Raw genomic sequence first — 99,935 nt, 5'->3', positions numbered from 1 at the left:
GACCGATGGCGGAGGGCGAACCCGACGCAGTGAGTGGAGTGGGTCGCGAGGGACGAGCGGGCCGCGTAGCGAATGAGGAGTGGTGAGCGACCGATGGCGGAGGGCGAACCCGACGCAGTGAGTGGAGTGGGTCGCGAGGGACGAGCGGGCCGCGTAGCGAATGAGGAGTGGTGAGCGACCGATGACACTGCTTTACACCGAAGTCGAAGAGGAGCTGCGCGCCTCCGTGCGGGACCTTCTCGCGGACCGCTGCGGGGCCGACGCCGTGTTGAGGCGTGCCGAGTCCGAGGCGCCGTACGACATGGACCTGTGGAAGACGCTGTCGCGGGACATCGGGGTGGCGGGCCTGCTGGTGCCGGAGGAGTACGGCGGGGCGGGGGCGTCGGCGCGGGAGGTCGCGGTGGTGCTGGAGGAGCTGGGGCGGGCGGTGGCGCCGCTGCCGTTCCTCACCAGCTCGGTACTCGCCACGAAGGCCCTGCTGCAGGTCGGCGAGAAGGACCTGATCCAGCGACTCGCCTCTGGGGAGACCACGGCGGCGCTCGCGGTGTCGCTGGCCGCCTCGCCGTACCGTCCGCTGCCGGAGACCGTCACCGTCACCGACGGTGGGGTGCTGAACGGGGAGATCACGGCGGTGGCCGGCGCGGACGTGGCGGACGTGCTGCTGGTGCCCGTCGGGACGGCGCTCTACCAGGTCCGGGCCGCGGATGTCCGGATCGACGTGGTGCCGTCGCTCGACCTGACGCGGCCGATCGCCACCGTCACGTTCTCCGGCACCCCCGCCGGTGAGGCGATCGGCGGGCTCGACGTGCGGAGGGTGCTGAGCTTCGGCGCGGGCCTGCTCGCCTCCGAGCAGCTCGGGGTCGCCGAGTGGTGTCTGGGCACGACGCTCTCCTACATCAAGGAGCGCCACCAGTTCGCCCGGCCGGTCGGCTCCTTCCAGGCGATCAAGCACCGGATGGCCGACCTCTGGCTGGACGTGGTGCGGGCCCGTGCCGCCGCGAGGAACGCGGCCGACCTGCTGGCCACGGCCCCGGGCGCGCCCGATGAGGGGGAGGCGGCCCGCGACCGAGAGCTGGCGGCGGCGGTGGCCGCGTCGTGGTGCTCGGAGGTGGCGGTGCGCGTCGCCGAGGAGAGCGTCCAGCTCCACGGAGGGATCGGGATGACCTGGGAGCACCCGGTGCACCTCTATCTCAAGCGCGCGAAGTCCGCCGAGATAGCCTTCGGCACCCCCGGCGCCCACCGGGAGGCCGTGGCGGCCCTCGCGGACCTGCCCGCTCCCGCCTGACCGCGTGCCGGCGCGAGGCCCCCCGGCTCCGTGCCGGGGGGCGTCGCGGAGTTCGTCGCCCTGTTCGGGCGGAGGGTCACGCGGGGGGTGCCGGCGGATCCGGTCGCAGCGAGGTGAGGAGCAGGTCGGCGAAGTGCGCCCCCAGCTCGGGGCCGGACAGCGCGCCCTCCGCGCTGTACCAGGTGCCCAGATGGTGGACGGAGCCGAAGAAGAAGTCGACGACGATGTCCGCGGGGACGTCGCTCCTGAAGGTGCCCTCGCGCTGCCCCTCGGTGACCAGGTCGCGGAAGCGCTCGTGGTAGTTGCGCCGCTCGGCGCGGACGACCTTGCGGGTGTCGGGCGCGAGCAGGTGCATCGAGCGGAAGAAGATCTTGGAGTCGTCCAGGTTCTCCACCGTGGTGGTCACGACGTCCGCGGCGGCGGAGTGCAGGCGGGTGGCCACCGGTCCCGGGCCGTCGGCGAAGTGGGTCAGCCGCTCCATCTGCAGGCGCAGCACGCGCCCGTAGATCTCGTGGAGCAGGTCGTCCTTGGAGTCGAAGTAGTGGTACATGGCGCCCTTGGTGACGCCTGCCGCCGAGACGACCTCCTGAACTGACGTACTCTCGAAGCCTCGCTCGGCGAACAGACGTGTGGCCTCGCTGAGCAGGCGTTGCCGTACCGGCTCCTGGTCCTGAGTCATGCGTCCCCCATGGTGTGGTGAGGGAAAGCATACCGACTGGTCGGTTACGCCGCTGGTGGCTGGCGAATGTGTGTTACTTGCGTCACCATCGCGATCCAGGGATAGCTGGAGCCCCCGATTGGGTATTTCATGGTCTGAGGATCTTCAGCGTGGCAGGTCCCCCCTCCCGTCCTTCCCGACCGTTCTAGCCATGGGGGTTCGCTATGCCGGGCGGATCTATCTACGTGACGCCAGTCGACCAGGTCCACGGCCTGTCGCCGCAGGTCATGTACGAGCAGTTCTGGATCAAGGAAGTCGCCCAGCGCAGGAAGATGCGCGCGATCAAGGCGGTGGCCGGCCTGGCGGTGGGCGTCGCGCTCGCCTACCGGTTCAATCTGTCGCCGCCGATCCTCGGACTGCTGGGCGCCCTGCTCGTCGCCGCCGGGGACACGTTCCTGACCTGGCGGGAGTACGACGCCACCGCCGTCTGGCGCGGCAGGCGCCGGGGCGAGGCCATCACCGGCAAGCTGCTCCGCCGCAAGCTCCGCAGGGACGGCTACCACATCCTCGAAGGCCGGGCCGTCCCGGGCAAGGCGTCGGTCGACCACCTCGTCATCGGCCCCGGTGGCGTCTGGGTGGTGGACAACGAGGCGTGGGGCCCCGACACCGAGATCGCCCGGTACGGCGACCGGTTGTTCCTGGGCGAGAAGTACGGCACGAAGGTGGCCAAGGCGCTCGTCGAGGTCTCCGAGTCGCTGGCCGAGATCCTCTCCCGGGAGTCGGGCATCCCCGTCACCATCGAGCCCCTGATCGCCGTGCACGGCGGGGAGATCAGGCGGTCGGTCACCGCGGAGGGGCTCACCCTTCTCAAGCCCCGCCTGGTGGCGCGCTGGATCCAGAAGGGGCCACGGGCCGACTTCGACGACGCCCAGGTGGAGGTCCTCGCCAGGACCGCCGCCCGGGTGCTGCGCCGCATGAGCTGACCGCGCCCGCCGCGTTTCCTCAGACGAGTCCCTCGATGAAGGCAGCCAGCTGCGCGGCGTTCCGGCACTCGTACATCGGCACGATCCCGCCGTACGCCGTCGCGAGCGAGTCGCCGCTGTCCCACTGGGCGGCCGGCTCCGGGTTGAGCCAGTAGGCGTGCCGGGCGCCGGCGGCCAGGCGCCTCAGCGTCTCCAGCGCGGGCGACTGGTAGTTGGACCGGGCGTCGCCCAGGATCAGCAGGGACGTCTTCGGCCCGATGGCGTCGCCGTACCGTTCGGCGAACCGCTCCAGCGCGTGGCCGTAGTCGGTCCGGCCGAACCGCACCATGTCGGCCTCCCTCGTCAGCCGGGTCATCGCCTCCACCACGTCGGCGCCCGGTACGAAGAACCGGGTGATCTCGTCCACGGTGTCCACGAACCCGAACGCGCGGACCTTGGTGAACTGCTCGCGCAGCGCGTACGTCAGCAGCAGGGTGAAGTGCGCGAAGGAGGCGACCGAGTCGCTGGTGTCGCACAGGACGACCAGTTCGGGCTTGTGCGGGCGGCGAGGCCTGTTGAAGGTGGTCAGCGGCACCCCGCCGCTGGACAGCGAGGCCCGTACGGTCCTGCGGAAGTCGAGGCGGCCACGGTGGCCGAGCCGGCGCTTGACGGTCAGCCGGGCGGCGAGGCGGCGGGCGAGCGGGTGGACCTCCCTGCGGAGCCTGGCCAGGTCGGCCTTGGTGATCCGCAGGAAGTCGAGCTGTTCGAGCGGCGGGCGTACCGCGGAGCGGGCGATCCGCTCGATCCCGGAGTCCTCGGCGATCCGGCGGCGCACGTCGGTGGAGACGGCGTCCTCGAAGCGCCTGGTGTTCTCGCCGATCCGCTGCCGGGCGACCCTCTCCGCCAGCCCGCCGCGCTCCCGGCCCGCGAGGACCTCGGCGAGCAGCCGCGCCATGAGCGTCTCGGGGGAGAGCGTCCGCATCACCGGGTAGGAGAACCAGTTCTGCCTGCCGGGGCCCGCGGGCTGGCGGCCGAAGCGCTCCACCATCGCCCGCGCGAACTCGTTCATCCCCTCGGCGCCCAGCAGCAGCCCGGCCAGCCGGTCGCGCAGCTCGGAGACCTCGGCGGTCTCCAGGTCCGGCGAGCCCGGCAGGCCCGGCCGGTCCGGCTCGGCCGCGCGCGGCGCCCGCAGGCCGGTCGTCGAGGCGGGGAACCACAGGTCGAACAGCGTGTCGAAGCCCGGCCGGTGCGAGGGCCGCTTGACCAGCGTCGCGGCGTACGCGGCCCGCAGCGACTCCCGCTCGGCCAGGTCGATCATCACCAGCGCCCTGGCCGCGTCCAGGCCCTCGGCCGGCGACACCGGCAGCCCGGCCTCGCGCAGCGCGTGCACGAACCCCACGTGCCGGTCGAGCAGGCTCACCTCCTGCCTCCCGCCCCGCGACCCGGGCCCGTCACAGGGCCAGTTCCTTGCGCGCCCGGGTCTGGTCGGAGGCGTGCTTGAGGACGACGCCGAGAGTCGCCCCGATCGCCGCCTCGTCGAGCTCGGTCCTGCCCAGCGCGAGCAGGGTGTTGGCCCAGTCGATCGTCTCGGCGATCGAGGGCGACTTCTTCAGCTCCAGGCCGCGCAGGGTGGCGACCGTGCGGGCGAGCTGCTCGGCCAGGCCCGCCTCGATCGCGGGCACCTGGGCCAGCACGATGTCGCGCTCGCGCTCCGGCGTCGGGTACTCCAGGTGCAGGTAGAGGCAGCGCCGCTTCAGCGCCTCGGAGAGCTCGCGGGTCGCGTTGGAGGTCAGCACCACGTACGGCTTCCGCACGGCGGCGATCGTGCCGAGCTCGGGGATCGTGACCTGGTAGTCGGACAGGATCTCCAGCAGCAGCCCCTCCACCTCGACGTCGGCCTTGTCGATCTCGTCGATCAGCAGGACCACCGGCGTCTCCGACCGGATCGCCGCGAGCAGCGGCCGCTCCAGCAGGAACTCCTCGGTGAAGATGTCGTCATGCGTGGCGTCCCAATCCTCGCCCTGCCCGGCCTGGATGCGCAGCAGCTGCTTCTTGTAGTTCCACTCGTACAGCGCCCTGGCCTCGTCCAGCCCCTCGTAGCACTGCAACCTGACCAGCCGGGCCCCGGTCGTCGCCGCCACGGCCTTGGCGAGCTGGGTCTTGCCCACCCCCGCGGGCCCCTCGGCGAGCAGTGGTTTGCCGAGCGCTCCCGCCAGGAAGACCGACGTCGATATGGAGTCGTCGGGGAGGTAGCCGACGGCGTCGAGCCGCTCGCCGGCGTCGCTCGGTGAGGCGAACCACATGTGTGCTCCCAGTACAGGACCGAATGTTGTTCTAGCTTAACCGGTGATCGTCTCTGCCTCGCGATCGCCACCGGCCGTGATCGTCTCCGCTCCGCGATCGCCGCCGGCCGGGGCCGTCGCCGATTTCGAAGCGCCGCCCGATGTGCGCTATTCTTCAAGGGCTTCAAGCGCCGCTAGCTCAGTTGGTTAGAGCAGCTGACTCTTAATCAGCGGGTCCGGGGTTCGAGTCCCTGGCGGCGCACCATATCTGACAGCGCATCAGCGATTCTCGCGGGTGCGCTGTCAGCGTTTCCGGCGTCCTGTCGCGTGCGGGTTCGTCCTCCGTTTCCGCTCGTGTCGGCTCGTTCCGGCTTCAACGTCACCACACCGGCAAGGACGATCGCCGGCACCCCTGATCGTTTCCGGCCGGCCGCTCCGTCCCGGCCGCCACCGGCTGTCTCGGCTCCGAGGTCGGGCCGAAGCGCGCCGGGTCCTGCGGGGCGGGGACAGGCCGCGATCACGGAGGGCCCGGCCGTGCCGGGGGCGGGGCTAGGGTGCGGTGTCATGGATGTCGCCGATCTCGACTACCGGGTCCGGACGCTCTCCGGTTGCATTCCCCCGGACGTGGTCTCCCGGCTGATCGAACTCGGTCACGTGGCGGAGGTCGAGTTCCAGGCCGGGCGCGGGGAGTGGTTCTGCGCACGGGAGTGGGCTCGGCTGCTCGCGGAGCGAGGCCGGCGCGCGGAGGCGTTGGAGGTCTTCGCCCCGTACCTCGCCACGGGCTGGTGGAGGGCGTTCGAAACCGTGGCCGGGCTGCTGGAGGAGTGGGGGAGAGCGCAGGAGGCGATCGCGCTCGCCCGTCCGGCGGCGGAGGCCGGAGACAGGGTGGCGCTGAGGTTCTACGCGCGGCTGCTCGCCCGGCACGGTCGAGGCGACGAGGCGTTCGTCATGCTCCGCCCGTACGTGGAGGACTTCTTCCTCGCCGCCGCCCTGGTCGACGTCGCCGGGATCACGGGCCGGGACGAGGAGGCCGCCGCGCTGCTGGCCGCCCGCATCGAGGCGGGGCGAGGCGACGACCCGTCGTGCCCTCGCCGCGTCGAACCCTTCAACGCCGTCGGGTTGCTCGCCGAGATCCGCGAGCGCCAGGGGCGGGTCGACGAGGCGGTCGCGCTGCTCCGTACCCGGGAGGAGACCTCGGTCGACAACCGTGACCAGCTGGCCGATCTGCTGGCCAGGCACGATCGGATCGCGGAGCTGCGGGCGTACGCGGTGGCCGACCCCCACTGGCACGCCGCGCAGCGTCTCGCGGAACTCCTGGAGGAGCGCGGTGACGTGGAGGGCGCGATCGCCGTGTACCGGCGGCCGGGGGGACCGGAGTTCTGCCGGTGCCACGGGACGGTCCTTCTCGCGGAACTCCTGGCGAGGAACGGCCGGGCCGAGGAGGCGACGGAGGCGATGCGGGCGCTCGCGGACTCGCCGGGCGGAGCCGAGGACTGGATCGTCCACACGCTGTGCGCCCTTTACGCCGACCAGGGCCGTCCCGAGGACGGCCTGGCCTATCTCGACACCCTCAAGGCACGCTCTGGCGGGGAAGGGTGGGAGTTCTTCGGGATGCGGCTCTCCCTGATGGCCGCGTGTGGCCTGAGCGAGGAGGCCGTCGAGCAGGCGTGTGCCCACCCCGAGAGCGACGCCTGGTGGGCGGTCCGCTCCGTCGCCGGGCTGCTGGCCGGCGCCGGACGCATCGAGGAGGCGGTCGCCCTCCTCGAACGGCACCCGGAGGCCGACAGCGGCCTCCTGGCCCGTCACCTCATAGAGCTCGGACGCGTCAAGGACGCCGTGGCGGTCCTCCAGCGCAGGCCCGAGCCCTCGGAGGACGAGACCTTCTGGGCCGGTACGGCCGACACGGCCGCTACGGCCGGCACGCTCGTCGACGAACCCCCGTTCTGAGGACACGGGGACGTCCGGCGGGAACGCTCGCAGTCGTTTCCGGGTTCGGGTGCGCTCGTACGCGACCGCCCGGCCGTCGTCCGTGCACGGATGGCCGGACGGTTCCACGGCCGCCGACACCCCCGCGTGCCGCCGAGGCGGTGCGGGGGCGAGCGGGGCGGTCACCCGTTACTTGCACAGGGCGGTGTCGAGGGCCTTCTCCACGTTCTTGGCGCCCTCCAGGGTGACGGGCGGTGGTGCTCGGTGAACGCGGGCATGGGAGGGCTCCTGGGGAGAGGGGTTCGGGCGGCAGGAGAGGCCGGGGAAAGGCTGGAGAAGCGCTACTCGGTGCCGCAGAGGGCGTCGTCGACGACCTTGATGACCTTCAGGACCCCTGCCTCGCTGGTGGGAAGGGCGGTCACCGCGACCGCGGTCGCCCGGCCGTCGGTGGTGGCGGCGTTGCGGGTCTCGTAGCCGTCGATGTCGCCGCCGTGGCCCCACGCGGTGTCGCCGCAGTCCAGCTTCATCTTGACCACGCCGAGCCCGTACCGCCATCCCTCGGGGAACCCGGGGGCCTTGACCGTCTTCTTCATCTCCGCCAGCTGCGCGGGCCTGAGCAGCTTGCCGTCCAGGAGGGCGAGGAAGAAGGTGTTGAGGTCGTTCGGGGTGCCGATGAGCTGGCCGGCCGCGCCGCCCCAGGACGGGTCCATCGTGGTGATGTCGACGAACTCGCCCTTGGGCTTCCTGACCGTGTAACCGCGGGGGTGCGGGCCCTTGACGGTCTGGTCGCCGACGCCCGGCCAGTAGGTGTCGCGCAGCCCGGCGCGGTCGATGACCCGCCTGGTGACCTCTTCGGCGATCGGCCGGCCGGTGACCTTCTGCACGACCAGGCCGAGCAGCAGGTAGCCGGTGTTGCTGTACTCCCAGCCCTTGCCCGGCCCGAACGACGCCTTGTGCCGCAGCGCCACGTCGATCATGTCCCTGGGCTCGACGTAGCGGTGCTGGATCTTGAAGAAGTCCTGGTGCATGTAGCGGGTGTAGTTGGGCAGGCCGCTGGTGTGCTGGAGGAGCTGGCGAACCGTGATCCTACGGCCGTCGCCGGCCTTGCCGCGGACCAGGCCGGGCAGATACCTCTCGACCGGCCCGTCCAGCTCGATCTTTCCCTCGCCGACGAGCTGCAGCACGACGGTGGCGACGAACGTCTTGGTGTTGCTGCCGATGCGCACCCGGCCGTCGGCCGGCACCTCCTCCCGCGTCTCCAGGTTGCCGACGCCCGCCGTGTAGCCGGTGACGCGCCCGCCGGTGTCGCGCACCGAGGCCAGCGCGCCGGGGAACTCCTTGCCGATCAGCCCGTCGAGTGACTTCTGCACGCCGTCGTCGAAACCGGCGGCCGCGGACGCCGAGGTCGGGGCCGAGGCCGACGCCGCGACCGGCGCGGCGACGGTGCCGACGGCGATCGTCGCGGCGAGCCCGCAGGCGAGGAGGCGTGAGCGGGGGGAGGAGGGCTTGTACACCGGGACTCCTTGTTCGAGGGTCACTTGCCGACCCCTGAAGCATGTCGCGGGGGAGATCGTCACTTCGATCCCGCGAGCTGGAGCCTCTTGGTACAGCTGGTACTACCTCGATCAGGTGCGCCGGTCGGCCCGCGGGCGGCGCGGGACGGTGCCGAGACGACCCGTCCCGAGGTGCTCGCCCGGTCCCGGGCGCCGCTCGACGGGACGTCAGCGGCGCGGGAGGGCCTCGATGGTCTCCATGTGGATCTCGCCCCACTCGCCGAGCGGGATGAGCGCGGTGTTGAGCGAGTGGCCGAACTCGGTCAGCGAGTACTCCACCTTCGGCGGAACCTGGTGATAGACCTCGCGGTGCACCAGGCCGTACGACTCCATCTCCCGGAGCTGCTGGATCAGCATCTTCTCGCTGATTCCCGACACCCTCCGGCTCAGCTCGCCGAACCGGAGGGCCCCGAAGTGGAGGGCCCACAGGATCAGTGCCTTCCACTTGCCGCCGACGACGTCGACGGCGGCGTCGAGCCCGCACGAGTAGGTCTGTTTCTTCATCCCGATCTCCACACTTACAAAAAGGTTAGTACCTGACAAAATAGTAGGTACTTGATGAAATTTCAGCGGCGCGCCAGCATCGAAACGTCCCGGCCGGGGTCCGAAGGGATCCGGGACTGGGACCTTCTTATGCCGACATCGCGTGAAATAGGGGGAAAAATGAATATCGACGATCGGACGCCGGTGACAGTCATCGGCCTGGGGGCGATGGGCAGGGCACTGGCCGGGGCCTTCCTGGACAAGGGTCATCCCACGACCGTGTGGAACCGTACCGCCGGGAAGGGCGGAGAGCTCACCGAGCGGGGCGCGACCGAGGCGGCCACCGCCGCCGAGGCGGTCGCCGCGAGCCCGGTCGTCGTGGTCTGCGTGCTGGACTACCACGCGGTCCGCGAGGTCCTCGGCGCCCCCGCCCTCAACGTCCCCGAGGGTTCCGGCGACCCCGGCACCGTGACCGGCCTCCTGGCGGGCCGGACCCTGGTGAACCTCACCAACGGCACGCCCCGCCAGGCGCGCGAGCTGGCCCGCTGGGCCTTTGAACAGGGAGCGGACTACCTGGACGGCGGCATCATGGCGGTGCCCCCGATGATCGGGAGCCCCGGATCTCTCATCCTCTGCAGCGGATCGCCGGAGACGTTCACCGCTCACGAGCGGACCCTGTCGGCGCTGGGCACCGTCTCCCACCTGGGCGAGGACGCGGGCCGGGCGGCCCTGTACGACATCGCGCTGCTCAGCGCGATGTACGGGATGTTCGGCGGCTTCTTCCAGGCCGTCGCCATGGTCGGTTCCGAGAAGGTCCCGGCGACGGAGTTCACGCCGCTGGTGGTCTCGTGGCTCGACGCCATGCTCACGAGCCTGCCCGAGATGGCGAAGGCGTACGACGCGAACGACCACTCCGCCACCGCCTCGAACCTGGGGATGCAGGCGGAGGCCTTCGTCAACCTGCTGGACGCCGGCCGGGACCAGGGCGTCAGCACCGAACTGCTGGAGCCCATGGGGGCGCTGCTCCACCGGGGGGTCGCCGCGAACCGGGGCGGCGGCGACCTCTCCGCCCTGATCGACCTGCTTCGCACGGACCCCGCGCGGAGCGCGAACGCCCGATCGAACGACGCCGGATCGGAGTAGGACATGAACCACGACCACAACCACGACCACCCCGCCCCGGTGACGGTCCTCGGCCTGGGGCCGATGGGCCGGGCGCTGGCCGGATCGTTCCTCGCGAACGGCCATCCCACGACCGTGTGGAACCGGACGGCCGCCAGGGCCGAGGATCTCGTCGCCCGCGGAGCGATCCGCGCGGACACGGCCGCCGACGCGGTCGCGGCGAGCCCGCTGACGATCGTCTGCGTGATCGACTACGACGTCGCGCAGGCGATCGTCGGCCCGGCCGCCGGCGCGCTGAAGGGGCGCACCCTGGTCAACCTCACCGCCGACACGCCGGAACGCGCCCGCCTGATGGCCGCGTGGGCGGCCGAGCGCGACATCGATTATCTCGACGGGGCCATCATGACCCCGACGCCGACCATCGGGGGACCGGCGGCCGTCGTCCTGTACAGCGGGCCGGAAGAGGTCCACCGGACCCATCGGCGGGCGCTGGCGAGCCTGGGCGGCACCTCCGCCTACCTGGGCGCGGACCCCGGGAGGGCGGCGGCGCACGACGTGGCCCTGCTCGACCTCTTCTGGACGTCCATGAGCGGTCTCGTCCACGCCTTCGCCCTGGCCGCCGCCGAGAACATCGCGGCCAGGGACCTCGCCCCGCTCGCCAAGGGGATCGGCGCCCTCCTCCCCGACCTCATCGACAAGTTCGCGGAGAACCTCGACGGCGGCGACCACCCGGGCGACGAGTCCACCATCCTGTCGGCCGCCGCCGGCATGGAGCACATCATCCACGCGGCCCAGACCCGGGGCATCGACACCGGCGTGCTGAGCGCCGCCCGGGCCGTCGCCCGGCGGGCCGTCGACGCCGGTCAGGGCGGCGACAGCTTCTCACGCCTGGCGGAGGTGCTCGGAAGGCCCGTACCGCACCCCGTCGTCAGGTAAATATATTGCGAAACATACTCGGACTCTTACAAAATCATGTCTTGAAGATCCCTTGATCTATAGGGAACACGACTGATCGTGCTGGAGAGCCCGAGGTGTCCATGGCAGAAGACGGCAGTGCGGCACCGCTGATCCAGGCGGAGGGGCTTCAGAAGACGTACCCGCCCAGAGACAGGCGGGGCACCGGGTTCCAGGCCGTGGCCGGGATCGACTTCCACGTCGACCGGGGGGAGGCCTTCGGGTTCCTCGGCCCGAACGGGGCGGGCAAGTCCTCGACGATGCGCATGCTCGGCTGCGTCTCCCCGGCCACCGCCGGAACCCTGCGGATCCTCGGCATGGACCCCGCGCGCGACGGCCGCAGGATCCGGGCGCGCCTGGGCGTGGTCCCGCAGGACGACGTGCTGGACCCCGACCTCACCGTGCGCGAGAACCTGACGATGTACGGCCTCTACTTCGGGCTGTCCCGCCGCGTGATCAGGGAGCGCGCGGAGCGCCTGCTGGAGTTCGCGCAGCTGGAGGAGAAGGCGGGCGAGAGCCTGGGGGCGCTGTCCGGCGGCATGCGGCGGCGGCTGACGATCGCCCGCTCCCTGATCAACGAGCCGGACATCCTCCTGCTCGACGAGCCGACCACCGGGCTCGACCCGCAGGCGCGGCACGTGCTGTGGGACCGGCTGTTCAGGCTGAAGCAGCAGGGGGTGACGCTGCTGCTCACCACCCACTACATGGACGAGGCCGAGCAGCTGTGCGACCGCCTGGTGGTGATGGACAAGGGGCTCGTCGCGGACGAGGGGTCACCCCAGGAGCTCATCCGCCGGCACTCGACGCGCGAGGTCCTGGAGCTGAGGTTCCGGATCGACGAGCACGAGCAGGCCGCGGAGAAGCTCTGCGACCTGGTCGGTCCCGGCGAGGGGGAGCGGGTGGAGGTCCTGCCCGACCGGGTGCTGGTCTACACGCACGACGGCGAGGCGACGCTGGCCGCGGTCACCGCCGCGCGGATGACCCCGATCACCGCCCTCGTCCGGAGATCGACGCTGGAGGACGTGTTCCTGCGCCTGTCCGGCCGGACCCTGACGGACTGAGGCGGACGACATGTCCATCATGCCGATGTTCCCGACCCCGACGGACCGAGGCGGACGACGCATGCCCATGCTCCTGCGCGAGTTCTCCTCGTGGATGCTCCGCTACCGCCGCTCCTGGAGGAGCACCATCGTCATCAGCGTGGCGAACCCGCTGCTCTTCCTGGTGGCCATCGGCGCCGGGCTCGGACAGCTGGTCGACCCCGCGTCGCTGGGCGGCCTGACCTACCTGGAGTTCTTCGCCCCCGGGATGCTCGCCGCCGCGGCGATGCAGAACGCCTACGTCGAGGCGGCGTTCGTGGTCCACAGCTCCCTGCGGCAGGGCAAGGGCTACCTGGTGGCCGCCGCGACCCCGCTGGAACCCCGCGACATCATGGCCGGGCACCTGTTGTTCATGGCGTTCAGGATCGGCACGAGCGCGCTGGCGTTCGCCGTGGTGATGGCGGCCTTCGGCGCCACCCGCTCCCCGTGGGCCGTGCTCACCGTGCCCGCCGCACTGCTGACCGGCATGGCCTTCGCGGCCCCGCTGGCGGCGTGGACGGTGACCGTCGACAGGTTCAACACCCTCAACACGGTGTTCCGGTTCGTGCTGATGCCGATGTACCTGTTCTCCGGGACCTTCTTCGCCATCGAGACGCTCCCCGACTGGCTGCGCCCGCTGGCGTACGTCACACCGCTGTGGCACGGCGTCGACCTGTGCCGAACCCTGAGCCTGGGCACCGCCACCCCGCTCACCTCCGCGATCCACGTCGGCTACCTGGCCGCGCTCACCGCCGGGGGCGTCGCGGTGGCCCTGACCACGTACCGGCGACACATCCACGTCTGAGGGGTCGACATGCCACAGAACCTGGAGACCAGGGTGCCGGACCCGGAGAGCAGGGTGCCGCCCGCCGTGCCCCGCTGGGGTGGCGCGCACTTCCTGGTGTTCCGCAACCTCCGGGTGCACACCGGAGGCAACCCGTGGACCATGGCGATGTACTCGATCTTCGAGCCCATCCTGTACCTGCTCGCCATCGGCGTCGGCATCGGGCGGCTCGTCGGGGACGTCGACGGGGTGAACGTCACCTACGCCGCGTTCGTCGCGCCCGGCCTGCTCGCCACGGCGGTGATGAACAGCGCCCTGTACGAGACGATGGAGGGCGCCTTCGTCAAGTTCACCCACGAGCGCCACTACCGGGCGATCCTGTCCACCCCCTTGTCCCTCACCGGGATCGTCGCCGGCGAGGTGGCGTGGGCGGTGCTGCGCGGCTTCGTCACCGCGATCGGGTTCCTCCTCGTGATCACCGTGTTCGGGCTGGTCTCCTGGCCGGACGCCCTGGTCGCGGCGGCCGGTACGCTGCTCGTCGCCTTCGCCTTCGGGAGCGCGGGCCTGGCCGTGACGACGCGCATCCGGTCCTGGTCCGACTTCCAGTACGTGCAGCTGGTGCTGCTGCCGATGTTCCTCTTCGCGACGACGTTCTACCCGGTCACCGTCTACCCCCGGGTGATACAGGTCATCGTGGAGCTGTTGCCCCTCTACCACGCCATCCAGCTGCTGCGCGGGTGCGCCCTCGGCCGGATCGACTCCGGCATGATCGTGAGCGTGCTCTACCTCCTCGTCATGGGGGCGCTGGGTCTCGTGGTGGCCAGAAGGCAATGGGCGCGCGTCATGCTCCACTGAACCGCGCCGAACCTGTCATCCGATCCCGGTTCCGGGACGGGAACCAAGGTAGAATAGGGGTACCAAGGACATTTCGTGCGTTGGCATTCGGGTCGGCGTCGCCCAAGGCGATAGGCAACCCCGGTCCCCAGGGACCGAGACAGGCCAGACGATCATGACGTCCGAGCTTCTCTCCCACAGCGCACCCCCCACCTCCGGCGCCGTCACCGCGAACGACCCTTCCACCTCCGGCGCCGTCACCACGACCGCTCCCTCCGAGGTACGCCTCAGCCTGGATCCCGTCCTCGGCCGCAGGGGCGCCGTGGACGGGGCCTGGTGGCCGTACTCGCCGGACGCCACCGTGGAGCTGCCCGGGCTCATCGCCGCCGTCGACGAGCTTCTCGGCCGGCACGTCCTGCGGGTGGGCCTGCCGCTGAAGGCGTGGGACGACATCCCGCACCGCGTCGCGGCCCCCGGCCGCCAGGTGAAGGTCGGCTGGTTCCGCCACATGGACCCGCACGTGGTCACCCTGATCCCCGTGAACATGGAGCCGGTCAACCTGCTGGTGATCCCGCCGGGCACCGAGAGCGGCACCGCCGCGAACGCGCTCAGGCTGGCCGTCACGCCTGAGGCCGCCACCGGCCCGGCCGGCATCCTCGCCGCCGCCTCGGACGCCGCCCCGGCCGTCCCGGTCACTCCGGCCGTCCCGGACGCCAGGAACAACGGGGACGACGGGGACGACGGCCAGGCGTCCTGGGAGGGCGAGGGCGGTCACAGGTGACCGGAGACGAGCGCCGCCGCCTCCTCACCAGAGGGTGAGGGAGCGGCTCAGGATCCCGGCCGCGTCGTCCTCGCCCACCGGGCGCGGGGCGGTGGCGAGCAGCCTTTGCTGCTTCATCGCCCCCTCCGCGAGCGCGGGGACGTCCGCCTCGGTGTACCCGACGCCGCCGATGCCGTTCGGCATCCCGACGTCGCGCATCAGCCTCGCCAGCACGCCGGGCAGGAACTCCGCGAGGTCGCCGGGCCTTTCGGCGGACGGGTCGAGCAGCTCGGCCGCCCGCAGGTGCCGTTCCGGCCGCGCCTCGAAGGTGAACCGGAACGCCTCGGGGGCGGTCAGCGCGACGGCCATCCCGTGCGGCACCATCGGCTCGTCCCCCGGGTAGCCCTCGGGGCGGAAGTCCCGCACGCGCCCGGCGATCGGGTAGGCGTTGGCGTGCGGGATGTGCACGCCCGCGTTGCCGAACCCCAGCCCGGCGAACGTCGCCGCCAGCGCCATCCGCGCCCTCGCCTCCCTGTCGTCCCCGTCGCGCACGGCGGCGCGGAAGGACCCCGCGAGCAGCTGCAGCGCCCGCTCGGACCACATGTCGGCCACCGGGTTCGACCCGCAGTACGGGACGCGCTCCTCGGGGCGCTTGCGCTCGTAGGAGGTGTACGGGCGGGCGGTGTAGCTCTCCAGGGCGTGGCAGAGGATGTCCATCCCGGAGGCGGCGGTGACCTCCGGGGGCTGGGACAGCGTCAGGTCCGGGTCGACGACCGCCAGGACCGGGCGGAGCCGGGCGTGGCTGATCCCCGTCTTGACCTTCAGGTCGAGCACGTCGAGCACGCAGATCGTGGTGCTCTCCGACCCGGTACCCGTCGTCGTGGGCACCGCGACCAGCGGCTTGAGCGGCCGTGACGGCGCCAGGCCACCCCCCACGGGCGCGTTGACGTAGTCCATCAGCTCGCCCGGGTTGGTGGTGAGCAGGTTGACCGCCTTGGCGGTGTCGATGCTCGACCCGCCCCCGACGGCGACGAAGGCGTCCCACGGGCCGGAGGCGCGGGCGTGGTCGACGGCCGCGAGCAGGCTCTCGTCCGTCGGCTCAATGCGCACGCCGTCGTACACGCGCGCCTCCATGCCGAAGCCCGCCAGCTGGTCGGCGATCCGCCGCGGCGCGCCGGTCGCGGCCACCCCAGGGTCGGTGACGACGAGGACGCGGCGCGCGCCGTACTGCCCGAGATCGAAGCCGATCTCGGCGGAGGCGCCCGGCCCGAACTTCAGTGCGGGGGCGCCGTAGGTGAAGACGGACTCGGGGTCGCTCGGAGCGGTGAACACGTCCCGTTCCCCTCTCTCGCTGGTCGTACCGACGGGGCAGGAGCCATCTGCGTCAGCGAGCATACCCAGCGGTATGTCGTTGCCGTCCACCCGCCCGCCGATCGCGGGCCCGGGGCCTCTCGCGGACACGAGATCCGGGGCTTTCGCGGGCAAGAAGCCTGCAAGCCAACGACAAGCCGGACTCCCTATCGTCGCCGCCATGACGAAGCGAACGATCACGCTGGCCGCCGTCGCCGGAGCCGCCGTGCTGGCGGCCCAGTTCCCCGCGTCCGCGAGTTCCTCCACCGCGCTGCTCCGGCTGCGCGCCGGTCTGACCCTGGAGATCCCGAACTCCTGGCGGGTGTACAGGACCGCGGACCGGGTCCAGGTGGTGACGGGTGCCTGCGCGCGGCCCGGCCGCGGCTACTTCCAGCCCAAATGTGACAGCTTCTGGGTCATGGGGCCGAAGACACTCAAGATCGGCGCCGAGGGGTTCGGGCCCTACGACCCCACGCAGGGCCCGTACTACCCGGCCTCCGACGTGCAGCGCTGCCCGACCGACCCCGAGTACGGCCAGGTCCTCGGCAAGGCGATCGTGGTCGGCTACCGGAATGTCGGGGTGGCGCACAAGGCGCACTACCGGGTCTGGCCCGGCCGGTGCGTGTCGTACAGCAACGGTGGGCAGAAGTCGACGTTCAACCAGCGCGAGTGGTACCTGCCGCAGTCGAAGCTTCTCGTCGTCGATCAGTGGGCCACCCCGGGCCTGGCCGGAATCCTGAAGAACGCCACCTGGGCCGGCTGATTCCGCCGGACGGTGGATTACCCGGCCACCTGGAACCAGACCGAACCACCCGCGCCGTCGCGATGCGACCCCCATCCGGCCGCGACCATCTCCACCAGCCACAGCCCCCGCCCGCCGTCGTCGTCGGTCTCCGGTACGCGCACGGCGGGCGCGCCGGCGTCGGACCCGTCGTCGGCGACCTCCACGTGGACCGTCGCGCTGGTACGCACCACGTAGACGGTCACCCGTCCGTCCGCCGTACGCCCGGAGTCGGAGTGGGCCACGGCGTTCGTGGCCAGCTCGCTCAGAAGGAGCAGGACGTCGTCGAGCACCGGGCCTCCGACCTGCTCGGCCAGCAGGTCACGCGCCCAGGCCCGAGCCTCCGGAACGGATTCCACCCGCCCGGGAAACACCCTCCGCCACGCGCCGTACGGCCCACCCGCCCACGGCGTTGTCGAAGTTCCGTCACCGTGATGTCCAGGACAGCTGTCCTCTTTCCCCGTGGTCTCCTCTCCGGATCTCACGCGGTCACCGCCGACACGATCATGTCGGCCGCGTTGTCGGCCTCCGCCCAGACCCATTCCCCGCGCTGCCACAGCCGCGCCCACCAGGGCCGCCAGACGAACGCCCACCCGCAGAAGCGCCGGACGACCGTGATCCTGACCAGCGCCGCGCCCGTCGCCGTACGGATCTCCAGAATCGGCTGCCCCGCCACCGGGAGGACCAGCGAGGTACACACACCGAGGCGATGCAGATCCCAGCCGAGCCGGGTCAGATGGACGAATCGTTCATGCCGCTCGACCGCCGTCGCGCTCCTGTCCGCCGAGTGCCCCTGGCGAGCGTGATCGAGGCGTGAAAGGTCGCCGTTCTGATCATTCGTCACTTGTCTCGTCTCCGGTTCAAATGCAATGGGACGCTTTCTTTTTCGTCCTGTCGAACCGAGAGGACGTGTGCTTAGATTGCCCTCATGAGAGGTGAGGACATAACCGGATCGGTAATCCGAGAGATAGCTGAAAATGCCGACGGTCGGCCTGTCGATACCAAGAGCTGACATCGCCAATTAACCCAAAATGCCGTTTTTCTCTATTTCAGGAGGAATGCGATGAGCGTCGAGACCTCCCCGGAGCCCGGATCCCCGCACGCGCGTTTCGGGGCTGAGATGCGCCGGTTGCGCGAGGCCGCGCAGTTGTCCCAGAGCGCAGTGGCCTCACGCCTGGGATGCACGCAGACGCAGGTGAGCCGCCTGGAGTCCGCCACCCGCACGCCGTCGAGATCCGACGCCGAGCGGCTCGACCTGCCCTTCGGCTCAGGCGGCAGCACGCACTTCACGGACCTGCGCCGACACATCGTCGCCCGCCCCAGCGGCCCGGCCTGGTTCATCGGCTGGGCCGAGGAAATAGAACCCGCCGCCCTCGTCCTCCGCTCCTGGGACCCTCTCCTCGTCCCCGGCCCTCCTCCAGACCGAGTCCTACGCCAGGCACCTCTTCACCCACGGTCCCCGGGCCACCCCCGACGAGGTGGAGGAGCGTGTCCAGGCCCGCATGCGCCGCCAGCGAATCCTCGACAAGGAGAACCCTCCGATGCTTCTCGTCCTCATGGACGAGGGCGTCCTTCGCCGTCGCGTCGACGGCCCCGAGGTGATGCGGGAACAACTCGGCCACCTGCTGGAGACCGCCCAGCGGCCTACGGTCGCCGTTCAAGTCGTCGATGCGGATTGCACCGCGGGTATGTTGGGCGCTTTTATGATCGCCGAACTTCCGAACGGTCAACCGGACACCATCCATGTCGATTCATCGATCGAAGGACACGTCACGACCGACCAGGATTCCGTGACCTCGATATGGAACAGATATGAATCCATACGCCGATGGGCTTATCCTGATCGCATGTCCCTCAAAATGATCGAGGAAGCGAGGCAGGAATGGACCTGAGTGCCGCAGTATGGCGGAAGTCGTCGCGCTCCGGAGACAACGGCGGCCAGTGTGTCGAGGTAGCCGCCAACCTGCCGGGTGTGGTCGCGGTCCGCGACAGCAAGGACCCTCGTGGTCCCAAGCTCCTCTTCACCCCCGCCGGGTGGCGAACCTTCGTCGATGGCGTCAAGATCGGTGAGTTCGACCGGCTGACCTGACGGGAAACACGACACGCGGCGTCGTCAAGCACCGGTCCGGCTTTTACGAGACAGACGCGGTGACCGGCGAGAGGAAACAGAGCTCCTTGGCGAAACTGCTCGATGACGAGGCGTTGGAGCGCTCGTCGGTGGTGGCGAACCGGGTGATGAACCGGGAGCGGGGACTGACCGGTTCCAACGGGTACGGCCGGGAGCTGGGCATCGACGTGCTGGAGGTCCTGCGCGAGCGGGTGCGGGCCGGGCGGCGGGTGCGCTGGCTCGACCTGTGCTGCGGTTCGGCCCGTGCCCTCTTCGAGGCATCCCGCCACCTGGGGGACGAGGCGGAGATCGTCGGTGTCGACCTGGTCGACTTCTTCGCCGGGCCGTCACGCCCGCCGAGGCTGCGGCTGGTCACCGCCTCGATCACCGGCTGGGAGCCCGAGGAGCCGTTCGACCTGATCACCTGCGTCCACGGCCTGCACTACGTGGGGGACAAGCTCGGTGTCCTGTCCCGGGCCGCCGGCTGGCTGGCCGAGGACGGCCTGCTCGTCGGCAACCTCGACACCCGGAGTGTCCTCGTGGAGGACGGCGTGCCGGCGGGACGCCGGTTGGCCTCGGCGCTGCGGGACGCCGGGCTGGACTACGACCCCCGGCGTCGCCGGATCACCTGCCGGGGCCGGCGGGTCGTCGAGCTGCCCTACCGCTATCTCGGCTCCGACGACCGTGCCGGGCCCAACTACACCGGCCAGCCCGCGGTCGACTCCTACTACACCTACGAGTCATGAAACCGGGCACCATGGCCCGAAGGGGTAGCGTCTGATCTTCAGGCGGGCGCCGGCCTGCGGATGGGACTCACCGTGAAGAAGCTGATCGTCCGGCTCTGGAGGCTGACCAGTGGCTCGCTCCAGTGGCGCGTCAACTGGCTTCGTCACGCCACGTTCATGGTCGGGGTGACCGGCATAGTGCGCGACCAGGACGGCAACGTCCTCCTGCTGAAGCACCGCTTCTGGCCGGAGGGCAGGCAGTGGGGCCTCCCGACCGGCTACGCGAACAGATCGGAGACCTTCGAGGACACGGTCCGCCGCGAGGTGCGGGAGGAGACCGGGCTGAAGGTCCACGTCGGAGAGCTGGTCCGGCTGAAGAGCGGCTACCGGCTGCGCCTGGAGGTGGCCTACGAAGCCGAGTTCGCCGGCGGCACGCTCAAGCTCGACGATTTCGAGATCCTGGAGGCGGGGTGGTTCGCTCCGGACGACCTGCCGGCAGAGCTGCAGGAGTCACACCGCCTTCTCATCCGACGTAAGCATCTCTAGAGTCCTGTGCCGAAAACCTGGCGCGCGACTCCCGGAAGTCCCCCGGAAGTTCTTGTGAGGCGCCGACGCGGCCGCTCCTGATGGCGTCCGCGTCAGAGCCCGAGTTCGTCCAGTTCCTTCCGCAGCGCGGTTCTCGGATCCTGGGGTGAGGGGGCCGGGACCGGTCGGGTGCGGTCACGTTCGCGGAACAGCCAGCCACCCAGCAGGCCGGCGAGGAAGCCGAACAGGTGGGCCTGCCAGCCGATGCCCTCCTTGGGCAGCAGGCCGGTGAACTGGTAGGAGAAGCAGAGGGCGATGACCAGGCCCACCACGATGTCGATCAGATGCCGGTCGAAGGCGCCCCGCACCAGGACGTAGCCGAAGTAGCCGAAGACGACGCCGCTCGCGCCCGCGCCCACGCTCTGCGGGTTGGAGGTGAACCAGGCCCCAAGGCCGCTGACAAGGATGATCAGCCCCGTCACGCCGAGGAACTTGACGACGCCCCGGTAGGCCGACAGGAAGCCGAAGACGAACAGCGGTCCCGAATTGGCCTGGATGTGTTCCCAGCTCCAGTGCAGGAACGGCGCCGACGCGATGTCGGGCAGGCTCGCGGGATCCCACGGCCGCACGCCGTGCTCCTGGCCCAACGCGTAGCCCGACGTCCAGTTGGCGATCTGCATCACCCAGATGAAGGCCAGGAACCCGACCATCACCCAGAACGCCTTGCGAGCCTCGGCGATCATGATCTCGGCCGTACCGCCCTTGGCGCCCACCGGTTCCTCCCCAGCTCTCCGGATCTCGTCCGCAGTTCAGTATCGGGATGAAAGATCACAGATGCGACAGCGGTACGTGGCCGCCTTCGGCCTTCCCGCTCCGGCGTTCTCCGGACGTTGACCCATTCAGTTCCGGCCGGGGGCCGGGCACATCGCAGGTACCGGGCGAGCGTGTCCCAGGATGAGCGTCCCGAGTTCCCGGTTGACAGCTTCGAATGACGGGCCACCGCGGCCAATTCATATAGATATATGCAGGCAAGTCCACCTTGTTGGGATATTGCTAACTCTGGTCCCGATAATCGGGTTCACATTGCCGTGTCGCCTTCCTGGGCGACCGTGTGCCATTTACATTCGAACGTGACGCACCGAATAGCCGACATGAATAGCCGTTAAAAGATGCCATTCGCTGGCAAATCGGGCGCGGCGCGGAAATGTGAACGCGCGGCGCGCTGTAGCGGATGAGCGGAGAGTCCACGTTGAGGTGGGCGGCGGCGCGAACCGGCATGCGGGAAGTGCGGAAAGCGTGCGGCGGGGAGCGGGCGTACGGGATCTCTCGGGCGCCGGAAAATCCTGCCCATGATTCCGGCAAGCGTGACATGGATCAGAGATGACGAGCAACAAGGAGATGGAAATGCGCCAGGAAATCGGAACGGAATCGCATCAGGGAGTCAAGCGTGACGCCGTACGGCGGTTGCGCCTCCTCTCGGCCGGGCTCGGTGCGGCCCTGCCCTTGATCGTCTCCGTCCCGGCACCGGCCGGGGCCGTCGCGACACCCGGGGAACCCGCCCCCACTCCCGCCAACAACTGCGTCGTCGACGTGACCGGAGGACTGAACAAGCCGGGAACGGAGCACTGCTTCCCCACGTTCACCGAGGCGATCCGGTTCGCCACCGACGGCGCCGTCACCGACGCCCCGCCCTCCGCCGTCGAGGGTGTGGACGACCCCGTCCTCGACGCGCTACTCGGTAGCAGCGAGAAGTCGGCCGGCGCCGAAGCGACCCCCGCGGCCGCCGGGGCCCTGATGATAATCGGGATCGAATATGAGCACATAAACTACCGGGGTGCCTCGTACACCTTCCGAGGCTCCCGGAGCTGCACCGGTCCGACCACCAATATCGACTACTCGGTCAATCTTCCGCGGCACTGGTGGGACCGCATCTCCTCTTTCAAGAACTACTCCAACTGCTTCACCAACCACTATGCGTATACGAACTTCCTCCCCCCGGCGACCGGTTACCTGAATGACCGGGCGGTCATGCCGATCATCGACGGCCGCAACTTCAACGACGACGCGCGATCGATCAGGTGGAGCTGACCGGCAGCGCCCTACCGGCCCGGGCGGCGGTCCGCACAGGCCGCCGCTCGGCCCGGCCGTGTTCCCGGAAAGGCCCTCGCACAGGGGCGCCGGGACATCGAGGACACCGGGACACGGAAAGCACAGGGAAAGCGCCTCGAGTTCGGGCGGGTGGCTACTCGACGACGATGGAGTCGACCCGGTCGGGATAGAAGGCGACGTGGTCCTTGATCTCGGCGACGGCCGGGTGCGGCGACTCGTAGAACCACACCGCGTCCACCGCCTGCTTCCCGTCCACCGTGACGGTGTAGTAGCTCGCGTCGCCCTTGAACGGGCAGTAGGTGGCGGTGTCGGTCCGCTCCAGCAGCGAGCGGTCGACGTCGGCGATCGGGACGTACTGCACCGGTGGGTACGCCGCCTCCCGCAGCGTCAGCGCCCGCCGCGAGTCGGCGACCACCTGGCCCCCCACCGACACGACGACCCGGGCCGGGTTCGCCGTGATCGTGATCGGATGACTGGGGCTGGGCTCCAGGATGGGCTTGTCGGTCATGGCGGGACCCCTTTCTGTCATGTCCAGTCTGCCGGACCGGTGCGCCCCCGGGCCGCCGCGCCCCCGAGTCCCGGGGCGAATGGCAGGATCTCGCCGGACTCGACGAGGCCGGTCGCCGGTCGCCTACCCGACCTGGATCCAGAAGTGGTCCGCCCAGGGACGGATCCCGGCCGGAAACCTGGCCTGACACGGCGCCTCGGGTGAGAGGGCGCGGGCAACGGCCCGGCCTGACGCCCGGAGCCCGCTCTCGTGTCGCCCGGCGATCGGGAGAGTGGTCAGACCGGTCGCGCCGGTACGGACCCGCGGGGTGTTCGCATCAGATGGACGGCGAGGAGGCTGACCCAGGAGAAGCCGGCCGTGATCGAGATCCGCTGGAACAGGCCGCCGAGCTCGACGAATCCCTCGGTCTGGGAGAACCCCAGGCCGGCGACCACGAACGCGCCGATGAACACCAGGCCGCTGATCCCCGAGTAGACCGCCCAGCCGGGCTCGCCCCAGCCGGCGAAGCGCCGGGCGAACACGAAGCACGCGGCGGTCAGCGCGGCGAAGACGAGCAACGAGAACGGGAAGTCGTGAAGCCGGCCCTGCCAGGTGTGCTCGCCCAGCGCGGGCGAGCCGGGTGGGTAACCGCTGACCGGGTCGGTCGGGAAGACGCCGGCGCCGATCAGCCCGATCGCGTACAGCCCGATCAGCAACGGTCCCCAGGTCGAGTGCCGTCCCGAGGCGGAAAGGTCCTGGCGCAGGCCGACGGCGAAGACGAGCATCAGCAGGCCGGTGACGACGAAGTTGGCGACCTGCGCCCATCCGGACGGGCCGAGGGCCAGCGAGCTGACCGGATGACGCATCGGGTCGTAGTCGGGGCGGACAAACCCCTGGATCAGGAAGGCGCTGACGAACAGCGGTCCGCCCACCGCCCCGCACAGGTAGGGAAGACTGACTCGCGGCGCCTTCGGGGTGTTCTTCGCCGGGGTACGCATCACACCTTTTTAGCAGTGGATATCCCGGCTGTCCGGATAAAGACGCCGACGTCCGTACGGGGAGGAGATCCATGGAGACGCCGGGCGTCCTACAGGAAATCCGTACAGGAAAGGAGCCCCACCGGCCCGTCGGATCAGGCGGGGCCGACACCGGAGATCTGGTAGCGCGCCACCTCGGCGTCGCGGATCACCGCCTCCTGGTCGTCGCCCGGCCCGGAACCCCGGAAGGCGTCGAGGGTCTCCGCCGACTCCCAGCGCTCGTAGACGTTGATCCGGCCGGCGTCGACGAGATCGGCGCCGAGCGTGAAGTCGAGGCAGCCGGACGAGGCGCGCGCCTGCTCGACCACGCTCACGCACCCCCGGAGGTAGCCGTCACGGGCATCGGGGTCCACCCGGATCCAGCCTGAGACAATGATCATGACGTCAGGGTACGGTCCGCCACCGACAGAACCGCCGCCACGCGCGACCGGGCGGCCGGCAGGCGTCGATCTTTCCGTACCGTCCGCGCATATCAGGCGTCCGCCGGGCACGTAGGATTCGACGGCCGGGCGGACGAGGCGAGAACGAGGACGTGGTGTGAGCTTTGATCTCGGAGTCTGGTTCGGGACCGAACCGATCACCGCGCGGGAGGCCCTTCTCCGGTATCTCGCCTGGGACGAGAGCGGAGCCGCCCCCGGCGAGCCGCGCCCGGAGGTGGCGGCCTTCTACGAGGAGCTGACGGCGCTCTTCCCGGACCTGACCGCCGAGAACTACGGCACCTCGCCGTGGTCCGAGCCGCTGACCGTGGGTGAGGACTTCGTGCTGATGAACGCCGTCTTCCCCCGGGCCGGAGAGGTGTGCCGCGTGGTGCTGGAAATGGCGGCACGGCATCGGCTCGTGCTCTTCGAGCTCTAGCGGGCCGTGGCAGACCGTGGGGAGCGGGTGACGGCGACGTCTTTCTTCGCCGGATTCAACAGTTTCGCCGCCGAGTCCGTCTGAGTTGTGACGGAATCGGAAAGCTGTGACGGACTCGTAAGGGCGAAGGCAATTGGACGACGAATCCCGTTTCACGGACTTCGTCGCTGAGCGGGCGGATGCGCTGCTGCGTTACGGCTACGTGCTCAGCGGTGACCCTCACGACGCGGCCGATCTCACCCAGGAGGCGCTGATCCGGCTGCATCGGGCGTGGTCCCGGGTGCGCCGCAAGCGCGATCCGGAGAGCTACACCAGGATGATCATGGCTCGGCTGCACATCGGCACCTGGCGGCTGCGCCGTCGCGAGCGGCTCACCTGGGACCTTCCGGAACGGGCTCATCTGGACGTGCTGCCCTCCGACGTGGAGCAGGGGCTGTGGCGGGCGCTCGAAGGTCTGCCCCGCAAGCAGCGGGCCGTACTCGTCCTGCGGTACTACGAGCAGCTGACCGACGTGGAGATCGCCGATGTTCTCGGCATCTCCCGGGGGACCGTCCGCAGTCACGCGTCGCTCGGCCTGAACAGGCTTCGTTCCGCCGTACCCCATCCCGCAGCGGCCAACGGGAGCACCCGATGAACGACGACCTGGAAGCCAACCTCCGCAGTGCCCTCGGCCACGCCTCCGAGCGCGCGCCGCACGCGCCGAGCAGCCTGTCCGCGCGCATCGTGACCCGCTCCCGGCGTCGCGGGGCGCGCGCGCGGGCCCTGGCCGCGGCCGTCGCCGTGGCGGTGGTGGCGGGCGGGCTCGCGGTGGTGGTACGCGGCGCCGCGAACGGCCCGGACCCGACGGCGGCGGACCCGACGGCCGTGTCGAGCGCCGGGACCGCGGAGCCGCGCCTCCCGGGCGAGGCGTTCGAGATTCCGGACCCTGTCGAGAAGGTCTGGCCGCAGGCGGTCAGGAAGATCCCGGCCCTGCTGCCCGACGGGCGCGAACTCCGGCCGCACGCCTTCATCGACGACCACACGCTGCTCACCGGGACCTGGTCGAGTCTGGAGAAGTCCGACGCCCTCTACGCCTACGACATGGACAGCGCGAAAATCCGCAAGATCACCGACATTCCCACGCCGAAGGGGACGGTGACGTTCGCCTTCGACTTCACCATCGGCGCCGGACAGGTGGTCTGGTGGACGACCCGCGATATCGGTGACGAGAAGCTCGCCGATCTGTGGGCGGCCCCGCTCGCCGGCGGCGAGGCCCGGCTCGTGGCCTCGCACCGGAACAGCGAGGAGGGCGCGGACGAGGCTCTCGACCCGCCGGCCGTGACCGGCGACGGCAGGATCGCCTTCTCCTTCAGGGAGAGCGACGGCGTCTTCACCGTCCCCCTCGGGGGCGGGGCGGTGAAGCCCGTCGCGGGCGCGGAGAGACATCACGTCATGCGCTGGCCGTGGGTCGGTACGGCCGGGATGTTCGACTTCCACGAAGAGACGACCTCCGCCGAATTGACGGCCCTGGCCGAACTGCTCAACGTGGAGACCGGGGAGAAACGCACGGCAGTGGTCAACCCCGGTGAGCTCGGCGTGCAATGCGGGCTGACCGCGTGCATCGGCAGGAAGGCCGACCACAGGTTCTTCCACCGGCTGCGCGACGGTTCCCAGGAGAAGGCGTTGCCGTTCGTCCCGGCCCACGCGCCCGGCGATTTCGTGGGCCGCTTCCAGAGTTCGGCCTACCGCAAGGAGAGAAACTCGGAGGGTGCCTTCCTGCACGATCTGGTCACCGGCAGATCCGGCGATTTCGGGGTCCGTCCCGACAAGAACGGCCTGCAGATGCCGGGTCCGGGGGCCGGGATGAGCGGTGAACGGCTGATCAGCTACCGGCTCGGGGACCAGCGCGTGGTCATCGACCTCAGCAAGATCGACTAAGGCGCCGTCGCCACGGGCCCGGCGTCTCGCCCCGCACCGCGGGCCGCCGCTCCCGGGAAGGGCGCGGGTCAGCGGCTGACGGCGTCCACCGTGCCGACCGCGTCGGCCGGGCGCAACAGGTCCAGGTCGGAGCGGCGGGGGAGGCTCTCCCAGTCGCCGTCGGCGGTGACGGCGAAGGCCCCCGCGGCACAGGCCGTGGCCAGCCGCCGCTCGGGGGTCGCCCCGGCGAGGGTCTCGGCGATCCAGCCCGCGGCGAAGGCGTCCCCGGCGCCCACCGGGTCGAGCTCGACGACCCGGTAGGGCTCCGCGTGCCGTACGGCGCCGTCGGAGAGCTCGATCGCGCCGAGGGCGCCGCGCTTGATGAGGACGTGGCGCGGGCCGAGGGCCGACAGGGCTCCGGCCAGGGTGAGCGGGTCGTCCCCCTCGACGACCAGCCGGGCCTCGGCCTCGGTCGCGAACAGGACGTCCACGGAGGCGACGGTCTCGCGCAGCGCGGCGGACGCCTCGGCGGGCGTCCACAGGGCACGGCGGTAGTTGACGTCCATCGACACGATCGCGCCCGCGTCGCGAGCCTCGGCGATCGCGGCCCGCACCGCCTCGGCGGCGGACGCCGACAGCGCGAGCGTGATGCCCGTGACGTGCAGCACGCGTGCCGAGCGGATCAGCGAGACGTCCAGGTCGGAGGGGCACAACCGGGATCCGGCGCTCGCCGAGCGGTAGTAGCGCACGTCGACCATCTCGGCCGTGCGCCTGCTTTTGATCATCAGGCCGGTGGGCGCCCCGGGGTCGACCCGCATCCCCCGCACGTCGACGCCCTCGCCGGCCAGTGTCGAGCGCAGCAGCTCGCCGAACTCGTCGGCGCCCACCCTGCCGATCCAGGCCGTGCGCCCGCCGAGGCGGGCGACGCCGATGGCCACGTTCGACTCCGCGCCGCCCACGCCGAGCCCGAAGTCGCGGGCGTGCCTGAGCGGGCCGGTGCGCCGCGCGGTGAACAGCGCCATGCTCTCACCGAGCGTTACCAGATCAGTCATGGAAAGCGGGTCCTTAAGGAGTCGGCGGGCGGGCTTCGTCGGTCAACGGGTCGACCCGGGCTTTCCGGAGTCGGTCAACGGGTCGACCCGGGCTTTCCGGAGTCGGTCAACGGGTCGACCCGAGCTTTCTGGAGATGCGCAGGGCCGTCTCGGCCACCAGGGGACCTAGGTCCCGCACCCGCGCGGCGGTGATCCGGGAGGTGAGACCCGAGATGGAGATCGCCGAGGTGGCGACGTCGTTGTGGTTGAAGATCGGTGCCGCGACGCAGCGCACCTCGGGCTCGTTCTCGCGGTCGTCGACCGAGTAGCCCCGCTGCCGGATCCGGCCCAGCTCGGCGCGCAGGCGCGCGGCGTCGGTGATGGTGTACCGGGTGACGTGCGGCATCCCGGCGGCCACGATCTCCTCGACGGCCTCCTCCGGCTGCCAGGCGAGGATCGCCTTGCCCACGGCGGTGCGGTAGACGGGATTGCGGCTGCCGATGCGCGAGGCCATGCGCACGTTGGTCTCGTTCTCGACCTTGTCGATGTAGACCACGTCGGGCGGGTCGTAGACCACGAGGTGGACGGTCTCCCCGGCCTCCGCCATCAGGCGGTGCGACTCCTCGGCGGCCACCGTCCGCAGGTCGAGGGTGGCCAGGTAGGCCTGCCCGAGGTGCAGGGCGCCGCTGCCCAGCCGGTAGGCGCCGCTCCTGCGGTCACGCTCCAGGAGCCTGGCCTCGATGAGCGGGGCGGCCAGCCGGAGCACCGTGCTCTTGGACATGTCGAGCGCCTCGGCGAGCCGGGTGAGCGACAGGCCGTGGCCCGCGCCCGCGTGGTCGCGTACGTGCCCGAGGACGGCGAGGGCACGTCGGAGCGAGGCCGACTGGTTGCGTTCCGGGGCGGGCTCACTCATCGCGGCTTCCCATTGTGATCCGGCAATCGAATACCTGGTCAAGGTAGGCGAGTACACCGTCCTGCGGCCACTTTGCAGCACAACGTTCTGCACTGCACAACAAACCGTGGCCGACCTGCCGGGCGGGACGGCGGAGGACGGGCACCCGCCCGGTTCCGTTTCTCCCCACTACCGATAATTTTTGCCTGGACCAGGGCAGAACTGTCCCTCGGGATGGTTGACAGGCCAAAATTGGTCCGTGGTCAGGATCGGATCGGTAGAGATGAGCGATTGCGAGAGCGAGCGACTTCCGCCAGTTCTGGGCCAGCTGTTCGCCGATGGAGCCGACGGGAGCGAGGACGGCGACGGGCTCGGCGGGGGCGGCGGCCGGAGGCTCTCGGTGGAGCTGCCGCCGGGGGACGTGGTGTGGCCCGACCCCGGTTACGCCCAGCTCGCCGTCCGTCGCCGTCCGGCGTTCTGGCTCAGCGAGGTGGCGGTCTCCGGCGAGTACTGGGCGCGGTTGAGGGCCCAGCACGAGCGGTCGGGCCTGTGGCCGGTGCTGCTGGAGGACTCAGTCCAGCCCTGGTCGGCCGGCCAGATCGCCCCGGACACGGCCGGTCAGATCGACAACTACCACGCCGCCGCGTTCATGGCCGAGGTCTGGTCCGACTGGATCGCCAAGGCCAACCTCGACCAGCTGGAACTGCTCGACCCTTTCGGCCCCGAGTGTCCCGGCCCGGCCCCCTCGGGAAGGCTCGCCGCCGACCCCGGCGTGGTCGCCGACTGGTACGCCGGGCTGGTGGCCGAGCGCAGGACCCCTCTCGGGCTCGTCGCGGTCGAGCGCGGGGCCGACGCCCTCGCCGTCATGGGCTGGCAGGGCGCCCTGAACCACAACGAGTGGATGGTCCCGCTCGCGGCCGTCGTGCGGAGCTGGGAGGACAGGTTCGGGGTGCGGGTGGTCGGCATGGGTTTCAACACCCTCGACCTCAGCGTCGCCGCGCCCCCGACCACCTCCGAGCACGCCCTGCACGTCGCCGCGGAGCACTGGACGTTCTGCCCCGACAGCATCATCCAGGGGGCGGGGAACCTCATCGACTACGCCGAGCAGATCAAGGGCAGGAACGCCTGGTCGTTCTGGTGGGACTGAGCGGGACCGGGCGGGACCGGTTGGAACCTGGCGGAACCGGCCGGCCGGGGACGGTCCGCGGGACGGGCTCTCCTTGAACGGACCTTTGCGGGGCGGGACCTTGGGTGAACCTTCACGGGACGGGACGGGACGGGACGGGACCGGCCGGGGACGGGCCCGCGGGGCGGATGTTCCCCGTGTGGATCTCCGGGGGCGGGGCCCTGGAATGGGCTCCGGGACGGGGTTCCGGGGGTGGATCCCGAGATGGGGGAGACATCCGTGCTGGTAGGGCGGGTGTTGGCCTGGCGGGGCGATCGATGAGGCTTCCTTGAAGCTTGTAGGTAGATCTTCTGGGGTTTTCATGGTGTTTGCTTTGCTTTGTCCGGTTTGGGTGGGTAGTGTCCACAGTTATCGGTTGGCGACCTGCCCTTCACAAGAGGGAGCGGCCGGCCGACGTCGAATCCCGAGGGTCCCTCAGGGGCCCCGGAGCCGGGGAACCACGTTTCCGGGGTGAATCCGCCGCGACCACGCGGCGGTAGGGCAACTCCACCGCCCGAACCCGTCAGCTAACCCGGTAGACGAGATGGAGAGGAGATCCCCTCATGGATCACCGCGTTACCACGTCGGTGCAGCCCTTGTCCGTGCCGGCCACCTGAACTTTTCCCCCTTCCCCCCGTACCTTCTCGCCGCGCCCGATCGCGGCACCTTCCAGATCGTGCTCCGCGTAGCGATTGCCTGAGATTCCGGCTACGCCCCCTTTTCCGACGAGCGCGTCCCCGCCACCGCACCACTCCGGTGTGTCGCACGTGGCTGCCCCGTTCCCTCGCGAAAGAGCCTTTTCTCCATGCGTCCCATCTTTGGTTTGCACAAGAACGGCCTGAGCAAGTTCACCTGGCAGAAGAACAAGTCCCGCGGAAACCGCCTCGCCGCCGCCGCCCTGGTCGGCGCGAGCGTCCTCGCCGCCACCGGTGTCGCGGTGGCGCTGCCCACCTCCACCTGTTTCGCCGCCACCGCCGACCCCGAGGTCGGGGTGGCGAAGGCCAGCGCCGAGTCCGTCCTCCTCCAGGGCGCGACCACGGCCTCCTACTTCTGGGACGACTCCTCCGGCCGGGCCGGTGACACCGGGCTGCCCGCCAGCGGCCGGCCGATGCAGAAGGGCATGATCGCCAGCCCGAGCTGGCCCCTGCTCACCGAGGGTTACCTCATCTACAAGGGCAAGAAGGCCAAGTTCTTCGTCGGCGACCGCGGCCCCGGTTCCCCCTCGAACCAGGGCATCATGATCGACATCGACGCCAAGACCTTCGCCGACCTGACCGGTGGAACGTTCAACGCCAGCACGCTCGGCGTGGACGGCAACGGCGGGATGGGCCACATCGACATCCAGTACGTGGTCACCAAGTGGGGTGACGGTACGGGGATAAAGAACCACCCCGTCGCGTTCTCCACCGGTGCCTGGAGCCGCAGGGACACCAGCCCGGCCAAGCCTCCGACGGTCGTCTTCGCCAAGGCCCAGCAACTGGGGATAGGCGTGCAGACCCAGCCGGTGAGCGCGGCGGTGCGGCCGTGGGCCGGCAAGCCCAAGGTCATGGTCGAGCCCGCCTCCTGGCACGCCCCGGCCGGCGTGGCCGTCGCCGGTGCCCGCGCCGCCGAGATCGGCGCCGGGAAGAGCTGAGCCGGCGCCCTCCGGAGTCCTCCGCCGGAGTCCTCCGGGAACGCTCAGAAAAGACGCGGAAAGGACTCCGGTGCGGTCCGTGCCTCCCGGGGCGCGGACCGCACCGGAGGATCAGACTTCGAGCTTCTCCTCGATGCCGCGCAGGGTGTGCCGCGCGAGCGCGAGGTTGGCCCGGTTCCGGTCGAGAGCCAGGTAGAGGAACAGCCCTTTGCCGCTCCGGCCCGCGATCGGGCGGATCACGTGGTACTGCGTGCCGAGCGTGATGAGGATGTCCTCGATGCCGTCCTTGAGGCCGAGCGACTCCATGGTCCGCATCTTGGCCTTGACGACCTCGGTGTTACCCGCGGCCGCGATCTGGAGGTCGAGGTCCTTGGACCCGCCGAGCGCGCCCAGCGCCATCCCGCTGTTGTAGTCGACGACGACCGCGCCGACGGCACCGTCGATCGTCATCATCTCCTTGAGCGAGATGTCCATGTTGCCCATTGCTGTCTCCGATCACTGGGGTATCGATGTGCGCGAGCTGGCGGCGGCCAGCCTGGCCGCCGTCTTGCGGCCCTCCAGCCGGAGCAGCCCGAGGTTGGTCCCCGGGCGCGCCAGGACTGTGAGGACGATCTTGGGTCCGGCGGCGTAGAACGCCGCGTAGCCGTTGGTGCCGGAGATCAACGTCTCCTCGAAGGTGCCCTTGCCGGCCATGCTCGTCATCCGGCGGCTGAGGGCCAGCACCGCGGAGGAGAGCGCCCCGGTCTGCTCGGTGTCCCTTTCCAGGTCGCTCGCTATCGTCAGACCGTCGACGCTGCACGCGATGCTTCCGTTCACGTCGGGTATGCGTTCTCGCAGCGCCGCCATCTCGCGCCGTATCTCCTCACGCAGTTCCACCGGCATCCTCCTTCCGATCAGCTTCAGCGTCCGCAGCCTTATCGGCATGTGACCGGGCTCAAGTCGCTCAAGTCGCTCAAGTCATGGCCTCCAATGCGTTCCTGAGCCGGATGAGCAGGTTGACGTCGGCCGGGTCCCCGTTCGCCCTGGGGAGCCACTCCGAGGTCTCAGGAGAACCCGCGGCGGCCGCGGGGATCTCCGTGGCACCCCTCGTCCGCCTGGGCAGCGGGTCCGGCGCCCCGGGAGTCCCGGCGGTCCCGGGAGTCCCGGCAGTCCCGGGAGTCTCCGCCGGAGCGGGCTCCGGGAGGCGGAGCAGCCCGGACGAGGCGAGCTGCCGTACGGCGAGCAGTACCGAGTACGCGGGACGGCCCAGCTTGCGCGCCAGGTCGGCCGGGGTCGCCGTGCAGTCGGCTCCGACGAGCACCTCCCACTGGAGCGAGCTCAGCACCACCCGCTGGGCGCTGATGCGCCCCAGCGGGACGACCGGGAGCGTGTCCAGCTCCGCGGACGGCCAGGTCTGTTCCAACTGTGCCTTCCTTCGCTCGCACTCCCGGAGCAGGCCGGTCGCGTCGAAGTACCACTGCGGTCCGAGCCAGTGCAGCTCTCCCCGCCGGAACCTGGGCCGGTGCCCGGTGGCCTGCAGCAGGAAGTACGCGGCGTCGAGCACCGCGCTCAGCACGCAGAACTCCAGTTCCCCGCGGGTGAGCAGGCCCTGCGCGACCAGCTGCTCGCCCCCCGACGGCTGGGGGGTCCGCGCGTCCGGCGGCCGGCGTCCGGCGGCCTGCCTGACCTGACGTACGGCGTGGGCGGATATCCCGCGGCAGGCGCCCAGCAGGTCCTCCAGCCGGGGGGCCGCCGCGCTCTCGGCGTAGGTCACGCGACCGTCGGTGAGGTAGATGACCCCCGCCTTGCCGAGCCGCAGGGAACCGGTGGCGTGGTCGCCGGCGAGCCCGCTGAGGATGTTCTCGACGTTCGGCATGATTTCACGTCGATATCAGACGGCCGGAAAGGGCCTGGAGACGGTGGCGGGCCAGGGCCAGGTTCGAGCGTTCGAGATCGAGCCTGACATAAATGACCAGAGGGCCGTCGAAAAGCGTTTCCATCGGCCGCAGCAAATGGTGGCCGCCGTCCGTGGTGATGATCATGTCGCTGATCCGGACCGTACCGCCGGGTGAGGCGAAGGCGAGCCCGTCGAGGGTCGCGCGCAGGGTCTCGCTCAACCCCGCGGCCGATCTCTCCACGTCGGCGTGGCGGCTCGCACCGCCGGTGGCCACCGCGGTCCCGCTGGTCTGATCGATGAGGATCGCGTCCAGGGCGCCGGGGATGGCCATTACCTCAGTGAGGCAGTCTTCGATTCCGAGCACGTGCTCTCCCTCGCCAGCGACTTCAAGCGTCGCCCGGTCAGCGTAGGGAAATCCCTCGGTGACCGGCCTTCCTGGCTAGGGCTTTGATAGGAGAAGGCGTACGATTCTCCAACTGAGTAGGAAGTTATACACCCTGGATGGAAATCAACCCGTTGGCTCGTCGGTGATGAATGCCTTTTCGTCCGGCTTGAAAACAAGAATGTTCTTCACATAGGAATTCACCGCGGCGGGCAGGCCGACGTCGTTCCCGGCCTCCTCCGACATGTACCAGCGGTGGTCGAGCACCTCGTGGAAGAACTGGGCGGGCTCCAGCTTGCCCCGCATCTCCTGGGGCACGGCCAGCACCGTCGGCTGGAACACCTCGGCCAGCCAGCGGTGGGCCACGATCGCCTCGTCCTCGTGGCGGAGGCCGTGCGACACGCGGAAGGAGTCGAGGTCGTTGAGGAGGCGTCTGGCCTGGTTCTCCTCCACGTCCAGGCCGGTCAGCCGCAACAGCCTGCGCTGGTGGTGCCCGGCGTCCACGACCTTGGGCCGGACGATCAGCCGGCCGGTGCCCGCCTTGCGGCGGACCATCATCTCCGCGACGTCGAACCCCAGGGAGTTCAGCCGGCGGATCCGCTGGTCGATCATGTGCCAGTCGACCTCGTCGATGATGTCGTCGGAGGTGAGCTCGCTCCAGAGGCGGTGGTAGCGGCGGACGACCGAGTCGGCGACCTGCTCGGGGTCGATGGAGGGGTGCAGCAGCTCGCCCGCCTCCAGGTCGAGCATCTCGCCGAAGATGTTGGTGTGCGCGACGTCGATGTCGTACAGCCGCTGGCCCTCGCTGATCATGGGGTGCAGCTCGCCGGTCTCGGCGTCGACCAGGTAGGCGGCGAAGGAGCCCGCGTCCCGGCGGAACAGGACGTTCGACAGCGAGCAGTCGCCCCAGTAGAAGCCGCTGAGGTGCAACCGCACGAACAGTACGGCCAGGGCGTCGAGCAGCCGGTTGAGCGTCTCCGGCCGGACCGTACCCGACATGACCGCGCGGTAGGGCAGGGAGAACTGCAGGTGCTGGGTGATGAGCGCCGAGTCGAGCGGCTCGCCGTTCGCGTCGGTCCGCCCGGTGACCACGGCCACCGGCTCGACGGACGGGGTGTCCATCCGGCTCAGATCCCACAGCAGGCGGTATTCGCGCTTGGCGTAGTACTCGCTGATCTCCTTGATCGCGTACACCTTGCCCGACAGGCGGGCGAAGCGCACCACGTGCCGGGAGATGCCGCGGGGCAGGGAGACCAGCCGGTGCTCGGGCCACTGCTCCAGCGGGACGTCCCAGGGCAGGCGGATGAGGTCCGGATCGCTCGGGGCGCCGGTGAGCTGAAGGGGCATGCGGTCAGTCCTCGCGACGGGAAGTCCGGCGGTGTGCCGGTCGGACAGGTGGTCGTGCCGTGGTCAGTCCTCGCGGCGGGGGAAGGTGGGCGGGTCGAAGGCGCGCCGGACCACCGCGGCGAGTTGCTCCTCGGTGAGCACGCGGGGCTCGCCGACGCTCCTGGCCCGTACGTAGACCTCGCAGAGCCACTCCAGCAGCCGGGTCGCCTCGAAGGCCCCGTCCAGGTCGTCGCCGATCGTGACCCCGCCGTGGTTGGCCAGCAGCGCGGCACGCCTGTCCTTGAGGGCCGCCCTGACGGAGGCGGCGAGCTCGGGGGTGCCGTAGGTGGCGTACTCGGCGACCCTGACGGCCCCGCCGAGCAGCAGGACGTTGTAGTGGATCGGCGGCAGCTCGCTCATGGTCGTGGCGACCACGGTGCCGAACACGGAGTGGGTGTGCACGACGGCGCCCGCGCCCGTGGCCGCGTAGACCGCCAGGTGCATGGGGGTCTCCGAGGACGGCCGCAGGTCGCCCTCGACGAGGTGGCCCTCGATGTCGACGACCGGGCAGGCCTCGGGCTCCAGCCGGTCGAGGGAGACGCCGCTGGGCGTCACGGCGACCAGATCGCCCGCGCGCACGCTGAGATTTCCCGCGGTCCCGACGACCAGTCCGGTCGTGGCGGCCCGGTGGCCGTACTCACACAGCAGTCGGCGCTGCTCGGCCAGCAACATGTTCCCAAAAGTAGGGGGTTGCGGTATCAGGCGGCAAACCCCCATTATCTGGTCTAGACCGGTTGTTGCTCCTCGATGACCGGGGGGCATGGTTCCTTTACCTTCCCATCGGCCGCGCGTCAACGGTTTGCCGGGAAATATCGGCTACTGTGTGCCGTTCTGTCATTGGATTGCACTTCCTTGGCGTCTGGTTTCTACCGGATAGGCCGCGAGGACATCACGGCTCGGTCTAGACCGGATACGAGCTCTTGACGGTGGACTCCGGGGGTACGTACCTTCGGGCAAACGTTTAGGAAACTTTCCTAATTGATCCCCCGTTCAGGAGGGTTACATGTCCAACTCGGCCGGTACGCCCGGAGATATCACCCGGCGGCAGATGCTCCGCCGGATCGGCATGAGCGCTCTGATCGCCGGCCCCGGCGCCGGACTGCTCACCGCCTGCGCCACCGGCGGCGGCGCGGCCCCCGCGGCCCCGGCCTCCGCCGCCCCCTCCGCGGGCGGCGCGGTCTCCGCGAAGAACCCGTTCGGCGTCGCGGCGGACGCGCCGCTCGAGGTCGTCATCTTCAAGGGCGGCCTGGGTGACAGCTACGCGACCGAGGTCCACGAGCCGCTGTACAAGAAGGCGTTCCCGCAGGCCCAGATCAAGCACGTCGCCACCCAGCAGATCGCGCAGACCCTGCAGCCGCGGTTCGCCGGCGGCGACGTCCCCGACATGATCGCCAACTCCGGCACCGACCTGATGGACAGCGGAGCCCTGCAGCAGGAGGGCCAGCTCCTGGAGCTCACCGAGCTGTGGGACGCCCCCTCGATCGACGACCCGAGCAAGAAGGTGCGCGACATGGTCGCGCCGGGCACCGTCGAGTCGGGCCTCATCGACGGCAAGCCCTACCTGATGAACTACGTCTTCTCCGCGTACGGCCTCTGGTACGACTCCGCGCTGTTCGAGAAGAACGGCTGGACCCCGCCGAAGACCTTCGAGGAGTTCAAGACCTTCGCCGAGAAGGCCAAGGCCGCCGGGATCACCCCCTTCGCGTACGCGGGCAAGAACGCCGCTTACTACGCGTACTGGATGATCCTCATCTCCGCCGCGAAGATCGAGGGCAACCAGATCCTGGTCGACGTCGACAACCTCGTCGACGGTGTCTGGCAGCGCGACGCCATGAAGCAGTCCGCCGCCGCCTGGGCCGAGATCGCCAAGTACATGGACAAGTCCTTCGAGGGCCTGATCCACACCGAGGTGCAGCTCCGCCAGAACCAGGGCAAGGTCGCGCTGTACCCGTCGGGCTCCTGGCTGGAGAACGAGCAGAAGGCCCAGACCCCGGAGACCTTCAAGTACGCGCTGACGCCCACGCCCAGCGTCACCGCCGCCGACAAGATGCCGTTCGAGGCCATCCGCGCCGCCGCCGGCGAGGCCTACATCGTCCCCGCCAAGGCCAAGAACCCCAAGGGCGGCCTGGAGTACCTGCGCATCATGCTCTCCAAGGAGGGCGCGAAGGGCTTCACCGAGAAGTCGGGCAACATCACCGTCGTGACCGGTGCCGCCGACGGCCTGGAGCTGTCGCCCGGCAACGCGAGCCTCAGCGCCGCGCAGACCGCCGCCGGCCAGAACATCGTCACCTTCAGCAGCTTCGAGAACTGGTACAAGGAGTTCGAGACCGAGCTGCGCAAGCAGACCAACGCGCTCATGTTCGGCCGCATCTCCGCCGACGAGTTCTGCGAGAAGATGCAGAAGGCCGCCGACAAGACCAAGGCCGACTCGTCCATCACCAAGCAGAACCGGACGGTGTAGCTCCCGATGCGGCAGGGCAAGTATCCGTTCATCGTCGGCTTTCTGGCCGCGCCGGTCCTTCTCTACGTGGTCTTCGTGATCAGCCCGTACATACAGGCTTTCTACATCTCGATGACCAACTGGAAGGGCATCTCGGCGAATCCCCAGTTCATCGGTCTGGAGAACTTCACCAGGCTCTTTGACGACGAGGTCTTCTGGGCCGCGGTGCGCCACCACGGTGTTCTGCTGCTTGTCATGCCGCTGGTCACGATCGTGATCGCCCTGTTCTTCTCCTTCCTGCTCAACCTGAGCGGCGGGCAGCGGGGCGGCCGGATGACCGGGATCTGGGGCTCGAAGGTCTATCGTGTGATCTTCTTCCTGCCCCAGGTCCTGGCCGTGGCCATCGTCGGGGTGCTCTTCCAGGCGATCTACCGCCCGGACGGCACCGGCGTGATCAACGGCCTGCTCGGCAAGGTCGGCGTCGACCCGGTCGGCTGGCTCATCGACCCGGACATCGCGCTGTTGTCGATCATCGCGGTGATGGTCTGGCAGGCCGTCGGCTTCTACGTGGTCCTGTTCTCGGCCGGCATGTCCTCCATCCCCAAGGACGTGTTCGAGGCCGCCGCGCTGGACGGCGCGGGCCGGTTCACCCTGTTCTTCAGGATCACGATCCCGCTGCTGTGGGACACCATGCAGGTCGCCTGGGTCTATCTCGGCATCGCCGCGTTCGACGCCTTCGCCCTGGTCCAGGTCCTCTCGGTCGACCGGGGCGGGCCCGACAACTCCACGACGGTGCTGCCGATGGAGATCTGGCGCACGGCGTTCAGCTTCTCCAAGTTCGGCTACGCGTCGGCGATGGGCGTGGCGCTGTTCTTCATGACCATCACGTTCGCCGCCCTCACCCTGCGCGTGACCCGGCGCGAGAGGATCGAGTTCTGATGGCCACGGACCCGGCGCGCAAGCCCGCCTCCCGCCCCGGACGCCGCGTGAAGAACCCGCTCGGGATCTTCGGCGCGCTGTCCCACGTCGCGCTGCTGGTCTGGGCGATCCTGATCGTCGGCCCGATCGTCTGGACGTTCCTGTCCTCCTTCAAGACCAACACCGAGATCTTCGGGGACGCCATCACCCTGCCGGCCACCTTCGGCTGGGACGCCTGGGGCCGGGCCTGGGAGAAGGCCCACGTCGGCCAGTACATGCTGAACACCGTCTTCGTGGTGGCGTGCAGCACGGCGGGCACCATGCTCCTGGGCTCGATGGCCGCGTACGTGCTGGCGCGCTACACCTTCCCCGGCAACAGGCTCATCTACTTCCTGTTCGTGTCGGGCATGACGTTCCCGGTCTTCCTCGCGCTGGTCCCGCTGTTCTTCGTGGTGAAGAACCTCGGCCTGATCGACACCCACCTCGGCCTGATCCTGGTCTACATCGCCTACTCGCTGCCGTTCACCGTCTTCTTCCTGTCGGCGTTCTTCAAGACGCTGCCCACCTCGGTGGCCGAGGCGGCGATGATGGACGGCTGCTCGCACACGCGGACGTTCTTCCAGGTCATGATGCCGATGGCGAAGCCGGGCCTGATCAGCATCACGATCTTCAACATCCTGGGCCAGTGGAACCAGTATCTCCTGCCGATCGTGCTGCTCACCGGCAACGTCGAGGGCAAGTGGGTGATCACCCAGGGCGTTGCCAACATCTCCACCAGCGCCGGGTACGAGGCCGACTGGCCGGGCCTGTTCGCCGCGCTGAGCATGGCCATCATCCCCGTCATGATCATTTACATCATCTTCCAGCGCCAGATCCAGTCGGGCCTCACCTCCGGCGCCGTCAAATGACCGGATCCGGTCAAAATACGAGCTCCGGCGAGTAATCCCAGGAGTGTCGTCGGGAGTCGTTCATATTCGGAACGACTCCTGTCCCCTCCCCACGGAGAACCCGACACATGGCCCTCCTCGACCAGGACTTCCCCTTCCCCTTCTTCGGCGCGGGGGAGGCGAGCTACTACATGTGGGCCGAGGTGCACGTACGCTTCGCCCGGCAGCCGAGCACCTCCCAGCGCGCGGTCATCGTCGACACCGTCCCGGCGCCCCTGCGCGGGGCGCTCGACTGGTGCGAGGGCCGCCAGCTGATGGTGGCCAGCGGCCTGTTCCTGCACGGCACGGTGGTCCGCTCCTACCCGGCCGCCCCCGGCGAGTCCGACCGCATCGGCGACGACGGCTGGCTGTACGCCGCCCCCTCCCGGATCGCCGCGCTCAACGCCGACATCGAGAGATGGCTGCTGCGCATCCACCGGGAGTGCCCGATCCTGGCGGCCTACCGCGCGGAAGACCCCGACAGCGGCGGCACCCGCCTGTCGGACTGGCACGGATGGAGCCTCGCCCGGCTGCCCGGCCTGCTGCCCGAGCTGGAGCCCCTCCTCGACCGGGCCAGCCGCGCCACCTCCATGGCCCAGGGCATCATGGCCATGGCCCGCCGCGCCGGAAGCCTGCCCAGGCTTGGCGTCTTCGCCGGAGACATGATCTCCTGGGAGGATGAACCTGCTTGACGACTCCGCGGTGGACGAGCGGCTGACCGGCCTGCCCGAGTGGCGGCGCGAGGGCGACGAGATCCGCCGCACGATCACCGCCGCCGACTTCCCCGCCGCGATCCGCATCGTGGACGAGATCGCGGTCGAGGCCGAGAAGCTCGACCACCACCCCGACATCGACATCCGCTGGCGCACCCTCCACCTGGCGCTCAGCACGCACAGCGCGGGCGGCCTGACGGAGCTCGACTTCGCCCTGGCCGCCCGCATCGACGAGATAGCCTCGGCAGGCGCCTGAACCGCTCCTCGGCCGATCATGACCGATCCGGGCCACGGGCCGCGGGAGCTCGACCGGACGCCGTCCCCGCCCCTCGAGGAGCTCGACGACCCCCGGCTCGCCCGCGCGGGCGTACGCGTGATCCTGAAGCGCGACGACCTGATCCACCCCCTCCTGCCGGGCAACAAGTGGCGCAAGCTCAAGTACAACCTCGCGCGGGCCGCCGAGCTGGGCCACGAGACCCTGCTCACCTTCGGCGGCGCCTACTCCAACCACGTACGGGCCGTCGCCGCGTCCGGAGCCCGCTTCGGATTCCGGAGCGTCGGCGTCATTCGGGGCGAGGAGCACCTGCCGCTCAACGACGTGCTGGCCTTCGCCGCGCGCTCGGGAATGCGGCTGGTCTACATGGACCGCACCACCTACCGCGCGAAGGGCACCGCGCCCGTGGTCGAGGAACTCCGCCGGAGGTTCGGCCGGTTCTACCTGCTGCCCGAGGGCGGCAGCAACGAGGAGGCCGTCCGCGGCTGCGCCGAACTCCCCGGGGAGATCGACATGCCGTTCGACGTCGTGTGCTGCCCCGTCGGCACCGGGGGCACGCTCGCGGGCATCGCCGCCGGGCTGGCCGCCGGGCGGCGGGCCCTGGGCTTCTCCGTCCTGCGGGGAGCGCGGTTCCTGGCCGACGACGTCGCCAGGCTCCAGGCGGCCACCTACGGCGAGGTGTCGGCCAACTGGACGATCGACCACGACTTCCACGCCGGGGGCTACGCCAGGCGCGCCCCCGAGCTGGACGCGTTCGCCGACGACTTCGCCCACCGGCACGGGATGTCGCTCGACCGCATCTACGTGGCGAAGATGATGTGGGGCGTCTTCACCCTCGCGGAACGCGGGACCTTTCCCAGGAACACCACGGTCGTCGCCGTGGTGACGGGTCCGATGGAGGCGGCTCCGTCCTCCCGCCCCGCGCGGGCCGGCGACGACAAGGCGGGGGCGCTGCCGCCGGCTGCATCCCTCCCGCCCCGCGCGGGCCGACGACGGGCGTCTCCGGCCCCCGCCGTGATCTCCGCCTTCCCGTGCGGCGCGGACACCGTCCGGCCCCCGCCGTAGATCTCCGGGGCGGCGTGGCCGGGAGCGGTCAATACCGAGCGTGGTCGTATGATCACTCGATATGGTGGGCGCTGCTCTTCTCCGGCCCGGTCAAGGAGATCGTGGATGCGCATTCTGGGAGTTCTCGCCGCCGTCGCCCTGCTCTGCACGGGCTGCGGCGAGCAGGTCGCCGCGCCCCATCCGGCCGGGCACAGCCCCAGCGCGGGTCCGAGCGCCGAGGGGATCCGGCTCGCCGGGGGCGGCACGTTCACCAGACCCGCGCCGCGCGCCTCCGCCATCGTCTACGACACCGCGCTGGTACCCCCCGGAGCCTCGGCGCGGGTCACCGTGGAGTCGGGAGCGGTGCTCGCCACCGCCAGGGTCACCGTCAAGGACATGCTCCACAGCCGCACCTACGGGGCGCACCTGCACGTCAACGCGTGCGGTTTCAAACCGGAGGACGCCGGGCCGCACTATCGGCACTCCCATGCCCAGGCGAGCCCCGAGAACGAGGTCTGGCTCGACTTCACCACCGACGTCCGGGGCGACGCCATCGCCACCACCACCCAGGACTGGGCACTCGTCCCGGGCCGGCTGCCCAGGTCGCTCGTGATCCACGCCAAGCCCACCCGCACCACCGGCGCCGATGTCGGTGATGCCGGTCCCCGCGTCGCCTGCGTCACCCTCACCGAACGCTAGGCCCGGCATGGGCCCGTCGGCGGGCCCCGAGGCCCGGGGCCGTGGCGTCTCCGGCCGCGATGTTCCGATCCGCGCCGTAGGCCGGGCCCGCATCGGATCCCGATGCCGGGCCCCGCGCCGGATCCCGACGCCGGGCCGCGCATCGGACCCCGAGGGTCGGCCGTGCGCCGGACGCCGGGCCGCGCATCGGACCCCGAGGGTCGGCCGTGCGCCGGATCCCGGACGCCGGGCCTCGTGTTCCGCGATCAGGCGTGGCCGGCGGGGATGGTGCCGAGACGACCGGCCTGGTAGTCCTCGAACGCCTTCGCCAGCTCCGCCTGGGTGTTCATCACGAACGGCCCGTAGTGCGCGACCGGCTCGCCGATCGGGCGGCCGCCGAGCACGATGACCTCCAGGTTGGGGCTGCGGCTCTCCTGGGTGCCGGCCGCCGAGAGCGTGATGGTCTCGCCGTCGGTGCCCAGGCCGGGAAGGTTGCCGAAGCCGTCGAAGACGGCCAGCTGGCCCGACTCGATCGGCTGCCGGTCGCCACCGACGGTGCCGCGTCCCGACAGGACGTACGCGAGCGCGTTGAAATCCTTGCGCCAGGGGAGCGTCAGCCGGGAACCGGGACTGAGGGAGGCGTGCAGCAGGGTGATCGGCGTCCGGGTGGAGCCGGGGCCGGTGAACTCATCGACCTCGCCCGCGATGAGGCGGACCAGCGCTCCGCCGTCGTGGCTGCTGAGCAGGACGACGTTGGTCCTGCCGATGTCCTGGTACTTCGGCGCGACCATCTTCTGGCTGCCCGGCAGGTTGACCCAGAGCTGGATCCCGTGGAAGAGGCCGCCCTTCTGGACCAGCCACTCCGGGGGAGCCTCCTTGTGCAGGATGCCGCCGCCGGCCGTCATCCACTGGGTGTCGCCGTCGGAGATCGTGCCGCCGCCGCCGTGCGAGTCGGCGTGGTCCATCACGCCGTCGATCATGTAGGTGACGGTCTCGAAACCCCGGTGCGGGTGCCAGGGAGTGCCCTTGGGCTCGCCCGGCGCGTAGTCGACCTCACCCATCTGGTCCATCATGATGAACGGGTCGAGATACTGGGACTTGATCGTCGCGAGTGCCTTGCGGACCGGGAAGCCCTCTCCCTCGAATCCGCTCGGTGCGGTGGTGACGGCCAGCACCTGGCGCTCGCGGGTCGCGTTCAGCGGCTGCGGCAGGCGGGGCAGGGTCAGCGGGTTCTCTACGGTCACGGCCGGCATTGCGGATTCCTTTCGGCGATGTTCGCCGGTGATAACTCAGTTGATGTTTCAACTATTCCATGACGGACGAGGCCGTGGCAACGAAGTGCCACGGCCTCGACGGCGAAGCCCGCCGGTTCACCCGGCCGCCCGTCCGGCGGCCGTCTCCCGCCGTCCCCCGGCAGCCGTTCACGGCCGCCCGGGAGACGGGACTACTTTCCGGTGGCCAGCGCGAAGCCGCCCCGGCTCAGCGAGATCAGCTCGGGGGCCGTGACCCGCTCGTCCAGCGCGGCGGCGGGGTCACTGGTCAGCACGGTCACGACGTAGGTCCTCCCCCCGGCCGAGCGGGCCAGGTACGACAGGTCGAGGACTCCCATCTCGGAACCGCCCTTGGCCCAGACCAGCGGCCACTTCTTCCTGTCGAGCTTGAGGCCGACGTCGTTGGCCGACATCACCGCGCTCACCCGCTTGTCGCCCAGCTCGAGAAGGCCGGCGTAGGCGCGGCAGACGTCGCGGGGCGAGCCGAACCACTCCACCGTGTCGATCTCGCGGGGCTTCTGCCAGAGCACGATGTCCGACAGCGACTGCTTGGCGACCGTGTCCTTCAGGTAGGCGCGCCTGCCGGCGGTGTCGAGCGCCAGGTAGGCGCGGGCCTGCGCGGGGTGGTTCACGCCCTTGAGCAGGAAGAGCTCGCGCGTGGTGAGGAAGGGGACGTTCCGCTCGGGATGGCTCGACCACCGCCGTACCTTGGCCTCCACGGCCTTGCGGCCGACCGTGTGGATCAGGATGTCGGTGGCGGTGTTGTCGCTGATCGAGATCATCAGCTTGGCGGCCTCCGCGACCGTGGTGGTGCTGCCGTCGGGGCGGCCCGTCAGCCCGTCCTCGCCCAGGCTCTTCCACTCGGGCTTGATCGTGAGCTTGGTGTTCCAGCTCAGCCCGCCGTCGCGGATCTTCTCGGCCACGGCGCCGAGCACGTACAGCTTGAAGATCGAGCCCAGCGGGCGGGCCGTGTCCGGCGCCACGGCGTGCGCGACGTCGCACCTGCCCCGCCTGTCGATCTCGGCGGCCAGGAAGCCCACCCGCGGCGCGACCTCGCGGAGCCGGGCGTCGAGCTTCTTCCAGCTCTTGGGGGCGGCGGGCACGGAGGGCTCGGGGGGCGTCAGCCCGAGCAGGTTGATCTTCCCGTCGCCGTCCACGCCGAGCTGCAGGGTGAACGCCTGCTCGCCTATCGTCCCGGTCCCGGCCAGCGAGGACGGCGTCTCCTTGGTCAGCTTCTCCAGGCGGAACCCCTTCGACGCCTTGAGGAAGGCGTTGACGCCGTTGACCGTGAGCGACGCGAGGTAGCCGGAGTTGAGATGCTCCTTGAGCTCGCTCTCCGCCAGCGGCGCCCGGTCCGGCGCGCCGAGGAACCAGCGCAGCTGCCGGCCGGCGGGGCTGTCCGGGATCTCCGGCTCGGCGAGAGGTCTCCCCGCCGTGGCCGCCTCGGCCGTGACCGCTCTGGCCGTCCCCGCCCCGGCCGTGACCGCCGACGCGGGGACGGCCAGAGGCAGGGTCATCACCGGAACGGCCGTGACGGCGACGGCGACGGCGAGCAGGCGCTTCGATCGGAACGGCAACCGCATGAGATGCTCCTCGGGATTTTCTCCGGCGTTGCGGCCATCTCCCCGATGGCCCTCATCCGAAACTAGAAAGCGTTCCCGGCTCGCGACACCCGGCGGTCCTCCGTCCCGCCGGTGCGGCGAACCGCACCGGCTGTGCGGACAACCCCCTGGACGGCGGAGCCCGCGGCAGGTCACCCTACGTCCCATGACGTCCACGGCCCCTCGAACCGTTCCGGCATCCGCGTCACCGCCGGGCCCGTCGGCGTCCGCCCCGGTCCGCGTCCTCGCCGCGTCCATGGCCGCGGTGTCGGTGGCCGGGATGGTCGTGGGCGGCGTGCTGGAGGCCGGTGTGCCCGTGCCGCTCAGCCAGTGGCTGTTCATCGTGGCCTGCGTGATCCTGCCCTCGGTCGGCCTGCTCATCGCGGTCAGGCGCCCCGACAACCCCTACGGCTGGCTGCTGCTGGTCACCGCCTGCTGCCTCGGTCTCGGCGGCCTCGGCGTGGGCGTCCTGGTGGCGTACGACGACGTCCACGGCCCCTTCGCCGTGGCCGGCGCGCTGCTGGCCTCGTTGTTCTCCGGCTTCTACGGCCTGAGCTGGGTGTTCATCCCGCTGATCTTCCCTGACGGCAGGCTGCCCTCGCCGCGCTGGCGCCCGGTCGCCTGGATCGCGGGGGTGGCGATCCTCCTGCACTGGCTGGGCGTCCTGCTGAGCCCCGACGAGATCTACGCCCTGACCTTTCCGCACGGCAACCCGGTGGGGCTCGAAGGCACGGCCGGGCTGCTCGCCGCCTCGGTGGGCGGGCTCGGGCAGGTGGTGGTCTTCCTCGTGGCGCTGTCGGTGCTGGCCTCCCTCGTGCTGCGCCTGCGGCGCGGCACCCTCGTCGAGCGGCGCCGCCTGCGCTGGATGATCCTCGGGGCGGTGGCCGCCCTGAGCGGCTCCGTGACGACAGCGATCTTCGGGCAGAGCGGCCAGGCGGTGAGCTGGGTCGGCGTCATGACGGCGGTGACCGCGCTGCCCGCGGTGATCGCCACAGTGGTGTTCCGCCACAACCTGCTCGACATCCGGGTGGCGGTCAGGGGATCCAGGCTCCTCCTGGTCTTCGACCTCAGGCCGACGGTGGACGAGCTCCTGACAGAGCTCGGGCCGGGCCTGGACGAGGCGGACCCCGTGGAACAGCTGGGAAGGCTGGCGGAGGCCGTACGGGCGGGCCTGGAGACGCGGTGGGCCGCCGTGACGCTCGCGGACGGCACGCGGGTGGTGGCGGGCGGGGAGGACGGAGAGGCGGTGCTCACCGTCCCGGCGGGGCTGGGGCACATCACCTGCGGCCCCAAGGCCGCGGGACGTTTCAACGCCGAGGACCGCAGGCTGCTCGGCTCGCTCGCGGTGCCGATCGGGCTGGCGATCCAGAGCGCGAGGCTGGCGGCACGCCTGGTCAACGCCCAGGAGGCCGAGCGGCGGCGGATCGAGCGCAACATCCACGACGGGGCGCAGCAGCAGCTCGTCGCGCTGATCGCGGGACTGGAACTGGCCCGCGCCACCGGCGGTGGCGCGGGCAGCCTGGCGCTCCTGCGTGAGCAGGCCCGCCAGACCCTCGCCGACCTGCGGGAACTGGCGGCGGGCATCCACCCGTCCGTGCTCAGCCAGGGCGGCCTGGCGGAGGCGGTCGAGGAACGTTGCTCGCGACTGCCGGTGACCACGACCGTGACGGCCGATCCGGCGCTCCGCTCGCGGCGCTTCCCCGACGAGATCGAGGGAGCCCTGTACTTCACGGTCAGCGAGGCCGTCGCCAACGCGCTCAAGCACGCCGAGGCCTCCAGGATCGAGGTGCGGCTGGCCTGGTCGGGCGGGCGCCTGCGGGCCACGGTCTCCGACGACGGCAGGGGTTTCGAGCGGGGCGGGCCCGGCCGCGGGGGGCTGAGCGCGCTGGCCGACCGGATGGCCGCGCTCGGTGGCGGCCTCGACGTCTCCTCGACGCCCGGCGAGGGCACCCTGGTCGGCGCCTGGGTTCCCGTGCCGGGATCCCGGGCTCCCGTGCCGGGCTGAGGCGTCCTACCGGCATGCCGGACCGGCCCTGCCGGGCTGAGGGGGCGGGAGGGGACGGGCCGGGTGGACGGCGAGCGGGTCAGCCGAAGACGGCGGGAGGGGGAACGGGGACGACCACGGCGTCGCCGTCGTTCAGCGGGCGGGCTCCGGCGATGAAATTGACGATGTCCTCGCCGTGCACGCAGCGGGCCTGCGTGAGCCCGCCCGCGGCCCTGCGGGTCAGGTCGGAGACGGGCAGGGGGACGCGGGAAGCGGCGACGATGAGGTTGCCGAAGCGGCGTCCCCGCATGACGCCGGGCTCGGCGAGCAGCACCACCTGGGGGAAGGTGCCGCGGACGGTGGCGAGCACCCGGCGGGTGAAGGCCAGGCCCTTGCCGTCGGCGACGTTGATCAGCAGGGTGCCGCCCGTGCGCAGGACGCGGGCGACGTCCCCCATGTACTCGGAGGTGGCCAGGTCGATCGGCATCGTGGCACCGCTGAAGGCGTCCAGCACGAGCAGGTCCGCCGAGGCGTCGCCGAGCCCGGCGGTGGCGGTGCGGCCGTCGAGGATCCTGACCTTGAGCCGGGGCACCGACTTCAGCCGGAGCTGGTCCCTGACGAGCTGGACGAGCCCCTCGTCCGGCTCGGCGACGACCTGCCGGGACCCGGGACGGGTCGCCGCCACGTAACGGGGCAGGGTGCAGGCGCAGCCGCCCACGTGAACGGCGTCCAGCGGACCCTCGTCGAGGAGGTCGATGACGTCGGCCATCAGCCGGACGTACTCGAAGTCGAGGTAGGTGGCGTCGTCCAGGTCGACGTACGACTGCGGCACGCCGTCCTTGGAGACGACCCAGCCGGAGGGCCGGTCGAGGTCCTGCAGGAGATCGACCTCGCCGAAGGTCACCGGGTACCGTCCCGGCATCGGCTCCCGCGCTTCCCGCCTGCCCATCGGTCCGGTCCTCTTCTCCCTGGTGTGAACCCGAAGGGGAAACCATATGCGCAGCCGCGACCGGTTGACGCCCATGTCGGACAGATCACAACCTACGGCCGCGTAACTTACGCTACCGTAGGTTCATGGCTCCGATCCTTGCCGAAACGCTCGCAGAGTCCGTCAAGCCCCGCCTCCGTGGCTGGTTGCACGCCGGGGCGCTGCCCGTGGCGCTCGTCGCGGGATTCGTCCTCGTCGCGCTGGGGCCCACCCTGGAGGCGAGGCTCGCCGCCGCGATCTACGCGATCACCTCCGGCCTGCTCTTCGGCATCTCGGCCACCTACCACCGCGGGACGCTCTCCCCGCGCTCGGAGGAGGTGCTCCGGCGCCTCGACCACGCCAACATCTACCTGATCATCGCGGGCACCTACACGCCGTTCGCGCTGCTCGCCCTGGACGGGGCGGCCAGTGCGGTGGTGCTCGGCGTGATCTGGACCGGCGCGATCGTCGGGGTCCTCTTCCGGGTGCTGTGGACCGCCGCTCCCCGATGGCTCTCGACCGCGCTCTACATCGCCCTGGGCTGGACGGCCGTCTTCGTGCTGCCCCAGCTCGTGGAGGGCGCGGGGGTGGCCGCGGTGGCCCTGCTCTTCCTCGGCGGGGTGCTCTACACGGCGGGCGGGATCGTGTACGGCGCGCGCCGGCCCGATCCCTCTCCCCGCTGGTTCGGCTTCCACGAGGTCTTCCACGCCTTCACCGTCGCGGCCTACCTGGCGCAGTACGTCGCGGTCTCGCTGGTGGTCTACGCGGCGGCGTGACGCGCCGACGGGCCCCGTCCAGCCCGTCCAGCCCGGCCCGCGTCATCCCGCGCACGGCCCGCCGGACCCGCGCACGGCCCGCCCCGCGCCCGGTTCGCACCCGGTCCGTCCGGTCGGCCCAGCTCACGCTCGTCCCGCCCCCGGCCCGTCCGGTTCGCTCAGCTCGCGGCGAGGGCGAGGCGGCGGGTCGCGAGCTCGGCGTAGAGCGCGGCCCCGTCGGGCAGTACGGCGTCGTCGAACCTGGCCTCGGGGGCGTGGTTGTAGGCGGCCCTGCCCGGATCGACGTCCGCCGGGCAGGCGCCGAGTGCCACGAAGGCCGACGGCACCTGGTCGCAGACGAACGAGAAGTCCTCGGAGCCGGTGAACGGCTGGGGAGCCTCGACGAAGCGCCGCTCGCCGTAGACCTCGCGGATGGCCTCCCCCGCGAAGCGGGCCTCGGCGCCGTCGTTGACCGTGACCGGGTAGCTCACCTCGTAGTCGGCGTCCACCTCCAGCCCGTGTGCCGCCGCGATGCCCTTCACCAGGGCCACCGCCCGTTCCTGGACGCGCGCGTGCGCGGCGGCGGAGAACGACCGGACCGTGGCCTCGAAGCGGGCCTCCTCGGGGATCACGTTGTCTGCGCTGCCCGCGTGGAAGCTGCCGACGGTGACGACCACGGGGTCGAACACGTCGAACCCGCGCGTCACCATGGTCTGCAGTGCGGTGACCATCTCGCACGCCGCGGGGATGGGGTCCTTGGCGCGGTGCGGGGAGGCGCCGTGGCCCCCCGCGCCGCGCACGGTCACCGTGAACCTGTCCACGGCGGCCATGATCGGGCCACTCCGGGTCACGAAGACGCCCTGGGGAAGTATCGAGCTGATCACGTGCAGGGCGTAGGCCGCGACCGGGCGCTCGCCCGTCACGTCCAGCACGCCCTCTTCGATCATGATCTTCGCCCCGCCGGGACCCTCCTCGCCGGGCTGGAACATGAAGACCACGTTCCCCGCGAGCCGGTCGCGCCCGGCGGCCAGCAGGTGCGCCGCGCCCGCCAGCATGGTGGTGTGCAGGTCGTGGCCGCAGGCGTGCATCCGCCCGGCCATCCGCGAGACGACCGCGGCGTCGCCCCGCTCGGTGACCGGCAGGGCGTCCATGTCGCCCCTGAGCAGCACGGTCGGGCCGGGCAGGGAGCCGCGCAGCACGGCGGTGATCGAGCTCAGCCTCTCGCCGAGCCGTATCTCCAGGGGCAGGCCCGACAGCGCCGTCAGCACCTTCTCCTGCGTGCGTGGCAGGTCGAGGCCGAGTTCCGGCTCCCGGTGCAGGGCGTGCCGGAGGCGGACCAGCTCGTCCCGCATGTCGGCTGCGGATTCGCGAAGGGACATCGAACTTCCTCCTGGCGGTCGTACTGCCTTACCGCACGATAGGCCGATTTAACCGGTTTGTGGGCTCGGGAGGGGTGATCTTCGGGAAGGGGAACGGTCATTCGGGGAGGCCGGGCCGCAGGGTTCCGGCTCCGGCTCCGGGCGTACGATCCCGCGCCCGGGCCGCGCCCTCCCGTGTCGCCCCTTGCCCGGAAATCCGCGCTCTGGCAGCGCGTATGCAAGAAAATCTTCACAAGGATCGGATCTAACACGTAATGTCTCCGTGTAGATGTGTCAACGACGGGGGATCATCTTCTCGGATCACCGTGGAGGGTACATGGACGTTCATGGCCGTCTCGCCCGTCATCTGCTCGTCGACGGCTACCGGCTCGTGCTGGACCTCGAACGGAGCCGGGGGTCTCGCCTCGTCGACGCCCACACCGGCCGAAGTTACCTGGACTTCTACACCTTCTTCGCCTCGGCGCCCCTCGGGGTGAACCCGTTCGACGACGATCCGGAGTTCCTGGCGCTGCTCGGCCGGGTCGCCGCGAACAAGCCCGCCAACTCCGATCTCTACACCACCCACCTGGCCGACTTCGCCGAGACGTTCGCCCGGGTGCTCGGCGACCCCGAACTGCCGCACCTGTTCTTCGTGGAGGGCGGCGCCCTCGCCGTGGAGAACGCGCTGAAGTGCGCCTTCGACTGGAAGAGCCGCCTCAACACCTCGCGGGGGCGCTCCCCGGAGCTCGGTACCAAGGTTCTCCACCTCACCCGCGCCTTCCACGGGCGCAGCGGCTACACGCTCTCGCTGACGAACACCGACCCGATCAAGACCGACCGCTTCCCGAAGTTCGACTGGCCCAGGATCGAGGTGCCCGCGATCCACCTCGGCGACGTCGAGGCGGCCGAGGAGAGGTCCCTGGCCGCGGCGCGGGCGGCCTTCGAACGCCACCCCCACGACATCGCCTGCTTCATCGCCGAGCCCATCCAGGGCGAGGGCGGCGACAACCACATGCGGGCGGAGTTCCTGCTCGCGATGGAACGGCTCTGCCACGAGTACGACGCCCTCCTCGTCATGGACGAGGTGCAGACCGGCGCGGGGACCACCGGCACCCCCTGGGCGTACCAGCAACTGGGCCTGCGCCCCGATGTCGTGGCCTTCGCCAAGAAGGTGCAGGTGGGCGGGATCATGGCGGGCCGCAGGGTCGACACGGTTCCCGGCAACGTGTTCCAGGTGAGCGGCAGGATCAACTCCACCTGGGGTGGCGGGCTGGTCGACATGGTCCGTTCCCGCCGGATGCTGGAGATCGTGGAGCGCGACGGCCTGATCCCGCGCGCGGGCAGGCTCGGCGCCGAGCTTCTCGCGGCGCTGCGGGAGATCCAGGAGAGCTACCCCGACCTGGCGGAGAACGCGCGCGGGCGCGGCCTGATGTGCGCCTTCGACCTGCCGGACGCGGTGGAGCGAGATCTCCTGGTGGCCCGCCTGCGGGAGGAGGAGGGCGTGCTGGTCCTGCCGTGCGGCGAGCGGTCGGTACGGTTGCGGCCGGCGCTCTCGATCACCTCGGAGGAGCTGGGGGAGGGCACGTCCGCCATCGCCCGCGCCCTGGAGGCCTCCCGCTGCCTGCGCCTGCCCGCCTAGCGGTTCCGGGGTGTCCCGCGCCGGCGGGCGCTAGTGGGGCTGAGGTTCCTCGCGGGCCGCCCGTTCCAGCCACAGGTCGATCGCGGTGACCCGCGAGTCGACGCCGAGCTTGGCGTAGATCCGGTTCACGTGGTTCTTCACGGTCTTCTCGCTCAGGAACAGGTGCTGGGCGATCTGCCCGTTGGAGCGACCCGTCGCGATCAGTTCCATGACCTCGGTCTCACGCCTGCTCAGACCCGTCACGACTCTGGGCTCTGCGTCGAACGGGGCGTCGTCGACTCTCATCCGGCCTCCGTGGCTGCAACACGGTCAGGTCGCCGAAACCCCCGATCCTACGGCGTAGCGATAGCAGCGAGCATAACCTGCAATATCCACTTTTGGTGGGTAATGAGGCTGGAAATGAAGAACGACCGGTCCCTGGGGACCGGCCGTTCTCGTGGGGTGAGTGAGGGGACTTGAACCCCCGGCATCTAGGACCACAACCTAGCGCTCTGCCAACTGAGCTACACCCACCATCGCCGCCGCAGCAGCACATGAAAAGTGTAGCGGTCTTTGGGAGTCGTTTCGTACCGGGTTTCTCGTGAAACGCTCAAGCTCTGTGCGTGGACACGCCCTCGGCCAGTTCCCTGGCGGTGGCGGAGTCGGGGCCGGGCTGGGGCACGAAGACCGCCGCGCGGTAGTAGCGCAGCTCCCGGATGCTCTCGACGATGTCGGCCAGCGCCCGATGGCCGCCCTGCTTCTCGGGCGAGGCGAAGTAGACGCGGGGGTACCAGCGCCGGGCCAGCTCCTTCACCGAGGAGACGTCGATCATCCGGTAGTGCAGGAACGCGTCCACGGCCGGCATGTCGCGGGAGAGGAACGACCGGTCCGTGGAGATGGAGTTGCCGCACAGCGGGGCCTTCTTCGGCTCCCGGATGTGACCCCTGATGTATTCGAGCACCATGGACTCGGCCTCGGCCAGCGTGACACCGCCCCCCAGCGCGTCCAGCAGGCCGGAGGCGGTGTGCATCTCCCGCACCACCTCCGACATCTGCTCAAGGGACTCGGGCGGGGGCTTGATGACCACGTCCACCCCCTCGTCGAGCTGGTTCAGCTCGCCGTCGGTGACCACGCAGGCCACCTCGACAAGCGCGTCACGTCCGAGGTCGAGCCCGGTCATCTCACAGTCGATCCAGACCAGCAGGTCACTCATAGCCCTCAGGGTAGTACTCACTTCACGAGAGCTTGAATGACTTGATCACCTTGTCTGCCACGGATAGGTCGAGATTGTCCGGTACGGAGACGTAGGCCAGCGCCGGACGCCTGCCCTCGCCACGGTCGACGATCACGAACGCGGCCCGTTCCCGCTTCCACTTCCAGTCGTTGATCTTCGCCTGTTCGGAGAAGTCCAGGTCGAAGACGAACAGCCAGGCGTCCCTGCCGCTGACCTTGACGGCCTTGTCCTCGACGATCTTCCGGCGGTGCGGGGGGCTGTAGAAGTTGGGCTCCACGACCTGCAGCAGCGACGCGGCGACCGAGCGCATGCTGCCGACGCCCTGGTAGCCGAACTGGTCGGGAAGCTCGCCGGTCAGCACGTTGCCGAGCCAGTTGCCGCCCCTGCCGTCGAAGTTCTCCTGGGCGACGGCGACGGCCGCGCTGGTCCAGACGAAGTCGAGCCCGCCGCCGACGCTGGGGGGCACCTTCCACGGACCGTCGGGCATCTCGTACGACAGGCCGGTCGCCGGGTCCGTGACGCGCCCGTCCACGACCTGGGGCAGCGGGCTCTGTGAGGGCGCGGGCGTGGCCTCGGGAGTGGCCTGGGGAGTCGGCTCCTGGCTGGGCTCCAGGGCCGTGGTGGGAGGCGGTGTGGGGAGCCCGGTGGGCCCGCCCGCGGTGTTCCCGCGCTCGGGGTCGATCAGGTACATCGCGGCGACCACGATCACGACGATCAGGATCAGCACGCCGCCGCCGCCCAGGATCCACGGCAGAGGGCCGCTCTTGCGCGGCGGCGGCCCGGACGGGTAGCCGTCGTACGGCGGGAGGGGCATCTGCGCCGTGTGGCCGTTCGGCGGCCCGCCCCACTGCGGCTGTCCCGTGCCCGCCGGCGCCTGCGTGGCCTGCTGGTGCGCGGCCGGACGGGACCACTGGCCGGAGGGGCCGGGGGAACCTGCCCCGGGGGGTCCTTCCGGCGCGGGACGCGGTCCCGTCTGCTGAGGGCCGAGCCCGGTCGGATGCGGCCCTGTCTGCCAGGGGCCGGGTCCCGCGGAGTGCGGCTGGAGGAGGGGACCGGTCTGCGGTCCCGGCGCCGCGCCCTGCTCCGGGGGAGCGTCCGTCTGATGGGTGGCGTCGGTCCACTCGTTGCCGTCCCACCACCGCAACAGCGGTGAGCCGTAGGGGTCGGGATACCAACCGGAGGGGGTCTGCGTGGTCATGGCCGCCAGAGTAGTAAGAACGGCTTTGTGCCGCATTGTGGACCTTGGTGATCACTCATGAACATTTGTAGGTGAAGGTGGCTCTGTCCTGGAGCTTCTTTCCCCCGGCGACCGGAGCGAGCAGCGTCAGGGTGGCGGTTCCCTTGAAATTTCCCTCGCCCTTGATCGTCCACTCCAGGCTCACCTCGTGCGAGGTGTCCCCGGACGCGATCCGGCCGGTCTGCGTGATCGGCTCCTTGCGGTCGCTCCGCTTCCACCGGTAGCTGACCTCACCGCCCGCGCCGTTGGTGGACAGCACGCCGGTGATCTTGACCGTCGTGTCGCACCCCTGCGCCTTCCTCGGGGCGCTGACGTCCACCTTCGTCACCTCCAGAGGTGTCGCCGGCCCCCGGAACAGCCAGATCGCCAGCGCGCCCACGACCATCAGCGCGAGGATCGCCGAGGCGAGGACCGTACGGCCGCGCCTGCGCCGCGCGCGGGGAGCCGCGGCGGCGAGCCCGCCGGACGGCACCTGGGTCTGCTGCTGGTCCCGGCCGGCCCGCCACAGCTGGGCGGCCGTGGTCTCCGACGGCACCCCGGGACCGAACCGCATGACCACGTCCTCGGGCCGGCGCTCGTCACCTCCCGCGGCGCGCCGGTCGCCGGTCCCCGCGGCGTGCGGATCACCGGCCCTCGGGACGTGCAGCAGCGTGACGATGTCCCCCTCGTCGGGGGCGGGCCGCGCGGGGACCGGATACCCGCCCGGGGCGGGCGCCTCGTGCGCCGGCCACCGGTGCAGGGTGGCCACGAGCCTGTCGCGGGTGGTGAACCCGGAGGGCAGGACGTCGCGCCCGGTGAGCAGCGCGTCGCGCGCGGGAGCGAGCCCCCTGATGGAGGCCGTCGCCGCCACCCTCTCCAGCAGCCCGGCGGCCCCGCGGTCGGCCGAGGCCCAGGTCGCGGCCAGACCCCGGGCGAGCGAGGCCCAGGCCGCCACGTCGCGTTCCGGCGCGGGAGGGCGGCCCAGCAGGGCGTCGGCCAGCCCTCGCTCCGCGAGCAGCGCCGACCCGTCCGAGGCGATCACCACGGTGCCCGGGTGCAGCTCCCCGTGGGCGAGCCCGGAGGCGTGCACGGCCAGCAGCGCCTGCGCGGTCTCCACCAGGACGGTGGCCGCGCTGCCCGCGTCGGGCCGGGGCGACCCGGGCGGGCCGGACGACAGCAGGTCGCCCACCGTCGGGCTGACCGGTTCCGAGGTGATCAGCCAGACCTCGTCCCCGGCCGTGATGAGGTCGGCGATCGGGACCAGCCCGGTCGTGCCGCTCTGCGTGAGCCTGCGGTCGGCGACCACGGCCGCGACCAGCCTCTCTCGCGCCGCGGGATCGGCGACCAGCCGGGGCTCGAACCTGAGCGCGCTCCCCGGCCGCCCGTCGGCCGTGACGGCCGACGACCAGATTCCCAGGTCGTCGGCCCAGGTACGACCGGTCAGCCGGAACCCGGCGGTGCCTCCCCGGTCGGTGCTCATATCGCGATCGTTCCCCTGTCTACCGGCGTCTCCGGTGCCGTCCCGCCATGCCGCGCCTGACGGCCAGTGTGAACGGTACGGCACCACTCGTCACCAGGCCCAGCGCGAGAAAAGCGGCCGGGGTCGCCTCCACGGGCGGCAGGGGTGAGGCGGTGATGCGCGGAGGCGGCTCGGTACCCGGTGACGTGGTGCCCGGAGACGAGGTGTCCGTCCCGGTGGGAGAGGGCTCCGTGGTCGGCTCCGTCGTCTGGGTGGGGGATGGTCTCGTCGTCTGGGTGGGGGCCGCGGTCGTCTGGGTCGGGGTTGCGGACGGCGGCCTGGTCGTGGGACGGCCGGTGTCGCCGGGACCTTCCAGGGTGGCGCTTTCCTCCGAGGTGGGAGTCGGCGCCGGCTGCTGCGTCGGCTTCCTCGTCGGCCGCGTGGTGGGCCTTCTGGTGGGCGTCGCCGACGGTGTGGGCGTCGCGGCAGCCGACGTCGCGGTGGGCGCCACGGGCGGAAGGCCCGAGGTGGCGGTGGTGCTCGGGGTCGGCGTGGGCGTCGGAGCGGCCGCGGACGGCGACTCCTCCACCGGCTCGTCGGTCTCGTCGACCTCGTCCTCGGGGATGAGCGTCTCCAGCGGATCCGAGGGGGTCGGGCTCTGCGAGGTGACGGAACTCTGCGACTGGATCTCCGTGGAGTCGCCCGAGCCGACCAGCACCGCGGTCAGCCCGCCGATCACCGCGATACAGCCGATGCCGATGAGGATCTTGACGCTCATCCTGCTGACCGAGGAGGTCTTCTCCCAGCCGTCGCCGCCGTCGCCGCCGCCGAGTTCGGTCGTGGCCAGCGAGGTGTCGGCTCCGGGGACGGGCGTGTGCAGCGGGAACATCGCGGCCAGCAGCCCGGCGATCCCGGCCAGGCGGCGCCGGCCGCGCTCCTGCCAGTCGGGGCCGTAGGCGTCGGCGGCCACCGCCTCCAGTTCGGTGAGGAAGGCGCTGGCGGTCGGCGGCCGGTCGGCGGGATGCTTGGCCAGGCCGCGCTCGACCAGCCCCTGCAGGGCGGTGGGCACCTCCTCGGTCGGCGGAGGCGTCACCTGGTGCTGGCGGGCCAGCGCGGCGATGTTCGTGGCCCGGAAGGGACGGGTGCCGGTCAGGCACTCGAAGAACACGACGGTGGCGGCGTAGACGTCGGTGGCGGGCCCGGCGGGGCCGCCCACCCACTGCTCGGGAGCCATGTAGGGCGGCGTGCCCGCGGGGGTGTCGCCGTCGCCGGAGCGGACCGCGATGCCGAAGTCGACGAGCTTGCTCCTCCCGTCGGCCTCCACCATCACGTTCTCGGGCTTGAAGTCGCGGTGCACCACACCCGCCGAGTGCGCGGCGGCCAGTCCCAGGAGCGAGCCCTTGAGCACGAGCAGCGCGGCCTCGGGGCCGGTCGGCCCCTCCGAGCGCAACAGCGCACGCAGGGCGACGCCGTCGACCAGTTCCATGACGATGGCCGCGCCGTCGCCGGTCTCGACGTAGTCGTACAGCCGGACGGAGTGCGGGCTGCTCAGGGTGTTGAGCACCCGCGCCTCGTGCCGGAAGCGGGCCACGAACCCGACGTCGCTCCTGAGCTCGTCGGACAGGTACTTGATCGCCACCATGATGCCGTCGGCGTCGTGCCGAGCCATCACCACACGCCCGGCCGCACCGGCGCCCAATTCGCGGATCTCGGTGTATCCGGGGACTCGCCAGGCCGATGGCGTGCCGTACATAACGGTCTCCTCAGTTGTCTGGGTCCCCACCCATAACAGACGGACCGTAGCTTAACCATAGATAACCGCATTCCGCTCATTAACCGCGAATCACTCTCACGGTACGGGGCTGATCAGTGGTTATCCGCTATGCGCGGCTCGATTCCCCCGGTGAGGAAGGTATGACCGAAATGCCAATTTTCGGTCTTGCGCTACGGGTGGCCGACGGTTTCACGGTGGCCCGTGCGGTGCGGGTGGCCGTCACCTGCGGTGCGGGACGCCCGGTGCGGGTGGCCGTCACCTGCGGTGCGGGACGCCCGGTGCGGGTGGCCGTCGGCCTCGGGGTGGGTTTCCGCGTGGGCGCGGAGGTGGGCCCGGAGGTGGGCCCGGAGGTGGGCGGGGCCGTCCTGGTCACCGTCGGAGCCGGCCTCGGGGTGCGCGTCGGCCCGGCGCACGGGGAGGTCTCACCGCTCGCGCCGCTCGCGCGGCCCGAGGGGAGGCCGGTCACCACCACGTTCCAGGCGGCCCCGCACCCCACCCGGGGAAAGCCGAACCTGACCGTACGCGAGTAGCTCGTCGCGCCCGACAGCGGCACGACCGTCCTCCGCACGGCCTGACCGGCGCGGAAGACCACGCGCAGGCGTACCTGCCGGGCGTTGGCGGTGTCGACCGAGACCGCCACCAGGGCCGCGCCCCGCGCGCTGACACGGGCCCGCACCACCTCCACCCGGCGTACCCCCACCTCGGGCGGCGCGGTGGAGGGGCCGGTCGTCGGCGTCGGCGGGGAGGACGGTGGCGGCGTCGGCGCCGTCGGCGGGAGGGAGGACGGTGGCGGTGTCGGCCCGCCGGGCGTGCCGGTGGCGGGGGGAGCGCTCGTCCCCCCGGCGGTGGGGCCGGCGGAGGGGACGCCCTCCCCGGTGGGTCCGGACGAGGGGACCGGTCCCGCGGACGCGGGAGGGGAGAAGGTCGCGGAGGAGGGCGCGGGCAGGGACGGCGACACCTGGCTCCGCGTGCCGGGCGAGGGGGGCAGGGGCGGCGTCGCGGCGACCACGTCGATCGTGCGAGGTCGCTCGGGCCCTCCCGAGGCCAGGGCGTACACGCCGGCGCCGCCCGCGATCAGCATCACCCCCGCGGCGCCCACCGCCACCCCGGCGGACTTCGACCGCAGCGTGTCCAGCACCGTCCTGAACAGCGTGGTCCCGTCCGCCGGTCCGGGGACGGCGGGCGGGAACAGCAGGGGAAGCAGTGCCACCAGGGCGGCCAGCCGGGCCCGCCCGCGTTCCTCCCACTCCTGCCCGTAGCCCGCGACCGCGACGCTCTCCAGCTCCGCCAGGAACTCCGCGGCGCCGGCCGGCCGGTCACCGGGCCGTTTGGCCATGCCCCTGGCGACCAGGGACCTGACCGGCTCGGGGACCTCGTCCACCGGGATCGGCGCGGTCATGTGCTGGTGCATCAGCACCACCCGCTCACCGGAGCGGTACGGGCGGTGCCCGGCCAGGCACTCGAAGAAGACCGCCGTCGCGGCGTAGACGTCGCAGGCGGGGGAGGCGGGGGCGCCCGCCCACTGCTCGGGAGCCATGTAGGGCGGGGTGCCCGCGGCCCGGCCGCCCTCTCCCGCCCGCACGGCGATGCCGAAGTCGACCAGCTTGCTGGTGCCCGTGGCCTCGACGAGCACGTTCTCCGGCTTGTAGTCGCGGTGCACCAGCCCGGCCCGGTGAGCGGTGGCCAGCCCCGCCAGCGAGCCCTTGAGCACGGTCAGCGCCGCCTCGGGCCCCGTCGGGCCGTGCTCGCGCAGCAGCTCGCGCAGGGAGACGCCGTTGACGGCCTCCATCACGATGGCGGCGCCGCCGGGCACCTCGACGTATTCGTACAGCCGGGCCACGTTCTCGTCCGCCAGCTCCACCAGGAGCCTGGCCTCCTCGCGGAAGCGGGCGAGGAAGCCAGGGTCGTCCCTGAGCCACCCGGCCAGGTATTTGATCGCCACCTGGGTGCCCGACTCGTCGTGACGGGCGAGGACCACCCGCCCGCCGCCGCCCGCGCCGAGTTCGCGCAGCTCGGTGTAGCCGGGGGGTGTCCAGCCGATGGCCGTCATGGCCGCCTCCATGGTTCGGGGGCCGGATAGGGGCCTCGTCATGGAGACGCGTGGCGCGTGGGGCGGGTTTGCCGGAGAGGTTTACCGAACGGGCATGGTTCGCGACGCGATGTGCTCGGGCACGGCCAGGTCGCCGCTCAGCGCGGGATCGGGCTCGGGCGTGCCCCAGACCTGGTGCAGCGGCAGGACCCCGGCCCAGATCGGCAGCCCGTAGTCCTCCTCGTCGTCGACCGGCGGGCCCTGGCGCACCTTCACCGACGCCTCGGCGAGGGAGAGGGCGAGCACCATGGTCGCGGCGAGCTCCTTGCCGGTGGGCCTGCGGGTGGCGTCCCACTGGCCGGGAGCGAGCTGCTCGGTGATCGCCCGCAGCCCGGCCAGGCGCTCCTCGGCGTCCACCACCCGGCGGGGGCGGCCGTAGACCATGGCGGAACGGTAGTTGAGCGAGTGGTGGAAGGACGAGCGGGCGAGCACGACGCCGTCCACGTGGGTCACCGTGACGCAGACCTCGTCCGCGTTGCGCAGGGAGGTCGCGCCGGTGGAACCGTGCAGGTAGAGGGTGTCGCCGATCCGGCCGTAGCCGGTGGGGACCACCATGGGGGAGCCGCCGGCCAGGATGCCCAGGTGGCAGACCAGCCCGGCGTCCAGCACCGCGTACAGGTCCTCCCGGGAGGTCCGGCCCCTGTTCTTCGCGCGGTTGAGGGTGGTGCGAGGAGTCGTGGAGAGCATGGCACTAACCTAGGAAGAAGTGGATATCGAGAACACATCCACTTTCACACGCTTACAGGAGACCACTTTGCCGCGCCCCTCCGTCGACCTGCCCGTATCGGTGGACCGCGAGGCCGGTACGGCGCTCGCCGTCCAGCTCGGCGACCGCCTGAGGGACGCCATGCGCGGCGGCGCCCTCTCCTCCGGAGAGCGTCTGCCCTCCACCCGGTCCCTCGCCCGCCAGCTCGCGGTGAGCCGCACCGTCGTCACGGAGGCCTACCAGCAGCTGTACGCGGAGGGCTGGCTCGAGGGGCGCCACGGCTCGGGCACCTACGTGGCCGACATGACGGTTCCCGTCGAGCCGGGAGCCCCCGTTCCGGCGGCGCCCGCTCCCGTGCCGGTCGACGGGCACGGGAGCGGGCGGAGGATGATCGACCTGCGTCCGGGACAGCCGTGGGTCCACGACTACGACAGGGCGGCCTGGCGCAGGGCCTGGCGAGGGGCGGCCGGCCTGCCGCCGGCGAGCGATCCCGACCCCCGAGGCCTGCCGAGGCTGCGTGCCGCGCTGGCCGAGCACCTCCGCAGGACCAGGGCGATCCCCGTCGGGCCGGAGAACATCATGGTCACCCGGGGCACCGGCAACGGGCTCGACCTGGTCGCCGCCACCCTCCTGCGGCCCGGTGACCGGGCGGGCGTCGAGGAGCCCGGCTACCGCGTCGCCAGGAACGTCTTCGCCGGGCGGGGCGCCGAGCTCGTGCCCTGCCCGGTCGACGAGGACGGCGTCGTCGTCGACGGCCTCCCCGACGACCTGCGCGTCCTGTACACCACCCCCGCCCACCAGTACCCTCTCGGCGGGCGCCTGCCCATCCCGCGCAGGGAGCGTCTCCTCGCCTGGGCCCGCCGCACCGGCGCGATCGTCGTGGAGGACGACTACGACGCCGAGTTCCGCTACGACGTCGCCCCGCTGCCCGCCCTGCACGGTCTCGACCCCGGCCGGGTGGTGCTGCTGGGCAGCCTGAGCAAGGCCCTGTCACCCGACATCGGCGTCGGCTGGCTGGTCGCCCGCCCGAGTTTCGTCGAAGCCCTCGCCGTGACCAGGGACGCCCTCGCCGACCGCACGAGCGGCCCGGCCCAGCAGGCGGTGGCGGTGCTCCTGGAGAAGGGGGACCTGGACCGGCACCTGCGCCGGACGCGCTTGGAGTACGCGCGCCGCCGCGCCGTGGTCGTCGACGTCCTCGGCTCCGGCAGGGTCACGGGCGACACCGCGGGCCTGCACGTCATGGTGGAGTTGCCCGAAGACGCGGTCGAGCCCCTGGTCGAGGCGGCCCGCGCCCGGGGCGTGCTGCTCGACTCGATGGCCCGCCACTACCACGGGCCGCGGCTGCGGCACGGCCTGGTGATCGGCTACGGTTCCGCGTCGCGGGCCGACCTCAGGCGAGGTGTCTCGGTGGTCGCCGAGCTGATCGGCTGATCGGCTGACCGGTCCCCGGCACCGCGCGGCGGATCGCGGGAACGGCCGCCGCGCGTTCTTCCGGAGCGACCGTCACCAGGTCCGCCCGGCGGGGCACGGAACGGCCGCGCGTCCTTCCGGGGCGACCGGTCCCCGGGTCCGCCGCGGTGTGGGACCGTTCCCACACCGCGGCGGCGAACCGGCTCAGGACTGCATGGACGTCCGCAGGCGGCCGTACGTCTTGAGGGCGCGGTCGGCGGTGGTGCGCAGCAGCGGGCTGGCCAGGACCGTGCCGCGAGCCTTGCGCACCGGCACGCGCAGCATCCAGTGGACCCCGGCGCCGGGGCTCAGCCGGGCGATACGGCCCTCCGCGACCTCGTACTCGCCGTTCTTGAGCTTCTCCTTGTACTCCTTCTCGCCGCGGCCCATGTCGATGACCTTGATCCCGGCCTCGGCGGCCTTCTCCGCCATGGCCAGGTGGTGGATCAGGCCCGGGGAGTATTTCGCGAAGGCGGTGTCGTAGGCGGGGAACCAGCCCGCGAGGGTGGTGGCGGTGCGCAGCCCGAAGTGCCCGGCGACCGGCTTGCCGTCCGCGTACAGCATGTCGAGGACCCCGCCGAAGTGCTCGGTGTCGGTGGCGAGGAACCGCTCGACCAGCTCCACGATCCACGGCCGGGCGAACCGGTCGGTGCGGCCGGTGCGGCGGTACTGCTCGGTCTTCCAGCCGAGCAGCGTGCGCAGCGGCGCCAGGTCGGTGGTGGCGTAGTCGTGCTGGAGCGGCCCGACGTCGCGCTGGAGCTTGCGGCTCTTGTACGCCGTCGAGCGGTAGGTCTTGCCGGAGGTCACCTTGATCGTCTCGATGTAAGACTCGTGGCCGTCACGCAGATCGATGATCGGCGAGGGGTGTCTGCAGTGCCCCGGCTGCAGCAGCGGCTGCCCGGCGATCAGGTGGTCGAACTCGTAGACGGCCAGGCCGCACTCCCTGATCAGCCGTCGCGCGTCGATCTCCACGTCCTTGGCGTGCACCAGCCCCTGTGCATCGGTCAGGCCCGCGGCGACGGGCATGCCGATGCCCATCGGATGACGTTCGAAGGGGAAGAATCCGACAACGTCCGACCCGTCGTACAGCACCGCCACCCGGACGCGTTCCTGGAGCGCGCCAACGGTGACGGTGAACTCGGGGGACAGGAAGGGGTTGTCGAAGGCGGGGTCGGCACCCTGAAGGGTTCTCCATCGGTCGATTTCGGCCGGGCCGAGGTCACGGGGCTGAACGATTGAGACGTGCATGAGCTCCTACTGGGATGTGCGGGGTCCCCTACGTCATCCAATGAAGGATGTCGCAAAGCCCAAGCATGCTGGTAGGCACGTAATGTAACGATAAAGGACGGAACGGAGCCTGGGTGGCGTCCACCGCAACGTTTCGGAATCTCATTGGGCGACCCCGGCTGGCGCCGCTCACCCGAGTGACGTTCTAATGGTTGGCCATGAGCACCCCTGGCATCGACTGGCCACGCCTTGTCGGATGGATCGCGGCCAATGTCCCGGGCGTCGGTGAGCCTACCGGGGTCTCCATGATCGCGGGCGGTAGATCCAACTTGACGTACGTCGTCGAGACCTCCGGGCGCCGCCTGGTACTGCGCCGCCCCCCGCTGGGGCACGTGCTGCCGACCGCCCACGACATGCGGCGCGAGTGGCGGGTGATCTCGGCGCTCGCGCCGACCTCGGTCCCCGTGCCCGAACCGGTCGCCTTCTGCGACGACCAGGACGTGATCGGGGCGCCCTTCTATCTCATGGGACACGTGGACGGCGCGGCCGTGCGGACCCGGGAGGACGCCCTGGGGCTCACCCCCGTCCAGACCCGGCGGCTGTCGGAGCGGCTGGCCGAGGTGCTCGCCGCCATCCACGCGATCGACTACGAGCGGGTGGGGCTGGGGGACTTCGGGCGTCCCGAGGGATACATGGCCCGCCAGCTGGAGCGCTGGGGGCAGCAGTGGGAACGGTCGAAGACCGCCGAGCTGCCCGCGTACGACCGCCTGGTGGCCCGCCTGCGCGAGCGCCTGCCCGCGCGCTCCGCCTCGACGCTGGTCCACGGCGACTACCGGCTGGACAACACGCTGGTGCGGCTCTCCCCGGATCCCGGCATCCTCGCCGTCGTCGACTGGGAGATGTCCACGCTCGGCGACCCGCTGGCCGACCTCGGCCTCACCCTCACCTACTGGCAGGACCCCGGCGACGAGGAGCGTGCCTCGATCCCGGTCGCGGCGGGCGTCACCGTGGCCCCGGGCTTCCTCACCGCCCGCGAGTTCGCCGCCCACTACGCCGAGGTCTCCGGCGCGGACCTGTCCGACCTGGACTTCTACGTGGCCTTCGGCAACTACAAGCTCGCCGTCATCGTGGAGGGCATCCACGCCAGGTTCAAGCAGGGCAAGACCGTCGGCGAGGGCTTCGAGCACATCGGCGCGGCCGTCCCCACGCTCGTCGACCGGGCGCTGAGGGTCCTGGGAGGCTGAACGGCCGTCCGATGGCCCCCACGCTCGCGCCGGCGGTGCCGGGATCCGCGGCCGGGGGCGGGGCCGGGCCGGGTGGGCGCGCGGGTGGGCGGCAACTACCGTAGAAGTTTCAAGCGTCATGCAAGCCGCCACGGATACGCTGGTGGCGCGGCCGGTAACGCTTGCCTGTGAACCATGCCGGGGCACCGTCACGTCCGATGCCGCTATGGAACGCTACATTCGTTGACCTGCGAGGATCGAGGAAATCGGTGATACCGACTAACGGACGGCACCAGCGACGGCGCCCGGCCTGGCCGGTCGCACTGGGGGCGTTGGTCGTGACGGCGGCACTCGTGGTCGGCATCATCGCCTATGCCGCCAAGCCGGACGTTCCGCGCGGACAGACCATGACAATGGCCCCAACGCAGGCGGCGCCCGTGCTGGAGGCACCCCCCGTCGTCCAGGACTGGCCGCGCTGGGGCATCACCCATACGGAGTTCAGCGCCGACAACGAGGGCGGCGAGGTCGCCGAGGCCGCCTCCCACATGCTCAGCCGGGTCCCGATGCTGCAGAACCAGCACATCATGGGCTGGGGCGCGGGCAATCCCGAACCGGCGCCCGGCAAGAACGACTTCCGTGACCTCGACCGCCGGATCAGGTTCATGTCCGGCTCCCGGTCCATCCCGATCATCACGCTGTGCTGCTCGCCGGACTGGATGAAGGGCGGCAGCTCGGGCAGGACCGACTGGACGCAGCTGGAGACCGCGCCGCGGCCCGAGCACTTCGACGACTACGCCAAGCTCGCCGCGACCGTCGCCAGGCGCTATCCCACCGTCAAGCACTTCATGGTGTGGAACGAGCTGAAGGGCTTCTGGAACACGGCCCAGAACCGCTGGGACATCGAGGGCTACACCGAGTTCTACAACAAGGTCTACGACGCGCTGAAGGCCGTCGACAAGGACATCAAGGTCGGCGGTCCCTACGTGTCGGTCGGCAGCACCAGCACCCCCGAGCAGGGGGCGGAGATCCAGGGACCGTGGGGGAGCATCGTCCAGCGCGACCTGGAGGCGGTCGAGTACTGGATCGAGAACAAGAAGGGCGCCGACTTCATCGTCGTCGACGGCGCCTCGGTGACCAAGGAGGCAGGGGCCGTCCCCGACGAGTTCACCGCCCTGGGCAAGTTCGGAGCCCTCACCCGATGGCTCCGGGAGAAGAGCGGCGACCTGCCGGTCTGGTGGGCCGAGTGGTACGTCGAGCCCATGAACAGCGACTGGGAGGAGGATCACCGCATCGCCGTCCACACGGCCGCGATGATGGAGTTCGCCACCAGCGGCGTCACCACCTCGCTCTTCTGGAACCCCCAGCGCAAGTCCACCGGTGACGACCAGGCCTGCCCCGGCTGCCTGTGGCACCCGACCACCGGCGTCGAGATGCCCATGGCGGGCATCCTGAGCGGCTTCACCAAGTGGTTCCCCCTCGGGGTCCCGCTGGAGACGGTGACCTCCTCCAACGCGCAGGTGCGGGTCCTGGCCCAGGAGCGCCAGATCGTGATGGTCAACACCACCGCAGCGGACGCCGTCACCGTCGTGGACGGCAAGCAGTTCCAGCTCAAGCCGTACGAGGTCAGGTGGAGCGAGCGCGCGGGAGCCTAGCGACGCCGGCGACGACGACTAGACGTCGTCGCCCGGGGAGCGGGCGGGCCTGCGCCGGTTGGTGAACCAGCGCAGCAGCCACTCCACCGGCCCGTAGCGGTGGCGGCGCAGCCACCACCGGCTCCAGACGGCCTGCGCCGCGAAGATGCCGACGCCGATCGACACCACACGGAACGGGCTGACCTGGTCGACCAGGCTCAGCCCGTACCCGGTGAAGATCAGCGAGCTGATCAGCGACTGCCCCAGATAGTTCGTCAGCGCCAGCCTGCCGGGCGCCGCGAGCGCCCCGGCCAGCCGCGGCGCCGCGGGCAGCAGGCGCAGCAGGGTGGCGGCGTAGGCCGCGGCCAGCAGCGGCGCGGTGACCAGGTTCACCGCCTGGCCGACCATGTGGTACGCGTGCCCGCCCCCCGACCAGGTCGAGTGCGCGTAGACCAGCGCCCCGGCGAGCCCCGCGGTGAACCCCGCCCACTGCAGCCGCCGCAGCGTGGCCGTGTGCCCGGACAGGTCGGTCAGCAGCCGCAGCTTGCCCAGGGCCAGCCCGACCAGGCACGCGGCGAGCACCGTGGGTCCCTGGAAGAAGACCCGCAACACGAAGATCTTGGCGAGCTTGTGCAGATGCTCGTTGATGATCATCGACGCGGAGCCGTGCAGGGCCCGGTCCGACACGGCGGCCTGCGCCGCGCTCTCCGACACGGCCTCGGAGGCGTCGGTGCCCAGCGCCGCCAGCACGGCCAGCAGCAGCACCCCCACGGCCAGCGCCACCGTCATCGCGAGCGCGGCGATCATCGCGGTGCGCGGGGTGATCCGCCGCACCGCCAGCAGGACCAGCCCCACGATCGCGTACGTCGCCAGGATGTCACCGGGGAACAGCAGGATCCCGTGGGCCAGGCCGAGCAGGAACAGCCCGCCCAGGCGGCGCAGGAACCGGGGGACGAAAGCCGCCCCCGACCTGTGGGCCGAGTCGATCTGGAGGGTGAAGCTGTAGCCGAACAGGAAGGCGAACAGCAGATAGAACTTGTTCTCGAAGAGCACCGAGACGACCCAGCGCACCTCCCAGTCGAGCGGCGCGGAGAACGACGGCGCCGCCAGCCCCGCCATCCGGTATCCCGAGGCGAGATAGGTGATGTTGACCACCACGATGCCGAACAGCGCGAAACCGCGCAGCGCGTCGACCGCCGCGATCCGCCGCCCCGTGACCTCGGTGGAGGCCCCCGCCCGGCCACGGGGTTCTCCTGCGAGCATCTGACCGTCCTTCGAGCAGCTTTCGAGCCGTACGCCCCCCGGCGAACGGTGCTCAGTATGGCGCGCGCGCCGGTCGTCCGCCGGGAGACTTTGTCCTTTACAGAGGTCAGGACCCGATGACGATGAACCTCTCCACGATCACCCCTACGGCCAGCACGAACGCGGGTACCGCGACGAACAGGATGCGCCTCCTCGTCCTGGACGCCTGATCGCGGCCACGCAGGCGGACCACCTCGTAGCCGAACAGTGCGATCCACGTCACGCCCAGCGCGCCCAGGCCGATCGGCGTCCACGGAGAGGTCGGGTCGCTGCCGCCGGTGGGCACCCCGGGCTCGGGGATCTCGGCCCCCTCGGGGTACTTCCTGAGCGTGTAGACGGCGGCGTCCTCGCCGTTGAAGACCCGCTTGAGCTCCTTGTGGGCGTCGAGCGCGGCGCGGAACCTCGGCGCCCAGTCCGTCGGGAAGCCGTGGTTGAGCTGCAGGTATCCGGCCTGTCCCCGGGTGGCCACCAGATAGGTGTTGGGCGGCGACACCCGGAGCTTGTCGATCACCGAGGAGAGCTGGGCCGGGTTCTTGTCCACCAGCACCTGCTGATAGGAGATCTTGTCGAAGTCGCGCTCGCCCCACGGGATGCTCGGGGTGACCTCCTCGCCGAGCAGCGGCACCAGGTAGAGGACGCGGGCGCTCGGCTTGTCGTGGTCGTAGACGTAGTGCATCGCCGCGACCTCGCTGGCGGAGACCCGCTCGAACTGCTCGTTGCCGTACCGGGCGACCAGGAAGACCATCGCCAGCACCATGGCGCACCCGGCGGCCAGCAGCAGCGAGATCCGCCGCGTCAGCTCCGGGTTGAACCGGATGTTGCGCCTGCGGATGGGCACCGTCTCCTCCGGCGCGTCCTCGGTGCCCGCCGGCAGGTTCGGGAAGAAGGCGTACGCGGCCAGGATGCAGGCGCCGGGCAGCGCGAACAGGTAGATGCGCAGGCCGATCTCGCCGCCGTAGTTCTGCAGGCCGAGGGCGAGCACGGGGATGCACAGCATGAGCAGGGCCGCGCGGTCGCCGACGCCGCGCCGCAGGCGGCGGAACAGGCCGGCGGCGGCCAGCACCAGGATCACGCCGCAGATGCCCAGGCGAGCCATCAGGACGAGCGCGTGCTTGGGGTCGCTGCCGTCGATCCGGTCGCCGGTGTTGCTCTGGAGGTTCTCCAGGATCCGGCCCAGACCGCCGAAGAGCTGGTCGATGTGCCCGCTCCAGAAGGTGACCGTCTGGTAGCTGATCCACGCCAGCACCATCAGGCCCAGGAAGAAGGGCAGCCCCCAGCTGAGCGAGGAGCGCCGCAGCAGGATCAGGCCGGTCAGCGCGCCGAGCATCATGAACGGCGTGATCTGGTGCGAGGCGGTCGCGGTCGCGAACAGGCCGATCAGCACGATCAGCATGATGGTCCGGTCGTAGACGCCGGTGGAGTGCGGCAGCTCGCCCGGTGTCAGCCCGTCCAGGCGGGCCAGCAGCCGCCGGACGAAGCCCTTGGCCGGCATCGGTTTCTCACGGGGCTCCACCTTGCCGAACCAGCGCAGCACGATCGCCACGAAGGCCAGGTAGATCGCGTACGTGAAGCCCTGGGAGGAGAAGTAGTCCTGGCCGATCCACTGCACGATGACGAACAGCAGCGCGGCGAACCAGCGGGCCCGGGTGGTGGCGACGACCTGGCGCAGGATCAGCACGAACGGCAGGAGGTACAGCAGGTTCGACAGCAGGGGCGTCCACCGCATGATCGTCGTCAGGTCGGTGACCCCGGCGGCCTTGGTGATGAACCCCACCAGGGCGAAGAAGCCCGGCCAGGCCAGGCGGGCGTCGAGGATGGCGGATGACTCGCCGGTGCGGTTGATGTACTCCACGAAGCCCGCGTGGACGTAGGCCGTGTGGAACCTGGCCTCGTCCTCGATCAGGGCCGCGGCCCCGTGCAGGGCGAAGGTTATCGCCGCGATCTGGAAGAGCAGCAGGAACTTGCGGTCGGTGTTCTGCGCGATCGTGACGAAGAACGCGACGAGCATCAGCAGGATCGCGGCGAACGCGGTCGGCGGCATGGCCGAGATCAGGCCGACACCGTCGATGTCGTTCAGGTCGACGCCCCGCAGCGGGCCCGGCGCGACGCGCAGGGCCAGCACGTACATGATCAGACCCTCGATGGTGAGGAGCGGCGGCAACCACACCATGGCCGACTGCATCAAGGTTTGCAGGCGTGAGGGCCTGGCGGCGGGCGTCGCGGCCGGAACCCCGGGGGCGACCGCGGACGGAGGCATGGCGCTGGTCGCCGGTGCCGCCTCCCCCGATCCCTTCCCGGCTTCCCTTCCCGCCCCGGAACCCGTTCCCGAGCTCCTCTGCGTGCCCTGTGGGGCCTGGTGGGCCGCCGGGGTTTCTGTGACCTCGGGAAGGGGCTCGGAGACTTCCAGGGGCCGCCTGGGCGCCCCGGTGGACCTTCCCCCCGACTCCACGCCGGGGAGCCCGGCGGACTCCCGGGGGTCAGAGGGCTGCGCGGGCTGTGAGAACCCGGAAGATTCCGCGGCCGGCGGGGACGCCGAGGGTTCAGAGGACCTCCGAGGGGTGGGGGCGGGCTTGAGGAGTGGCGCGGCCCGGCCTGGCAGACGCATCTCCGCCGTGGTCTCGAACCTGTCCTCGTCCTCGGTGGGCGCGGGCGGGGCCTCGGCCGTCTCGGCCGCATCGTCCTCGGAAACGCCGGCGGGGGGCGGGGCGAGCGGGCGGAGGGGAAGCCTGATGACGGCGGTGACCTCCGGGTCGTCGCCGTAGACGTTGTCATCCGGCGCGTCGTCCGCCTCGTCCGAGGGGTCCGCGTCGTCCGTGCCCCCTGAGGCGTCCGCGTCGTCCAGGACATCCACGTCGTCCGCCTCGTCTGAGGCGCCTGTGGTGTCCGCCTCGTCTGAGGCGCTCGGGGCGTCCGCGGTGTCCGCCTCGTCTGAGGCGTCCGCGTCGTCCGGAGCATCTGCGTCGTCCGTGTCCTCTGAGGCGTCCGCGTCGTCCGCGGTGTCCAGGACATCCGGGTCGTCCGCCTCGCCCGCCTCGTCTGAGGCGTCCGCGGTGTCCGCGGTGTCCGTGTCCGGCGGCGTGCCGTCGCCGGCCGCGTCGTCACGCGGGTCGCCCTCCGAAGCCTCACCGCCCTCCGAAGTCTCCCCGCCGTCGGACGTCTCGCCGTCGGACGTCTCGCCGTCGGACGTCTCGTCGCCGGGAGGCCCGTCGTACGGACTCCCGCCGGACGTCTCTCCGCCCGGAGCCTCGCCCTCGGCGGTCTCGTCGTCCGGGAGCGCGCCGGGAGCCTCGTCGTCAGGCGCTTCGAAAGGCGCCGTGCCGGTGGGCTCGCCGCCGGACCCGGCCCGGGTTCCGTCCGAAGGCGCGGGGTGGGTGGGATCGATCTCCCCGACCTCGGCGGTCTCCGCCGCCCCCGTCGTCGTCACGTCATTACCTGCCCGTTGCCTCACGTCTAACATCATGGCGGCTACGCGGACCAGGGTGTGACGAGTCACCGCGGAGATCCGTCATGTCCGGGCGCTTCGCGTAGACCGTTGAGAAGCTGTACAGCGGCCGTTTTCCGGCCGGGCGGCCCCTCTCCCGACGCCTCCGCTCCCGGGGGAAGGGGCGCCGGACGGAGCGAGGACCGCCGGTCACACCGGGTCGGCCACCGGTGCGCGACCCGCCCCGCGGATCGCGCGTCCTCCGGAGCGTACCCGGCCGTTCAGGCCTGGCCGCGCACCTTGCGCAGACCGTATCTCGTGCGCCTGACGACGGCGTAGCCCTTCGTCAGCATGCGTTCTCTCATATAGATCAGCGGGACCTGGTTTCCCTCGACCGCCCGGCTGAACATCTTCATCGACGTGCCCTCGGCGACGGTCAGGCGCGGCAGCGCGAGCACGTCGTGCCGGTCGGCGGCGATGGCGTTGTTCACCGCGCAGGCGGCCCAGTATCCGGCCTTCCTGACCTCGCGCCGCACGCGCACGCTGGAGTAGCCGTACGGGTAGGCCATCGTCGAGACCAGGGAACCGATCTTGTCCTCCAGCAGGGCCTTGTTGCGCCGCAGCTCCTGGCGGAGCTCGTCGTCGGGCAGCTGGTCGAGCTGGGGATGGCTGTGGCTGTGCCCGCCGATCTCCATGCCGCACGAGGCGGCCTCGCGGGCCTGGCTCCACGACAGCATCGTGTCGAGGGGTCTGCCCGCCGCGTCCTTGCCCGCGTCGCGGACCCACCCGCTGGTCAGGAAGACCGTCGCGGGGAAGTCGTAGCGTTCGAGCAGGGGCAGCGCCTCGCTGTGGAAGTCGGCGTACCCGTCGTCGAAGGTCACCACGACCGGCCGTTCCGGGATGGAGCGGCCGTTGTTGTTGTGCAGCGAGGCGACCAGGTCGGCCACCGTCAGCGGCGTGAAGCCGTTCTCCTTCAGGTAGGCCAGCTGCTCGGCGAAGGCCGAGGGGCGTACCGCCAGCGGCTTCGTCTCGGCGTTGGGCCGGTCGGAGACCGAGTGGTACATCAGAATCGGTACGCGGATCATGACGAACGCACCCGCTTCAGTTTCAGTCGAAGGGAGCCGACGATGTAACCCCAGGTCGTCCAGGCGAGGCCGACGACGATCGCCCCGGCCCTGCCGAGGCCGGACGGGTCGCCCCGCAGCGCCTCGCCGACCCCGCGCAGCGCGCCCAGGGGGAGCGCCTTCAGCGCGTGGGCCCGCTCGCTCGACAGCCCGTCGCCCGCTCCCACGCTCTGGGCGACCAGAGCCTTGGACAGGCCCTCGGCGAAACAGCGCGAGCGGAAGTAGGCGAACGTCGAGCGTACGGGCGGCACCTTGTGGCCGATCACCGCGGCCGGCTCGAACAGCATTCCCGACCCCGGCATCCGCTGCGAGAGCCGGATGCAGAACTCGGTCTCCTCACAGCCCAGCGGGCGGGGCTTGCGCCCCTGCACGCTGCGCCCGATGCCGGTGTGGAACCCGCCGACACCGCCGATGACCTCCCTGCGGAAGGCCGCGTTGCCGCCCATGACGTTGCGGATCCGGGCCCGTTCCGTGGGCATGCCGAGATAGCTGCACCCCACGGTCCAGTCGAACTCGTGGGGATACCAGCCGGGCCGGTGCCCGATGCCCCACAGCGGCCTGGTCAGCCCGCCCACCCCCACGATGGTCGGGTCCTGGAAGCCCTCCTCCAGTGCTTCCAGCCAGCCAGGCTCCGCGACTGCGTCGTCGTCCAGATACGCCACGATGTCGCCGGAGGCGGTCGCCGCACCGGTGTTCTTGCCACCGGACAGCCCCTTCTCCTGAGCGTTCTCCACCACGATCGCGCCGGGATACTCCTTCTTGAGCCTCAGGTGGAGATCCGGGTTGTAGTCGACGACCAGGATGATCTCGTGCGGCTCGTGCGTCTGGTTCTCGACCGACTCGACGGCCGCCCGGATGTCATCCCAGCGGTCCTCGGTGTAGACGCAGATGACGACACTGCTTCTCATGGTTACGCGGCGCCCTGATCGGCGGCCGGGGCGGCGGTGGCCGGCTCGTGGACGACGGGAGCCGGGTTGCTCCGCCACTCGCGGATGATGGTCTTCAGCACCCGGATGCCGTCGCGGACGGCGTGCAGGTTGCTCTCGCCGTGGATGCGGCAGCGCTCGTGGCTGGGGACCTCGTGAACCTTGAGACCGGCCTTGGCGGCGCGGACGTTCATCAGGGTCTCGATCTCGAAGCCGTCGCAGTCGAGGTTGAGGACGTCCAGGTGGCGGGCCCAGAAGGCGTTGTAGCCGTAGCACAGGTCGCTGTAGCTGGTGCCGTACATCCTGTTGACCAGCGCGGTCAGTGTCTTGTTGCCGAACTTGCGGATGAACGTCAGGTCGTCGCTGCCGCCGCCGGAGGCGTACCGCGAGCCCTTGACGAAGTCGGCGCCGGTGACCAGCGCGCCCACGAACTGGATGATCTCACGGCCGTCCGTGGACCCGTCGGCGTCGATCATCACGATGATGTCGCCGGTGCAGGCGGCGAAGCCCGCCGACAGCGCGTCGCCCTTGCCCTTGCCGGTCTGGTGCACCACGCGGACGTTGGGACGCAGCTTCCTGGCCACGGCGACGGTGTCGTCCTTGGAGTTGCCGTCGACCAGGACGATCTCGTCGATCCACTGCGGCAGCGTCGCGAAGACGTGCGGAAGGTTCTCCGCCTCGTTCATGGCGGGGACGACGACGCTGACGGTGGGGGAGATCGCCATGTTGGGCGTGATGGGGGTGAACCGCTCGATGGGTGGCACCGCCCTCAGCGGTGGCTTGTTGTTGTAGTGCTTGGTGATCTCGGGACTCATTGTGACGGATGTCCTTCCGGGCGGTCGGTCGTCAGGGGCGACTGGCGGACGGACCCGGGGCCTTCGCCGATCGGGACGACCGGCGGAAACGGCGAATGCGATGAGGGATGCATGCGAGGGTCCTGGCGGGTGATGTGGTGATGAACGGGAGCGGTCTAGCCCACTCCCCATGGTTCCTTGACGACCGGAGTGCCTGATTGGTTCTGCGCGGGGGAGCGCATACGGCCGAAACCCTTCAGCACACGGTCGGCAAGCCTGTACAAATTCGGGCGATCCGTAACGATCGTTCGTGCCTTGTTGACCGGGGTGCGGCCGATCCAGTGGACGGCGGCGGCCGGGGAGGGACGCGACACGCGACCTTCCGCGACGAAGAGGTCACCGCTTTTCAACCAGCTCTTGTACTCGCGTCCGCCCTTGCCCATGTCGACCTGCTGCAGCCCGGAGTTCGCGGCGTGCTCGGCCATGTGCAGGTGGTGCATGATGCCGGGGGAGTAACGTGCGAACTCGGTGTCGTAGGCCGGGAACCAGCCCACCAGGGTCGTCGCCGTCCGGAGGCCGAAGTGACCGGCGACGGGCCTGTCCCCGGCGTAGACCATGGTCAGGACGCCCGCGAAACTCTCGGACCTCGCCGCGTGCATCTCGTCGAGCAACTGGACGATCCACGGCTGGGCGAAGCGGTCGACCCGGCCGGTCCTGCGGTACTGGTCGGACTTCCAGTTGGTGAGCGTGCGCAGCGTGCCCGGGTCGGCCGAGTACCACTCGAAGCGGATCTCGCCCTGCTCGCGGCCGAGCTTGCGCTCCTTGTAGCGGACCGTCTTGAGGTTCTTCGGCGAGTTGGCCTTCACCTGCTCGATGTAGGTCTCGAAGCCCACGCTGAGGTCCATCACCGGAGCCGGTCGCACGTCCGACTCGTACGGCGCGAACGTCGGCTGGCCGGGGACCAGGTGGTCGAAGTCGAACACGGAGAGCTTGCAGGCGCGCAGCAGGGTCCGGACGTCCAGCTTGAGGCCGGGGACCGAGATCAACCCGTGGCAGGTGGTCAGGAAGCCCCCGAGAGGCTTGCCGATCCCGAAACTGTGGCGCTCGTAGGGGAAGAACCCCACGATCTTGCCACCGTCCTGGATGACCGCGACACGGACGTAGTCGCGCAGCCGTCCCATGGCGAGCGTGAACTCCACGGAGAGGAAGGGGTTGTCCAGTGACGGATCCGCCACCTGCAACTCCCGCCATCGTGAGATCTCGGGCTCCCCGAGGTCCTCCGGGCGAACGATGACGATGTTCACCTTGACCTGGCCCCCTGTTCGGTCTGCAAGCTCCCGCTCCCCCGATACAACACGCGTAGTACGTATATGAAGCCGCCGAGCACCGCAATCGTCGCGACTCCGGCACGGGGCGACCATGCGTCAAAGGTAAGCATGGCAGCGGCCAGGAGAACGTTCACAACCAGGCTCGCTGCCGCACCCACTGATAGTGCCGCAAGCGGGTCACGATCACGCAACAGTCCTACCACTGCGGCGCCCGGAACGACCAACAGGAACAGGGGCGTAAGGATCAATCGTAACGGAGTGTCGATGTCGGCTAAGGCGATCACGGCTCCCGCGACACAGGCGAGAGTGAGGGCCCACTTGAGCCCCCTGCGTTTGATCGACATCTCCGAGCTCCTGGTTGGTAATGACGTGACTGATCGCGCTCTTCATGTGACCAATCACTCAACATGGACGTCAATGCCGACGCTCGGCACCAGTCCATGGTTTACCTGATCCACGGGAGAAGTCTCGGTGTTAGGTAAAACGAGATGCGGGAATTCAGCCCGTCGCCTCCTCGGAGCTCGCTCCGGCGGAGGGAGTGGGAGTCGGGTCGGGAGCCGGCTCGTCCTGAGGCGTGGAAGCCTCTGATTCAGGGCTTTCCCAGGAAATCGCGCATCCGGCGTTGCCTCCGGCGGACCTGAACGCGACCCGTCCGGCGCCGCTCTCCGACGGGTCCTTGGCGGTGACCCAAATCACGCTTCTCGCGCCCGCCCTCAGCTGCCCTTGCGCGGGGTGGACGTCGAGCCCGCCGGAGGTGGTCGCCGACCACGAGACCGTGGCGTTGCGTGCCGAGAGCCGGATCTGCCCAGCGCCCTCCCCGATGTCGCCCGGACACGAGACGCTCAGCCGTCCGGCCGCGGGAGGCCTGGCGGCGGTGCGGGTGGGACGGGGCCGCCCCGCCGTGGGCGCGCGGCTCGGTGCCGGTCGTGCCGCGGTGGCGGTCGGGGCGTCGGGAACGGGCGCCTCGGTCCTGCGGCTCCGCTTCGGCGTGGGCGTCGGCGCGGCCTCCGCCTCCGGATCCTCCGGCAGCGGGCCGGGCTCCGGCTCGGGGCCGGGCTCCAGCGTGATCAGCGCGGGCTCCGTCCCCGGCGCGGTCTGGGGGTCCCTCAACGCCCCTCCGGCCAGGTCCTGCCCGCCCACCGCGACCACCGCCCCGGTGGCGGCCAGCACGCAGATCACCGCCAGCAGCACCGGCCCCCTGCGCCCGCGCTGCCGCCGCCGCTGCGCGGGCGGCGCCTCCGTCCTCCGCTTCCTTTCGCCGGGGGCCGGCGGTGCAGGCCGGGCCCCGGGGTCTTCCTCCGGCGGCGTGCGTCGTATCCTTGGAGCTTCCGCCGGTGACGTGCGCCAGACCTCGGTGCCGCCGGCCGGCGGGGTGGGCCGGGCCTCACCGTTCTCGGGGGACTCCCCGAGCCACGCCTCGTCGGGGGACGACGCGGACCACGGTTCGCCGGCCGCGGATGACGCGGACCACGCCTCGTCGGGGGACGACGCGGACCATGATTCGCCGGTCGCGGATGACGCGGGCCACACCTCGTCGTCGGGAGACGACGTGCGCCAGGCCTCGCCCTCCGCGTACGGCGGTGTGCGCCAGGTCTCGCCGTCCGGGGACGGCGCCGGTGACACCTCGGCGTTCTCGGACGGTGCGGTGCGCCACGCCTCGCCCTCCGCGGGGGGTGCCGGCCAGGCGTCGGGGTTCGTCGTCGGCGCCGGCCACGCCTCGGCGCTCACCGCCGGTGCCGGCCAGGCCTCGACGTCCGCGGGCGGTGTCGCGTGTCGCGCGTCGACGTCCGCGGGTCGTGACGCGCGCGGGGTCCCGGCGTCCGTCCACGGTGCCGCGTGCCCGGGCCCGCCGTCCGCCGGCGACGCCAGCACGTACCTCGGCGCCGTTCCGATCCCGGGGCGGCGCGGCCCGCTCTCCGGGGCGCGTGTCCCGGTGTCCGCGTGTCCGGCCCGCTTCTCCCCGTAGCGAGCCTCCGTCCCGGCCGGCCAGGCCCTCGTGTCCGGATGTGACGTCCCGGGGTCCGCGGGGGGCGCCGCGTGCCGGGAACGGGTGCCCTCGGGGGGCGTGGTCCCCCCGCCCGAGGGGGATTGCTCGTCGCGTGCCCGCCTGCCGCCCTTCCTGCCGCCCCACCGGCGGCCTCCCGAGCGCCTTTCGGCCGCCGTGGGGAAACCGGCCTTGTCGAAGCCGTTCCCGGCGACGATGGCGGCGCGGTCCTCGCGCGCCTCCGGATTCACGCAGGTCTCGATCACCCGGCGGCGCAGGGAGAGCGGAGGGTAGGCCAGGGGGACCAGGTCCAGCAGCCGCCCGGCCGAGACGTGCCGGTCCCTGCGCTCCACGCAGACCTCGCAGCGGCCGATGTGGGCCGACAGCCGCCTGCGCAGCAGCGTGGTGAGGGGACCCTCCCACGAGTCCACCATCGCCGACAGGTCGGGGCAGTGCGCCCGGCCGACCTTGGCGAGCACCACGGCGGCGGCCGCGTTCTCCAGATGGTCGCGGGCCCGGCCGAGCCTCGCCGTGACCTGACGGGAGGTCAGCCCCAGCACGGCGCCGACCTCGCCGCTGCCGAGGTCGTGGCGGAGCGACAGCTCGAGCACCTCGCGTTCCTGCCCGCTCAGCTCCGCCATCACCTCGTGGACCAGGGCCGCCAGTTCCCGCTCGCCCGGGTCGTCGTGGACGTCGGGCGGCGCCGACCCTCGCGGGCCGCCGCGCCCCTCGTCCGCGCACCGGATCCGGACGAGCGCGTACAGCCACGCGCGCAGGCGGCCGGGCTCGCGCAGGCGGTCCACTCCGCCCTGGGCCGCGACCAGGGCGTCGTGTACGGCACCGGCGGCGGCCTCACGGTCGCCCAGCAGCGAGTGGGCGTAGTCGTTGAGGCGTTCGGCATAGGAGTCGTAGAGGCTCGCCGGCGCCGTTGTGTCGGCACGCCGCAGCGCCTCAACGAGTTGTTGATCGTCGGTTCGGCCGACGGTCGGCCATCCGGGCACGGACATTCCTCCCCCGCGAGACGGGCTCGTTCACGGGTTTCACCACTCACCCGTTCCAGCCCACACGCGTAGGACGCCACCTCCCGGCAACCGGTTGACCAAAGGGGTTGATTTCATGCCGACACGGTATGACCTGGGAAAACTGCTACGGCTGGTGCCAATGTGACACCAGCCGTACAGGGTGAAGATGAGGGAGGAGGGTCAGTCGCAGTTGGGGGCGCAGAGCCGGCGCTTCATGCCCTCCAGGAAGAACTTCCTGACCTCAAGGACGTTCTTGGCGATGAACGCGTCACCGGCGGTCGCCTTGGCCAAAGCGTCCATCTGGCGCTTGCCCTTGGGGGCGTCGGGGCCGAAGGCGATGATCAGGACGCTGACCGGCTTCTCCGGGTCGAACTGCTCCTTGAGCCGCTTCAGGATCTGCTGGTTACTGATCCCGCCGTCCGGGTCGTCGTTGCCGGCGCCGTCGGTGAGGATCAGCACCGTGTTGATCTTGTCGCTCTGGTACTCCTTGGTCATCTGCGCGTAGGCGGCGGCGAGGGTGTCGTTGAGCCCGGTGTCGCCGGTCGCCTTCGCCCGGGTCGTGATCAGCCTCTGGTTGATCACGTCCCTGCGCAGGACGCCGTTCATGTCCTCGGTGAGCGGGCCGACCGGGACCGTCTCGCGGTAGTCGACCCCCCGGCCGTTCAGATGGGTGGAGAACTCCCACAGCCCCATCTCGCTCTTGGCCGGGAAGAGCTTCATGCCCTCGACGGCGATCCTGCTGATCGCCTGCATCCGGGTCAGCCCGGTACCGGGCACCGGGAGGGCCATGGTGCCCGAGACGTCGAGCAGGGTGACGAGCCTGGTGCCCAGCTTGATCCGGGACCAGGTCTGGGACATCCTCGCGACGGTGTTGCCGTCGGGCGGCTCGATCGCCTGGGGGGCCTTGGCCTGGAAGCCGTCGGAGCCGGAGATCGCCTTGCCGCCCTTGCCGTCCGGGGTGCGGAACCCCTGCTCCTGCAGCGTCTTCCTGGACGCCTCGCTGCCCAGCTCCTTGCGGAACGCCTCGGCGGCCTTGCGTACGGCGGCGTCCTCGGCGGTGACCACCACCGGGTAGTCGAGGTTGATGGTTCCCTCGGCCGGATAGAGCGGCACGGCCGGGACCTCGGGCTTCTTGGCCTTGTTGAACGCCCAGATCCCCTGCTCCGAGGAGATGCCCAGCGGGACCTTGCTGCCCTTGACACCGAGGCTGGCCAGCAGCGCGTCCTGATCGCGGACCGTCGACGTCGACCCCGACAGGCTCTTGAGCGCGCCGACCAGCTGCTCCTCGCCCGCGCCCGAGGCCGTGGCCACCCCGGCGGCGGCCAGGAGCGCGCCGAGCCCGGCGGCGTTGAGCGAGGGATCCAGCACGAGGACGCGCACCTTGCGGCCGGGACCGTCCACGTTGGCCACGTTGGCGGCGTTGATCATGCCGCCCCAGCTGGCCTCGCCGAAGCTCTTCTTCAGGTTCGGCACCACCGAGCCGGAGGCCACCATGACGATGGGGGAGCGGGCGATGGAAGCGCCCGCCTCGGGCACCTCCTGGTTCCTCGCCCGCAGGTTCGTCACCCACAGTTTCGAGTCCGGGATCCACATGTCCATCGCGGCGGCCTTCCCGCCGCTGAAGGAGGAGGCCACGGTCGCCGAGGCGCCCTTGGTCACCGTGACCGTGGCGCACCTGCCCTCGACGTCGTGGGCCGCCTTGTTGAAGCGCACGGCGATCTGGGACAGGGCGGGCTGGATGTCCGGGGAGGCGGTGATCCGCAGCGGGAGCGCCTCGCCCCCGCACGCCCCGGCGCCGCGGTCGCGGTTGATGACCACGAACGCGGCGACGCCGAGCAGCACCGCGAGGGCGACGGACCCGGCCAGCGGGACCAGCACCTTGCCGCGGCCCCCGCGCCTGCGTCTGGGCTGCGGTTCCTTGTACGGGGTGTAGCCGTCCTCGAGTTCATCCGTCCGGTGACGTCCGCCCACGATGTCCTCTTTGGTGTCGATGTCATGGAGCTAGCGGGTCACCCTATCGGGAGGTCGTCCGCAATATTCACGGAACTGTACTTGGAATGGTTACTGGGGCAAAAAACGCATTTCGGTGTTGCTGTTACCGTATGTGTCGATCACCGAGCCCTGCGTCCGCAAGGTCCGCCGGCGACCGGCGGTGACAGAGATCACCTGGTCGGGCGGCAGAAACGACGGAAGATCGGCAACGGGGAAACGGGCGGCCGGCGGCCGGCGGAACCGGACGGCCCGCGACGGTGAAAGGCGATCGGCGGCGGCGGACGCGGCGATCGACGGCCCGCGACGGTGAAAGGCGATCGGCGGCGGACGCGGCGATCGACGGCCGGGGAAGGGCGATCAGTGGCAGCAGGAGTGCCCGCGCCACGCCCTGAGCCCCTCGCGCGCCGCCACCGCCGCCAGCAGAACCGCCATGGCGGGATCGATCCACCACCACCCGGCGGTATTCAGCGCGAGCCCCGCCAGCACCCCCGCCGCGAGCAGGGCGCACAGGAGGTTCTGTGTCCCCTCGCCCGCGGTCGCCGCCGAGTGCAGCCGCACGCCCAGTCGCCGCTTGGCCATCCCCAGGAACGGCATGCCGACCACGCTGGCCGCCGTCACCACGATCCCGAGCACGCTCGGCACGGCCCGGTGGCCCGCGTCCAGGTCGTGCGCCACGTGCAGCACCAGGTAGGGGGCGAGGATCCAGAAACTGATCGCCACCGCCCTGCGGGCCCGTGCCTCGGCGTGCGCGGACCCGGTCCTCGCCCCGGTGAACCGCCAGACCACGATCAGGCTGGCCGCCGCCTCCACCAGGGCCGACACGCCCCAGCCGATGAGGGCGACCGAGTGCGCCCCCAGGCCGGCGGCGATGCCGAGCACGCTCTCGACGCCCAGCCAGACCAGGGTGGCCAGGGAGAGCGCGCGAGCCCTGCGGGCGTCACGCAGCCACTCGGCGCTCGGCGGCGCCAGCACGATCTGGTCGGTCACGACGGCCTCCGGGTCCCCGTTGACGGCGCTCGGTAATCTATACGTCGCGGAGTGTCAGAAGGCGGAAAGCGGCGAAGCTCCAAGCGGTGACGGCGGCGTGCTCCCACGGGGCGGGCCGTGTCGCAAGATTGACCTGTCCATCGGATCGTCGGAGGGAAATCCGTGCCGTTCACGCCCAGTCACGTCGCAGCCGTGCTGCCGTTGATCTCCTCGGAGCGGATACGCCGGTTCCTCGACCCCTGGGCCCTCGCGCTGGGGGCCATGGTGCCCGACCTGCCGATCTTCTTCCCGTTCCTGCCCGACTACATGATCTGGCACTCTTTCAAGGGCGTGTTCACGATCGACCCGTTCGCCGTCGTCGTGCTGCTCGCCGTCTTCCACCTGGTGCTCCGCGACCCGCTGACCGCGCTCCTGCCCCCGACCCTCGCCGGGCGCGCCGCCTCGCTGACCCCCGGCATGTACGGGCTGCGGCGGCTGCCCGCCGTGATCGCCGGAGGCGTCGTGGGCGCTCTCACCCACAAGCTCTGGGACTCCTTCACCCACTCGTACAGCTCGGCCCTGTGGGGCTGGAGCTGGCTGGACGTCCGGGTGGCGGGAGTGATCTCCCTGTTCCGCCTGCTGCAGTACACCTCCACCGTGGTCGGCCTGGCGGTCGTCCTCTGGTGGGCCTGGCGCGGGCTGGCCGGGATGGAGCCGCGGCCGGTGCCCGAGCGGCTGCTCCTGCCCGCCGGTGAGCGCGCCGCCGTGCTCCTGGCCACCGCCGTGTCGATCCCGCTGGGCGCGGTCGCCTGGGCGGTGGCCTTCCCCTCGGGCGGCAACGCCGAGCTCGTGACGAGGCTGGGCGCGGGGGTGGTCGTCGGCTGCTCCGCGATGCTGCTCGTCTACGCGCTGATATGGCAGCTCAGGCGGGTCATGGCAGTATTCGAGGGTGCCTGAAGCCATCGACCCCCACCTGGCCGACTACGCCAACCTGCGCGACGTCGAGCTGCGCAAGAGCATGGAGGCCGAGCACGGTCTCTTCATCGCCGAGGGGGAGAAGGTCATCCGCCGCGCCGTCGCGGCGGGTTACCCCGTGCGCTCCGTCCTCCTCACCTCCCGCTGGGCGGAACCCCTCGCCGACCTCCTCGGCCCGCTCGGCGACCGGGTCCACGTCGTGGACGACGCCGTCATGGAGGAGGTCACCGGCTTCCAGGTCCACCGGGGCGCCCTCGCCGCCATGGAACGCCTCCCCCTTCCCGGGGTGGAGGATCTCCTGTCCGGGCGCGGGGAGCGAAGGGCTCCCGCCGAGCACGCGACGCGGTCAGGCGGCGAACCCGGGCCGGGCCCTGCCGCCACGCGAGGCGTTCCCGCCGGTCACGCGGCGCCCCGGCGCGTCCTGATCCTCGAAGACCTCGTCGACCACGGCAACGTCGGCGCCATCTTCCGCTGCGCCGCCGCCCTGGGCGTGGAGGCGGTGATCCTCTCACCGCGCTGCGCCGACCCTCTCTACCGGCGCTCGGTGAAGGTCTCGATGGGCGCGGTCTTCGCGATCCCGTACGCCCGGATGACCGACTGGTACGCGGGCCTGGCCGAGCTGCGCGGGGCGGGTTTCCAGACGCTGGCCCTCACCCCGGACCAGTCCGCCACCCCCATGGACAAGGTCACCATGGCCGAGCGGGTGGCCCTGCTCCTCGGTTCGGAGGGGGACGGGCTCTCCTCCCGCTGGCTGCGCGAGGCCGACGAGGCGGTGTGCATCCCGATGAGTCCGGCCGCGATGGACCTGGGCGTCGACTCCCTCAACGTGGTGGCCGCCGCCGCCATCGCCTGCCACGGCCTCATGCGCGCGGGCTGACGGGTTCCCGCGCCGCGGGGCGGCGCGCGTCCACCTCGATCTCGATCTTCATGCGGGGGTCGGCGAGGCCGCAGACGAGCATCGTCGCGGCCGGGCGGATCTCGCCGAAGTGGTGGCGCAGGGTCGGCCAGCAGGGCGCGAAGTCCTCGCGGTCGGGCAGCATGTAGCGCACCCGGACGACATCGGCGAACGAGCAGCCCGCCTCGGTCAGCGCCGCCTCGATGTTGCGCAGGCACTGCTCGGCCTGCTCGACCACGTCGTCGGAGATCGTCATGGTCGCGTAGTCGTAGCCGGTCGTCCCGGACACGTGGACCCGGTCGCCGTCGACCACCGCCCGCGCGTATCCGATCCGCTCCTCGAAGGTCGAACCGCTCAGGATCGCGAACCGCTCAGTCATGCGGCCAACCGTAGGTCCCCCGGCCGGTTCGCGCACGGTCCGTCTTCCGGAGTCGCGCCACGGCGGTCGCGAACCCCGTCCGTACCGAGGTCGACGGTGACCGCCGCCTCGTCCGCGGCAGGGCATCGGCCGGGGTGGTCTCCGAGCTCGATCGGGGTTCCCGCCGGGATCGCGGATGCGGACGCCGGTCACCTTCGCAGGGCCCTCGGCGGAGGTGCCCGGCCGGCGCGGGTTCGCGCCCCGTGCCGGGAGGGGGCCGAACGGCGGGGAGCACGCCCCCGCCGTCCTCACACCTCGGGCGGAGCCTGCTCACTCGCCCAGTCGAGGAGCCGCGTCGCGCTCTGGAAGCGCCGGTCGGCGTTGGACTCGCCGAGGATGACGCCCACGAGCCGATGGCCGTCGCGGTCGGCGGCGAAGGCCAGGCAGAATCCGGCGGCGCTGGTGTAACCGGTCTTCAGGCCCATGACCCCGGGCGTCTTGCCGAGCAGCTTGTTGGAGTTGGTCCAGGAGTGCGCCCGGTGCACCTTGGATTTCGCCACGACATGGCGCCTGGTGGACGCGATGATCCGCAGCAGCGGGTCACGCAGCGCGAGGTCGGCCAGTTTCGCCTGGTCCAGCGCGGTGGAGTGGCCGGGAGCCGGCTTCGGCAGGCCGTCGGCGTTGGCGTAACGGGTGTCGACCAGCCCCATCGAGCGGGCCGTGGCGTTCATCTTCGCCACGAACTTCGTGTCGCCGGGACCGTAGACGCGGGCCAGGGCGTGGGAGGCGTCCGCCCCCGAGGGGAGCATGACCGCGTAGAGCAGGTCCCTGACGGTGAGCCGCTCCCCGGCGCGCAGGGAGGCGTGGGTCGCGCCGTTCGCCGCCGCGTGCCGCACGTCCGCCGCCTGGATCGTGACGGTGTCGCTCAGTTTCGCTTCCCTGAGGACGACGTACGCCGTCATGACCTTGGTCAGGCTGGCCACCGGCATCCGCTTCCCCGCCTGCCTGCTCAGGTGGACCGTTCCCGTGCTCGCGTCGTACAGGTACGCGGCCCGTCCCGGCACCGAGGGCACGGCGCGCCGCTCCGCCGCGGGGGCGGGGACGAGGGTGAGCGAGCCGGACGCGCGGGGCGCGGACGGCGCGGTGACCAGGGCGGACACCACGGCCCCGGTGCCCGGGACGCGTGCCGGAGGTCCGCCGGTCGGTGCGAGTGCCGAGGCTCCCGAGGCCAGGGCGGGCACCGGCGACGCGGTGGCCAGGGTGACCGCGGTGACCAGCGCGGCGCGGGCTATGAGGCGTGTTCCCCCGTGATGCATGCGAGCCATGCTGACAGAGGCCACTGTCGATATGCGGAAGTTGGCGGTTTGGCTATGGAAAAGTTGACATCGGTGCCGTGTGCGGACGTGAAGGGACGATCACGGGAACGGTCTCACCCGGCACATCCGGGTTCGCGCGGCCCACGGGCCGCCGTACGCTCCCTGCCCGGCCGGTGTCTCACCCGGCATCCGGGTTCGCGCGGCCGTCACGACCCGCGGTTCAGGCCGCGGTGGCCAGTTTCTCCGCCTCGCGGCGGGCGGCCCGGTGGCGGCGCCAGCGGACGAACCCGACGAGCACCGCGACCGCCACCAGCGCGGCCAGGCCCGCCAGGAGCGGCGATCGCGCGGCCAGCCCCAGCCAGCCCCAGATCACCGAGTACAGGCCGAAGGAGGTCACCGGCACCCAGGTCAGGCAACCGAGCGCGCTGGCCACGACGTACCAGGGGTAGGAGATCCGCAGCACCCCGGCCACCCAGGGCAGCGTGTGGCGCAGGCCGGGCACCCAGAAGCAGGCGTAGACGGCGAGCGCGCCCCACTTCCTGACGACGTTCTCGACCCGGGTGATGTTCTCCTGGCCGATCTTGGCGCCCAGGCGCGAGGTGTAGAGCCTGGAGCCCAGGACGTGGCCGATCCAGTAGTAGGCCTGGAACGCGCCGAACAGGGCCACGCCGCCGACGATCACCCAGAGCCACAGGGGCATGCCCAGGAAGGACGCGGAGGCCGGGTCGGGGATGCCCGCCACAACAGGTCGCACTCTGAACATCACCACCACGGTCGTTCCACCTGCCTACCTCGATATTAGGGCGGGCTTACCCGAACCGGCGGACCGGCGCCCTTCCCGGCGACCCGGCTGCAAGCGGACGTCAACTCCGGAGCAAGAGCGGTGGCGTACACCTGGGATGTAACGAAGAAAGGTGTCTGTCATGAGTCCGCGTAGCAGTGTGGCGCCGATGGTGGCGAGTGGAACCGCGAGTGCCGTCAAGCTGCTCGTCGCCACCCTCGCCTTTGCCGGAGCCTACCTGGGGGTGGAGGCCACCCACGGCACCCAGGCCCGTATCCCGGCCGGCGCGGCGGCGCAGGCGCCGGTGCGGACGGTGGAGCTGTCATCGCGGTCGATGCCGGTCACGGAGCAGGTCCCGGCCGCCACGGAGCGGGTCTCCGCCACGAGCGAGGTTCCCGCCGCGGGCGCGGTCACGGCCCCCGGCACGGTCACCGTCAGCGCGCTCGACGCGCTCGGTCCCTGCGACAGGCCGTACCAGGTTCGGAGCGTCGTCCACAACGACGAGCCCCGGGCCGCCGTCTCCTACGGCTGGCGCCTGGAGCGCTGGAGCCCGGGCACACGCCGCTGGCAGACCTACCTGGGCACCGGGTCCGGCTTCGGCGGCGAGAGCCAGACCGTCGAGTGGCAGCCCAGGATCGTCAACAACCCCGGCTGGTACCGCGTCGTGCTGTCGGTCTCCGGCGACGCCCCGCTGCGCAGCGAGAGGTTCCTCGTCAGCTGCTGATCCGCCCGCTCCACGCCCCTTCCCGGGCGTCCGCCCCTGGGAAACGCCGGCCCTGGGGAACGCCGGCCCTGGGGAACACCCACCCGGGGAGATGCCGACCCGGGAAGCACCGGCCCAGGGAGGAGCCGACCCCGGGAGAGGCCGACCCGGGGAGCGCCGTCCCGGGAGGCGTCAGCCGCCGAGGGAGCGCTGTGCCGCCTCCACCCACCGGTCCACGCCGACCCGCTCGGCCACCGCGAGGGCGTTCTCGTAGTGCGGCTTCACCGCGTCGGCGAAGCCCAGCCGCAGTGCCAGGTCGCCCAGGGTCAGGGCGACCGGCCAGAGCGCCACCACCCCGGTGCCGGCGCCCGCGATCCGGTCGGCGAACGGCTTCAGCGTGTCGTACGCCTCGATCATCCGCTCCCGGTCGTCCAGCAGCATGCCCGCCAGGGCCCGCCAGATCATCGCCAGCTCGTAGAGGAAGTCGGGGCGCACGGGCGTCTTCACCGCGATGACGGCCCTGGCGTCGCGGTGGTGGCCCGCCGACGCGAGGGCCACCGCGTAGGCGTCGAGGGTCCACTTGGCCCCGCGCTGGTGCGCCTCGGCCAGCGGCTCGACCATCTCGGCGGCCCGCCCGTTCACCAGGTGCAGGCAGAACGTGGTGATCAGCGGCAGGTCCTGGCGGCCCTCCAGCATCCCGGCCTTGGCGGTCAGCCGGGCGGCCTCGCGGTAGGCGCGCTCCGCCCCGGCGAAGTCACCGGCGATCATCAGGCGCTGCCCGGCGTACCAGGCGACCACCGAGGCCGGCGCGGACAGGCCGTACTGCCTGGCCAGCCGCTCGGCGGCGGCCACGTGCGCGTCGGCCTCGGCGAACGCGCCCGAGGCGGCCGCGCACTCCATCAGCACCAGGTGGGCCAGCGCCTGCACCGAGATCTGCCCGGTCGCCTTGCCGACCTCCAGCAGCTCCCTGCCGATGACCTCGCGCTCGCCCACCGGGGTGATCCCGTACGACTGGCGCAGCCGCCCGCTCAGCGCGGTCGCCAGCAGGGCGGGGTCACCGGAGCGGCGGGCCAGCTCCTCGGCCTCCAGCGAGGCCTGCTCGCCCCGGGGGGTGGCCGACCCCTCCAGCTCCAGCGCGAGCGTGGCCAGCAGGCTCGCCCGCAGCGACTGCTCACCGGCGGGCAGCTCGACCAGCGCCTGCTCGGCGACGTCGACGATCTCCCAGGCGGTGCGGGTGAAGTCGCGGGCCATGCCCTTGTGCGGCACCGCCAGCGAGGCGGCCACCCGGGCGGTGAGCTCCAGGTTGCCCAGCGGCAGCGCCGCGTCCATCGCCTCGCGCCGCCGCCTGCGGGCCGCGGCCATGTCGCCGCAGAGCGCCAGCGCCTTGATCAGCCGCAGGGTCAGCAGCAGCCGGTCCCTGGTGCTGTCGGGCGTGTGGGTGATGCCCGACCTGTCGAAGGCGGCGATGGCCTGCTCCCACAGGGTGGCCGCCTCGCGGTGGGCGAAGCGCCGCTCGGCCTGCTCGGCGGCGAGCCCGGCGTAGTGCACCGTCTTGCCGGCGGTCTCGCTGGTGCCCGCCGAGTCGTAGTGGTGGGCCAGCGCGGCCACGTCGCCGGGGTTCCTGCGCTCGATCACCGAGGCCACCGCGGCGTGCAGCCGGGAGCGGCGCAGCCGGGAGGCGTCGGAGTACAGGGTGTCGCGGACCAGGTCGTGGTCGAAGCGGAGCATGCCGGGGCCCGGCTCGGTGACCAGGCCGGCGAGCAGCGCCGCCTCCACCGCGTCGACCACGGCCTCCTCGTCGCCCGAGACGTCGACCAGCACGTCCACGTCGACGTCCCGGCCGATCACCGCGGCCTGCAGCAGGATCTGCTGGGCGGTCGAGGGCAGCCGGGAGATCCGCCTGCGCAGCACGTCGCGGACGCCGGAGGGCACGCCGGAGATCACCTCGGCGGCCGTCGCGCGGTCGCTCACCGCCTCGGCGTCGAGCAGGCGCACCGTCTCGCGGACGAAGAAGGGATTGCCGCCGGTGCGCTCGACGATGCTGTTGACCGCGTCCTCGTCGACCTCGCGCACGCAGGTCGCCCTGACCAGCTCGGCCACTGCCTTGGTGTCGAGTCCGGTGAGGCCGACCCGGACGGGACCGAGCCTGGCCAGCGCGGCCAGCACGTCGGCCTGCTGGTCGCTCAGCTCGCTGTCGCGGCAGGTCACCACCAGCAGCACCCGGCTGGTGGCGAGCAGGCTCGGCAGCGCGCGCAGCAGCGCCAGCGTCTGGTCGTCGGCCCAGTGCAGGTCCTCCAGGGTGAGCAGGATCGGCGTCTCCTTGGCGACGGCGGCGAGGTAGCCGCCCACCGCCCGGTGCAGCCGGAACCCGCCGGAGGCCTGGTCGTCGTCGGGTTCGGGGGCCGCGTCGTCGAGGAGCGGTGCCAGCAGCGAGGCGTACTCGCCGGGCCCGGCCGCGTTCACCAGGGTGCGCAGGATCTCCACCCACGCCCAGCCGGGAGGTGTGGCGCTGCTGTCGGGACAGGCGCCCGAGGAGATGCCCCACCCGTCGTCGGACAGCCGCCTGATGAGCTGGCGGACCAGGGTGGTCTTGCCCGCGCCCGCGTCGCCGCTGATGATCGCGACGGTGAACCGGCCGGTCCTGGCCGCGGCGGTGGTCAGCCTGCCCAGCTCGGCGTCGCGGCCGACGAACGGCTCCGGCTCCAGCGGGGGAAGCTCCACCTGGGCCACCGTGGGCCTGGGCGGCCAGGTCTCCGCGGCCACCTGCTGGCGCTGCCTGGACGGCGGCGGGACGGCGAGCTGCAGGCCGGGGTCCTGGGACAGGATGTCGGACTCCAGCTTGCGCAGCGCCGGGCCCGGGTCGATGCCCAGCTCGTCGGAGAGGATCGTGCGCGCCCGCCGCAGCGCCGCCAGCGCGTCGCCCTGCCGCCCGCAGCGGTACAGACCCAGGGCGAGCAGCCGCCAGCCCTCCTCACGGAGCGGGTGCTCGGTGGTCAGCGCCTCCAGGTCGGGCACCGACTCGGCGGGCAGGCCCATCCGCAGGCCGCTGTCGGCGTGCCGCTCGCGGGCCACCAGGCGCAGCTCGGTGAGCCGGTTGACCTCGGCCTCGGCCCACGGCTGGTCGGCGAAGTCGGAGTACGGGGTGCCGCGCCACAGGCCCAGGGCCTTCTCCAGGCGGGCCCGCGCGGAGGCGGGGTCGTCGCCCTCCAGGTGCTCTCCGGCGGTGCGGACCAACGTCTCGAAGCGGAGCGCGTCGACCTGGTCGGGGGCGGCGCGCAGCGCGTAGCCCGAGGCCACGGTCACCAGCAGCCGGTTGGGGCCCCCGCGCGGACGGCCCGGCTCCAGCACCCTGCGCAGCCGGGAGATGTAGACCTGAAGACCCGACTGGGCGCCCTTGGCCGCGTCGTCGTCCCACAGGTCGTACAGCAGGGAGTCGACGGGAACGACCTGCCCGCGCGCGACGAGCAGGCGTGCCAGGACCGCACGTTGACGAAGCCCGCCCAGGTCGAGCTCGTCTTCACCGGAATGCGCCTCGACCGGGCCGAGAACTCGGAAAGCCACCATGTCAGCCGCCACGCTATGTGGGCCTTCCGATCGCATACAAGGTATTTCCCAATCTAGCGGCTGATCGACTCCTTTTCAGGGGCCGGAGCGGCGTTCTCACGCCTGCGCAGGAACGTCCACGCCCCCAGTGCCAGCCCGCCGAAGGGGATTTCGACAGTGTAGGTCCAGAACCCGAAAAGCAGGGCGGCGGCGGTGGCGGAGTCCAGCGGAGCGCCGAAGAAGACCAGCGCGCCGATGGTTCCGGCCTCCATTATTCCGGTACCGCTGGGAGTCACCAAAGCCGTGGTCAGGACCCTGGACAGGGCGAAGGCGGCGATCGACTGCGCCAGGCCGGGGTAGGCGCCGGTCGCGTGCAGGCAGACGACGAGGATCAGCCACTGGAAGCCGAGGAAGAAGACCATGCCCAGCGTCAGCCCGGCCCAGCGGCTCCGCACGATCTCGGAGGTGTCGGCCCGCAGCTTGACCAGCGCCTCGGAGGCGGCACGCTCGCCGGGACGGATCCGGCGGGGGAGCAGCCGGGTCAGGGCGTCGAGGCCGCGGCCCAGCACGTTCGCGGCGCGGTCCCAGTAGAGGGCGACGGTCACCACGGCGACCAGCGCCAGGATGGACAGCACACCGGCCCAGCCCGCCCTGGTCACCGAGGGGCTGAGCGGCTGCCCGCTGAACAGCAGGGCCACGATGCCCGCCGCGGGCAGCAGGAAGCGGAACAGGGTGTTCCAGATGCCGGTGGTCAGCGTGGAGACCACCACCGCCCGCGTCTGGAAACCCCAGCTCCTGGTCATCGCGAACGTCATCGCCACCCCGGCCGCCCCGCCGAAGGGGAGCAGGTTGCTCACCGCGCTGCCGCTCGCGTTCAGCGTCAGGGCCTGCAGGTGGGTCAGCCCGGGAAGGGAGGCGGTCAGCACGAACGTGTACGCGAGGAGGCTGAGCAGCCAGACGGCGGCCATCAGCGCGACCTCCCCGGCACTCAGCGCGGCGAACTGCGCGCCGATCTGCGCCCAGGAGACGTGCTTGCCCGTCAGCGCCGCCACGACCTGGGGCATGAAGAACACGAGCGTGGCGGCCAGTGCCAGAGACACCACCGACAGCCCGACCTGGAACAACCTGCTCTTCATGCGCCACGCCCGCTCTTCATCCGGCACCCCCGGTCAAGTCTGCCGGTCCCGTTCTCATCCTTTCGGAGGAACTTCGAAGGGGTGCCTCAGCCGGGAGCCCAGGGGGGCGTCCCGGCGGACGTACCACTCGGTGCCGAAGACGAGGCGGTACAGGGGCTGGGGGATCTTGAGCATCACCCCGAGCGTGCGGGTGTCGGCGCCGGTGGCCTGGGAGGCGTGGGCGGCCATGCTCGCCCGCTTCTGGCGGGCGAAGCGCCGCACCGCGACCCGATGGGTGATCACCTCGCCCGGGGAGTACGCCCGCTCGAAGGCCCGGATGTCGAGCTGCGGGTAGAACCTCCTGGCGAGCCGCAGCCCCCGCAGCAGGGGGTCGCGGTTGACGGTCGCCTCCAGCACGATCGGGGTCCTCGCGATCTCGGCCGCCCGGCCGCCCACCCGGTGCACCTGGACGTGGTCGGGGTGGCCGTAGCCGCCCGCAGGGTCGTAGGTCGTCAGCAGGTCGGCCTTCTCCTCGGTGAGGATGGCGGCCAGCCGCCGGGCGGCCTCCTCGGCGTCGGCGTCGATGAAGGCGTCGTCGGGCCGGTCGTCGGCCACCCCGCCGCCGGGCGCGAGCCCGGAGTCGCCGTAGCCGAGGTTCACCACGCGGGCGCAGCCGAGTGCCGCCGCCGATTTGTACAGCTCGGCCATGCGGGCGGCGCCCAGCGCCTCACCGGGTTCGAGATCGGCCTGGCCCCGCTCTCCCGAGGTCGCCACGACGAGCACGACCCGGTGGCCCTCGGCGGCGAGCATCGCCATGGTGCCCGCGGTGAGCAGGGCCTCGTCGTCGGGATGGGCATGAAAGAACACTGCTGTCTTGACGCTGCTGATCAGGCTCACTCCGTTCGCGCGACTCGGGCGCGCCCTCGCGGGGCACGCAGGCATGATCTCACGCGGGTCTACGCTGGCACGGTGAGGATCCTCCACATCAGTGACTGTTATCTGCCGCGTCTCGGCGGGATCGAGGTGCAGGTCGCCGATCTGATCCGGACGCAGCGGGAGGCGGGTCACCAGGTCGAGGTGGCGACCGCCACCCCGGGGGAGAGCCTTCCCGGGGTGCACAGGATCGTCGCGAGACTACCCTTCGACCTGCCGGTCCATCCGTTCGGGACGGGACACCTGCTCCGTCTGGTGAGAGCGCGGCGACCCGACGTGGTGCACGTGCACACGGGCGCGGTCTCGCCGTTCGCCTGGATGGGCGTGCGGGCGGCGACCCGCGCGGGCCTGCCCGTGGTCGTCACCGTGCACAGCATGTGGGACCCGGTCACGCGGGCGGTCTACCGGGGACTGCGGCTGCTGTTCGGGTGGCACCGCTGGGGGCTGGTGGGCACCGCGGTGAGCGAGGCCGCCGCGCTGCCGATCCGCGCTGTGGCCGGGCCCGGCGTGCCGGTGCACGTGGTCTCCAACGGCCTGGACGTCTCCGGCTGGCGCTCCATGTCCCTCCCCGCAGATCCGGTACGGCCCGAGCCGGGCGGGGATCATCCGGCACGGTCCGCGCCGGGCGGGGATCCGGTACGGCCCGAGCCGGTGCACGTCGTCGCGGTGGGGCGGCTCGCGCCCCGCAAGCAGCCGGTCCGGTTGCTGAAGCTCCTGAGGGAGACCCGTGCCCGGGTGCCGGGGGAGACGCCGATGCGGGCGACCGTCGTCGGGGACGGCCCGGCCCGGTCGCAGATGGAGCGCTACCTGAGGGCCAACGGCATGACCGGCTGGGTCTCGCTGCCCGGCCGCTACAGCCGCGACCAGATCCGGGAGTTGCTCGCCTCGACGGACGTGTTCGTCGCCCCCGCGCCGCGCGAGTCCTTCGGGCTGGCGGCGCTGGAGGCCAGGGCCGCGGGGGTGCCGGTGGTGGCGCGCGCGCAGAGCGGGGTGGCCGACTTCGTACGGCCCGGCAAGGAGGGGCTGCTCGGGAGGAGTTTCGACGACCTGGTCGCGTCGGTGGCCAGGCTGGTCCGCGACCGCGAGCTGCGCGAGTCGATCGCGGCGAACAACCGGGAGACCGAACCCGTCCGCAGCTCCTGGCCCGCGGTGCTCGAAGGCTTCGAGCGCTGCTACGAGCAGGCTCGCGCCTCCAGGACCTGACGTGCCCCGCCTCGCGCGGGCGAGGTCCGGCGGCCGCGTGGCCCGGGGCGGGGTGAGCGGGGCCGGGTGAGCAAGGCCGGGGCGGGGAAACGTACGAGGCCCCTGCCGCGCGGCGGCAGGGGCCTCGATGGAGCCTGACGGAACCCGGTGGAATCCGGTGGAGATGGTGGGTACGGCCGCCGCACCGCACTGCCCCCCGCAGGCGGGGCGGCGGCCGTACCCGGAGTGCCCCCTGTCGCCAGGGGGCACGAGCCCGGTTGACGGGTTCGTCCGGGAGCGAGTCCCTAGGAGCAGGCCTCGGCGAGCTTGGTGGTCGCCTCCTGGGCCTTCGTCGTCATCGAGCCCAGGGCCGTGGTGGCCGCGGCAGGGTCGTTCGGGTCGATCTTGAACGACTCGAACGACGCGGCGAGGTCGTTGAGGGCGGAGGCCACCTCGCCGTCGGCCGTGCCCGCCAGCGTCTTGAGGTCGGCGGTGAGCTTGGCGGTGGCGTCGTTGTACTTGGTGAGGTCGCCGGCGCTCGCCGTGACGGCGGTGGTGAAGTCCCCCAGGGGCTTCGACCACGCGGCCTCGGTGCAGACCGCGCTGTTGGCGGACGACGCGCCACAGGCGGCGGTCATCGATATGAGAGCGATTCCCGCGGCGGCGACGGCGAGGCGGCGGGAGGAGAGAGCGCGGAACATTTCTGCCTTTCATTGCATTTCGTGACAGTTGGAACTGTAGGCAGGGTTCCTTGCGGATCACTTTCATGACGCTTACAGCAGTGACTCGTGTGACCTGACGTGATTTTTCCCTAGCGGCGGGTAAGGGCGAGGCATGGCTGAGGCGATCGTCGATCCCGGTTCCGGTCAGCACTCGCTCAAGCGGGTCATCGGGCGCAAGGTCCTGCTCGTGTTCGTGGTGGGCGACATCCTCGGCGCGGGGATATACGCGCTGGTCGGAAAGGTCGCCGGACACGTCGGCGGGGCGCTGTGGGCGCCCTTCCTCGTGGCTTTCGTGCTGGCCGCGCTGACGGCGACCGCCTATGCCGAACTTGTCGGCAAATATCCTCAAGCAGCCGGTGCCGCGCTTTATGCGAACAAAGCGTTCAACATTCCCTTTGTCACTTTTATCGTGGCATTCGCGGTGCTGATGAGCGGGATCACCTCGGCGAGTGCGGCCGCGCGGGCCTTCGGCGGCGACTACCTGGGGGAGTTCGTCACGCTGCCGGTCGTCGTCGGCGCCTTCATCTTCCTCGGCCTGATCGCGCTGGTGAACTTCGCCGGGATCTCCGAGTCCATCAAGGTCAACGTGGTGCTGACGATCATCGAGGCGTTCGGCCTGGTGGTCATCATCGCGATCGGGATCTTCGCCCTGCTGTCCGGTGACGGCGACCCGGCGCGGGCCCTGGAGTTCCACCCGGCCAACGGTGCCTTCCTCGGCGTCCTGGGAGGTACGGCCCTCGCGTTCTACGCCCTGCTCGGCTTCGAGGACTCGGTCAACCTCGCCGAGGAGGCCAAGGAGCCGCAGCGGGACTTCCCCCGCGCGCTCTTCGGTGGCCTGACCATCGCGGCGATCATCTACATGGGAGTCGCGTTCACGGCGACCATGCTGGTCGACACCAAGACGCTGACGGACTCGTCGGGCCCGCTGCTCGAGGTCGTCAAGGTCGCCGGGCTGGCGTTCCCGCCCAAGTTGTTCGCCCTGATCGCGCTGCTCGCGGTGGGCAACACCGCGCTGATCAACATGCTCATGGCCTCGCGCCTGGTCTACGGCATGGCGCGTGAGGGGATCGTGCCGCGGGTCTTCGCGGCGGTCCATCCGACGAGGTCCACCCCGTGGGTGGCCATCGTCTTTACCGTGGGTGTCGCGGCGGTGCTGGTCGCCACCGGCGACGTGGGCGGCCTGGCCGACACCACGGTGCTGTTGTTGCTGTGCGTCTTCACGCTGGTCAACGTGGCCGTGCTGGTTCTCCGCAAGGACCGGGTGGACCACGATCACTTCCGGGCACCGAGCTGGATGCCCGTCCTGGGGGCGGTGGTCTGTTTCGTCCTGGTGCTTCCGATCACCGGCAGGGACGTGGACGTCTACGTCCGCGCGGGAGTGCTGCTCGTGATCGGAGTGGCCCTCTGGTTCGTCAACCGGCTGTTCCTCTCAGAAGGGCAGCGCTCGTCCTGAGGGGGTACGGAGGTCCAGGGCGACGGGTTTCCGGGGCGGCCGGGGCTTTTGGAGGATAAGAACCTTTTTCATGTGATACTCCCTCTTTGTTGGAGTTTGAGAGAGACTACGTCACCTGACCGACTTTTTCACGGATTTTTTACCAAGCGTGCGCAGGTCTGGGGTGGGATCAGGGGTTCTAGGGGTCGCGTGAGCGCGCGGATCCGGGTGGCGTCCAGGGCGGAGGTCTGCCCTCCGGCGTCCTGGTCGTGTCGTCGAGGGCTCTGTCGTGGTGTTTGGGGGTAATAGTCCGGCATGTCCGCACAGTAAGCGGCTCATGTTTCCGGCGGGGACACCGTGTGTTCCAAGTCCGCGACCTCGGCGCCGCGCGAGGCGGCCGGACTCGCGAGCTCGGCGAGACCTTGGGGACGAGGTCGGCGGCGGGGTCAGCGGCGGAGTACGAAGGCCTTCTCGTCGTCGCCCACGCCGACCGAGCCCACCGCCCACAGCGAGCCGGTGCCCGGCACCCGGGTCAGGCCCGTGCCGCCGACGTCGTCGGTCTCGTCGTACTGCTGGGTGGTGGTGTAGGTGCGGAACAGCGGACCGTACTCGCGTGACCAGACGGTGCCGTCGAAGCGGAGGACGAGCACCTGCCCGGCGTGATCGGCGTCGACGCCGCTGATCCACAGGTCGCCGGGGCCGGAGGCGGTGACCCCGTGCAGGCTCCCCCGGGAGACCGGCACCTCGACCCGCGTCCAGCGGGTCCCGTCCCAGCGCAGGACGAGCGGCCGCGTCCCCTCGCCGCCCTCCCGGGCGTCCGTCGGCGTCTCCGCCCGGGCGCTCGGCCCGGTCTCGCCCTCCGGCCGGGACGCAGGGGCGGAGACCTGCCCGACCGCCCACACCTCCGACGGTGAGACCTGCCAGACCTGGCTGAGCCGGCCGCCGGGGATCGGCGGCGTCTGCGGGCTCTCCCACGATCCGGCCGTGCCGTGCCAGACCAGCGGGGTCCGGGTCTCGCTCGTTCCCACCGCCCAGACGTGTCCCGCCCCGGAGGTGATCGCCTCGAGGGTGCCCCCGGTGCTCAGCGCGTTGCGGAACCCGCCGCCCGCCCACTCCAGGACGACCGCGCCGGAGGGGCCGTTCGCGGTGAACCACGCGTCGCCGCCGCTCGTCGTGACGTCCGACAGCCGGTAGTCCTCGGCCACCCCGAAGGGCCGGTGCGGGGCCCACGCCCGCCCGTTCCAGTGCGCGGCGAACGCGCTCGGGCCGTTGCCCGCCACCCACACGTCGTCGGGCCCGGCCGCGCCGACCCCCTCCAGACGATGGGCGCCGGCCTCCTCGCCCAGGGGCATCTCCCGCCAGCGGCTCCCGTTCCAGCGCAGGACGGCGGGCGTGCCCTCCCTGTCCTCGGCGCTGTCCTGGTATCCGACGGCCCAGACGTCGCGGGGCCCGGTCGCCGCCACGTCGAGCAGCGCCGTGCCGCCCGAGAGCTTCGCGCCCCCCACGGCCGTCCACTCGGCGGACGCGGCGACCGCACCGGTCGCCGCCGGACTCGCCGAGGGGTCCCGCGGCGCGGGGCTCGGGGAGGTGGAGCCGGGGCCGGCGGGGGCCGGCGAGGTCGTACCGCCCGGCGCCGGTGTCGCGGTGCGCTCGGCCGGAGCCGCGCCGCACGCGGCGATCAGGAGCGTTCCGCCGACCAGTACCGCCACCGGGCGCGCTTTCACCATGCCACCATTGTTCCGCATGCCTCTGTCGTCCGGCCGTGCCCGCGATGATTAGAACCGCCTGGCTGGGGCACCGGGGACGTAGGCGGGAGAGGATGCCGATGTCGAAGGCTGAGGAGGACGCGGGCTTCCGCGTCCGAGCCGACAAGCACAGCCATTTCACCGCCCTGCACGCGGTGGGAGCACTGGACTACGGGTCCTCCCCGCTGCTGAAGGAGCAGGCCGACGCCGCGTTGGGGGCGACCGACCACCCGCGCCTGGTGATCGACCTCACCGAGGTCACCTTCTGTGACTCCACCGGATACGGCGTGCTGATGTACGCCCTCACCCGTGTCCGCCGGGTCGCGGGCTCGCTCATCCTCGTCGGCCCCTCCACCGTGATGAGGCAACGGCTGAGCCGTCTGGGGGTGGCGGAGCTGTTCGACACCCGGCGCACGGTCGAAGAGGCGGTGGAGGCGTTTCCCGAGACGACGTGAACGGCCGGGTTTCTCCGCACCAGGACGATCCGTGCCGTATGGGACAGTTATTGTTGCTCGGGCAAAGGGTCGGTCAGAGGGTTGGTCATGTTCATGGGAGATGAGCCGGAGACGGTCTTCACCGCCACATCCGGGCTGCACGGTACGACGCTCGTCGTACGGGCGAGTGGAGAGCTTGATCATTACCACACGTCCGTGCTGCGCGAGGAGATGGGAAGGGCATGGGACTCCCTGCCCTCGCCGATGCTGATCCTCGACCTGTCCGCCCTGACCTTCTGTGACTCCTCCGGGATCGGCGAGCTGCTCCAGGTGCGCCACCAGGGCCTGAACCGAGGGGTGCGGGTCATCCTCACCGGCGTTCAGGGCAATCTGGCCAGGCGGCTCCACCTCGCCGGCCTGATCCAGGTGTTCGAGGTGCTTCCCTCCGTGGCCGACGCGCTCGAGGTCGCCTGAGGCTCCGGCGCGTCCGGGGTGCGAGGGTGCGGGCCGGCGTGTGCCGGTGTCCGCCCGATCTTGTGGGAACCCCCCGGCTCAGGCGGTGGCGTGGGTGGCGTGCTCCTGCCGCAGCCGGATGCCGCCGACGCGTCCCTCGCGCTCGCGGAGGATGGTGCGGAGCACCCGCAGGCCGTCGCGGACGGCGTGCAGGTTGCTGGCGCCGTGGATGCGGCTGCGCTCGTGGCTGGGGACCTCGCGGATGACGAGACCGGCCTGGGCGGCGCGGATGTTCATGAGGGTCTCGATCTCGAAGCCGTCGCAGTCGAGGTCGAGCGCGTCGAGGTGGCGGGCCCAGAAGGCGTTGTAGCCGTAGCACAGGTCGGTGTAGCGGGTGCCGTACAGCCGGTTGGTGATCTTGGTCAGCACCGTGTTGCCGAGCGAGCGGATCGGGCTGATGTCGTCCGAGCCTCCGCCGGGGGCGCAACGGGAGCCCTTGGCGAAGTCGGCGCCCTCGACCAGCGCGGTCACGAAGGCGTGGATCTCCCGGCCGTCGGTGGACCCGTCGGCGTCGATCATGACGATGATGTCACCGGTCGCGGCGGCGAAACCCTCGGTGAGAGCGTTGCCCTTTCCCCTGCGGGTCTGGCTGACGACACGCAGTCCCGGACGGAGGGCCTTGGCCACGGCCACCGTGTCGTCGGTGGAGTTGCCGTCGACCAGGATCACCTCGTCGATCCAGGACGGCAGGGTCGCGAAGACGTGGGGGAGGTTCTCGGCCTCGTTCATGGCGGGGACGACCACACTGACACTGAAGGCAAAGGGGGCGCTGTTCATGGTCACAAGGTCTACCGAACCGCCTGCAGAACGCTTGAAAGCCTCTTGCAACCCCGTACGTGACGGAGGATCGTGCCTGTTGACCTCCCCTTGGAGGCGGCGAGAGGGTCTCTTCACCGACCGTTCCCGAAGGGGAGGCGCGACCCGATGCGGATCGCCGGGGTCGTCAGAAGGGGAGCGTACGACCCGAGGGGCTGCGCAGATCGAGCGGCACCGGCTCACGGGGCGGACGCGGACGTTGCACGACCAGGATCCTTTTCACGGTGCCGCTCCATTCTGGGCTTGATCACCGGGTGTTACCCATGTCAGGCCCAAGAATCACCTATCTCCGTATCACATGAAGAACACTGGCCACACGCTCCGCGGCCGTCGCGACGTCCTCCGCGTGACCGATGCGCCCCGCCCAGGACAGCCAGAACCACCACTCGCCGTCCTCCTCGTGGGCGGCGAGCACGTCCTCGGTCCTGGCGGGGGCCATGGGGTTGATCACGTGAAGCCGTGGATAAAGCCCTGCGGCCGACCTCAGCCGCACCTGGAAGGCGTGTGCCTCCAGCTGGGCGGCCAACCGGCGCAGGTGGTCGATGCCTTCGCCGTGCTCTGCCATCATCCGGATCACTCCTGGCGGACACTTGTGACTTGCCTCTTTGCAGAGTGCGGTTTTGCGGCACTTGAGGCAATCGGTCCCTTCGCAATCCCCCTCGGGAACAGTGGAATAGACCGGAAAGTCGCTGATGTTCCGTGGAGAAACCGCGAATAAAAGGAACGTCGCGCACAGCCGCGTTTACGCTGAGGTGCACGTTTGTTAATGTTGTGTAAACAGCGACCGGGAGGGGCGCCGTGGCCCGAGGTGAGCATTCCCCCGCGTGCGCGCGACGGTGGCGGGAGCAGGCGGTGTCCAGGCAGTGGACCCACTGGCAGACCGCGCAGGCCATCCACGGCTGCTGCGGGGCGAGCCTGCTCAAGGCACACCGCCTGGCCAGGGGATGGTCGGCCAGGCAGTCCGTTCAGGAACTCGAGGAGCTCTGCGAGCGCCAGGACCTGGGCGAGGCGCGGGCCAGCATCGACCTGCTCAACGCCTGGGAGAACAACCGGGCACGGCCGCGCCCGCAGACCATCGATCTACTGGCCCGACTGTACCGCGCGAACGCCGTAAGGCTGGGCCTGGCCGGAGACTACTGCGAGGACGGCGGGGGCACCAAGGTCGTGGTCGTCTCCGGTGGCGAGGCCCGCACGCCGTACCAGACCGAGGAACGGGAACGGTCCGAGGACGACATCGAGCGGCGGGCGCTGTTCCACCACGCCCTGCTCGGCTCGGAATCCGTGATGACCGGCCGGCTGCTGGCCGAGGTCGAGCGGACCCGCCAGGACCTGGACCGTACGCTCGCCCTCGCCACCGTCTCCGAGGAGCAGCTCGACCGGCTCGACGAGCAGGTGCTGCGCTACCGGCGCGAGTACATCAGCAGCGCGCCGCTGCCGATGCTCTACCGGCTCATGCTGGAGCTGTCGGACGTCAGGATGCTCTCGCTGGCCCGTCAGCCCGCGATGGCCCAGCGCCGCCTGCTCAACGCCACCGTCATGCTGGCGCTGCTGTCGGCCGACGCGCTGATGAAGCTCGGCGACACCCGCCAGGCCCACGCCTGGTACGGCACCGCGCGCAACGCCTCCGACGACATGGGCGACGTGCGGCTGCGCGCTCTCGTCCGGGCGCAGCAGGCGATGCTCCCCTACTACTACGGCGACCTGGCCGAGACCGTGCGGCTGGCCCGCGAGGCCAGGATGCTCGCCGGCAGCGCGCCCAGTTCCCCGGCGGCGCTCGGCGCGGCGGCGGAGGCGCGGGCACTGGCCCGGATGGGCGAGCACAAGGCCGCCAGGGTCGCGCTCGCCGAGGCGGAGCGGATCTTCGCCAGGATGCCCCCCGAAGGCCACGACCACCTGGCGTTCCGCTTCTCCGAGCGGCGGCTGCAGTTCTACCGGATCGGCACCCTGATCGAGCTGGGCGAGGACGTCGACTGGAACCCGGGGCCCGCCGGGCCCTCGATGCCGTACGCCATCGACCCGGTCCTCCTCCTGCTCGACCAGGCCGCGCACCTGGTCCGCGACGGCAAGATCGACGACGCCTGCCACCTGGCGGAGAAGGCGCTGCTCCAGGTCCCGCCGGAACACCGCACCTCCATCGTG

At 71.0% G+C, this 99,935-nt stretch carries 91 protein-coding genes, 2 tRNA genes, 2 pseudogenes and 1 riboswitch (1 of these 96 cut by a window edge); of the genes and pseudogenes, 43 read left to right on the top strand and 52 right to left on the bottom strand.

The window, feature by feature from the left end; genetic code table 11:
* The first annotated feature begins 181 nt into the window (after positions 1–181).
* Positions 182–1,285: an acyl-CoA dehydrogenase family protein gene (locus tag AB0G15_RS10765; protein WP_362837446.1), complete on the top strand. Its 1,104-nt coding sequence runs from the start codon at positions 182–184 to the stop codon at positions 1,283–1,285.
* Between the two features lie 76 nt (positions 1,286–1,361).
* Here AB0G15_RS10765 and AB0G15_RS10760 read toward each other — a convergent pair whose 3' ends face one another.
* Complete coding sequence (locus AB0G15_RS10760) at positions 1,362–1,964, bottom strand: TetR/AcrR family transcriptional regulator (protein ID WP_362687601.1); 603 nt, start codon at positions 1,962–1,964, stop codon at positions 1,362–1,364.
* A 224-nt stretch (positions 1,965–2,188) separates the two neighbouring features.
* Between AB0G15_RS10760 and AB0G15_RS10755 the strand changes: the two genes are divergently transcribed.
* On the top strand, positions 2,189–2,926 hold the full coding sequence (locus AB0G15_RS10755; protein WP_362837444.1) for a nuclease-related domain-containing protein: 738 nt from the start codon (positions 2,189–2,191) through the stop codon (positions 2,924–2,926).
* Positions 2,927–2,945: 19 nt separating this feature from the next.
* Here the strand turns inward: AB0G15_RS10755 and AB0G15_RS10750 are convergent, their stop codons facing one another.
* A complete protein-coding gene (locus tag AB0G15_RS10750) occupies positions 2,946–4,325 on the bottom strand; it encodes a VWA domain-containing protein (protein ID WP_362837442.1) in 1,380 nt (459 codons plus the stop codon).
* Positions 4,326–4,356: 31 nt separating this feature from the next.
* A complete protein-coding gene (locus tag AB0G15_RS10745; protein ID WP_362837440.1) occupies positions 4,357–5,208 on the bottom strand; it encodes a MoxR family ATPase in 852 nt (283 codons plus the stop codon).
* Between the two features lie 167 nt (positions 5,209–5,375).
* Between AB0G15_RS10745 and AB0G15_RS10740 the strand changes: the two genes are divergently transcribed.
* A tRNA-Lys gene (locus AB0G15_RS10740) sits at positions 5,376–5,452 on the top strand.
* 299 nt (positions 5,453–5,751) lie between these two features.
* Positions 5,752–7,134, top strand: coding sequence for a hypothetical protein (locus AB0G15_RS10735; protein ID WP_362837438.1), 1,383 nt, complete (start codon positions 5,752–5,754; stop codon positions 7,132–7,134).
* 320 nt (positions 7,135–7,454) lie between these two features.
* Here the strand turns inward: AB0G15_RS10735 and AB0G15_RS10730 are convergent, their stop codons facing one another.
* Together AB0G15_RS10730 and AB0G15_RS10725 are read right to left on the bottom strand one after the other, a co-directional pair.
* Positions 7,455–8,627, bottom strand: coding sequence for a serine hydrolase domain-containing protein (locus tag AB0G15_RS10730; RefSeq protein WP_362837436.1), 1,173 nt, complete (start codon positions 8,625–8,627; stop codon positions 7,455–7,457).
* A 207-nt stretch (positions 8,628–8,834) separates the two neighbouring features.
* Positions 8,835–9,170, bottom strand: coding sequence for a helix-turn-helix domain-containing protein (locus AB0G15_RS10725; protein ID WP_362837434.1), 336 nt, complete (start codon positions 9,168–9,170; stop codon positions 8,835–8,837).
* Between the two features lie 159 nt (positions 9,171–9,329).
* Here AB0G15_RS10725 and AB0G15_RS10720 point away from each other — a divergent pair, with 159 nt between their 5' ends.
* From AB0G15_RS10720 to AB0G15_RS10695, 6 genes are all read left to right on the top strand, one after another.
* Complete coding sequence (locus AB0G15_RS10720; RefSeq protein WP_362837432.1) at positions 9,330–10,292, top strand: NAD(P)-binding domain-containing protein; 963 nt, start codon at positions 9,330–9,332, stop codon at positions 10,290–10,292.
* Between the two features lie 3 nt (positions 10,293–10,295).
* Positions 10,296–11,207, top strand: coding sequence for an NAD(P)-binding domain-containing protein (locus AB0G15_RS10715; protein ID WP_362837430.1), 912 nt, complete (start codon positions 10,296–10,298; stop codon positions 11,205–11,207).
* A gap of 101 nt (positions 11,208–11,308) precedes the next feature.
* Positions 11,309–12,286, top strand: coding sequence for an ABC transporter ATP-binding protein (locus AB0G15_RS10710; protein ID WP_362687817.1), 978 nt, complete (start codon positions 11,309–11,311; stop codon positions 12,284–12,286).
* A 61-nt stretch (positions 12,287–12,347) separates the two neighbouring features.
* A complete protein-coding gene (locus tag AB0G15_RS10705) occupies positions 12,348–13,109 on the top strand; it encodes an ABC transporter permease (protein WP_362837428.1) in 762 nt (253 codons plus the stop codon).
* A gap of 9 nt (positions 13,110–13,118) precedes the next feature.
* Positions 13,119–13,943 (top strand): ABC transporter permease, encoded by an 825-nt coding sequence (locus tag AB0G15_RS10700; protein WP_362837426.1) that lies wholly within the window; start codon positions 13,119–13,121, stop codon positions 13,941–13,943.
* 154 nt (positions 13,944–14,097) lie between these two features.
* Positions 14,098–14,703 (top strand): DUF5994 family protein, encoded by a 606-nt coding sequence (locus AB0G15_RS10695; protein ID WP_362837424.1) that lies wholly within the window; start codon positions 14,098–14,100, stop codon positions 14,701–14,703.
* A gap of 24 nt (positions 14,704–14,727) precedes the next feature.
* Here the strand turns inward: AB0G15_RS10695 and AB0G15_RS10690 are convergent, their stop codons facing one another.
* Complete coding sequence (locus AB0G15_RS10690; protein WP_362837422.1) at positions 14,728–16,014, bottom strand: hydroxyacid-oxoacid transhydrogenase; 1,287 nt, start codon at positions 16,012–16,014, stop codon at positions 14,728–14,730.
* A 199-nt stretch (positions 16,015–16,213) separates the two neighbouring features.
* Here AB0G15_RS10690 and AB0G15_RS10685 point away from each other — a divergent pair, with 199 nt between their 5' ends.
* The gene (locus AB0G15_RS10685) at positions 16,214–16,795 is read left to right on the top strand and encodes a hypothetical protein (RefSeq protein ID WP_362837420.1); all 582 of its coding nucleotides are present in this window, start codon (positions 16,214–16,216) and stop codon (positions 16,793–16,795) included.
* 17 nt (positions 16,796–16,812) lie between these two features.
* Here the strand turns inward: AB0G15_RS10685 and AB0G15_RS10680 are convergent, their stop codons facing one another.
* Both AB0G15_RS10680 and AB0G15_RS10675 read right to left on the bottom strand, forming a co-directional pair.
* Entirely contained in the window at positions 16,813–17,172 is a 360-nt protein-coding gene (locus tag AB0G15_RS10680) for an ATP-binding protein (protein ID WP_362837418.1), read from the bottom strand.
* A gap of 122 nt (positions 17,173–17,294) precedes the next feature.
* On the bottom strand, positions 17,295–17,657 hold the full coding sequence (locus AB0G15_RS10675) for a hypothetical protein (RefSeq protein WP_362837416.1): 363 nt from the start codon (positions 17,655–17,657) through the stop codon (positions 17,295–17,297).
* A gap of 219 nt (positions 17,658–17,876) precedes the next feature.
* On the opposite strand from AB0G15_RS10675, the pseudogene AB0G15_RS10670 reads away from it, so the two are divergent.
* From AB0G15_RS10670 to AB0G15_RS10650, 5 genes and pseudogenes are all read left to right on the top strand, one after another.
* Positions 17,877–18,056: pseudogene (locus AB0G15_RS10670) on the top strand (helix-turn-helix transcriptional regulator); the annotation flags it as partial.
* A gap of 175 nt (positions 18,057–18,231) precedes the next feature.
* A pseudogene (locus tag AB0G15_RS10665) lies at positions 18,232–18,705 on the top strand (DUF5753 domain-containing protein); the annotation flags it as partial.
* Positions 18,696–18,902 (top strand): DUF397 domain-containing protein, encoded by a 207-nt coding sequence (locus AB0G15_RS10660; protein WP_362837414.1) that lies wholly within the window; start codon positions 18,696–18,698, stop codon positions 18,900–18,902. The pseudogene AB0G15_RS10665 and the gene AB0G15_RS10660, both read left to right, overlap by 10 nt.
* Before the next feature lie 86 nt (positions 18,903–18,988).
* Positions 18,989–19,666, top strand: a complete 678-nt coding sequence (locus AB0G15_RS10655) for a class I SAM-dependent methyltransferase (protein ID WP_362837412.1) — start codon at positions 18,989–18,991, stop codon at positions 19,664–19,666.
* Positions 19,667–19,738: 72 nt separating this feature from the next.
* Positions 19,739–20,191: an NUDIX domain-containing protein gene (locus tag AB0G15_RS10650; RefSeq protein ID WP_362837410.1), complete on the top strand. Its 453-nt coding sequence runs from the start codon at positions 19,739–19,741 to the stop codon at positions 20,189–20,191.
* 92 nt (positions 20,192–20,283) lie between these two features.
* Here AB0G15_RS10650 and AB0G15_RS10645 read toward each other — a convergent pair whose 3' ends face one another.
* On the bottom strand, positions 20,284–20,943 hold the full coding sequence (locus AB0G15_RS10645; protein WP_362837408.1) for a rhomboid family intramembrane serine protease: 660 nt from the start codon (positions 20,941–20,943) through the stop codon (positions 20,284–20,286).
* Positions 20,944–21,574: 631 nt separating this feature from the next.
* On the opposite strand from AB0G15_RS10645, the gene AB0G15_RS10640 reads away from it, so the two are divergent.
* Positions 21,575–22,258, top strand: coding sequence for a hypothetical protein (locus AB0G15_RS10640; RefSeq protein WP_362837406.1), 684 nt, complete (start codon positions 21,575–21,577; stop codon positions 22,256–22,258).
* 154 nt (positions 22,259–22,412) lie between these two features.
* Here AB0G15_RS10640 and AB0G15_RS10635 read toward each other — a convergent pair whose 3' ends face one another.
* The 3 genes from AB0G15_RS10635 to AB0G15_RS10625 form a co-directional block, all read right to left on the bottom strand.
* Positions 22,413–22,787: a DUF427 domain-containing protein gene (locus AB0G15_RS10635; protein ID WP_362837404.1), complete on the bottom strand. Its 375-nt coding sequence runs from the start codon at positions 22,785–22,787 to the stop codon at positions 22,413–22,415.
* Positions 22,788–23,062: 275 nt separating this feature from the next.
* Positions 23,063–23,764, bottom strand: a complete 702-nt coding sequence (locus AB0G15_RS10630; RefSeq protein ID WP_362837402.1) for a DUF998 domain-containing protein — start codon at positions 23,762–23,764, stop codon at positions 23,063–23,065.
* Positions 23,765–23,898: 134 nt separating this feature from the next.
* Positions 23,899–24,183: an antibiotic biosynthesis monooxygenase family protein gene (locus AB0G15_RS10625; protein WP_362687526.1), complete on the bottom strand. Its 285-nt coding sequence runs from the start codon at positions 24,181–24,183 to the stop codon at positions 23,899–23,901.
* A gap of 157 nt (positions 24,184–24,340) precedes the next feature.
* Here AB0G15_RS10625 and AB0G15_RS10620 point away from each other — a divergent pair, with 157 nt between their 5' ends.
* From AB0G15_RS10620 to AB0G15_RS10610, 3 genes are all read left to right on the top strand, one after another.
* Positions 24,341–24,658 carry a hypothetical protein gene (locus AB0G15_RS10620; protein WP_362687523.1) on the top strand — a complete coding sequence of 106 codons (318 nt, stop codon included), beginning with the start codon at positions 24,341–24,343 and terminating at the stop codon, positions 24,656–24,658.
* Positions 24,659–24,791: 133 nt separating this feature from the next.
* Positions 24,792–25,292: a SigE family RNA polymerase sigma factor gene (locus tag AB0G15_RS10615; protein WP_362687520.1), complete on the top strand. Its 501-nt coding sequence runs from the start codon at positions 24,792–24,794 to the stop codon at positions 25,290–25,292.
* On the top strand, positions 25,289–26,575 hold the full coding sequence (locus tag AB0G15_RS10610; protein WP_362837400.1) for a hypothetical protein: 1,287 nt from the start codon (positions 25,289–25,291) through the stop codon (positions 26,573–26,575). The genes AB0G15_RS10615 and AB0G15_RS10610 overlap by 4 nt, the downstream gene beginning before the upstream one ends.
* A gap of 68 nt (positions 26,576–26,643) precedes the next feature.
* Here AB0G15_RS10610 and AB0G15_RS10605 read toward each other — a convergent pair whose 3' ends face one another.
* Together AB0G15_RS10605 and AB0G15_RS10600 are read right to left on the bottom strand one after the other, a co-directional pair.
* Complete coding sequence (locus AB0G15_RS10605) at positions 26,644–27,606, bottom strand: sugar kinase (protein ID WP_362837398.1); 963 nt, start codon at positions 27,604–27,606, stop codon at positions 26,644–26,646.
* A gap of 106 nt (positions 27,607–27,712) precedes the next feature.
* Positions 27,713–28,498, bottom strand: a complete 786-nt coding sequence (locus AB0G15_RS10600; protein WP_362837396.1) for an IclR family transcriptional regulator — start codon at positions 28,496–28,498, stop codon at positions 27,713–27,715.
* A 262-nt stretch (positions 28,499–28,760) separates the two neighbouring features.
* On the opposite strand from AB0G15_RS10600, the gene AB0G15_RS10595 reads away from it, so the two are divergent.
* Together AB0G15_RS10595 and AB0G15_RS10590 are read left to right on the top strand one after the other, a co-directional pair.
* Positions 28,761–29,624: a DUF4253 domain-containing protein gene (locus AB0G15_RS10595; RefSeq protein ID WP_362687508.1), complete on the top strand. Its 864-nt coding sequence runs from the start codon at positions 28,761–28,763 to the stop codon at positions 29,622–29,624.
* Between the two features lie 423 nt (positions 29,625–30,047).
* Positions 30,048–30,199: riboswitch (cyclic di-AMP (ydaO/yuaA leader) on the top strand.
* Positions 30,200–30,447: 248 nt separating this feature from the next.
* On the top strand, positions 30,448–31,275 hold the full coding sequence (locus AB0G15_RS10590) for a hypothetical protein (RefSeq protein WP_362837394.1): 828 nt from the start codon (positions 30,448–30,450) through the stop codon (positions 31,273–31,275).
* A 111-nt stretch (positions 31,276–31,386) separates the two neighbouring features.
* Here the strand turns inward: AB0G15_RS10590 and AB0G15_RS10585 are convergent, their stop codons facing one another.
* From AB0G15_RS10585 to AB0G15_RS10560, 6 genes are all read right to left on the bottom strand, one after another.
* Complete coding sequence (locus tag AB0G15_RS10585) at positions 31,387–31,758, bottom strand: hypothetical protein (protein ID WP_362837392.1); 372 nt, start codon at positions 31,756–31,758, stop codon at positions 31,387–31,389.
* Between the two features lie 12 nt (positions 31,759–31,770).
* Positions 31,771–32,157, bottom strand: a complete 387-nt coding sequence (locus AB0G15_RS10580; protein ID WP_362837390.1) for a roadblock/LC7 domain-containing protein — start codon at positions 32,155–32,157, stop codon at positions 31,771–31,773.
* A gap of 70 nt (positions 32,158–32,227) precedes the next feature.
* Positions 32,228–33,130: a hypothetical protein gene (locus AB0G15_RS10575; protein ID WP_362837388.1), complete on the bottom strand. Its 903-nt coding sequence runs from the start codon at positions 33,128–33,130 to the stop codon at positions 32,228–32,230.
* Between the two features lie 4 nt (positions 33,131–33,134).
* The gene (locus AB0G15_RS10570; protein WP_362687493.1) at positions 33,135–33,515 is read right to left on the bottom strand and encodes a roadblock/LC7 domain-containing protein; all 381 of its coding nucleotides are present in this window, start codon (positions 33,513–33,515) and stop codon (positions 33,135–33,137) included.
* 144 nt (positions 33,516–33,659) lie between these two features.
* Positions 33,660–34,880: a DUF4032 domain-containing protein gene (locus AB0G15_RS10565; RefSeq protein WP_362837386.1), complete on the bottom strand. Its 1,221-nt coding sequence runs from the start codon at positions 34,878–34,880 to the stop codon at positions 33,660–33,662.
* A gap of 63 nt (positions 34,881–34,943) precedes the next feature.
* Positions 34,944–35,591 (bottom strand): class II aldolase/adducin family protein, encoded by a 648-nt coding sequence (locus tag AB0G15_RS10560; RefSeq protein ID WP_362687487.1) that lies wholly within the window; start codon positions 35,589–35,591, stop codon positions 34,944–34,946.
* A 331-nt stretch (positions 35,592–35,922) separates the two neighbouring features.
* On the opposite strand from AB0G15_RS10560, the gene ngcE reads away from it, so the two are divergent.
* From ngcE to AB0G15_RS10525, 7 genes are all read left to right on the top strand, one after another.
* Positions 35,923–37,380, top strand: a complete 1,458-nt coding sequence (gene ngcE, locus AB0G15_RS10555) for an N-acetylglucosamine/diacetylchitobiose ABC transporter substrate-binding protein (RefSeq protein WP_362837384.1) — start codon at positions 35,923–35,925, stop codon at positions 37,378–37,380.
* Between the two features lie 6 nt (positions 37,381–37,386).
* Entirely contained in the window at positions 37,387–38,298 is a 912-nt protein-coding gene (locus AB0G15_RS10550) for a sugar ABC transporter permease (RefSeq protein ID WP_362837382.1), read from the top strand.
* Complete coding sequence (locus AB0G15_RS10545) at positions 38,298–39,185, top strand: carbohydrate ABC transporter permease (RefSeq protein WP_362837380.1); 888 nt, start codon at positions 38,298–38,300, stop codon at positions 39,183–39,185. The genes AB0G15_RS10550 and AB0G15_RS10545 overlap by 1 nt, the downstream gene beginning before the upstream one ends.
* 107 nt (positions 39,186–39,292) lie before the next feature.
* On the top strand, positions 39,293–39,895 hold the full coding sequence (locus AB0G15_RS10540; RefSeq protein ID WP_362837378.1) for a hypothetical protein: 603 nt from the start codon (positions 39,293–39,295) through the stop codon (positions 39,893–39,895).
* On the top strand, positions 39,882–40,172 hold the full coding sequence (locus tag AB0G15_RS10535; protein ID WP_362837376.1) for a 4a-hydroxytetrahydrobiopterin dehydratase: 291 nt from the start codon (positions 39,882–39,884) through the stop codon (positions 40,170–40,172). Before AB0G15_RS10540 ends, AB0G15_RS10535 begins: the two co-directional genes overlap by 14 nt.
* Before the next feature lie 18 nt (positions 40,173–40,190).
* Positions 40,191–41,255 (top strand): pyridoxal-phosphate dependent enzyme, encoded by a 1,065-nt coding sequence (locus AB0G15_RS10530; protein WP_362837374.1) that lies wholly within the window; start codon positions 40,191–40,193, stop codon positions 41,253–41,255.
* A 105-nt stretch (positions 41,256–41,360) separates the two neighbouring features.
* Entirely contained in the window at positions 41,361–41,933 is a 573-nt protein-coding gene (locus AB0G15_RS10525; RefSeq protein WP_362837372.1) for a hypothetical protein, read from the top strand.
* A gap of 245 nt (positions 41,934–42,178) precedes the next feature.
* Here the strand turns inward: AB0G15_RS10525 and AB0G15_RS10520 are convergent, their stop codons facing one another.
* Together AB0G15_RS10520 and AB0G15_RS10515 are read right to left on the bottom strand one after the other, a co-directional pair.
* On the bottom strand, positions 42,179–43,165 hold the full coding sequence (locus AB0G15_RS10520) for a pirin family protein (protein WP_362837370.1): 987 nt from the start codon (positions 43,163–43,165) through the stop codon (positions 42,179–42,181).
* 191 nt (positions 43,166–43,356) lie between these two features.
* Complete coding sequence (locus AB0G15_RS10515; RefSeq protein WP_362837368.1) at positions 43,357–44,766, bottom strand: serine hydrolase; 1,410 nt, start codon at positions 44,764–44,766, stop codon at positions 43,357–43,359.
* 184 nt (positions 44,767–44,950) lie between these two features.
* Here AB0G15_RS10515 and AB0G15_RS10510 point away from each other — a divergent pair, with 184 nt between their 5' ends.
* Entirely contained in the window at positions 44,951–46,789 is a 1,839-nt protein-coding gene (locus tag AB0G15_RS10510) for an ATP-binding protein (RefSeq protein WP_362837366.1), read from the top strand.
* 79 nt (positions 46,790–46,868) lie between these two features.
* On the opposite strand, the gene AB0G15_RS10505 is transcribed toward AB0G15_RS10510, so the two are convergent.
* Positions 46,869–47,717, bottom strand: a complete 849-nt coding sequence (locus AB0G15_RS10505; protein ID WP_362837364.1) for a fused MFS/spermidine synthase — start codon at positions 47,715–47,717, stop codon at positions 46,869–46,871.
* Positions 47,718–47,842: 125 nt separating this feature from the next.
* Here AB0G15_RS10505 and AB0G15_RS10500 point away from each other — a divergent pair, with 125 nt between their 5' ends.
* The gene (locus AB0G15_RS10500) at positions 47,843–48,511 is read left to right on the top strand and encodes a hemolysin III family protein (RefSeq protein ID WP_362837362.1); all 669 of its coding nucleotides are present in this window, start codon (positions 47,843–47,845) and stop codon (positions 48,509–48,511) included.
* A gap of 158 nt (positions 48,512–48,669) precedes the next feature.
* On the opposite strand, the gene AB0G15_RS10495 is transcribed toward AB0G15_RS10500, so the two are convergent.
* Positions 48,670–49,869, bottom strand: a complete 1,200-nt coding sequence (locus tag AB0G15_RS10495) for a M20 family metallopeptidase (protein ID WP_362837360.1) — start codon at positions 49,867–49,869, stop codon at positions 48,670–48,672.
* Between the two features lie 316 nt (positions 49,870–50,185).
* On the opposite strand from AB0G15_RS10495, the gene lat reads away from it, so the two are divergent.
* Complete coding sequence (gene lat / locus AB0G15_RS10490; protein WP_362837358.1) at positions 50,186–51,487, top strand: L-lysine 6-transaminase; 1,302 nt, start codon at positions 50,186–50,188, stop codon at positions 51,485–51,487.
* Between the two features lie 30 nt (positions 51,488–51,517).
* Here lat and AB0G15_RS10485 read toward each other — a convergent pair whose 3' ends face one another.
* The 8 genes from AB0G15_RS10485 to AB0G15_RS10450 form a co-directional block, all read right to left on the bottom strand.
* Complete coding sequence (locus tag AB0G15_RS10485; protein ID WP_362687442.1) at positions 51,518–51,772, bottom strand: LuxR C-terminal-related transcriptional regulator; 255 nt, start codon at positions 51,770–51,772, stop codon at positions 51,518–51,520.
* Between the two features lie 152 nt (positions 51,773–51,924).
* A tRNA-His gene (locus AB0G15_RS10480) sits at positions 51,925–52,000 on the bottom strand.
* A 76-nt stretch (positions 52,001–52,076) separates the two neighbouring features.
* The gene (gene orn / locus AB0G15_RS10475; RefSeq protein ID WP_362687439.1) at positions 52,077–52,679 is read right to left on the bottom strand and encodes an oligoribonuclease; all 603 of its coding nucleotides are present in this window, start codon (positions 52,677–52,679) and stop codon (positions 52,077–52,079) included.
* A 22-nt stretch (positions 52,680–52,701) separates the two neighbouring features.
* A complete protein-coding gene (locus tag AB0G15_RS10470; RefSeq protein ID WP_362837356.1) occupies positions 52,702–53,898 on the bottom strand; it encodes a DUF2510 domain-containing protein in 1,197 nt (398 codons plus the stop codon).
* 55 nt (positions 53,899–53,953) lie between these two features.
* A complete protein-coding gene (locus tag AB0G15_RS10465; protein WP_362837354.1) occupies positions 53,954–55,396 on the bottom strand; it encodes a hypothetical protein in 1,443 nt (480 codons plus the stop codon).
* Positions 55,397–55,415: 19 nt separating this feature from the next.
* Entirely contained in the window at positions 55,416–57,128 is a 1,713-nt protein-coding gene (locus AB0G15_RS10460) for a serine/threonine-protein kinase (RefSeq protein WP_362837352.1), read from the bottom strand.
* Between the two features lie 127 nt (positions 57,129–57,255).
* Positions 57,256–59,199 carry a protein kinase gene (locus AB0G15_RS10455; protein ID WP_362837350.1) on the bottom strand — a complete coding sequence of 648 codons (1,944 nt, stop codon included), beginning with the start codon at positions 59,197–59,199 and terminating at the stop codon, positions 57,256–57,258.
* An 81-nt stretch (positions 59,200–59,280) separates the two neighbouring features.
* A complete protein-coding gene (locus tag AB0G15_RS10450; protein ID WP_362837348.1) occupies positions 59,281–59,925 on the bottom strand; it encodes a pyridoxamine 5'-phosphate oxidase family protein in 645 nt (214 codons plus the stop codon).
* A 67-nt stretch (positions 59,926–59,992) separates the two neighbouring features.
* On the opposite strand from AB0G15_RS10450, the gene AB0G15_RS10445 reads away from it, so the two are divergent.
* Positions 59,993–61,375, top strand: coding sequence for a PLP-dependent aminotransferase family protein (locus AB0G15_RS10445; RefSeq protein ID WP_362837346.1), 1,383 nt, complete (start codon positions 59,993–59,995; stop codon positions 61,373–61,375).
* A 183-nt stretch (positions 61,376–61,558) separates the two neighbouring features.
* Here AB0G15_RS10445 and AB0G15_RS10440 read toward each other — a convergent pair whose 3' ends face one another.
* Positions 61,559–62,641, bottom strand: a complete 1,083-nt coding sequence (locus tag AB0G15_RS10440) for a GNAT family N-acetyltransferase (RefSeq protein WP_362837344.1) — start codon at positions 62,639–62,641, stop codon at positions 61,559–61,561.
* Between the two features lie 197 nt (positions 62,642–62,838).
* Here AB0G15_RS10440 and AB0G15_RS10435 point away from each other — a divergent pair, with 197 nt between their 5' ends.
* Together AB0G15_RS10435 and AB0G15_RS10430 are read left to right on the top strand one after the other, a co-directional pair.
* On the top strand, positions 62,839–63,864 hold the full coding sequence (locus AB0G15_RS10435) for a phosphotransferase family protein (protein ID WP_362837342.1): 1,026 nt from the start codon (positions 62,839–62,841) through the stop codon (positions 63,862–63,864).
* Between the two features lie 386 nt (positions 63,865–64,250).
* Entirely contained in the window at positions 64,251–65,495 is a 1,245-nt protein-coding gene (locus tag AB0G15_RS10430; protein ID WP_362837340.1) for a xylan 1,4-beta-xylosidase, read from the top strand.
* Between the two features lie 18 nt (positions 65,496–65,513).
* On the opposite strand, the gene AB0G15_RS10425 is transcribed toward AB0G15_RS10430, so the two are convergent.
* The 9 genes from AB0G15_RS10425 to AB0G15_RS10385 form a co-directional block, all read right to left on the bottom strand.
* Positions 65,514–66,737, bottom strand: a complete 1,224-nt coding sequence (locus AB0G15_RS10425) for a DUF418 domain-containing protein (protein WP_362837338.1) — start codon at positions 66,735–66,737, stop codon at positions 65,514–65,516.
* 106 nt (positions 66,738–66,843) lie between these two features.
* On the bottom strand, positions 66,844–70,200 hold the full coding sequence (locus tag AB0G15_RS10420) for a hypothetical protein (protein WP_362837336.1): 3,357 nt from the start codon (positions 70,198–70,200) through the stop codon (positions 66,844–66,846).
* A gap of 278 nt (positions 70,201–70,478) precedes the next feature.
* Positions 70,479–71,282: a polysaccharide deacetylase family protein gene (locus tag AB0G15_RS10415; RefSeq protein ID WP_362837334.1), complete on the bottom strand. Its 804-nt coding sequence runs from the start codon at positions 71,280–71,282 to the stop codon at positions 70,479–70,481.
* Positions 71,279–72,229, bottom strand: coding sequence for a glycosyltransferase family 2 protein (locus AB0G15_RS10410; RefSeq protein WP_362837332.1), 951 nt, complete (start codon positions 72,227–72,229; stop codon positions 71,279–71,281). The genes AB0G15_RS10415 and AB0G15_RS10410 overlap by 4 nt, the downstream gene beginning before the upstream one ends.
* A gap of 2 nt (positions 72,230–72,231) precedes the next feature.
* Positions 72,232–73,062 (bottom strand): glycosyltransferase family 2 protein, encoded by an 831-nt coding sequence (locus tag AB0G15_RS10405; protein ID WP_362837330.1) that lies wholly within the window; start codon positions 73,060–73,062, stop codon positions 72,232–72,234.
* Between the two features lie 155 nt (positions 73,063–73,217).
* Positions 73,218–74,345, bottom strand: a complete 1,128-nt coding sequence (locus AB0G15_RS10400) for a GNAT family N-acetyltransferase (protein WP_362687360.1) — start codon at positions 74,343–74,345, stop codon at positions 73,218–73,220.
* A 522-nt stretch (positions 74,346–74,867) separates the two neighbouring features.
* Positions 74,868–77,354, bottom strand: a complete 2,487-nt coding sequence (locus tag AB0G15_RS10395) for a sigma factor (RefSeq protein ID WP_362837328.1) — start codon at positions 77,352–77,354, stop codon at positions 74,868–74,870.
* Between the two features lie 201 nt (positions 77,355–77,555).
* Complete coding sequence (locus AB0G15_RS10390; protein WP_362837326.1) at positions 77,556–79,346, bottom strand: substrate-binding and VWA domain-containing protein; 1,791 nt, start codon at positions 79,344–79,346, stop codon at positions 77,556–77,558.
* A 378-nt stretch (positions 79,347–79,724) separates the two neighbouring features.
* Positions 79,725–80,354 (bottom strand): hypothetical protein, encoded by a 630-nt coding sequence (locus AB0G15_RS10385; RefSeq protein ID WP_362837324.1) that lies wholly within the window; start codon positions 80,352–80,354, stop codon positions 79,725–79,727.
* 162 nt (positions 80,355–80,516) lie between these two features.
* Here AB0G15_RS10385 and AB0G15_RS10380 point away from each other — a divergent pair, with 162 nt between their 5' ends.
* A complete protein-coding gene (locus AB0G15_RS10380; RefSeq protein WP_362837322.1) occupies positions 80,517–81,290 on the top strand; it encodes a DUF4184 family protein in 774 nt (257 codons plus the stop codon).
* Positions 81,283–82,185: an RNA methyltransferase gene (locus tag AB0G15_RS10375; RefSeq protein ID WP_362837320.1), complete on the top strand. Its 903-nt coding sequence runs from the start codon at positions 81,283–81,285 to the stop codon at positions 82,183–82,185. The genes AB0G15_RS10380 and AB0G15_RS10375 overlap by 8 nt, the downstream gene beginning before the upstream one ends.
* Here AB0G15_RS10375 and AB0G15_RS10370 read toward each other — a convergent pair.
* From AB0G15_RS10370 to AB0G15_RS10360, 3 genes are all read right to left on the bottom strand, one after another.
* Complete coding sequence (locus AB0G15_RS10370) at positions 82,169–82,582, bottom strand: RidA family protein (protein ID WP_362837318.1); 414 nt, start codon at positions 82,580–82,582, stop codon at positions 82,169–82,171. The two genes, AB0G15_RS10375 and AB0G15_RS10370, sit on opposite strands and share 17 nt — an antisense overlap.
* Before the next feature lie 287 nt (positions 82,583–82,869).
* Positions 82,870–83,877 (bottom strand): serine hydrolase, encoded by a 1,008-nt coding sequence (locus AB0G15_RS10365; protein ID WP_362837316.1) that lies wholly within the window; start codon positions 83,875–83,877, stop codon positions 82,870–82,872.
* Between the two features lie 220 nt (positions 83,878–84,097).
* The gene (locus tag AB0G15_RS10360; RefSeq protein WP_362837314.1) at positions 84,098–84,640 is read right to left on the bottom strand and encodes a VTT domain-containing protein; all 543 of its coding nucleotides are present in this window, start codon (positions 84,638–84,640) and stop codon (positions 84,098–84,100) included.
* 160 nt (positions 84,641–84,800) lie between these two features.
* On the opposite strand from AB0G15_RS10360, the gene AB0G15_RS10355 reads away from it, so the two are divergent.
* Complete coding sequence (locus AB0G15_RS10355; RefSeq protein WP_362837312.1) at positions 84,801–85,382, top strand: hypothetical protein; 582 nt, start codon at positions 84,801–84,803, stop codon at positions 85,380–85,382.
* 171 nt (positions 85,383–85,553) lie between these two features.
* Here AB0G15_RS10355 and AB0G15_RS10350 read toward each other — a convergent pair whose 3' ends face one another.
* The 3 genes from AB0G15_RS10350 to AB0G15_RS10340 are packed head-to-tail and all read right to left on the bottom strand — an operon-like array spanning position 85,554 to position 90,916.
* A complete protein-coding gene (locus AB0G15_RS10350; protein ID WP_362837310.1) occupies positions 85,554–88,925 on the bottom strand; it encodes a BTAD domain-containing putative transcriptional regulator in 3,372 nt (1,123 codons plus the stop codon).
* 53 nt (positions 88,926–88,978) lie between these two features.
* Positions 88,979–90,040: a lysylphosphatidylglycerol synthase transmembrane domain-containing protein gene (locus AB0G15_RS10345; RefSeq protein ID WP_362837308.1), complete on the bottom strand. Its 1,062-nt coding sequence runs from the start codon at positions 90,038–90,040 to the stop codon at positions 88,979–88,981.
* 54 nt (positions 90,041–90,094) lie between these two features.
* On the bottom strand, positions 90,095–90,916 hold the full coding sequence (locus AB0G15_RS10340; RefSeq protein WP_362687313.1) for a PIG-L family deacetylase: 822 nt from the start codon (positions 90,914–90,916) through the stop codon (positions 90,095–90,097).
* A 72-nt stretch (positions 90,917–90,988) separates the two neighbouring features.
* Here AB0G15_RS10340 and AB0G15_RS10335 point away from each other — a divergent pair, with 72 nt between their 5' ends.
* A complete protein-coding gene (locus AB0G15_RS10335; RefSeq protein ID WP_362837306.1) occupies positions 90,989–92,155 on the top strand; it encodes a glycosyltransferase family 4 protein in 1,167 nt (388 codons plus the stop codon).
* A gap of 284 nt (positions 92,156–92,439) precedes the next feature.
* Here the strand turns inward: AB0G15_RS10335 and AB0G15_RS10330 are convergent, their stop codons facing one another.
* Positions 92,440–92,835: a hypothetical protein gene (locus tag AB0G15_RS10330; protein WP_362837305.1), complete on the bottom strand. Its 396-nt coding sequence runs from the start codon at positions 92,833–92,835 to the stop codon at positions 92,440–92,442.
* Positions 92,836–92,968: 133 nt separating this feature from the next.
* On the opposite strand from AB0G15_RS10330, the gene AB0G15_RS10325 reads away from it, so the two are divergent.
* Entirely contained in the window at positions 92,969–94,309 is a 1,341-nt protein-coding gene (locus tag AB0G15_RS10325) for an APC family permease (protein ID WP_362837304.1), read from the top strand.
* 425 nt (positions 94,310–94,734) lie between these two features.
* Here the strand turns inward: AB0G15_RS10325 and AB0G15_RS10320 are convergent, their stop codons facing one another.
* Complete coding sequence (locus AB0G15_RS10320; RefSeq protein ID WP_362837302.1) at positions 94,735–96,015, bottom strand: hypothetical protein; 1,281 nt, start codon at positions 96,013–96,015, stop codon at positions 94,735–94,737.
* Positions 96,016–96,113: 98 nt separating this feature from the next.
* On the opposite strand from AB0G15_RS10320, the gene AB0G15_RS10315 reads away from it, so the two are divergent.
* Both AB0G15_RS10315 and AB0G15_RS10310 read left to right on the top strand, forming a co-directional pair.
* Complete coding sequence (locus tag AB0G15_RS10315; RefSeq protein ID WP_362837300.1) at positions 96,114–96,488, top strand: STAS domain-containing protein; 375 nt, start codon at positions 96,114–96,116, stop codon at positions 96,486–96,488.
* Between the two features lie 87 nt (positions 96,489–96,575).
* Positions 96,576–96,941 (top strand): STAS domain-containing protein, encoded by a 366-nt coding sequence (locus AB0G15_RS10310; RefSeq protein WP_362837298.1) that lies wholly within the window; start codon positions 96,576–96,578, stop codon positions 96,939–96,941.
* A 78-nt stretch (positions 96,942–97,019) separates the two neighbouring features.
* Here the strand turns inward: AB0G15_RS10310 and AB0G15_RS10305 are convergent, their stop codons facing one another.
* Positions 97,020–97,757 (bottom strand): glycosyltransferase family 2 protein, encoded by a 738-nt coding sequence (locus AB0G15_RS10305; protein WP_362837296.1) that lies wholly within the window; start codon positions 97,755–97,757, stop codon positions 97,020–97,022.
* A gap of 322 nt (positions 97,758–98,079) precedes the next feature.
* Positions 98,080–98,364: a hypothetical protein gene (locus AB0G15_RS10300; RefSeq protein WP_344917597.1), complete on the bottom strand. Its 285-nt coding sequence runs from the start codon at positions 98,362–98,364 to the stop codon at positions 98,080–98,082.
* Positions 98,365–98,648: 284 nt separating this feature from the next.
* On the opposite strand from AB0G15_RS10300, the gene AB0G15_RS10295 reads away from it, so the two are divergent.
* Positions 98,649–99,935: the 5' portion of a helix-turn-helix transcriptional regulator gene (locus AB0G15_RS10295; RefSeq protein WP_362837294.1), read on the top strand. Its footprint extends 108 nt past the window's final position; the window shows 1,287 of its 1,395 coding nt (coding positions 1–1,287); it begins with the start codon at positions 98,649–98,651; its stop codon lies beyond the right edge, outside the window.

The sequence above is a fragment of the Streptosporangium sp. NPDC023825 genome (assembly GCF_040639575.1).
GTDB lineage: Bacteria > Actinomycetota > Actinomycetes > Streptosporangiales > Streptosporangiaceae > Streptosporangium.
Note: the sequence above shows the minus strand (reverse complement) of the source record. Positions and strands in the feature narration are given on the sequence as shown.

Excerpts from the sequence above, each read along its gene's own strand:
- AB0G15_RS10765 (WP_362837446.1), top strand. The coding sequence starts at position 182 with ATGACACTGCTTTACACCGAAGTCGAAGAGGAGCTGCGCGCCTCCGTG.
- AB0G15_RS10760 (WP_362687601.1), bottom strand. The coding sequence starts at position 1,964 with ATGACTCAGGACCAGGAGCCGGTACGGCAACGCCTGCTCAGCGAGGCC.
- AB0G15_RS10745 (WP_362837440.1), bottom strand. The coding sequence starts at position 5,208 with ATGTGGTTCGCCTCACCGAGCGACGCCGGCGAGCGGCTCGACGCCGTC.
- AB0G15_RS10735 (WP_362837438.1), top strand. The coding sequence starts at position 5,752 with ATGGATGTCGCCGATCTCGACTACCGGGTCCGGACGCTCTCCGGTTGC.
- AB0G15_RS10725 (WP_362837434.1), bottom strand. The coding sequence starts at position 9,170 with ATGAAGAAACAGACCTACTCGTGCGGGCTCGACGCCGCCGTCGACGTC.
- AB0G15_RS10720 (WP_362837432.1), top strand. The coding sequence starts at position 9,330 with ATGAATATCGACGATCGGACGCCGGTGACAGTCATCGGCCTGGGGGCG.
- AB0G15_RS10715 (WP_362837430.1), top strand. The coding sequence starts at position 10,296 with ATGAACCACGACCACAACCACGACCACCCCGCCCCGGTGACGGTCCTC.
- AB0G15_RS10710 (WP_362687817.1), top strand. The coding sequence starts at position 11,309 with ATGGCAGAAGACGGCAGTGCGGCACCGCTGATCCAGGCGGAGGGGCTT.
- AB0G15_RS10705 (WP_362837428.1), top strand. The coding sequence starts at position 12,348 with ATGCCCATGCTCCTGCGCGAGTTCTCCTCGTGGATGCTCCGCTACCGC.
- AB0G15_RS10700 (WP_362837426.1), top strand. The coding sequence starts at position 13,119 with ATGCCACAGAACCTGGAGACCAGGGTGCCGGACCCGGAGAGCAGGGTG.
- AB0G15_RS10695 (WP_362837424.1), top strand. The coding sequence starts at position 14,098 with ATGACGTCCGAGCTTCTCTCCCACAGCGCACCCCCCACCTCCGGCGCC.
- AB0G15_RS10685 (WP_362837420.1), top strand. The coding sequence starts at position 16,214 with ATGACGAAGCGAACGATCACGCTGGCCGCCGTCGCCGGAGCCGCCGTG.
- AB0G15_RS10660 (WP_362837414.1), top strand. The coding sequence starts at position 18,696 with ATGGACCTGAGTGCCGCAGTATGGCGGAAGTCGTCGCGCTCCGGAGAC.
- AB0G15_RS10640 (WP_362837406.1), top strand. The coding sequence starts at position 21,575 with ATGCGCCAGGAAATCGGAACGGAATCGCATCAGGGAGTCAAGCGTGAC.
- AB0G15_RS10635 (WP_362837404.1), bottom strand. The coding sequence starts at position 22,787 with ATGACCGACAAGCCCATCCTGGAGCCCAGCCCCAGTCATCCGATCACG.
- AB0G15_RS10630 (WP_362837402.1), bottom strand. The coding sequence starts at position 23,764 with ATGCGTACCCCGGCGAAGAACACCCCGAAGGCGCCGCGAGTCAGTCTT.
- AB0G15_RS10625 (WP_362687526.1), bottom strand. The coding sequence starts at position 24,183 with ATGATCATTGTCTCAGGCTGGATCCGGGTGGACCCCGATGCCCGTGAC.
- AB0G15_RS10610 (WP_362837400.1), top strand. The coding sequence starts at position 25,289 with ATGAACGACGACCTGGAAGCCAACCTCCGCAGTGCCCTCGGCCACGCC.
- AB0G15_RS10605 (WP_362837398.1), bottom strand. The coding sequence starts at position 27,606 with ATGACTGATCTGGTAACGCTCGGTGAGAGCATGGCGCTGTTCACCGCG.
- AB0G15_RS10600 (WP_362837396.1), bottom strand. The coding sequence starts at position 28,498 with ATGAGTGAGCCCGCCCCGGAACGCAACCAGTCGGCCTCGCTCCGACGT.
- AB0G15_RS10595 (WP_362687508.1), top strand. The coding sequence starts at position 28,761 with ATGAGCGATTGCGAGAGCGAGCGACTTCCGCCAGTTCTGGGCCAGCTG.
- AB0G15_RS10590 (WP_362837394.1), top strand. The coding sequence starts at position 30,448 with ATGCGTCCCATCTTTGGTTTGCACAAGAACGGCCTGAGCAAGTTCACC.
- AB0G15_RS10585 (WP_362837392.1), bottom strand. The coding sequence starts at position 31,758 with ATGGGCAACATGGACATCTCGCTCAAGGAGATGATGACGATCGACGGT.
- AB0G15_RS10580 (WP_362837390.1), bottom strand. The coding sequence starts at position 32,157 with ATGCCGGTGGAACTGCGTGAGGAGATACGGCGCGAGATGGCGGCGCTG.
- AB0G15_RS10575 (WP_362837388.1), bottom strand. The coding sequence starts at position 33,130 with ATGCCGAACGTCGAGAACATCCTCAGCGGGCTCGCCGGCGACCACGCC.
- AB0G15_RS10565 (WP_362837386.1), bottom strand. The coding sequence starts at position 34,880 with ATGCCCCTTCAGCTCACCGGCGCCCCGAGCGATCCGGACCTCATCCGC.
- AB0G15_RS10560 (WP_362687487.1), bottom strand. The coding sequence starts at position 35,591 with ATGTTGCTGGCCGAGCAGCGCCGACTGCTGTGTGAGTACGGCCACCGG.
- ngcE (WP_362837384.1), top strand. The coding sequence starts at position 35,923 with ATGTCCAACTCGGCCGGTACGCCCGGAGATATCACCCGGCGGCAGATG.
- AB0G15_RS10550 (WP_362837382.1), top strand. The coding sequence starts at position 37,387 with ATGCGGCAGGGCAAGTATCCGTTCATCGTCGGCTTTCTGGCCGCGCCG.
- AB0G15_RS10545 (WP_362837380.1), top strand. The coding sequence starts at position 38,298 with ATGGCCACGGACCCGGCGCGCAAGCCCGCCTCCCGCCCCGGACGCCGC.
- AB0G15_RS10540 (WP_362837378.1), top strand. The coding sequence starts at position 39,293 with ATGGCCCTCCTCGACCAGGACTTCCCCTTCCCCTTCTTCGGCGCGGGG.
- AB0G15_RS10535 (WP_362837376.1), top strand. The coding sequence starts at position 39,882 with ATGAACCTGCTTGACGACTCCGCGGTGGACGAGCGGCTGACCGGCCTG.
- AB0G15_RS10530 (WP_362837374.1), top strand. The coding sequence starts at position 40,191 with ATGACCGATCCGGGCCACGGGCCGCGGGAGCTCGACCGGACGCCGTCC.
- AB0G15_RS10525 (WP_362837372.1), top strand. The coding sequence starts at position 41,361 with ATGCGCATTCTGGGAGTTCTCGCCGCCGTCGCCCTGCTCTGCACGGGC.
- AB0G15_RS10520 (WP_362837370.1), bottom strand. The coding sequence starts at position 43,165 with ATGCCGGCCGTGACCGTAGAGAACCCGCTGACCCTGCCCCGCCTGCCG.
- AB0G15_RS10515 (WP_362837368.1), bottom strand. The coding sequence starts at position 44,766 with ATGCGGTTGCCGTTCCGATCGAAGCGCCTGCTCGCCGTCGCCGTCGCC.
- AB0G15_RS10510 (WP_362837366.1), top strand. The coding sequence starts at position 44,951 with ATGACGTCCACGGCCCCTCGAACCGTTCCGGCATCCGCGTCACCGCCG.
- AB0G15_RS10505 (WP_362837364.1), bottom strand. The coding sequence starts at position 47,717 with ATGGGCAGGCGGGAAGCGCGGGAGCCGATGCCGGGACGGTACCCGGTG.
- AB0G15_RS10500 (WP_362837362.1), top strand. The coding sequence starts at position 47,843 with ATGGCTCCGATCCTTGCCGAAACGCTCGCAGAGTCCGTCAAGCCCCGC.
- AB0G15_RS10495 (WP_362837360.1), bottom strand. The coding sequence starts at position 49,869 with ATGTCCCTTCGCGAATCCGCAGCCGACATGCGGGACGAGCTGGTCCGC.
- lat (WP_362837358.1), top strand. The coding sequence starts at position 50,186 with ATGGACGTTCATGGCCGTCTCGCCCGTCATCTGCTCGTCGACGGCTAC.
- AB0G15_RS10485 (WP_362687442.1), bottom strand. The coding sequence starts at position 51,772 with ATGAGAGTCGACGACGCCCCGTTCGACGCAGAGCCCAGAGTCGTGACG.
- orn (WP_362687439.1), bottom strand. The coding sequence starts at position 52,679 with ATGAGTGACCTGCTGGTCTGGATCGACTGTGAGATGACCGGGCTCGAC.
- AB0G15_RS10470 (WP_362837356.1), bottom strand. The coding sequence starts at position 53,898 with ATGACCACGCAGACCCCCTCCGGTTGGTATCCCGACCCCTACGGCTCA.
- AB0G15_RS10465 (WP_362837354.1), bottom strand. The coding sequence starts at position 55,396 with ATGAGCACCGACCGGGGAGGCACCGCCGGGTTCCGGCTGACCGGTCGT.
- AB0G15_RS10460 (WP_362837352.1), bottom strand. The coding sequence starts at position 57,128 with ATGTACGGCACGCCATCGGCCTGGCGAGTCCCCGGATACACCGAGATC.
- AB0G15_RS10455 (WP_362837350.1), bottom strand. The coding sequence starts at position 59,199 with ATGACGGCCATCGGCTGGACACCCCCCGGCTACACCGAGCTGCGCGAA.
- AB0G15_RS10450 (WP_362837348.1), bottom strand. The coding sequence starts at position 59,925 with ATGCTCTCCACGACTCCTCGCACCACCCTCAACCGCGCGAAGAACAGG.
- AB0G15_RS10440 (WP_362837344.1), bottom strand. The coding sequence starts at position 62,641 with ATGCACGTCTCAATCGTTCAGCCCCGTGACCTCGGCCCGGCCGAAATC.
- AB0G15_RS10435 (WP_362837342.1), top strand. The coding sequence starts at position 62,839 with ATGAGCACCCCTGGCATCGACTGGCCACGCCTTGTCGGATGGATCGCG.
- AB0G15_RS10430 (WP_362837340.1), top strand. The coding sequence starts at position 64,251 with ATGACAATGGCCCCAACGCAGGCGGCGCCCGTGCTGGAGGCACCCCCC.
- AB0G15_RS10425 (WP_362837338.1), bottom strand. The coding sequence starts at position 66,737 with ATGCTCGCAGGAGAACCCCGTGGCCGGGCGGGGGCCTCCACCGAGGTC.
- AB0G15_RS10415 (WP_362837334.1), bottom strand. The coding sequence starts at position 71,282 with ATGATCCGCGTACCGATTCTGATGTACCACTCGGTCTCCGACCGGCCC.
- AB0G15_RS10410 (WP_362837332.1), bottom strand. The coding sequence starts at position 72,229 with ATGAGAAGCAGTGTCGTCATCTGCGTCTACACCGAGGACCGCTGGGAT.
- AB0G15_RS10405 (WP_362837330.1), bottom strand. The coding sequence starts at position 73,062 with ATGAGTCCCGAGATCACCAAGCACTACAACAACAAGCCACCGCTGAGG.
- AB0G15_RS10370 (WP_362837318.1), bottom strand. The coding sequence starts at position 82,582 with ATGACTGAGCGGTTCGCGATCCTGAGCGGTTCGACCTTCGAGGAGCGG.
- AB0G15_RS10365 (WP_362837316.1), bottom strand. The coding sequence starts at position 83,877 with ATGCATCACGGGGGAACACGCCTCATAGCCCGCGCCGCGCTGGTCACC.
- AB0G15_RS10360 (WP_362837314.1), bottom strand. The coding sequence starts at position 84,640 with ATGTTCAGAGTGCGACCTGTTGTGGCGGGCATCCCCGACCCGGCCTCC.
- AB0G15_RS10355 (WP_362837312.1), top strand. The coding sequence starts at position 84,801 with ATGAGTCCGCGTAGCAGTGTGGCGCCGATGGTGGCGAGTGGAACCGCG.
- AB0G15_RS10350 (WP_362837310.1), bottom strand. The coding sequence starts at position 88,925 with ATGGTGGCTTTCCGAGTTCTCGGCCCGGTCGAGGCGCATTCCGGTGAA.
- AB0G15_RS10345 (WP_362837308.1), bottom strand. The coding sequence starts at position 90,040 with ATGAAGAGCAGGTTGTTCCAGGTCGGGCTGTCGGTGGTGTCTCTGGCA.
- AB0G15_RS10330 (WP_362837305.1), bottom strand. The coding sequence starts at position 92,835 with ATGTTCCGCGCTCTCTCCTCCCGCCGCCTCGCCGTCGCCGCCGCGGGA.
- AB0G15_RS10325 (WP_362837304.1), top strand. The coding sequence starts at position 92,969 with ATGGCTGAGGCGATCGTCGATCCCGGTTCCGGTCAGCACTCGCTCAAG.
- AB0G15_RS10320 (WP_362837302.1), bottom strand. The coding sequence starts at position 96,015 with ATGGTGAAAGCGCGCCCGGTGGCGGTACTGGTCGGCGGAACGCTCCTG.
- AB0G15_RS10315 (WP_362837300.1), top strand. The coding sequence starts at position 96,114 with ATGTCGAAGGCTGAGGAGGACGCGGGCTTCCGCGTCCGAGCCGACAAG.
- AB0G15_RS10310 (WP_362837298.1), top strand. The coding sequence starts at position 96,576 with ATGTTCATGGGAGATGAGCCGGAGACGGTCTTCACCGCCACATCCGGG.
- AB0G15_RS10305 (WP_362837296.1), bottom strand. The coding sequence starts at position 97,757 with ATGAACAGCGCCCCCTTTGCCTTCAGTGTCAGTGTGGTCGTCCCCGCC.
- AB0G15_RS10300 (WP_344917597.1), bottom strand. The coding sequence starts at position 98,364 with ATGATGGCAGAGCACGGCGAAGGCATCGACCACCTGCGCCGGTTGGCC.